The following is a 114980-nucleotide window of genomic DNA, read 5'->3' as shown; positions in this document are numbered from 1 at the left end:
GTTCGTTGCGAAGTCCACGGTAGCGATGATCTCAGGTGTTCCAGGACCGCGCGCCGTCGGCAGTCAACTCCACCCGACGCGTGATGCCCACCCGGTCGAGGAACGACTCGTCGTGGCTGACCACCACCAACGCCCCCCGATACGACAGCAGAGCCGAACTCAGGTGTTCCTTCGACGCGACATCGAGATTGTTCGTCGGCTCGTCGAGGATCAGCAGTTGCGGCGCGGGATCGGACAGGAGCAGCATCGCCAGCGCGGCCCGCACCCGTTCACCGCCGGAGAGGGTGCTCACCACTGCGTCGGCTCGTCGACCGCGGAACAGGAAGCGAGCCAGCTGGATTCGGATATCCGTGATCGGAGTGTCCGGCGCGACCCGCCGGACGTTCTCGACCACCGATTCCGTGTCGTCGAACACGTCGAGCGACTGCGGGAGGTAGGCGGACGGAACCGACGAGGTCAACGCCCGCAGCAACGTCGTCTTCCCGATGCCGTTGTCGCCCATCAGCGCGATCCGCTCCGGGCCGACGATGGTCAGATTCACCGAACGGCCGGGGTAGCGTCCGTCCAGATCCAATGCCGTGTCACCGGTTTCGGCCACCAGTCGTGTCGAGTGCACGGCGGTGTCGGGAAGGTCGACGACTATCTCGGTGTCGTCCCGAACCCGCTCGTTCGCCTCCTCGGCGCGAGCCTTCGCCTCGTCGACGCGCTGCTCGTGGCCGAGGCGGTACTTTCCGGCCGACACCTGCGCAGAGCTCTTCAGGTTGTTGGCGACGATCTTCGGAACGCGTTTCTCCCGCGAAGCCTTGTCTCCCATCCGTCGTCGTCGTGCGACGGTCGTCCGCGCCTCGACAAGGTCGCGCTGCTGTTTGCGCACGTCCTGCTCTGCGGTACGAACGCTCGCCCGGGCCGCATCCTGCTCGGCGTCGAGGACCGCGCGGTAATGAGTCCAGTTGCCGCCGAAGCTGCGGATGCGGCCTGGTGACTCACGCACGGAACGGATTTCGGCGATCTCGTCCATCCGGTCGAGGAGATCGGGATCGTGTGATGCCACGATGACTGTCCCGGTGAACGCGTCCAGGGTGCGTGCGAGTGCGGCCCGAGCGCGACCGTCGAGATTGTTGGTGGGTTCGTCGAGAAGCAGCACCGACGGCCGCCGGATCAACTGACCCACCAGCGCCAACAGAGTCGACTCGCCCCCGGACAGCGTGTCGAGGGGTCGGTCGAGATCGCCCGCGGACCCGATCGAATCGCCGAGGCCGGCCGCGTCGAGAAGCGCGAGTGTGCGTTCCTCGATGTCCCAGTCCACGCCGATGACCGTGAAGTCGTCGGGATCGGTACTGCCGTTCTCGACCCGTGCGAGGGCGGCTCGCACGGTGTCGATGCCCAGCCGAGCAGCGACCGTCTCGCTGCCCGTCGTGGCTGCCTGCTGCGGGACGTAGCCGGTGGTGCCCGTGACGCGGACCGATCCGCGGGACGGAGCCAATCGGCCGGTGATCAACTGCAGGAGAGTCGATTTGCCGGCGCCGTTCGTGCCCACCAGGCCGGTTCGGCCGGGAGTGAAGGATGCGTCCAGGCCGTCGAAGACGGGGCGGCCGTCAGGCCAGGTGAAGGTGAGATCCGTGATGACGACGGAGGGTGAGACTGACATGATGCACCTCGGAAGGGAGTGTCGTGCCACCGCGAGTGTTCGAGGTGGGATCCGCACTACGCCGAGATGAGCAACGTTCATGTCCGTTCGTCCGGGGATGGGGCTCATCCACTGTAGGACGATCGGCCCGCGGGGTCAACGGATATTCGAACCGATTGTCACTCAGTCGTTCTCGGATCCCTCGACGGTCGGTCCCTTCGCGCGAAGGTCGTCGACCTTGGCCATCGCGTCGCGGAGTTCTGCCAGCCACGGGTCGATGTGCTCACCGGTGAGCCGCACTGCCCATGCGAGAGCGTCGGCACGCGAGCGGGCGACGCCGGCGTCGACGAGCGTGTCGAGCACCTTGCGTTCGGGCTGACGCAGGCGCGTCATGACCGGCACTGCGAGGTGGGTGAAGAGGGTGGTGTCACCGTCGATGGTCACGCCCCAGGCGACCTTGCGGCCGTAGCGGGCCTCGGCCTCGGCAGCGATGCGCATGCGGTCCTCGCGGGTGGTCTCGCGGAAGCGAGCGATACGGCCCTCGACGCCCGCCTCCGACTCCGGCGCGTTCAGCTCGCCGATGACGACGATCTCCTCGCGATCGATCTCGACCGTGGCGACGCCGTCGAACCAGTCGTCGGGAAGGCGGCCGAGGAACCACTGTTCCGCGTCGCCTGCATCCGGGACGTCCTTCTGCTGCCAGCCGCCGGGGCGACCGACTCGTTCCGCGCGCTCGCCGCGCTTGCTTCCGCGTCCGCGGCCGTGCGGGCCGCCGCGACGGGGGGATTCTCCGGGGGCGAAGGGGTGTTCTCCGAACGGAAAGTTCTCGTGGGTGTGCATGATGATCTTCTTTCGTCAGTGGCGCGATTACATGATTACAACGCCAGTGATTACAAGATTACACAGTTGTGGAACATCGTCAAGGAATCGGTTCGTCCGTGTGACCGTCGGAGCCGTGGGGCACTATCAGTGCGTGTCCACGCTGATCTCCCGCCCAGTCCCTCGACTCGTTGCCGTGATCGCCGCTCTCGCCCTGGCGGCCACCGGTTGCAGCAGCGACGAACCGCCCGAGTCCCGTCTGACGGCCGATCGCTTCGCCGAGGCGCTGAGCACCGGAAATATCGGAGCGGCGGCCGAGCTGACGTCCGATCCCGCCGCGGCCACCGCGGCACTGACGCAGGTCTACGACGGGCTCGGCGGCTCGGGCGCGGTCACGGCTACCCCGCGCTTCACCGTCAGTCAGGCAGACGACGAGCTGCAGACGTTCACGATGTCCGCGTCGTGGTCCTTCGCGCCTCCGGAGTCGGACAGTTCGCAGCCCGACACCAGTACTACCGCCGCCGCCACCACGACGGCTGCGCCCGCGACCGCGGAGCGCGTCTGGACGTACACGACGTCCGGCTCGGTGGCCGACGGCGACCAAGGCTCGAAGGTGACATGGGACCCCGGCGTCGTCGTGCCGGGTCTGACGCCGAATACGACCGTTCGCTACACCCCGGTCACGGCCACCACGACTCCCCGCGTCGTCGACACGTCGGGCGCAGCGTTGATGTCGCAGCAGGTCGTGACGTTGGTGAACCTGGATCAGACCGCGGCCCCGACTGCCGTCGCAGCGTTGGTGTCCCCGTTCGCGCCGACCGTGACGGCAGAATCGTTGCGCGCGGACCTCGCCGGCGGGCAGACGGTGACCGCCGTCAGTCTGCGACAGGAGGACCTCGCGCCGATCGAGCCACTACTCGCAGCCCTTCCGGGTGTGACGCTCGCGCCGCAGACGCGGCTGCTCACCGAGAACCGCGCCCTCTCCTCACCTGCCCTGAACGACGTCGCGCAACTGTGGCAGGAACAGCAGGACGCCACAGCCGGGTGGGCCGTCCAGTTGCTCGGCCCCGACGGCGCAGTCGCCCAGCAGCTCACCGGTGTCGAGGCGACCGTCGGCAAGGACATCCAGGTCACTCTGGACACGTTGCTCCAGCTCAAAGCGGAGAACGCCCTGGCGACGGCCCAGAATGCGTCGGCGATCGTCGCGATCCGGCCCTCCACCGGGGATGTCGTCGCCGTGGCGCAGAACGCCGCCGCCGACGCTCAGGGGCCCATCGCACTGACCGGCCTGTATCCGCCCGGCTCGACCTTCAAGACCGTGACGACGTCCGCTGCGCTGCAGGCCGGCAACGTCACGCCGACGTCGGTGCTTCCGTGCCCCGGGTCGGCGAACATCGAGGGTCGGACCATCCCCAACGACGACAACTTCGACCTCGGCCAGGTGCCGCTGCAGACGGCATTCGCACGGTCCTGCAACACCACGATGGGTCAGCTCGCCGTCGACCTCCCCGGCGACGCACTGCAGAAGGCGGCAGCGCAGTTCGGTCTGGGAGTCGACTACGTGACACCGGGTCTCACGACGGTGACCGGCAGCGTTCCGGCCGCTACGACACCGGCGGAACGCGTCGAGTCCGCCATCGGGCAGGGCGCGGTCACCGCGTCGCCCTTCGGGATGGCACTCGTCGCGGCGTCCATCGCCAACGGGTCGACGCCCGAGCCGACCATGATCACGGGACGACCGGGAACTCCCGACCGGACAGTTGCCGCGCCGTCGGCGCAGGTGACCGAGCAGCTCCGGGCGATGATGCGCGAGACGGTGACCGCGGGAACGGCGACGCAGCTCCAGGACATCGACGGCTTGCTGGGCAAGACGGGCACCGCCGAGGTCGCGGGCGGACCTGCCCATGGCTGGTTCGTCGGCATCCGCGGTGACCTGGCATTCGCCGTCTTCGTCGAGGGTGGGGACTCGTCCGCGCCGGCGCTGACAGCGGCGGGGTCCTTCCTGCGCTGATCTGCACGGCACAACAGGACGAGCGGTCGGTGACCGGATCGTGACCGCACCGAGCGCTTCCCGTGCTGTGTTACTGGTGTGACTCATGTGATTATTGGTGCATGGTTCTGCGTTCCAGGTATGTCGTCGCGCTGTTTGCAGTGTTCGTGTCGCTCGCGACTGTCGCCTCGTTCGTGGTGAACAAGCCTCGCAGTGAGGCCGCCGTTCTCGTGGACCGGTTCACAGCAGCTCTCGATCAGCGCGACGTGGCCGCGGCCGCCGCTCTGACGTCCTACCCCAATGCCGCGGCCCAAACGATCAGCGCCATGTTCGACGCGATGGGACCGGGTGTCTCCACCAGCCGCATGTCGCAGTACATCGGACTCGACGACGAGTCCGGGTTCTTCACACTCGACTCGACCTGGAAGTTCGGCGAACCCCGCGACCAGGACTCTCGCGAGTGGCACGTCACGACGCAGGGATCCGCCCGCAAGCTCGGCGTGGGGTGGCGTATCTCCTGGGATCCGTCGATCCTGGCGCCCGATCTGGCCGCCGGCGGATCCGTCCGCTACACCCGCACCGATGCGCCCGCTCCGCGGATCCTCGACACGACCGGCGCGATCATGATGACCGAGCAGAACGTCGCTTCGGTCCGGGTGGATCCGTCCGCGACGTCGGATCTCGCCGACACCACCAGCCGACTCGCCGACGTCATCGACGTCGTCGCTCCGCTGATCACGTCCGAATCCTTGCAGGCGGATGTCGCCGCCGAGCCCGGACAGATCATCGACGCCGTCAACCTCCGTGCCGACGATTACGCGGTACTCGAGGACGACCTGCGGGCCATCCCCGGTGTCGTCCTCTACGCGACGCCGAAGCTGATCGCCGCCGATCGTCGACTCACCTCTCCGGTGCTCGATTCGCTCCGCGACGTCTGGCAGGACACGCGCGACGCGACGTCCGGCTGGGCCGTGGAGGTCGCCGACGCCGACGGAGAGACCACACGTCAGGCAGGATTCCAGGGCCCCGGCTCGCCGGACATCCGCTCGACCGTCGACCCCGCCATCCAGTTGGCCGCCGAGACGGCTGCCGTCAGCGTCGGAACGCCGGCGTCGATCGTGGTCCTGCAGCCCTCGACCGGTGCCGTGCTGGCGACAGCGCAGAACAGTTACGCCAACGACCTGGGTACCCCGGCCTTCACGACGCTGTATCCGGCAGGAACGCTGGTCGACACCGTGTCGGCGTCGGCAGATCGCCAGAAGATCGACTTCGCCGACGCGGCACGTCAGTTCGGGCTCGGAACGTCGTTCGACGTCCCCGGCCTCGACCTGGTCACTGCGTCGCTTCCGGACGGGCAGTCCGCCGTCGACCAGTTCCGCGGAGTCAGCCGATCGACGTCCTCCGACCGCATGACGGTCACCCCGTTCGGCCTGGCCGAGATGGCCGCGTCGATCTCTCGCGGGTCGGCTCCTGCGCCGTCGATCGTGAGCGGAGTTCCCGCGTCGGTGAGTGCGGCGGGATCCCCGGTGGCGTCCTCCGAGCTCGCGGTTCTTCGGAAGGCCATGCGCGACAACGCACACGACGAGGGCATCAGCGACACGTCCGTCGCGGGACTGGCGGGGGACAGCGGTCAGGACCGTTGGTTCCTCGGTACCTCCGGCGACCTTGCGTTCGCCGTCTACATCGAGGATGCCGACGGCACCGATGCGGCTGCTCGTATGACGAACAGGCTCATGAGGGAGATGGCGACGCCGTCCGAGTGAGTCCCGTTCTGTTACCGTCACTTTCGTGACTGTTCCGGTGTTCCTGCTGCTCACGGCAGCGGGTTTCGGTGCGGGAGTGATCGGCTACATCACCGGTCTGGCGTCATTGGTGTCGTACCCGGCGCTCCTCGCGGTGGGTCTCGCGCCGGTGGCCGCCAACGTCACCAACACTGTCGCACTGGTCGGCGCCGGAGTCGGTGCCACCGCATCGTCGACCAAAGAGCTTGCGAAGAGCGGTCGTTCGCTCGTGTGGCTGACATTGTGGGCTGCGCTCGGAGGTATCCTCGGCGCCGTCGTGCTGCTGCGCGCACCGGGCGAGACGTTCGAAGCGGTCGTGCCGGTCCTCGTCGTCCTGGCATCCGTCGCGATGCTGCTGCAACCGCGCATCCGTGCGCTCGCCGGTAGTCGGACGTTCCCGGTGCTCTACCCGACGGCCATCTTCCTCGTGGCCATCTACGGCGGATACTTCGGAGCCGGTGCGGGCGTGATCTTCATGGCGCTGACGCTGATCTGTACTGCGGAACCCGTCTGGCGCGCAACGCTGCTCAAGAGTTATCTGCTGGGAGTGGCCAATCTGGTGGCGGCGGTGATCTTCGCGTTCTCCGGTCAGGTGGACTGGCTGGCGGCGTTGGCGATGGGCATCGGAACGATCGCCGGAGGGACGCTGGGGCCTCGCGTCGTGCGCCGCCTTCCGCCGAATCCGCTGCGAATCGCAGTGGCGCTGTGCGGTTTCGGTCTGGCCGCATGGTTGTGGCTCGGCTGAGCCGTCATCGACGCGTGCGGACGAACCGTGCGATGGCGCGCCACCCGAGAAGGAAGATCGCCAGCGTCACCGATGCGACGACGATGAAGCTGAACGCAGTGCCCTCGTCGGTCAGCTGACGCAGGAGCATGCCGACCAGGACCGTGCCGATCCACGCGATCACACCCGTCGGCACGAGGGAGTCGGCGACGAACTTCTCCCGGTAGAGCGCATAGGTGACAGCCCATCCGACGACGAGACCGACGAGGAACGGCCACGCGGTGGAGACGACGCCCCCGGCGGTGACGCCTTCGGCGTGACTGCTCCGACCGATGGCACTGAAGACCAGGACGAGAACGACGTCGAGGACCGCCGAGACGGCGAGAGAACGAGTGCGCACGGGAGCTGTCATGCCCCCAGCGTACGAAAGACCCGCTCGGCGGCACGGCCGAGCGGGTCCTTCGTGGTCGAGAGTGGATCAGGCCTGCAGGCCGGCCTCGATCTCGAGGAGGAGGGCGATCTTGTCGCCGACGACAGCGCCGCCGCCTTCGAGGGGCATGTCGATGCTGATGCCGAAGTCCTTGCGGTTGATCGTCGTGGTGGCTTCGAAGCCTGCGACGGGTCCGTTGCCCATTCCGGCGTTGACTCCGTTGAACTCGACGTTCAGGTCGATCGACTTGGTGACGCCGTGCAGCGTGAAGTCGCCGGTGAGGACGAAGTCGTCACCCTTGGCCTGGACGGAGGTGGAACGGAAGGTCGCGGTAGGGAACTTCTCGACCTCGAAGAAGTCGGCCGTCTTGAGGTGGCCGTCGCGCTGCGCGTTGTCGGTCGTGATCGAGGTGACGTCGATCTCGGCGTCGATGGAGGGGGCGCCGTTCTCGTCGACGGTGACGGTGCCGGTGAAGTCCTGGAAGCGTCCACGGACCTTGCTCACCATCAGGTGGCGAACGGTGAATCCGACGGTCGAGTGGGCGGGATCGATGGCCCACGTGCCGGCGGACAGCTGGGGGACGGTCACTGATGAAGTCATGTCGAGCTCCTGTGTGGTTGAAGTTTCAAGCCTCACACTACACAACCGGACCACGGTCCGCATCTATTCCCGAGTGGTCGAGGTATCTCCCGGCGTCGGTCGCTGCTGCGTGCGCAACTCGGTCATCTCGCGCTGCTCGACCTCGAGGTCGAAGTGGAGATCCTCGTGCTGGTGCTTGCGGAAGATCACCAGGAAGACGATCCATCCGACGAGCGCCACGAGAATGAAGCTGACCAGCCGGTAGACCAACGCCGACGCCACTGCCTGCGACGCACTGATGCTCGCCGCGGTGGTCAGCGTCGCGATCAAGGTGGCGTCGACGATGACCAGACCACCGGGAGCGCCGGGAATCGAGCCGACGGTCTTGCTCGCCGAGAACGCGATCAGGAGCCCGTAGATCTTGGGATCCGCACCGATGGCGTAACAGGCGAAACCGAGACACGCGACGTCGGCCAACCGGTGGACGGCGGAGAAGCCGAGTGCGAGCGAGGCGTCCCGCGGTCCGAGGCGCACCGATCTGACCTGCTCGACGATCTCGTCGAGTCGCACCATCCCGGTATCCGGATCGTTGTTGCGCAGCGAGTTGTACTTCAAGAGCCCACATCGACCGACGGCGATGATTGCCTGCGGGTGCGAGCGGATGTAGCGGACGGCCAGCACGATCGCCACGACACCGACGACGGGGACGACCAGGGCGATCGGGTCGGCGCTGCCTCCGACCAGGAACGCGCCGGTCACACCCAGGACGGCCAGACCCAGGGCGGCGATGACGCCCGAGATGGCCAGCTGCCACGAGGCAACGACCGGACTCGCACCCCACCGGCGCGTCTCGCGGTAGGTGAACGCCGTCGAGAAGACCTGGCCGGCGGGAAGCGTCAGAGCCATGGCGGTACTGCCATAGATGACCGACAAGGATCGTCGTTGCGTGATGCGGACCCCGCCGGCGTGCAGGAGTTGCTTCTGCACGCGGGCGAAAGCCGAGAGCGAGACTGCCTGCGTGACGACGCATGCGGCGGCGAATCCCCAGTGGATCTCGGTGAGCGCCCGCCACGATTCGTGGAGCCGGGGCCAGAGGTAGACACCCTCGCCGACGAGCAGGCCGATGAGGGCGATCGCACCGACCCAGCGCAGCCATCGCCACGTGCCACCGGCGCGGGTCGACCCTGCGGATCGGCCCTGCTCCGGATCTACCACGAGAGCGAGCGTAACGAACCGTGCGGTGAACTACTGCGGGTAGTCGACGGGCGAGGCCAGGTGAGTCGCCCGGCGACGTCCGCGAAGCTGCACTTTCTCGCCCAGCTCCCACACCGACTGCTCGTCCTCGTCCGCGAAGTAGAGGGCGGACGTCGACGCCAGGACTCGGCTGGGCGTGAACTTCGCCAGCTCGGTCAGCCGGGACGCCTCGTTCACCGGATCGCCGATCACGGTGTACTCGAAGCGTTCCTTGGCGCCGATGTTGCCGGCGACGGCGAGTCCTGCCGACACGCCGATGCCGATGTCCAGCCCGACGATCGTGCTCAGCTCTCTCCGCAGCTCACGGGCAGCGGACAGCGCAGCCGTCGGTGCGTCCGGGCGATCGAGCGGCGCACCGAAGATGGCGAGGGCCGCATCGCCGACGAACTTGTTGACGAACCCGTGGTGTCGGTCGACGATGTCGACGACCACGCGGAAGAAGTCGTTCAGCAGCTCCACGACCTCACCGGGAGGACGCTCGGACGCGGCTGCCGTGGACCCGACCATGTCGACGAACAGGACGGCCACGAACCGGGTCTCGCCGCCCAGTTCGGTCCCGAACTGCAGGGCGCGGCGCGCGACGTCCTCACCGACGTGCTGGCCGAAGAGCTCGCGCAGCACGGCCCTTTCCGACGCGTCGGCCATCATGCGGTTGAACCCGACCTGCAGCCGTCCGATCTCGCTGCCGTCGAACACCTCGACCTGGACCTCGGTGTGACCTTCCTGCACCTTCTCGATGGCGCGGCGCAGCTGGCGGATCGGGTCGGAGATCTGGCTGGCGGTGAGCATCGACAGGCAGAACGCCTGGACGATCGCCAGCAGACACAGCAGGCTGATCGCGATGGCCAGCGAGTCGGGCGAGAAGACCAGGTCGGTCGTCAGCTGGGTCGCACACAGCAGCAGGATGCCGACGACGGGGATCAGAGTGCCGAGTCCCCAGGTCATCGCCATCCGGGTGCCCACGCCGGGAGTCATCGTCCGGTCGAAGCGTCCCTCGCTGAGCGCCTGCGCGGCGACCGGCCGCAGGATGCGCTCGCCGAGCATGTACGTGAATCCGAACGTGATGGCGGCCGACATCGCGACCGTCACGGCCACGGCCACCGCCAGGGAGGGCATCTCGGCTGCGGTCAGCAGCATGAAGATGATGCCGCCGATGATCCACAGGACCAGGTGGACGATGGCCTGACGCAGAGGCGCGTGCAGCGCCGCCATCTGCTCGGACCGGCTGGGAGGCCCACCGCGCAACTGCCACCGCACGACGCTGCGCAACATGAAGGCCGCCGTGGCGAGGCTGACGATGCCCGCGAAGACGAGGTACGCCCCGAAGATCACGCCGTTGCGCACCCGATCCACGACGATCGACTGATTCTCCGGAATGGGAAGTCCGTAGCGGACGAAGGCGAACACCAGGATCGCGCCGAGCAGATTGGCCAGCAACATGGACGCCAGATACAGAGGCCAGCGACTTCTCAGGGTCAACGAGACCGCACGAAGAAGCGTCAGCACGAGATGAACTTACCGGGTGAGGCCGGACCGTCTCTCGGCTAGGCTCACGCGGTGACAGGCGACCCGTCCGACTCGGTCCATCCCGTCGTTCGCGTGGGCGCGGCCTGGACGTGGCGGCTGCTGGTGTTGTTCGCCGGGCTGATCGCCGTCGGCAAGATCGTCGAGCGTCTGGACAGCGTGCTGGTCCCCGTGGCGCTCGCTCTGCTGGCGTCGGGCCTGCTCTCGCCGCTGGTCGACTGGATGCAGCGCCGCGGAGTACCCCGTGTACTCGCGGTCATCGTCGCCATCCTGGGCAGCCTCGGCCTCGTCGTGGGCATCCTGACGTTCGTCGTCGAACAGTTCATCGTCGGTCTCCCCGCCCTCACCGACCAGTTCACCGACAGCATCACCCAGATCCAGGACTGGCTGACCCGAGGTCCCCTGCACTTCAGCGAGGACCAGATCCGCAGCGCCGGCGACTCCGTCGTCACGTCGATCCAGTCGAACCAGGAAGCCATCACCAGCGGCGCGCTCACCACGGCCGCGGTCATCGGCGAGATCCTCACCGGTGCGCTGCTGCTGCTGTTCACTCTCATCTTCTTCCTCTACGGAGGGCAGCAGATCTGGGAGTTCGTCAGCCGGATCTTTCCGACGCCGGCCCGCCGCCGGGTACGACTGGCGGGCAGTCAGGCGTTCGGCTCCCTGGTCGGATACGTGCGGGCGACGGTCGCCGTCGCTGCGGTCGACGCCATCGGTATCGGTGCCGGCTTGGCCGTTCTCGGAGTGCCGCTGGCGCTTCCCCTGGCGTCGCTGGTCTTCATCGGAGCCTTCATCCCCATCGTGGGCGCGGTGCTGACAGGTTTCGTGGCCGTCATCGTCGCCCTGGTCACGAAGGGGCTGATCACCGCCCTCATCGCTCTCGCGATCGTCGTCGCCGTGATGCAGCTCGAGGGCCACGTCCTGCAGCCCCTGCTCCTGGGACGTGCCGTGCGGGTCCACCCGCTGGCCGTGGTGCTGGCCATCGCAACCGGCATCCTGCTCGCCGGCATCATCGGCGGACTCCTGTCCGTCCCCCTCGTCGCGATGGCCAACACCGCGATCCGGTCGCTGCTCGCCGACGATCCGGAAGAGGCCTACGAGGAGATCGCCGTCGGCGATCCGTCCGACGGTATGTACCCGGCGGCCCCGGACAGTCCGCATCCGGAGAACAAGCAACTCGGGCACGGTGAGGTCGACGGGCCCGCGGACGGGAAGTGACGCCGCCGACGGACCGCTGTGGCGCGCCGCAGCGGCATTCCGGCTGGTCACCGTCGTCTACGCCGTCGGATTCCAGGTCGTCGTCGGGCAGGAGTACGACTCCTTCCGGCTGAGCTGGTTCCTCGTGCTGCTCACCGTCGTCTGGTCCGGCGTGGCGGTCGTGGCGACGCTCGAGCCGTCGGTGAGTCCGTGGTTCGAACGACGGGTGTTCGTCGCGGCGGACCAGGTGGTCACTCTGGGGCTCGTCGTGTCGACGATCCTCGTCGCCGGTCCGCGCTGGCGCTCCGATCATCAGGTGCTGCCGACGACGATCTGGGTGTCCAATGCCGTCATCGCTGCCGCCATCCTCGGAGGCCCGCGGATCGGTCTGCTGTCCGCCGTGACCATGACCGTCGCGATCGCCGTGGTGCGGGGGAACGTCGACGCGGATCTGTGGAGGGATTCGACCGGACCCGTCCTGCTGTCCGTCGGACTCGCCCTGGGCCTCGCTGCGCGAACGGCGCGTGTCGCGAGAACCCGCCTCGACGAGGCCGTGGCATTGGCCGCCGCCACCGCGGAACGCGAGCGGCTGGCACGAGAAGTTCACGACGGTGTCCTGCAGGTGCTGGCCATGGTGAGTCGACGCGGCGCCGAGATCGGCGGTGAGACAGCCGAACTGGCCAGGCTTGCCGGGCGGCAGGAGTCCGCGCTGCGCGCGCTGCTGTCCGGTTCGACGCAGTCCAGGACGGACGGCACGTCCGACCTCAGCGTCGCCGTACGGCAGTCCGTGGGTCCGGCGGTGACGGTGTCGGCTCCGTCGGGTGCCGTGCTGCTGCCCGCGGCCGTGGCGTCGGAGGTCACCGCCGCGGTGTCGGCCGCCGTGGACAACGCGCACCGGCACGGCGGACCCGATGTCGACATCTTCGTCCTGGTGGAAGATCTGGGTGACAGTGTCGTGGTGACCGTGCGCGACGCCGGGCCGGGAATCGAACCCGGTCGACTCGACGCCGCACGCGCGGAAGGCCGAATGGGTGTGTCCGGCTCCATCATCGGCCGGATGGAGGCACTCGGTGGACGAGCGAGGGTGGACAGTGCGCCCGGAGAGGGAACGGAATGGGAACTGACGGTGCTGCGGGGAGGCCGGAGGCCGGCCGGGGTGAACGGGGAAGGCCGGAGGCCGGCCGGGACGAACGGGACCTGACGGTGATGGTCGTCGACGACCATCCGATGTGGCGGGACGCCGTGGCACGCGATCTGGAGGCTCGCGGGTTCCAAGTCGTGGCCACCGCGGACGGCGTCGAAGCCGCCACCGTTCGCGCGAAGGCGACTGTCCCACAGGTGGTTCTGATGGACATGGACCTCGGAGACGACAACGGCGCGGTGGGGACGGCCTCGGTGCTCGCGGTGTCCCCGGCCAGTCGGGTACTGGTGCTCTCGGCGTCCGCCGAACGCGACGACGTCCTCGAGGCGGTCAAGGCGGGAGCGACGGGATACCTGGTCAAGAGTGCGTCGATCGAGGATCTGGTGGCTGCGGTGACGGCGACGGCACGAGGTGACGCCGTGTTCACACCGGGGCTCGCAGGACTGGTGTTGGGGGAGTACCGACGGATGGCGTCGGCGCCGCCCGAGGACGAGACGCCTCCGGCGCTGACCGACCGGGAGACCGAGATCCTGCGGATGGTGGCGAAAGGGTTGAGCGCGAAGCAGATCGGCGCCAAGCTGACGCTGAGTCACCGGACCGTCGAGAATCACGTACAGGCGACGCTGCGGAAACTGCACCTCGCCAACCGCGTGGAACTGACGCGATGGGCCATCGAGCGAGGCCTCTGACCGGGCACCCGCCTCTACACTGACAGCATGGATCCGAAGGACCTCCGCGTCAGTGATGCCGAGCGCGAGCACGTCGGCGGATTGCTTCAGCGTGCGGTCGGTCAGGGGATGCTGTCCCTCGGGGAGTTCACCGAGCGGATGGACACCGTCCTGGCCGCCAAGACGCGGGGCGAGCTGAACGCTGTGCTGATCGACCTGCCCGGGATGTCGAACGCCGAACACCCGTCGGCCGCACCCGTCGCGCCGCAGCATCCGTCGGCGCCGCCCGTCGACATCCGGGCGACGATGTCGACGGTGACCCGCTCGGGTACCTGGAATGCACCGTCGGAGATCAGGGTGGCATCCAAGATGGCCACCGTCACGCTCGACTTCACCTCGGCGGTGCTGTCCTCCCGCCACGTCGCCATCGACGTCGACGATTACTGCAGCACCATCACCGTCGTCGTGCCCGAAGGCGCGTCCGTCGACCTCGACGGTGTCGACACCGTCGGCGGCAGCGCGAACAACCGGGTCAAGAGCCGTCCTGTCGACGGCGGCCTGCACGTCACCGTTCGTGGTCGCGTGCGATTCGGTTCCGTGACGGCGAAGCATCCGTTCGGCACAGCGATCAAGAAGATGTTCGGCTGACGTACTGCGTACTTCTCGGCGTATCCGAGTAGAACTACGCATGGTCGGCGCCTCCGTGGCCGACCACGATCGACGTATGACCACACCTTCGATCGATCCGCGCCTCGTGCACGTCCTGACCGGCGAGGTCGCCGCTCTCCAGCAACACCTCGGCCGCGTCGGCCACGACCTGGGCATCCTCGCGCAGCAACTGGCCACCGTGCAGGCACCCGCGCCGCAGCCCGTCGTGCACAGACCGGCGCCTGTACCCATGCGCCCGCAGCCCCAGGCCCAGGCCCAGCCCCGGTTCCAGCCCCCGCCCACCGTCCCGTGGTGGCAGCGCGACGGCGTCGTGAGCCGGCTCCTGGCCGCGGCCGGAGCAGGCGTCACCGTGATCGGCGTCGTCATGCTGGTCGTCCTCGCCGCGCAGTCGGGCTGGTTCGGCCCCGGAGCTCGCGTCGCTGCGGGAGCAACGCTGTCCGCCGTCCTGATCGCCGCCGCGCATCGCATCGTCGCACGGCCCGGCGGAACCGTCGGTGCCGTCGCGCTCGCGGCCACCGGCTTCGCCGGCCTCTACCTGGACATCGCCGCGGTCACAGCGCTCTACGGATGGGTGCACCCCGTCGTCGGCCTCGTGACCGGACTGGCGGTGGCATCCCTCGGCATCGGTGTCGCCACCCGGTGGTCGTCGCAGCCACTGGCCGTCATGGTCCTCGTCGGGGTCGCCGTCCTCGCACCTGTCGCCACGGCGGGGATCACGTCCGCGCTCCTCGCATTCCTGGTTATCCTGCAGATCGCCGCATCACCCGTCGATTCCCGCCTCGACTGGGTCTGGCTGCGGGTCGCCCGCACCGTACCGGTCGTCGGGGCGATCCTGCTGGCGGTGCTGACGGCGAGCATCGGCGGCGCGAGGGGGTCCGAACTCGCGCCTCTGCTCGTCGTCGCCGCCGTGTCCTTCGCAGCGGCCGTCGCCGCCTGGTACTCGACGCTGACCCGACGTCCCGTCGATCCGGTGTCCGTCGCGGCCGTCGTCGCGACTGCAGGATCCACGCTGGCCACCGCGACCCTGTTCTCACGACCCGTGGCCGGAATCACCTGCGCTGCAGTCGCAATGGTTCTCCTCGCCGTCACTGCCACCACGCGCGGCCTCGCGTCGCCGGTCCGGTTCGTGTTCGCGGTGACGGGTGCGGTCGCCGGTATCTCGGCAGTTCTCGTCGGGACACCGCGGTCGATCCACGCCGTGACGCTGCTGACGGTCGCAGTCGCAGCCCTCGTCACCGGCGGCTGGACGCGATCGCGCGTCACTGCCGGTGTCGGAGCATTCGTCGCGCTCGCCGGGCTGGTTGCTCATACGCAGGTCACTTCCGTCGATGCCCTCACCTACCCCGGCACCGCCGCGGCGAGCGGATGGGCGTCGATCCCGGGCTCCGTCGCCGCACTCGCGATGGCTGTCGCCGGAGTGTGGGCGTCGGTGCGGACTCTCGACGACGCGACCGCCCGAACCGTGTCCGCGTCGTCGTTCGGCATCGCGGGTCTCTACGCCATCACGGCGACATCCGTTGTCGCCGGTGTCGAGATCGGCTCCGACACAGGGTTCTTCGTCGGACATGGCATCGCCACCATCTCGTGGATGATCGTGGCCGTCGTCGCCCTCGTCCGCGGTCTGGCCGACCGCCGCGACGGCCACACGCTCCTCGTCATCGGACTTGCGGTGGTCGCCGCTGCCGTCGCGAAACTGTTCCTCTTCGACCTCGGCGCGCTCGGCGGACTACCCCGCGCCGCAGCATTCCTTGTCGTGGGAATGTTGCTGCTGGGCATCGGCACTCGCTACGCGCGAGCCTTCGCCGATCGAGCCGGCACGGACGTCACTGATGGCGCTGGCGAGCCAGCAGCTCGCTGACGCTGATCGCGCCGGACTGACCGTGGTGGCGACCACCCGACTCGTCCGATTCCCGAGCCCGTCGGCGGCCCGTAGAGGCTGCCGGCGGTGTCTCGTCGTCGTCGGAACGCGGATCGATGTCGATGTGCTCGTCCACCGGCTGTTCGGGTTCGGGAGACTCCTGCTCCGGCATCCGCAGTCCGGCGATCCACGAGTCGACCTCGGCGCTGGTGTGCACACCGTTGCCGTTCGAGCCATGACCGTTGGATCCATGACCGTTGGTTCCGTGCCCGTTGGTTCCGGAGCCGTTGGTCGCGGAACCGTTGGTTGTGGAGCCGTTGCGGCCGTTGCCGTTTCGTGAGCGTCCGGTGTCGATGCCGTCGCCGTTGGTGGACCCGTAGCGGTACGACGCCTCTGCCGGAGCGGGCGAGGTGTCGGGACGCTGGGTCGCGGAGGGCGAGCGAAGCTCTGCGAGCCAGGACTCGATGGGTCGCGGAGCGGGGACGCCGGGCCGAGGCGACGCCGGGGCCTCCTCCGGTGCAGTCCGAGGCGGCGTCGGACGAGCTTCCTCCGGGCGCGAGACGGTGCGCGGTTCCTCCACCGGGGTGGCCGCGCGAGTCGGTTCGGGAGTGGGGATGGCTGTCGTGGGCTCGGCGACCGGTTCTTCGGCAGGCTTCTGCACGCGCGAGGCCGGCGCGGGGGCGAACTTCGACGGGCGTGGTCGCTCCGACGGCGGACGTGCCGCGGACGGACCGTTCTGCAGGACCCGCGGAATGGGCTGGGTGAGCGGCTCACGGGTGCGCGCAGGCAGCGGCGCGGACCCGATCGCGACGAGCTCCGGAACGTCGGCAGGCATGAGCTCCTCGTCGAGCACGGGCTCGCCGAGTCCGAGCTTCTGCTGGATGCGCTTCATCCACTGCGGTGCCCACCAGCAGTCGTCACCGAGCAACTTCATCGTTGCCGGCACGAGGAACATGCGGATCAGCGTCGCGTCGATGATCAGGGCGGCGATCATGCCGTAGGCGATGTACTTCATCATCACCAGCTCGGAGAACGCGAAGGCGCCGGTGACGACGATCAGGATCAGCGCGGCGGCGGTGATGATGCGACCCGTGTGCGAGGTACCGACGCGGATGGCTTCGGACGTACTGGCGCCGCGTGCTCGGGCCTCGACCATGCGGGAGAGGAGGAAGACCTCGTAGTCCGTCGACAACCCGAAGATGATCGCGATGATCAACACGAGGACGGGTGCCATGATCGGGCCCGGCGTGAAGTTCAGCAGACCCGCACCGTTTCCGTCCACGAAGATGAACGTCAGGATGCCGAGCGTCGCGCCGAGCCCCAGCGTCGTCATGAGGATGGCCTTGAGCGGCAGGACAAGTGATCCGAAGGTGAGGAACATCAGCAGGGTCGTCACCAGGACCACGAGCCCCGCCATCAGCGGTAGTCGGTCGACCAGTGCGGCGATCGAGTCCTGCTCGATGGCCGGGGTGCCGCCCACCGACATGGTCACGCCGTCGGGAACGTCGATGGAGCGGATGTAGTCGATCGCGGGGTTGGAGACGTTGCGGTCGACCAGCCCGGCCTTGAGGACGGCCACGCCGTTCTCGTTGCGCTCGATGGAGAACTTCTCGACCAGGCCGGGAGCGTTGGACGCCTCGCGCAGGATCGCGCCGAGCTGCGGGCCGGCAGCATTCTCGAGCACGATCTTGAGGGGCTCGGTGCGGTACGACGGGAAGTTGGCGTCGAACTCGTTCTGCGCCTCGCGGGTGCCGTTGTCCGGCGGAAGGTACGTCTCGTTGATGCCGCCGAACTTGATGGCACCGACGGGCAGCGTGAGGATCAGCAGGCCCAGGACGATGGGAACGCAGACCTTCAGGGGGTTGCGCATGACCCACCGGGTGAGCTTGCCCCAGGGACCGGACTCGATCTCCTCGGTCGTCTTGGTCTTGCGCATGCTCTTGAGGCCGAGAGCGTCGATGCGCGGGCCGAGGATCGACAGGATGGCCGGAAGAATGGTGATGGCGGTCAGGGCTGCCAACGCGACGGTGGCGATGGCACCGAAGGCGACGGACTTCAGGAATCCCTGAGGGAAGAGCAGCAGGCCGCCCAGACTCGCGACGATCATCGTCGCGGAGAAGACGACCGTTCGGCCCGCGGTCATGACGGAGCGCTGCACGGCCTGCTGGGTCGTGCGGCCGTCGGCCAGCTCTTCTCGGAACCGGCTGACGATGAACAGGGCGTAGTCGATGGCCAGGCCCAGCCCGATCAGAGAGACCACGGGTGCGACGAAGCTGTTCACCTCGACGAAGTTGGTGAACAGTCGCACCATGCCGTTGGCCGCGACGACGGTGAGACCGCCGATGATCAGCGGCAACGCGGCCGCCACGACGCCGCCGAACACGAAGAACAGCAGCACGCCGACGACCGGAATCGCCAGAATCTCCATGCGGTGGATGTCGCCGGCCATGGTGTCGTTCAAGGCGTTGGCGATGGGCTGGAGCCCCGCGAGCTGCACGTCGACACCGTCGATCGCGAACGCGTCCTTCACGTCACGGAAGTTGTTGGTCAGTTCGGTGTCGTTCGCTCCGGCGATGGCGAAGGTCGCGATGGCCTTGGTCTTGTCCGGCGAGGCGAGCGCCGGAAGTTTCTGCTGGAAGTAATTGATGTTGATCTTGGAGATCTTGTCCGCGTGGGCCGCCATCATGGCGTCCTGACCTGCGGTGACCGTCTGCTGGAACGTCGGGTCGTCGACCGTCGAGCCCGCAGGAGCGGTGTAGAGGGCGACGACGTCGCCGGTGCTGTCCCGGCCGAACGTGCCGTCGGCAGTGACCGCGGCGTGCACGGACTCCGAATTCGGATCGTCCCAGCCGCTCTGACTGAGATGGTCGTTCAGCGTGAGGCCGTACGCGGCGAGGCCCAACAGGAACGCGACCATCACACCGATCACGGTGTACCGCGATCGGTGGACCAGATCACCCCAACGAGCAAACACTCAGGACACTCCTTGACGCCCGACGAGCAGGGCGGACAGCGGACGGAACGGCTGCAGCCACGCGCCCTCGTCGGGCAGGGACTCGAGGCTGACACGAGGCAGCGGCTCGCGGAACACCCCGGGGATGTCCTCGAGATCGACGAATTCGAGCGTCTCGGACGACACGGCCCAGCTGGCGTGCTCCCGGAACCCGATCACCTGGACCGGCACACCTGTCGCCGCTATCGCTTCGAGAGGGATACGGAAGGCCTGCCCGTCCGCCGACGCCACCACGACTCCGGCCAGACCGTGATCGGCCGCGCGGAGCTCGATGTGATCGAGCATGTCGGAATCGACGTCGCTGTCCTCGTCGATCTTCGGTTTCGCGAAGACCGCGAAACCCACGTTACGCAACGCCTCCACCCACGGCCGCACGACATCGGCGCTGCCCTGGGCGATATTGGTGAACACCGTCGCCTCGGGTTCGAGGGTCGCGGTCTGGTGCACGGAGAGCTGCGCGGTACGGCCGAGGAGCCATCGGCCCAGCGCATCGAAGCGTGGCCGGTACGCGGCGGTGGGTCGGCCGCCGAGAATGGCGCCGAGTCCCATGTCGAGGTTGGGTGCGTCCCACACCAGCAGAACGCGCTTGGTATGGCGAGAATCACCGGACACGTCGAGCACGGCGCCCGTGGGGCTCTGGTCGTCCACGCTCATCGGAGTGTGTTCTCGCTTCCTCGTCGCGTGCTCATCGGCCCGGCCTGATCCAGACGAATTCGTTCGTCGGACGTCCGACCTGCTGTGCCTTACCTTCGAACTTCGTCACCGGACGGTCCACGGACAGGGAGGACCCCTCGACGGTACGTCGTTCGGCATCGAAGGGCAGCCGCGTCAGAGCGGGCTCGGCGTCGCCGACCTCTTCTATCCATTCGGCGTAGTCCGCGTGATCGGTGGCGACGTGCAGGATCCCGCCGGGCTCGAGACGGTCTGCCATCAGCGCGAAGGTCTCCGCCTTGAGGAAGCGGCGCTTGTGGTGGCGAGCCTTCGGCCACGGATCCGGGAAGAACACACGGATTCCGGCCAGCGACGCGGGAGAGACCATGTTCTCCAGCACGTCGGCGGCGTCGCCGCGCAGGATGCGGAGGTTGGTGAGTCCGTCCCGCTCGATGCCCTGGACGGTCTGCGCGATGCCGGGGCGGTAGACCTCCACGGCGATCAGATCGACCTGCGGTTCGCGCGCGGCCATCGCCAGCGCGGCGGTGCCGGTGCCGGACCCGATCTCGAGAACCACCGGAGCCGATCGACCGAACCAGGACTGCGGATCGAGCGGCTCGTCGGCCACGTCGCGGCCGATGATGGGCCACATGCGATCCCACGACGACTGCTGGGGTTCGGTCAGCGCACCACGACGCGATCGGAAACTCGTGACTCGCGGATAGAGCCTTGAACCACCCTCGGCGGCGCCGTCGTACAGGCCTCGACCGGGCACTGTGTCCACGGCGTCAGGGTCGGTCATGGGTCCATTGTCTCCCATGGACTCGTTCTGGGACAGCAGGGTCTCGACTTCAGGTCGAGACTCGGGATCATCGGGACACCCGACGTGCATGGGAGAATCGCAGGATCGCATCGTCGAATCGGGGGACGAAGGATGCCGGGGACCAGTAACGACGCGCTCGCGAGCGCCGTGGAACAGCTGACGAGACGGTCCGACGACGGAGAGCTTCGGCGCGTCGTCGCCACGTGGGGATCACCGATGACGGCGGGGGTGTCCGGTCGCCCCGGAGTCGGAAAGTCCGCATTGGTGGAGCAGCTCGACGGTGTGCAGGAGGTGCGCGGCGTCGATACACCCGGGGCGGCCGACCCGGTCCTCGACCAGGACGTCCTCGTGCACGTAGTCGCGAGGTCCGTCACCTCGGCCGATCGTCGGGCTCTGTCGTCGCGGGTGGGGCGCGACACTCTCGTCGTCGCGGGACGGCTGGATCTGGAAGACGACCCCCGCGCCTACGTCGCGTCACTCGACGTCGACGGCCCGGTGCTGCCCGCCGACGACATCACCGCCGTGCGGCACTGGTGTGTCGACGCGCGAGAGCGGGCGCGTCATCGTCGGGACGCGGCGCTGCTCCGTGACCTCGAACGTGTCGCGGCGGCGCGTCCGGACACGCGTCCGGCCGTGGAGACCTTCCTCCGATCCACTGCCGCGTCGACGGTGCGGAACGGAACGTGACCCTGCCGGCGGACATGCGCCGTGTGATCGGCAGGTGGAGCCCGAACGCTCTGGACAGACTGTCCCGGCCGCGCGCCGGATCCGGATTGGCCGCAGTGCTGTCCGCCCCGGGGATGCCCGAGCCGGATGTCCGGCGTGCAGTAGAAGGTGCGGGCTGGGCGATCGTCCCGGTGACGTCTTCGGCAGCCGTGATCGTTCTCCTCGATCCGGACCTGCCGGTGGGCCGAGCGCTGATCGAGTCCATGCGAGCGATCCCGCTGGATCTGCCGATCGTCGTCGTGGTGCCGGCGGCAGACCGCGAGCAGGCAGAACGGACACGGTCCGCCGTCGCCGCCCTGGCGCCTCGATGTGCGTCTGCACCTGTCGTCGTGCCGTCGGTGGACGGACCGTCCGCGCTCGTCGAGACGGTGGAGCGAGCGGTCGGACGCATCGACATCGTCGAGGTCGACCGACTGCTGCGTGCCGACGCCGTCGCGTCGGCCCGGTCGGCACTGGCGGCCGCGGCGCGGAACGACACCGGTGCCGCGGAGATCGCGGCGCTGCGCGAACGCCGCCGCCGCGTCCTCGTCGACGCCGTCACCGGTGACGGACGGACGTCGAGCGGGGAGCTGCGCATCGAGCTGGCTCACCGGGTGGGAGTGCATCGTCGAGAGACTGCAGCCCGCGTGTCGGAGGCCGTAGCGTCCGCTCGCCGCGCCGACCTGCGACAGATCCCGGCTCGTGTCATGGAGGAGGTAGATGCCGCGTCCGCGCGGCTGACCGCCGAGGTCGACGCTGCGTTCAGCAGGCGGGGTGCGGTCAGGACGGTCACCACGGCGGTCGGCTCGTCGACCGATCAGCCGGCGCCACCGAGAGGCCGGTGGACGACGGAAGACGTGCTGGCGGGCATCGTCGGCGCGTCCGCCGGTGCCGGTGTAGGGCGAGCGGGGGCCTGGGCGATGTCGGTGGGAGGGCTGCCTGCGTCGGCAATCGCCGTTCTCGGCGCGGTGTCCATGGCCGCCGCGGTCGTAGGGACACGGGCGACGGCGTCCTCCCGCGCACGGCAGCGCCGGTGGGCGATCGAGGTGGTCGCCGATGCTGCCGCCACGTGGGAACGGGACATCGCATCCCGGATCCTCGCCGCGGACGCGTCGGCGGCCGACCTCGCGGTGTCCCGCGCTCGGGACCGCGCCGCACGACGCGATGCGGCGCTCGCGGACGTCGACGCCGAGATCCGTGACGTGTCGTCGCGTGCCGCGTCCCGTGCGGCTGCATACCAACGAGACCTCGAGATCCTGGAACGGGGAACCGACGACCGACCGCGTGCGTCGAAGCACGAGAACGGATGACGGAAGGGGGCCGCGTGGTCGAGTGGTCGGGGACGTTCGATGCAGGGGTGGCCGACTGCGGACCGCTCGGGTCCGAGGACATGTTCCTTCCGGACATCGACACCGACGGCGACGGCATCTTCGACACCGTCGTGACGCACGGAGGTGGCGGGGCCGGAACGGTGGTCTGGTCCGACGTGGACGCGGACGGTCACCTCGACCGTGTGACCGAGATCGATGCGGACGGCGACTATGTCGCGTGGGTGCTCACGTCCGACTCGGAGGACCCCGCGGACGAGTCGTGGCGGGCGGCGGAACGCGGCTCGTTGTGACCGACGTGACTCCAAATGTCCTGACATAGTGCGCTTTACGGCCAGGTCACTGAATCGGTTTTGTGACAGACCGGACATGCCCCGAGTGCCCCGGCCGAAGATCACGGCGTTAACCTCTAGGTCCAGGACACTCGAGGCCCTGCGATCCGTCGATCGCTGGTCACGGGAGGAGCCCGCCCACTGGAACACATGACTCGTCCACAGGCATCGGACGGATCGGTTCCTGCAGCACCCCCAGGAGACAAGATGACCGCGACCATTCCGGGTCTCAACGGAACCGACGGCACGCCCCCCACCACGCACGCCGGCTTGCTGGCCTGGGTACGCGAGGTAGCGGAGCTGACTCAGCCCGACAGCATCGTCTTCGCGGACGGCTCGGACGCCGAATGGAGCCGCCTCACCGACCAGCTCGTCGACGCCGGCACCTTCACCCGCTTGAACGCGGACAAGAAGCCGAACTCGTTCCTGGGCAACTCCGACCCGTCGGACGTGGCGCGTGTCGAGTCGCGCACCTACATCTGCTCGCACCGCGAGATCGACGCCGGCCCCACCAACAACTGGATGGCTCCGGACGAGATGCGCAGCACCATGCGCGAGCTGTACCGCGGGTGCATGCGAGGCCGCACGATGTACGTGATCCCGTTCTGCATGGGCCCGCTCGATGCGGACGATCCCAAGCTGGGCGTCGAGATCACCGACTCCGAGTACGTCGTGGTCTCCATGCGCGTGATGACCCGCATGGGTGCCGCAGTGCTGGAGAAGCTGGGCGACGACGGATTCTTCGTCAAGGCTCTGCACTCGCTGGGCGCACCGCTCGACGAGGGCCAGCAGGACGTCCCGTGGCCCTGCAACGACACCAAGTACATCTCGCACTTCCCCGAGGATCGTGAGATCTGGAGCTACGGCTCGGGCTACGGCGGCAACGCTCTGCTGGGCAAGAAGTGCTACTCGCTGCGCATCGCGTCGGCCATGGCCCACGACGAGGGCTGGCTGGCCGAGCACATGCTGATCCTCAAGCTGATCTCCCCCGAGGACAAGGCGTACTACATCGCCGCGGCCTTCCCGTCCGCGTGCGGCAAGACCAACCTCGCGATGATCCAGCCCACCATTCCGGGGTGGCGCGCCGAGACCGTGGGCGACGACATCGCCTGGATGCGCTTCGGCAAGGACGGTCGCCTCTACGCCGTCAACCCGGAATTCGGCTTCTTCGGTGTCGCACCCGGCACCAACTGGGACTCCAACCCCAATGCGATGCGCACCATCGACCAGGGCAACGCGGTGTTCACCAACGTCGCGCAGACGGACGACGGTGACGTCTGGTGGGAAGGCCTCGAGGGCGACCCCCAGCACCTGATCGACTGGACCGGCAAGGAGTGGACGCCGGAGTCCGACACCAAGGCCGCACACCCCAACTCGCGGTACTGCGTTCCCATGTCCCAGTGCCCCTCGATGGCACCGGAGTGGGACGACCCCCAGGGCGTGCCCATCTCGGCCATCCTTTTCGGTGGTCGGCGCAAGACCACGGTCCCCCTGGTGACCGAGGCGCGCGACTGGCAGCACGGCGTCTTCATGGGCGCCACCGTCGGTTCCGAGCAGACGGCCGCGGCCGAGGGCACCGTCGGCGACATCCGACGCGACCCGATGGCGATGCTGCCGTTCCTCGGCTACAACGTGGGCGACTACTTCCAGCACTGGATCGACCTGGGCAAGAACGCCGACGAGTCGAAGCTCCCGAAGGTGTTCTACGTCAACTGGTTCCGCCGCGGCGACGACAAGCGCTTCCTGTGGCCCGGATTCGGTGAGAACTCCCGCGTGCTCAAGTGGATCGTCGAGCGCATCGAGCACAAGGCTGCCGGCGTGGACACACCGGTCGGCGTCGTGCCGACGGCGGACGCCCTGGACATCGAGGGACTCGACGTGGCGGCCGCGGACGTCGCCGAGGCGCTCGCGGTGAACGTCGACGAGTGGAAGAAGGAGATCCCGCTGATCGAGGAGTGGTTCGACTTCGTCGGCGAGAAGCTCCCCACCGGCATCAAGGACGAGTTCGAGGCCCTCAAGCAGCGCCTGAACGCCTAGATCCCCCCTACCTGACGCCCGCTCCCGATTCCCGGGGGCGGGCGTCAGGCGTCTGTCACCAGCGCCGCTGCGCCCGTCAGAGTTCCCAGTGCGCCCAGTGCGGCCGGCACCACGGTGAAGCCGCGCAGGAAGTCCAGCCGGGCATGCAGTGCCACCGTCTCCCGGATGGGGTTCCACAACGCGGGACCCGCCGCGCTGAAGCCCCCACCGATCACGGCCGTCTCTATGTCCAGCAGGGCCGCAGCCGACGCCACTGCCTGACCGATGGCCACGCCGGCGCGCTGGAGCGCTGCCACTGCCACCGGCTCGGCGTCACGAGCGGCGGCCGCCAGTTCGATACCGGTGGTTCCCGTCCACCCGTTCTCCCGCGCCCACCGGACCGAATTGGGTCCGCTCGCGACCGTCTCGACGCATCCCACACCGCCGCACGTGCACGGTTCGATGGACCCGGGGACGACGATGTGACCGACGTGCCCGGCGTTCCCGCTTCGACCGGACACGATGCGCCCGCCCAGGACCAGTCCGCCGCCGATGCCGGTGGACACCACCATGCCCAGCAGGTTCTCCGCGTGTTGCGCTGCGCCGAAACGGTGTTCGGCCAGCGCGGCGCACGCACCGTCGAGCGCCAAGGTGACCGTGGCGTGCGGTAGGACCGAGCGGACTGCGTCGACGAGAGCGAACCCCTCGTACCATTCGGCGATGTTGATCGGGCCCACCGTCCCGGCCACGACATCCACCGGACCCGCCGACGCGATCCCCACCGCCTCGATGTCGTCGAACTCGACGCCGGCTGCGGACACGACCTGCAGGAGCAGCTCTTCGCATGCGGCCCAGACGTTTTCGGTCGGAGTCGGCACCACGACGGGGTTCTGCGGGCGACCGTCCGGACCGACCATGGCGGCGGTGAACTTGGTCCCCCCGATGTCGAGGGCGAGCACGGGCCTGGTCGAGGTCGTCATCGTTCCCACCCTAACGGCGGTCCGTCAGCGCGGGCGCAGGACCAGAACGAGGTTGCTGACGGCGATCTCGCGGAACCAGGGAACGCGGACGCACCACCACGCCCATCGTGGGTGATACCGAGGGAACGCGGCCAGCAGAGTTCCCTCGGTAGTCGTTGTCGCCCAACGTAAACCGTGCGAGGCGCGGATCGGGAACAGTGATGTGCCGAACCGGTTCTTCGGTTCCTTGCCGTGGACTCGGCGATAGCGCCGGGCCGCGCGCTCGCCCCCGAAGATGTGCCACGGACCGGTTTCGTGACCCCCGAAGGGTCCCCACCACATCGTGTACGACAGCACGACGAGCCCACCCGGCGCGGTCACCCGGAGCATCTCGTCCGCCATCATCCACGGTTCGCGCACGTGCTCGGCGACGTTGGAGGACAGGCAGATGTCCACGCTGTCGGATCGTATGGGGAGGGCTGTGCCGGATCCGCGCACGGAGCCACGGGCGTCGAGACCCGCGGCATGCATCTCCGACGCATCGGGTTCGACCGAGACGTAGGTCGCGCCGGCCGCGGCGAACGCATCGGCGAAGTAACCGGGGCCACCCCCGACGTCGAGCACGGTGCAGCCGGCGAGCGACCGATCGGTGGCCCCGGTCCACAGCTCGTCGATCAACCGCGCCGTGTCGTCGGCGAGGGCGCCGTAGAACCTGGCCGGGTCGCTCTGCTCGAACCGGAAGTCCGAGACGAGCCTCAGCGAACGCCGCAGCGTCGCTCGTCGAGCCAGTGCAGCGGTGACGGAGGACGAGGGCACGGACGCTGACTGTAGAGCCTGCCGGTGCTAGGCGGCGAAACGGAGAACCGTGACGGACGTGCGTCGGTCGCGGATGAGCCGGTTGTTCGCCAGCGTCGGCATGGAGTTGAAGCGCCACCAGCCGGGACCCGTCGGGAACAGCACATCGGTCGCGGAGACGACTGCCGGGATCTCCGCGGCGAGCGACGCCCCTCGACGCGACGACATACTGAACGGCATGGCCGGCATCGTGTAGTGCTCGGTCAGGTGGACTCCGGCGACGGTCCGCTGGGACAACCACTCGGGAATGGAGTCGAAGATCATGCCACCACCGGGGAAGCGCGCGGCGCACTGCGTGATGAGGTCGATGGCCATGCGCTCGTCGAAGTACATCAACAGGCCCTCCGCGGAGACGAAGACGCCCGGTTCGGGATCGATGCCGTCGGCCCAGCTCAGGTCGAAGGCGGACTTCGCGACCGGAACGATTCTGTCCTCGTGAGGCAGAACGCGGGCACGCAGGTTCATGACGGGTTCGAGGTCGACGGAGTACCAGTCGTTGTCCGGGCGGCCCAGGCGCCAGTAGGCGGTCTGCAGTCCCTCTCCCAGCGCGACCACGGACGCATGCGGGCGCGAGGCGAGGTAGGCCTGTACGGCGGAGTCGAACGTGCGCGCGCGGAGCGCAGCGGCAGCGGCCGGCTTGCCGAACTTCGACCAGTCGTATTCGATCGACCGGTGGATGTTCACTGCCATGGGGTCGTCGATGACGGACTTCGCACCGGACGCGAACGCGGCTCGGTTATGAAGGGTGTACAGGGTCGTGGAAGATACCCCGTCGAGGGTATTTCCGTCGATCAGCCCAGAAGTCACGACAAAACCTCACTGTTAACCGGATTAGTTGGAGATAAAACAGAACTTAGTGGTTTTTTACGGGCCTGTGGACCATTCGGTGTCGGTCGTTCGAATGAATCAGTGTCGCGGGGGTGACGGGTGGTATCAGAGTTGCGAGAGGTTCTACTTCTCTGCTGGCGTGACAGTGGCCATCCACAAGGTGGGGGCAGCGAGAGCTATCTCGAACACGTCGGCGCCGGGCTGGCCGAGCGCGGTATCGCCGTGACCCTGCGCACCGCGTCGTACCCCGGTGCTCCGTCGTCCGAGACCGTGCACGGCATCAGGATCAGCCGCGCCGGCGGCCGGTACACCGTCTACCCCCGGGCTCTCGCCTCACTGGCACTGGGTCGCCTCGGGATCGGACCGCTGGCCGGTCTACGCCCCGACGCGGTGATCGACACGCAGAACGGCATCCCGTTCTTCGCCCGGCTCGTCACCTCGGCCCCGGTCACCGTCCTGGTGCACCACTGCCACCGCGAGCAGTGGCCGGTGGCAGGTCCCGTCATGGCGAAGGTCGGATGGTGGATCGAGTCCCGACTCTCCCCGCGCGTCCACCGTCGGTCGCAGTACCTGACCGTGTCGCTTCCCTCCGCCGACGAACTCATCGCCCTGGGCGTCGACCGCGACAGGGTCGCCGTCGTCCGGAACGGCGTCGACGAGATCCCGGCGGACGTCGTGCCGGGCGACGTGGCGACACGTGCGGACGTCCCCACGCTCGCCGTCCTGTCCCGGCTGGTTCCGCACAAGCAGATCGAGGACGCCATCGACGTGGTGGCGACGCTGCGCCGATCGTTCCCCGAGCTGCGACTCGACGTGATCGGCGGTGGGTGGTGGGACGAGAACCTGCGAGCCCATGCTGCTTCACGAGGTGTCGGCGACGCCGTCACCTTCCACGGGCACGTGTCAGAGACACGGAAGCACCGGATTCTGGCGCGCAGCTGGGTCCACGTTCTGCCGTCCCGCAAGGAGGGGTGGGGACTGGCCGTCGTCGAAGCCGCTCAACACGGCGTGCCGACGGTCGGCTACCGACACTCGCGCGGTCTGACCGACTCCGTCGTCGACGGGGTCACCGGGGTGCTGGTGGGCGACGAGTGGGTCGGTCAGGACACCGATGTCGCCGATCTGACGGACGCCGTGAGCACGCTGCTCGAGGACGGCGATCTGCGTCGACAGCTCGGGGAGAAGGCACGGCTGCGTACGCGGGAATTCTCGTGGGCGCAGTGTTCGCGGGCCGTCGAGTCGGTGTTGACCGATCACGCGCGCGGGCGTCCGGTCACCGGCCTTCTCACCGAATCCGGTCGCGGCGAACTTCCCTGACGGACACGGCGCCGGCGGCGACGATCGCCAGGGCCCACAGAACGTGCGCCGCTCCGACCGGCCACACCGCACTCGCCACCCGGGGCGCGGGGTCGGGAACGGCGTAGAGCGCCAGATCGTCGTCGGCGTAGACACAGTCGAGTCCGGTGAGAGTGCGCGCGGAGTCGCCGAGTTCGCCGGGCGACGTCTCGACGAGGATCCATCCGACGCCGAGATCCGCCAGGTCCGACGCGGGGGCACCGCGCAGCAGCAGTGATCCGACCCGCCGCGCGACCGTGCTCTCTCCCTGCACCGTGACAGCCCCCACCGGCAGATCCCCGGTCTGCAGCACGTCGGCGCGCAACCATCGCGGGGCCGGGTCGAGTACAGGCGCTTCCCCGGACCAGTCGAACCGTCGGAACGTGCCGCTCGGCAGGACGGCGACCGACGCGTCGGACGTACCTACCCGGTCGGTCACCTCGGCCCATCCCGTCGGATATCGGACCGGGCGCATCGCGCCGTGCACTCCCCATGCCAGGTCGGGGAGGACGATCACGAGTGCCGCGACCGCGACGACGGCGCCGCCCAGACGTCGGCCGTCGACCGCCGCGCCCGCGCAGAGTGCGAGTGCGGGCATCCAGAGGGCGACCCATTTCTGGGAGTCGCGGAACAACCCGGCACCGGGGACCGACTCCGCGGCCCATCGGCCGAGATCGAGCCCGATCGGCGTGGCGGCGAGGGCGATCAACACAACGGACACCGCGCCGGTGAGCAGGAGCGCCGCGGCCACGGGCGATGCGGTACGGCGCAGTCGGGGGAGTCCGGCCGCGGCCAGGCCGAGCAGCACGGCGGTGCCGACGACGGCGAACAGGGTGGTCCGGGACGCGGGGACCGCGTCGGCGTTCCAGATCCCGCCGAGACCCGCCAAGGACCCGATCGTGGCCAGTCCGGGCTCCGCGCGCGCTGCGAACGCGGCGACTCCCGACGGGTCCGAACCGGCCCCGGCCCCGGAGAGCGCGGTGGAGACCAGCCACGGCGCCGATACGACCACGGTCGATACGACGAGGACGGCCACTCGCCACCCGCGGCGCACGCCGCCGGGAGCGCACAGCGTGACGAGGGCCAGAGCGGCGCACATCAGCACACCCGTGGGGGTGAGTCCGGCGACACCGAGACACAGCACGAGCGGCGCCGCTGCCCGCAGATCGCCCCGCTCACGCAGACGACGCGCTGCACAGACGGTCCACGGCAACGCGGCGTACCCGACGAGCAGGCTCCAATGACCCTGCAGCAGGCGCTCGGCGACGTACGGGTTCCACACCGCAACCGTCGCGGCCACCAGCGAGGGTCCTGTCGCGTCGGTGTCCAGCAGGCGCGAGGTCATCGTCGCCGCGCCCAGGCCGGCCGCGACCAGCGCAAGGAACAGCACACCCACCACGAGGGTGCCTCCGTCGATCACGGTGGTGAGCGCGGCGACCGCGGCGTCCTGCGGGACCGCGCGCGCTGCCGAGTCGGACAGTCCGAGGGCGGACTCGGTGAGGTGCGAGCGAGGTGTCGACACGGCGTCGCGCAGCAGGAGGTAGCCGCCACCGGGGAGCAGCGCGCCGAGAAGCGGTCCGAGCGCCGCGGCGGCCAGAACGGTGGACCACCCGGCCGACCACGCCCCTGCCCGCACGCTCGGCCCTGTCATCATGTGGGCATGATCCCCGCGCGCTCGTCCACCGTCGTGGCCGGGGTGAGCATCGTGACGGCCGGATCGATGGTGGCGAACATCGCGTCGTACTTCCTGCACGTTCCCGCCGGCAGGCTGCTGGGTCCGGAAGGCTACGGCGAGTTCGCCTCGTTGCTCGCCGCACAGTTGGTGCTGGCGGTGCCGGCGTTGGCCGTGCAGACCGTGGTCGCCCGCAACAGGGTCCGGGGCGCGGCGCTCGCGGATGTACGGCGTCTCGGGTCGATCCAGGCCGCGGTGGTCGGACTGCTCGCGCTCGTCGCGACACCCTTCGTGGCCGCATTGCTCGACACGAGTGTCGCCACGACGGCCGCGGCGCTGTGTACGGCACCCTTCCTGGTACTCCTCGCGACGGAACAGGGCGTGTTGCAGGGTGATTCACTGTTCGGCGCCCTCGGTGTCGTTCTCGCCGCCGGCGGGCTGGCCAAGGTCGTTCCTGCCGTCACGACGCTGCTGCTGGGTGGATCCGCGGGGCCGGCGCTCCTGGCCGGGGCTGTCGGAACCGCGGTGATGGCTCTTCTCGTCCGCATCGTGGTGACTCGGCGCGCCACGCACAGGGATGGGGGCGGGAGCGCGACCCGGTGGCGCGATGTCCTCGCCGCATCCCAGGTGCAGTTGGTGATCGTTGCCCTGTCGTCCGTCGACCTCTTGCTGGCACGCCGCGTGCTGGATCCCGAGTCTGCCGGTATCTATGCTCTCGGAGCGGTCGCAGCGAAAGCGGCGTTCTGGCTGCCGCAGTCCGTCGGAGTGGTCCTCTACCCACGGATGGCCGACCCGAGACAGTCCGCCGACGCCGTCCGGACGGCTTTCCTGGTGCTGCTGGGTGTCGGATCCGTCGTCGTTCTCGGTGCGGCGGTGGTGGGCCCGGTGGTGCCGCTCGTGATGGGTGAGCAGTACGCCCCCGTGCGGCACCTGCTGTGGCTGTTCGCCGCGCAAGGCGCGCTCCTCGCGATCGTCCAGTGCGGCCTCGTCGCGTCGGTCGCCCGTGGTGACACCCGATCGGCACTGATCGCGTGGGCCGTGCTCGTCGTCGAGGCCGTCCTCGTCCTGTCCGTCGTGGACGGCGTCATCGAGTTGATCGTCGTGGCGACGGCATGTGCCGCGGCGGCATCTGTTGTGGTTTTCACCAGCACTCGGTCCGGTTCGCGTGTGACACGATCGTCGGAGGTGGATCGTTCGGGGACGAGTCGAGGGGTGGGTCCGTGAGGCTGCGTAGGGGCGCGACGGGTATCGATGTACTGCACGAGCCGACGGGTAGCTGGATCGACCTGAAAGCCGCTGGAGGAGAAAGTCTTCCGGTGTCGGTCGTCGAGTTCCTCGGTCTCGGCGAGCGTGCACGGGACACCGCACGGAAACTCGTCGATCGTGCGGTGACCGCCGGCACGGCGACAGCCACGACGTTCTCTCCGCTGCCGTTCGAGCCACGGTCGCTGCGGTGCTTCGCAGGGTGGGACGCGCACTGGCATCAGGCGGCCGAGAGCATGGTGCGGCGCAACCTGCCCGCCGTGCTTCCTCTCGCCAAGACGTACCAGGCGATCATGCGCAAGCCCTTCCCTCCGCTCCGGCCGGGGTCCGCCGTCTTCGAGCACCCGATCTACTACACGGGCAACCATCTGTCCGTCGTGGGCGACGGAGCGCCGATGCTCTGGCCCGGATACACCGAACTGCTGGACTTCGAGCTCGAGTACGGCGCCCTCGTCGTCCGACCGGTCAGAGACGCGTCGCCCGCCGAGGCCGAGGCCGCGATCGGTGGCTTCGTGGTCTTCAACGACTTCAGCGCTCGCGACGTGCAGTGGGACGAGCAGCGGAACGGTCCCTTCGGACCCGTGGTGAAGACCAAGACGTTCGGCAGCTCGATGAGCGCCGAGGTGGTCACCGCCGACGAGGTCCTGCCGCACCTGGGCAACCTTCGCGGCAGCGTCACGGTGAACGGCGAGGTCTGGACGCAGACGTCCACCGAGGGCGGCCGCTGGTCCGTCGCGGACGGGCTCGCCTACGCCAGCCGAGCCGAGGACATCGGCCCCGGTGAACTGCTCACCTCGGGCACCCTTCCGTCGGGATGCGGGATGGAACTCGATCGGTGGATCCAGCCCGGAGACGTCGTGCGCCTCGAGATCGACCGCATCGGCTCGGTGACCAACACGGTGGCCCAGCGCGGCTGACTACGCTCGCGTGCATGCGCGCACTCGTCATCGAGGAGTTCGGTCGGCCCGGCGTCGTCCGTGAGGTGGAGCGTCCGGACGCGGCACCCGACGGTGCTGTCGTCCAGGTGGCGGCCACCGGCGTGTGCCGTAGTGACTGGCACGCCTGGCAGGGCCACGACAGCGACGTCTCCCTACCGTTCGTCCCCGGTCACGAGTTCGCCGGGACAGTCGTCTCGGTGGGCGCCGACGTCGACCGCCGGTGGATCGGACGCCGCGTCACGACGCCGTTCGTGTGCGCGTGCGGAACCTGCGAGACGTGCGCTGCCGGTGACCATCAGGTCTGCCCGAACCAGCAGCAACCCGGGTTCACCCACGACGGGTCGTTTGCCGAGTTCGTGGCGGTGCGGTACGCCGAGACCAACCTCGTCGCACTTCCCGACGCGGTGTCGTTCGACGTCGCGGCGACGCTGGGCTGCCGGTACGCCACAGCGTGGAGGGCGGTGCACCGTCGGGCGAGGGTGCTGCCCGGCGAACGAGTCGCCGTGTACGGCTGCGGCGGCCTCGGCCTGTCCGCGGTGATCATCGCGTCCGCCGTCGGGGCGGTCGTCACGGCCGTCGACTCGTCCTCCGGCGCCCGCGAGCTGGCACATCGGCTCGGCGCCGTGTCGACGTCCGATCGCGTGGTCGAGGACATGCACGTCTCGCTCGAATGCTCGGGGAACGCCGGACTGGCCGATGCCGCCATCGCCGCGCTGCGGCGCCGTGGACGCCACGTCCAGATCGGCCTGCTGCCCGGTGGGGCGCACGTGTCGATGGATGTGGTGATCGCCAAGGAGATCGACGTGCTGGGCAGTCACGGACTGTCGGCGCGGGAGTATCCGGAACTGCTGCGCGAGTTGCCTCACGCGGCGGTCGCCTCGATGATCGCCCGCCACGAACGGCTCGAGGGCGCCCAGCATGCGCTGGACGCCCTCGGTGCGTCGGCAGGAGTCACGCTCCTGCACCCCTGACCTTCAGTGCTCAGTGCTTGCGGAGGTCCGTCCGCGGGATCTCCTCGGTGCGGTCCGAGGTCCAGTCGTGATCCGGTGCAGCACCACGACCGGTGTCGGACGGCGTCCCGGGTCCGTCGGGGCGGGGTCCGACACCGGCGTTCGTCGCGCGGGTTCCCTGGCCGGAGCGGCCACTGCGGAGGAGAAGCAGGATGCCCGCCGCCAGCAGGACGATGCCGAGCACACCGGCGACGATGGGAACCGTGCGGCCGATGAGGGCGATCTCGTCCATGCCGTCACGTGCACGGCCCAACTGGTAGGTCACGGTGTTGTCGTCGAAACCGATGACACCCTTGATGACGTCGACCTCGGGAGTGCCGGCGCGACGTGCGTAGTACTGGTGCACGTCCTCCTGGCCCTTGACGACGACTCCCGTGACCGGCTCGACGTAGATGTCGCGGGTGTTCTCGTAGAACCGGGTCATCGTGATCGGGGTGGCCCCGCCCTCGACGCCCCAGGTGCTGGCGGGCAGGGCGACCTTGTTGGCCGGCGAGTTCACGACGGCGGAGAGATCGACCGCCGGGATCGTCTGGGTGTAGTGGTAGACGGTGACGCCCTCGATCTGCGTCTCCTCGACGAAGGTCATGTCGTAGCTCTGGCGGGCGACGATGTCGAAGAAGGGGTACGTCTGCTTCTCTGCCCCGAACGGGAACTTGTACTGCAGTCCGTCGTGCGCCACTTCCTCGGCGGGCTTGTCGCTCTGGCTCTGGATGGACCCGACCGGCTCGACGGGCATCGACGTCACACGGTCGAGGGTCACGCGGTCGACCGTCGCGGTCAGCAGGCCGGTGTCACCCTGTCGGTCGGTGCGACGCAGAGTCGAACCGGCCTGGACGGTGACGGCGTCCGCACCCGAGGGCTCCTCGGTGGTGACGAAGCGCTGGGAGACCAGAGGAACGTTCTGATCGACCTTCGCCGACCCGGCTGCCAGCGACCGGGAATCGAGGACCGATCCGGTGCCGGTGGAGACGGTGGTGATCTCGAGATCCAGCGGTGTCTTCTCGAGACGGCCGACCGTGTACAGCGGGATCAGGATGGCGACGACGAGGAAGAAGACACCGAGGCCGATGAGGATCGACGGGATCACACGCGACGGTGATGATCTGTTCGCCATGAAGAGGGTCCCCCTGTGAGCTGTGCACCGCGATGTGATGCGTGCTGCCGATGATGGGTCGAACACTAACGCATCGGAAGGTTCGTCGTTCGGACGTGATGCGGCAGACTCGACTCACGATGACCACAGTGCAGAACGACCGTCCGAGCGGGCAGGCCAGCGGATTCGTGCCGGCGCTCGAGGGAATGCGCGGTCTCGCGGCGGTGGGTGTTCTGCTGACCCACGTCGCATTCCAGACCGGGACCACGTCCGTTCCGGTGATCGGCGCCGCGCTGGGTCGACTGGATCTGGCGGTGGCGGTGTTCTTCGCACTGTCGGGTTTCCTGCTGTGGCGACCGCACGCGGCGGCCGCGCGGGGACTGAGGTCCCGGCCGTCGACCAGGACGTATCTTCTGCACCGGGCAGCTCGAATACTGCCCGCGTATTGGCTGGTGGTGGCCGTCGTGCTGACGTTGTTGCCCGGCGCCGGTGGGGGAGTCCGGCTCTGGCTGGCCAACCTGACGCTGGTGCAGGTGTTCGTTCCCCTGACGTTGACCGAGGGCATGACCCAGATGTGGTCGCTGTCGGTGGAGGTGGCGTTCTATCTGCTGCTTCCGCTGATCGGCCTCGCGATGGCGTCTCTCGCCGGCGCCCGTGCCCGGTTCCGCATCCCGGTGATCCTGGCGGTGTCGGTGATCTCGCTCGGCTGGACGTTCCTGCCCATCGCCACGGAGTCCGGCGTCAACATCGAGAACTGGATGCCCGGCTACCTGGCGTGGTTCGGCGCCGGGATGATCGTCGCCGAGGCGGCCGCGAACACGGCCGGTGATTCCGTGCTGGTCCGCATCGCGAGCAGACGATGGCTTCTGACGGGCGTTGCCGCGGTGGCCTTCGCCGTGTCCTCCACGCCGCTCGCCGGGGAGCAGGGGCTGACGACGCCGGCTGCATGGCAGTTCGCGATGAAGGTTCTGCTGGGGGCGGTCGTGGCCTTCTGTTTGATCGCTCCCCTCGTACTCGGTGTCGGCGTGCGCACGCGGTGGCTGGCCGGACCCTTCGCGCTGACGATCGGGCGGTGGTCCTACGGCATCTTCATCTGGCACCTCGCGGTGCTCGCGGTGGTCTTCCCGGTTCTCGGCATCGCGCCGTTCGACGGTCAGTTCCTCGTCCTCGCGGGCGTGACTCTGGCGCTGACCCTGCCGGTCGCGGCGGCCAGTTACGCGCTGGTCGAGGAACCTGTCCGCGTCGCGCTCCGTCGCCGGGAGGAGCGTCGTCGCAACGGAGGTATCGCAGCGAGTGCGGCGGCGGCCACCCCGAGTAGCGCCGCGAGCTGAATTCCCGCCGAGTGCCCGACGTACCCGCTTGCCGATCTCCACGGCCCGGTGGACAGCGCGGCGCCGGCGACGGACAGGCCCAGCCCTGCGACCGCCACCAGCACGCGACCCCGGATGCGCTCTCCCCACCGGTGACCGACGGCCGTGACGGCGGCGGCGAGCAGCACGACGCAGCCGAGAGCGGCGATCCCCCCGATCACCCACACGGCAGCGAGCAGCGCTGCGCCGGCGAGCCAGGGACTGCGCCGGGTCGGCGTCGGGTCCGTCGCCGGATCCGGCTCGCGTCGCCGTAGCGCGAAGAGCCCCAGTCCGACGAGAAGCAGAAGGCCACAGACGATTCCGAGGCGATACCAGGTGTCGGCCGGATACGACAGCGTCACCTCACCGGAGAGTCCGGCCGGGAGAACCCACCCCTGCTGCCACCCGCTGACGACGACCGGCGTCAGCGTCGAGCCGTCGGGCCGCGTCGCCACCCACCCGGTGTTCGTGCTCTCGGGAACCACGAGGATGCGGTCCTCGTCCGATCCGGCCACGACGACGCGTCGGGTATCGGCAGTCCACTCACCGGACGAGACGGCAACAGGCTCCGGTGCGGGTCCGGGTGTAGCAGCGAGCGGTGCCACACGCAGGGCGATGCTGTCCACGACGAACGCGTCACCGGGGTCGACCGACACCGAGTGCGACCCGGCCGGCAGCGGAACAGGATTGGAGACGTTCGCGGACACCGGAACATCGCCCGCGCACACCCGCGCCCGGATCGGTGCGCTGCTCGCGAGCGCTCCCGCGGTGGTCGAGACCGCGGTCTGCACCAACTGGCCCGCCACGGTCATCGTGGGGCCCTGCGCGCAGGACAGCTCGATGACGCGGTCGGGGTCGAACGGCGCCGCAGTCGTTCGGGGGAGCACTGTCAGATCGGCGAGACCGGGAGGGCGGATCTGGTCGAATCCCAGTGCGGTGCGGTCGATCACGTCGTCCCAGTCGACGATCGACAGCACGATCGAGTCGGTCACGGCGGGCTCGAGATCTATCGTCGTCCGTCCCGAGTCGTCGATGTCACGGACCTGCGGACCCGTTCCCAGATTCACCGCGACGCGAGTGGGGTGGGCAGGCAGCGTTCCCAGAGATTGCGCCAGTTCGAGACCGTCGACCAGCGTCGGCCGAGGCAGCGTCACCGTCACGGTGGGGTAGGTCCCGGCGCGTCCGTCGACGGAGTCCTGGGCGGCTGTCCACGACGTTCGTTCGTCTCCGTCGGTCAGCGCGAATGCCGAGCCTCGGACGTCCGAGACCTCTGCGGCGCCGCGAGCGCGCGGACCCGTCCCGTCGTCCAGCAGGTCGGCCAACGCAGGTGACTGCCGGGACCGCAGCCACAGTTCCGGGGTGACCGCGGTACCGGTCGGAACCGACAGAGTCCTCTCGAAGCTGTCCAGCTCCTCCGGTTCCACCGCGATACCACCCGCGCAGCGCACCCTGTCCGGAGTGTCCACACAGCCGGTTCTCCCCGACAGTTCCTGCCCCAGGTCCCATCCCGTGACGCTCACCCCGGGCGCCGGGTCCGGCATCGCGGTGCCGCGAAGGATCGTCACGGGCGTCGGAGCGTCGCTGTCGGAGAAATCGGTCAGTCGAAGATCGCTGATCGCGAATTGGGCTCCGGTGGAACCGTTCTCGGTCTGGGTCGCCGTGATGCGCACGCGTGACGTCGTGCCTGCGGGAAGCGCAACTGTCACCACGTCGCCGGGCTCGCCGATACGAGCGGCAGCGGTGCCGTTGTCCGTCTCGACCTCGACCCACTTCACCGGCGATCCCAGGGCTCCGGGGCTGGTGCGGAACTCGACCACTCCCGAGGAGATCGTCTCGTCCAGGTCCAATTGGATCCACTGTCCGACAGAGCTTTCGAGGCCACTGCTCACCCAGCTGGTCGACGTGTCGCCGTCCACGGCCGCCGCCGGCCCGTTCCCCGGCGCAGCACCACCGAACTGGACCGCATCGGATGCGGAGGACGACACCGTGACCCGTGCCCCCGTCCAGGAGCCCTGCACGAGCGGAGCCGCGTCGACGGGGTAGTCGGGAACGAGGTTCAGTGTCCGCCGAGGATCGTCGGGCGTTCTGAGGGCGCTGCTGTGATCGTCGACCGACCCGAAGTCGACTTCTCTGTTCATCGGGGTATCGGTGACCAGCACGCGGTCGGCGGGAAGCCCGGCGGCCCGCGCGTCACCGTCGAGGAGAACGGGTCCGGCCGGTACCGGATTCAGACCGCCCCGTTCACGGTGGTCGTCCAGACGGGCCAGCACTTCCGGGCCTCCCTGCACGCGCGGGACGTCGGATGCGGCGACCGTGTACGGACCGACGACTGCGTCGTAGTCGGGGTCGGTGGCGAAGATCTCGATCGCCGGGTAGGTCGGACGCAGATCCGAGTCCGCGACGATCCCGTCGACACGGCCCGGTCCGATGTCGTCGCCGAACGTGGCGACGCGGGTGAGGCCGGGCGAGTTCTCGATGCTCTGGTGAGCCAGTGACGTGCGGGTGGACCGCGACGTCTCCGGGTCGAGATCGTTGCGCAGCACCAGGTATCGGATGTTCATCCCGGCCAACGTGTCGGCCATGCCGTCGGACGGTCGCCCGTCGGCCAGCAGGCGCTGCACCGAGTCGAGGGCTCGAATCGCTCCGGGCGGCACCAGCGGGACGGCGTCGCGGACCGCCCAGGGAGACGATGCCAGCGCCTGCAGCGGTTCGTCACGCGTGAGTCCCCAGAGCTGGGCCGCCAACGGTGCACCGGGCACCACGAGAGCTCGGCTCTGCGCCGGAGCCTCGCCGGCGTTGTCGGACAACCACTGTGCGGCCTCCGACCACTCCCCCGGGACCGCCTCGTACGCTCCGCGAGGTGCGAGACGACCGGTCCATGCCAACGACGTCGCCACGGTGAGTGCCACCAGGATCAGAGCTGCGAACGCCATCAACGGTTCGCGCTCCGGGTGCGACGCCGCGCGGCGCCACCGCGGCGACGACACGGTGCCGGGTAGCGGCGCGTGGGTGAGCAGGTGCGCCAGCCCCAGGACCAGCGGAAGACGGATCACCGGTTCCAGCTTGTGGATGTTGCGCAGCGGCGCGCCCGCGGTGTCGAGGAACAGGCGGACCGGCTCCGACACGGGAGAGGCGAGGCCGCCCACGTAGCCCGCAGTCATGCCGACGACGCCCACCATCAGGACGAGCACGAGGCGTCCGCGCGCCGGCATCGACCGCATCGCCAGACCTGCCAGCCCCGCCGCGGCGACGACGCAGGACGCGATGACGGCCGCCGGTTGCGTGACCACCACCGCTCCCGCGATGCGCTCGGGCGAGACGAACGGCGTCCAACTGCTGGTCCCGCGAAGAACTTCCGTGAGCGAGGCCCACTGCGTCGTCGTCCCCGAGGACTCGATGTAGTCGAGAAACGGCGGACTCACGCCGCCGAGGATGAACAGCGATACCACCCACCACGACGTCGCGGCGACCAGCGCCGGGATCCACCACAGCGTGAAGCGTCTCCAGCGTGCATCGGGGCGATGCGCCAGCCACCACACCACGGCGACCAGGGTCGCCGCTGCGGTCGCGACCGCGTTCACCGCCCCCATCAGGGCGACCGCCACGGCCGACGATGCCGCCGCGCGCGGTATCGACACAGGCTTGCCCGAGAAGACACGCACCAGGGGGATCAGCACCCACGGCGCCAGCATCATCGGCAACGACTCCGAACTGATGGACCCCAGCGTGGTGATCACCCGAGGGGCCAGCGCGAACGCCAGCGCCGCGACCACTCGCGATCCGCGACCGCCCACCCCGAGGGCCTCGCACAAGCGGATGATGCCCCAGAACCCGGCGAACAGCAGGACCGCCCACCACAGGCGTTGGGTCACCCAGCCGGGCAACCCGAGGATGTCACCGAGCGCGAAGAACGATCCGTGGGGAAAGAAGTATCCGTACGCCTGATTCTGAACCTGCCCGAACGTGGCGTCGGATGTCCAGAGATGAGACGCGCGAGAAAGAAAGCCGAGCGGGTTCTGCGTCAGGTCGTACTTGGTGTCCGCGACCGTCAGGCCCGGAGCCTGGACGAACGCCAGAACCAGCGCACCCAGCGCAGAGAAGAAACGCCACCGAGGCCCGACGGGCGCGGTGGCGGGAGCCGACGACGTCAGCGGCTGCCGTACTCGACCTGGTTCAGAAGGGAGGAGTCGGCGGTAGCGGAACGATCGACATCCGGGCGGGTGTTCGACGAGGCAGCAGCCGTCGCACCGAACACGACGGCAACGCCCAGAACGGCCCCTACAACTGCGCTGATCGCTGCGGTCTTCACACCGGCGAACTTATCACCCCGAGCGACCCGGCGGCACGATGAGGACCGGGCGATGACTGTGCTTGAGTACCAGGTCCGCACACGAGGACTGCAACAACGACCGCAGACCGGTCCGACCGCGGGTTCCCGTGACGATGATGTCGGCGTTCACCTCGTCGGCCGTCTCGACGATGGTTGTCCAGATCGCCGAATGGGATTCCTCGCAGCGCCCGTCCGCGTTGATGCCGGCGCGCTTGGCCAGCTCGAGACCCTCGGTGTTGGTGACCCTCGCGTCGGCGAGCGCGATGTCCTCGGTCTGCTCGTCCGGGAGCCACTCAGGCGCCATCACCCCGGACAGGCCCGACATGCGCGCTGCCTGGCGGACCATGGGTTCCCATGCAGTCAGGACGATGGCCCGTTTCGCCTGCAGGAATCTGCCGGCGTAGTCCACCGCCCGCCGTGCATTGTCCGAACCGTCGTACGCGATGAGCATGACGTCACACGACATGAGAGGCCTCCCGATGATCGGCGGTGGTCACGGATTCTACCGTCGCGGGTCGTCGACGCGCGTGGCTCCGCGATAACGTTTCGGTCATGTCCCGACGCCGAATGTTGTCCTTGTTCGCGGCCTGCGCGATGGCCACGACGGCGTGCGGAGCCGGTGACACGGCCGCCCCGGCACCGACGACGACCGACGCTCCCACCCCGTCGGCTGCCGCATCGTCGTCGCCGCTGCCGGCGCCCGCGGTCCCCGCACCGGACGCGTGCGCATCGGCGATCGACGCCCTCACGATGCGCCAACGACTCGCTCAGCTGCTGACCGTCGGCGTGACCGGCACCGACGACGCGGTGTCCGTGGTGCAGTCGGAGCAGGTCGGTGGCGTGTTCGTGGGCAGCTGGACGGACAAGCAGATGCTGACCGGCGGCGGAGTCGCGCAGATGCAGCAGGCGTCGAATGTGCCCGTCATGGTCACCATCGACGAGGAGGGCGGGCGGGTGTCCCGCGCGAAGGACCTGCTCGGCGACATCCCGTCGGCACGCGAGACGGCCGCCACGATGACACCCGACCAGACCTATGAGATGTGGCTCGAGCGGGGCCGCGGACTCCGCGACCTCGGTATCACCGTCGACTTCGCGCCCGACGTGGACGTCAGCAGTCAGCCGGACGACTCCGTGATCGGTGACCGCTCGTATTCGGACGACCCGGCGACGGTGGTGGCCTACGCGAGCGCTGCCGCCAGGGGACTGCGGGACGCGGGCGTCCTCCCGGTGCTCAAGCACTTCCCCGGCCACGGCGCGGGCTCGGGTGATTCGCACACCGGCGCGGTCACGACGCCTCCGCTGGAGGAACTGCAGGCCCGCGACCTGGTGCCGTTCCGCGACCTCGCCGCGTCGGGGGTCGGTATCATGGTGGGCCACCTCGACGTTCCGGGACTGACGACCGAGGGTGTCCCCGCCAGCATCAGTCCCGCCGTGATGTCGTTGCTGCGGGACGGAACCGGCTACGGAGCCGCGCCGTTCACCGGGCCCATCTTCACCGACGACCTGTCGGGAATGGCCGCGATCACGTCGCGACTGGGCATCGAGGAGGCGGTGAAGACCGCGCTCGTCGCCGGCGCCGATGTCGCCCTGTGGATCACCACCGACGCCGTCACCAGCGTTCTCGACAACCTCGAGGCCGCCGTGGCGTCCGGTGAACTGCCGAGCAGCCGCGTCGACGAGGCCGCGCGGACTGTGCTCGCTGCCAAGGGGGCGCTCGGTTGCTCGTGACGTAGAGTCGAGCTTTCTGGGCAGAGGGGACGTTCGGCCCGAACAGAGGGCAGAGTCGGGGAGGTACGGATGGCGGGCGGAACCAAGCGGTTGCCGCGTGCGGTCCGCGAGCAGCAGATGCTCGACGCTGCGATCGAGGTTTTCTCCGAGAACGGCTTCCACAGCACGTCGATGGATTCCATCGCGGCTCGCGCCGAGATCTCCAAGCCGATGCTCTACCTGTACTACGGGAGCAAGGACGAACTGTTCGCTGCGTGCATCCACCGCGAAGGACTCGAGTTCGTCCAGGCGATGACGCCCGCGGCCGACCCGACGCTCACGCCGCGCGAGCAGCTCCGCAAGGCCCTGCTCGGTTTCCTCACCTTCGTCGACGAGCATCGGTCGTCGTGGATGGTGTTGTACCGCCAGGCCATCGGTCAGCAGGCGTTCGCCGGTCAGGTGCAGAGCAGCCGAGACCGTCTGATCAGTCTGACGGCGTCGTTGCTCGAGATGAGCACGAAGGATCCGCGACCGGAACACAATTTCGGACTGATGGCAGTCGCCCTGGTCGGGGCCGGCGAAGCCGTGGCCGACAGGGTGGCCGGTGGAGAGATCGACGTGCACCAAGCAGTCGACCTGCTCGAGAGTCTCGCGTGGCGGGGGCTTCGAGCCTGAGCCCCCGCCCGCGAGTCACTGCGTCGGTGATTCAGCGCAGGGTGCCCGTCAGGAACGGGTAGCCCTTCTTCGGGTGCTTCAGGGAGACATCCCACTGGCCGGGACCTTCGCCGGTGCCGACACGCTCGGCGTAGACGTTGATCTTGGCGGGCAGCACGATCGGCTTGCCGAAGCGCACCGAGTACGTCACCTTGTCCGCGATCTTTCCGTCCACGGAACTCAATGCTGCTGCCGCACTCCACATTCCGTGCGCGATGGTGCCCGGGAAACCGAACGCCTTCGCGCCGAGGGACGAGATGTGGATCGGGTTCCGGTCACCGCTGACGCCGGCGTACCGCGAGACCGTCTTCTGATCGACGCGCAGCGTGGACGTCGGGGGCGGCGGGACCTCGTCGGCAGGCGGTGCCTCTCGCGGACCACCGGACAGGGACGTCTTCTGCAGACTAAGGAACGTCGACGTCTGGCGCCACACCACTTCCCGACCCACGGAGACGTCACTGACGACGTCGACCATCAGACCCTTGCGATGCTCACGGAAGTTCTCCGCGTGCACCGCGATGTCCAGTGGTTCGGACGTGCCGATCGGCCGGAAGCTCTCGATGACGTTCTCGGCGTGGACGGATCCCATGGCGGCGAACGGGAAGTCCTTGGACACCATCAAGGCCATCACCGTCGGGAAGACCAGGGTGAACGGATAGGTGATCGGCAGTGCGTCGGACAGCCGCAGGCCGGTGACCTTCGCGTACGCCGCGAGGTTCTCCCGATCGACGCGGATTCCCTTCAGCGTGTAGGTGGTGTCCGGGACGGACGGTGTGCGCTTCCCGCCGCCGATGATCGGCAACGAGTCCAGAGCCGCGCGGGTGTAGATGTCGCGGATCTTCGGAGGAGCGTCGAGAGCGATCACGGTGCTCACGCCGGTCACGCTCCGATCAGCGACTGACCGCACACGCGGACGATCTGTCCGGTGACGGCGTTGGAGGCGGGGCTCGCGAAGTACGCGATGGTCTCCGCGACGTCGACGGTCTGGCCGCCCTGCAGCAGCGAGCTCATCCGTCGTCCGGCCTCACGGGTGGCGAACGGGATGGCGGCCGTCATGGCCGTCTCGATGAAGCCGGGCGCCACCGCGTTGATGGTGATGTCCTTCTTCGCCAGTTCCGGAGCCTCGGCATGCACCAGGCCGATGACGCCGGCCTTGGACGTGCCGTAGTTTGTCTGTCCACGGTTGCCGGCGATGCCCGCGATGGAGGACACGTCGACGACGCGGCCACCCTCGTTGAGCGTTCCCGACGCCACCAGGGCGGTGGTCAGGCGGTGGGGAGCAGCGAGGTTGACGCCGATGACGGAGTTCCACCGGCCGTCGTCCATGTTGGCGAGCAGCTTGTCGCGCGTGATGCCGGCGTTGTGCACGACGATGTCGAGGCCGCCGCTGTGACGCTCCTTGACGTGCTTCTCGAGCACGTCGGCGGCGTCGGGTGCGGTGACGTCGAGGGCGAGCGAGGTGCCGCCGACCTTGTTGGCGGTCTGCGAGAGAGCTTCGCCGGCGGCGGGGATGTCCGCGCAGATGACATGGGCGCCGTCGCGGGAGAGGACCTCGGCGATGGTGGCACCGATGCCGCGGGCGGCACCGGTGACCAGTGCGACCTTGCCGGCGAGCGGCTTGTCCCACGATGCGGGAGCCTCGGACGAATCCTTGCCGACGGCGATGACCTGGCCGGACACGAACGCCGACTTGGCCGACAGAAGGAAGCGCAGCGTGGACTCGACACCCGACAGGTCCGGTGCGGCGTCCGCGGAGACGTAGACGAGCTGGGCGGTGCCGCCCCGACGGAGTTCCTTGCCGACGCTGCGCGTGAAGCCCTCGAGCGAACGCTGCGCGATGTGCGCCTCGACGTCGGTGGTCTCCTCGGGCGTGGTGCCCAGGACGACGACACGGCTCGAAGCTCCGAGGCGACGGACGGCGGGCTGGAAGAACTGGTAGAGCTGCTCGAGCTGCTCGATGTTCTCGATGCCGGTGGCGTCGAAGACCAGGGCGCCGAGCTTGTCGTCGTGCGGGCTGGCCGACGGGTAGTCGGAGAGCAGAACTCGCAGCGGCTCGACGAGGCGACCGGTGCCGCCGATCAGGACCGGACCGGCGAGCGGCGGCTCACCCTCCTCGTAGCGGCGCAGAGTCTCCGGCTTCGGCAGTCCTGCCTGCTTGGCCAGGAACGCGCCCGGAGCAGAGGAGAGGAACTGCGAGTAGAGGTCAGGGGCTCCCTTGGTGGCTGCCATGTTCCTACCTTCGTGTCGTGTTTGTACGGAACCGTCGTGGAGAAGGACGGGTATCGACAAGTAACTTACTCGTGAGTAAGAATAGAGTCCACGACGAAGCGGTCCCAACTGTGGCCGTATCACTTGCGTACAGGGAGAATCGTTCGATGACCAGCAAAGAAAAGCGCCCCGTCGCGATCCTCGGTGGAAACAGAATACCGTTCGCGCGCTCGAACAAGGTGTATGCCGACGCCTCGAACCAGGACATGTTGACCGCCGCGATCGACGGACTGGTCAGCCGCTTCAACCTGCAGGGCGAGCGTTTGGGTCTCGTGGCCGGCGGCGCCGTGCTCAAGCACAGCCGCGACTTCAACCTCACCCGCGAGGTCGTGCTGGGCAGTGCGCTGAGCCCATATACCCCCGCCTTCGATCTGCAGCAGGCCTGCGGCACCAGCATGCAGACCGTCATCGCGGTCGGCGATGCCATCGCGTCGGGCCGCATCGACGTCGGCATCGGCAGCGGCGTGGACACCACCTCCGACGCGCCCATCAGCGTCAACAACGAATTGCGCGAGTTCCTGCTGTCGCTGAACCGGGCCAAGTCCACCGGTGACCGCATCAAGCTGCTCGCCAACGTGCGTCCGTCGATGCTGGGCATCGAGATCCCCAAGAACGGCGAGCCGCGCACCGGCATGTCGATGGGCGATCACGCCGCCGTCACCGCCAAGGAGTTCGGCGTCCGCCGCGAGGACCAGGACGCCCTGGCTGCCGCCAGCCACCAGAACATGGCCAAGGCGTACGACAGCGGATTCTTCGACGATCTGGTCACCCCGTACCTCGGCCTGACGCGCGACGACAATCTGCGCCCCGATTCCACGGCCGAGAAGCTGGCCAAGCTCAAGCCCGTCTTCGGCAACTCGCTCGGCGACGCCACGATGACGGCCGGCAACTCGACGCCGCTGACCGACGGCGCATCGTCGGTGCTGCTGTCGACGGACGAGTGGGCCGAGCAGCACAACCTCCCCGTACTGGCGCACCTCGTCGACTCCGAGTTCGCGGCCGTCGACTACGTCCACGGCAACGGTTCCTACAAGGACGGCCTGCTCATGGCGCCGACCTACGCCATCCCGCGTCTGCTGGCCCGCAACGGTCTGACACTGCAGGACTTCGACTACTACGAGATCCACGAGGCGTTCGCCTCGGTCGTGCTCGCGACGCTGCAGGCGTTCGAGAGCGACGAGTACTGCAAGGAGCGTCTGGGTCTCGACGGCGCGCTGGGGTCGATCGACCGCAGCAAGCTCAACGTGCACGGCTCGTCGCTCGCGGCGGGTCACCCGTTCGCCGCTACCGGCGGACGTGTCGTCGCGACGCTCGCGAAGATGTTGGCGCAGAAGGGGTCCGGTCGCGGACTCATCTCCATCTGCGCCGCCGGCGGTCAGGGCATCACGGCCATCGTGGAGGCCTGAGCTCCGCCCGTATCGCCTACGAGAGGACCCGGCTGCGAGGGGTGGCCGGGTCCTTCTCTGTACCTGCTGCAACGAACCGTTCGGTCTGGCACAGTGGGGGCGTGCAGCGGTGGCGGGGCGAGAGTGGGTCCTGCGAGACCCGACTCGAGGGAAACCCTCGGGAACATTCACAGAACCGGTCACTGCTTCCGACGCGCCCGAGCACGCTCCGCGTGCCTCCGCGCGACGACGACGACAGTCTTCGGTCGCCCCGCACCGCCGCACACCGGGCCGCCTAGCCGTGCAGAGTCTCTGGCGTTCGCGGTTGATCGGCAGGATCGCGCCCCGGCTCGTCGACCTGCCGTGGACCGGTGTCGAGCTCGGCGAAGCCCTCGGACCCTTCGACCGATGGTTCGACATCGAAACCCTCATCACCCGGTTGTCCGACGCTGTCCGCGACGCACCCGACAGTGTCGAGGCAGCGGTAGAGCTGCTGGAAGGCATCGGCTATCCGGGACGACCGTTCATTCCCACGCCGCCGCCGCGCATCCGCCCCTACCGCTTCGGCGTCCCCGAGATCGCGACGCCCGCGGACCTCGCAGCGTCACTCGATGTGACCGTCCCTGAACTCGACTGGTTCGCCGACCTCGGCGGATGGCTCCGACGCGCTGCGCCGCCGCTGCGGCACTACCGGGCGGTCGAGGTGCCGAAGAAGGCGGGCGGGAAGGCCGGAGGCCGGTCGGATCTAGGGAACATTCGGATTCTGGAGGTGCCGAAGCCGCGGATGCGCGAGATGCAGCGCCGCGTGCTGCATCGCATCGTCGACCACGTCGACCCGCACTCCGCTGCGCACGGCTTCCGTGCCGGGCGCAGCGCCGTGACGTTCGCCCGACCCCACGAGCAGCAGGACGTGGTGGTCCGCGTGGACCTCGCCGACTTCTTCGCGACGGTCACCGCCCCGCGCGTGCGGGCGGTCTTCGAAGCCTGCGGGTATCCCTCGAAGGTGGCGGCCCTGCTGGCCGGAATCTGCACAACCGCGATGCCGGTGGACGAGGTGTCGAGGCTGACCACGCGTCGAGCCGCGGTGATGCGGACACCACATCTACCGCAGGGTGCGCCGACGTCGCCGGCCGTGGCCAACCTGGTGGCCCGTCGGCTCGACCGTCGAGTTGCGGGTCTCGCTCGTGCTCGCGGCCTCACCTACACGCGGTATGCGGACGATCTCGCGCTGTCGGGACCGTCGTCCACCGATGTGGGGACGCTCCTGTGGGCGCTCGAACACATTGCGCTCGACGAAGGATTCCAGGTCAACGCCGCCAAGACACACGTCCGCCGGTCGCACACCCGGCAGACGCTGGCCGGTCTGGTCGTCAATCGGTCCGCCGCGGTCCCGCGCGATCGGTACGACGACCTCAGGGCGCTGCTGCACAACGCTGCCCGGACCGGCGCCGCTGCCCAGAATCGCGACGAGCTGCCCGACTTCCGGGCGCACGTGTACGGGCTCATCGCGTGGGTCGGTGAGAGCAGCCCTGCTCGTCGGGCGCGGTTGCAGGGCATGGCGGCGAGCGTCGACTGGGACGCGTGAGCTGCACTTCTGCGAGGGTGTAACGCTTCCGGGGCGGCGGCGATACTCAGGATGGCTCCGCACTGCTGCCTGACCCCCGACCCGGCAGCAGTGCGGAGCCGTTTCCGTGCTCGGTAGGCTCGAACACGAGACTGGGCCCCCAGAAGAGCCGACATGACAGGAGCCGGGTGACCGAGAACGAACCGGAGCGCGGCGCGCACCGACCCGATTCCGATCCGTCCCGACTGTCCGGAGTTCGCCTTGCAGCCCTGATCGCCGGGGGAGTGCTGGCCGTGGGCGTCGTTCTGTACGCCGCGGACGAGATCACCTCGATCGGGGAACTTCCTCGCGGCGTCACCGTCGCCGGGATCGACGTCGGTGGGCGCAGCCCCGCCGACGGCGAGGCCACTCTGCGCTCGGCACTCGGTGATCGGTCGTCGCAACCCGTCGAGGTGCGTGTCGACGACACGACAGCCTCCGTGGTTCCGTCCGCTGCCGGACTGGAGATCGACTGGGCTGCCACGGTGGCGCGCGCGGGCGATCAGCCACTCTCGCCTGTCACCAGGATCGCGTCGTTCTTCGGATCGCGAGAGATCGGTGTGGTGTCGACGGTCGACGAGGCGGCGCTGACCGCGGCGGTGTCCGGACTCGCGCCGCAGTTCGACCGGGTGACCGTCGAGGGCGACATCGTCATCGAGAGCGGAGTGCCGCGTGCCGTCGAGCCGGTCCAGGGCCGGACGCTCGACGCCGCTGGTGCTTCCGCGGTACTCGTCGACCGATGGGCAGAGGGCGGTCCGCTCGATCTTCCCGTCGTCGAGTCGGGCGACGAGGTCGCTGTCGACGCGGACGCGGTCGACACGGCGCTGACGGACATCGCCGAACCGGCTGTGTCGGACCCCGTGCTGGTGACCGGCACGAACGGCGCAGTCGCGACGCTGGCACCGGACCGTGTCGGCGAGGTGCTGACGTTCGCGCCCGACGGCGACGGTGGACTCGAGCCGGCGTACGACGTCGAGGCCGCGACACGGCTGCTTGCCCCGCAGGTGGCGCAGACCGAGGTTCGTCCGGTGGATGCCCGCTTCGACTTCTCCTCGGGCTCTCCCACGGTGGTGCCCTCGGTCGACGGAACGGCGATCGACTGGCCGTCGACTCTGACCGATCTGCCCGCCCTGCTCGCCGGATCGGGTGACGCACGGTCCACCGCCGCGAAGTACGGACCGTTGCCTGCAGCGCTGACCACGGACGCGGCGAACGCGCTCGGTATCCGAGAGGTGATCAGCGAGTACACGACCGGTGGATTCGAATACGCATCCGGCGTCAATATCGGCCTGACCGCACGACTCGTGAACGGCGCCGTCGTGAAGCCGGGCGACAGCTTCTCGCTGAACGGGTACACCGGTCCGCGCGGAACGGCACAGGGCTTCGTGGAGTCGGGAATCATCGACAACGGTCGGCCGGATCGCGCGGTCGGCGGCGGCATCAGCCAGTTCGCGACGACCCTCTACAACGCCGGGTATTTCGGCGGCATGGACGACGTCGACCACACCGAGCACAGCTACTACATCAGCCGCTATCCCGAGGCGCGGGAGGCGACGGTCTTCGAAGGGGCCATCGACCTGGTCTTCCGCAACCCGGCGGACACCGGCGTGGTCATCGAGTCCTTTGCCGACGGGTCGTCGGTCACGGTCCGACTGTGGGGAACGAAGACCGTCGACGTCGAGTCGATCACGGGGGATCGCACGCGGCCGACGACTCCGGACACGGTCCGGTTGCCGCGCGGTGAGCAGTGTGTCGCGTCGAGTGGTGCCCCGGGGTTCACCACGAGTGACACCCGGGTGATCTCGGACGCTGCGACGGGTTCGGAGATCTCGCGGAAGACGCGCACGGTGAAGTACGACCCGGTGCCCATCGTCCGGTGCGAGTAGCGCGGGAGCCGTTCCGCTCGGCGTGATTCGAATCGTGGCGCTGTGAGCTTGCCCAGTTCGGACGGCCGGGTGGTAGCGGAGGGGTGTTCGCGGCCCTACCGTTGAGTTCATGACTCCGACCACCTCCTCCGATCTCGACCAGGCGACGCTGCGTCAGGCCTACGGCACGTTCCCCAGCGGGGTCGTCGCGATCGCCGCACGGATCGACGATGTCCCGGTCGGGCTGGCGGCCAGCAGTTTCGTGTCCGTGTCTCTCGACCCGCCGCTGGTCGCGGTCTGCATCCAGAACACGTCGACCACGTGGCCCAAGTTCACGGGTGCGGCGCATATCGGGATCAGCGTCCTCGGTGAGGCGCACGACGTCGCGGCCCGAAGTCTGGCCGCGAAGACGGGTGACCGGTTCGCCGGTCTGACCATCGAGACGACGCCCGAAGGAGCCATCTTCATCGACGGTGCATCCGCGTGGCTCGACACGACGATCGAGCAGGAGATCCCGGCTGGCGACCACGCCATCGTGCTGCTGCGTATCAATGCGCTCGAGGTGCATTCGGGCGTCGATCCCATCGTGTTCCAGGGAAGCAAGTTCCGGAAGTTGGTCGTCGAGCACCACTGATGCCGCCGTGGACTTTCGGTTAATCATCGTTTACTGTTCTGGTTAACGGGAGTTAACTGATGGACAGGCGGCGACATGACGGTGGCGAACGGCGTTCGATCCGAACGTGCACGGAGGCGCGAGGACCATCGCGCGCTGGTCGAGCAGCTCGCCGCGGCGATGGCGTCGGCTGCCCGTGGGGGTAGCGAGGCGTCCCGCGAGCGTCATGTCGCTCGCGGCAAACTGCTCCCGCGTGACCGCGTCGACACGCTTCTCGACGACGGGAGTCCCTTCCTCGAGATCGCCCCGCTGGCCGCCAACGGCATGTACGACGACGCGTGCCCGGGTGCGGGGGTCATCGCCGGGATCGGCAGGGTGTCCGGGCGCGAGGTGATGATCGTGGCCAACGACGCCACGGTCAAGGGCGGCACCTACTACCCGATGACGGTCAAGAAGCACCTCCGTGCGCAGGAGATCGCACTTCAGAACCGCCTTCCCTGCGTGTATCTGGTCGACTCCGGCGGCGCGTTCCTGCCGATGCAGGACGACGTGTTCCCCGACCGTGAGCACTTCGGCCGCATCTTCTTCAACCAGGCGACGATGAGCGCGAAGGGAATCGCGCAGATCGCCGCGGTCATGGGGTCCTGCACCGCCGGCGGCGCCTACGTGCCCGCGATGAGCGACGAGGCGATCATCGTCCGCAACCAGGGCACGATCTTCCTCGGTGGCCCGCCACTGGTGAAGGCCGCGACGGGCGAGGTGGTCACGGCCGAGGATCTCGGCGGCGGCGACGTGCACTCCAAGATCTCCGGTGTCACCGATCATCTCGCGACGGACGACCGCGACGCGTTGCGCCGGGTCCGCGCCATCGTCGCCACGCTCGGTCCTCGCACGCCGGCTCCGTGGGAGGTCCGCACTCCCCGGCCGGCTGCCGACCAGACCGAGCTGTACGACGTCGTTCCCACCGACCCCCGCACGCCGTACGACGTGCACGAGGTGATCACCCGTCTCGTGGACGGTGCGCAGTTCCAGGAGTTCAAGGCCGAGTACGGCACCACGCTGGTGACCGGGTTCGCCCACATCAACGGACACCCGGTCGGCATCGTCGCCAACAACGGTGTGCTGTTCGGCGAATCCGCCGTCAAGGGAGCACATTTCATCGAGTTGTGCGACAAGCGGTCGGTGCCGTTGCTGTTCCTGCAGAACATCACCGGCTTCATGGTCGGCCGGGAGTACGAGGCCGGGGGCATCGCCAAGCACGGCGCGAAAATGGTCACCGCGGTGGCCTGTGCCAGGGTGCCGAAGCTGACTGTCGTGATCGGCGGCTCCTACGGCGCGGGCAACTACTCGATGTGCGGACGCGCGTACTCGCCCCGGTTCCTGTGGATGTGGCCGAACGCCCGCATCTCGGTCATGGGTGGCGAGCAGGCGGCGTCGGTGCTCGCGACTGTGCGCAGCGATCAGCGGTCCGCATCGGGCGAACCGTGGTCGGACGAGGACCAGGAGAACTTCAAGGAGCCCATCCGTCGCCAATACGAGGAGCAGGGAAACCCGTACCACTCGACGGCTCGGCTGTGGGACGACGGCATCATCGACCCCGCCGACACCAGAACCGTTCTTTCGCTGGCCTTGTCGGCGTGTGCCAACGCACCGCTCGAGCCGGTGTCCTACGGCGTCTTCAGGATGTGAGCACTGCCATGACAACGATCGACACCGTCCTCGTCGCCAATCGCGGCGAGATCGCCGTCCGGGTCTTCCGGACGTTGCGCACCATGGGAATCCGCTCCGTCGCGGTGTACAGCGACGCGGATGCCGACGCTCTGCACGTGCGGGCTGCGGACACCGCGGTACGACTGGGGCCGGCTCCCGCCAGGGAGAGCTACCTCGACATCGACAAGGTCATCGAGGCGGCGCTGGCGTCCGGTGCCGACGCCATCCATCCCGGATACGGATTCCTTTCGGAGAACGCAGCATTCGCGGCGGCGTGCGAGAAGAACGGCATTACCTTCATCGGGCCGCCCACGCGTGCGATCGAGACGATGGGCGACAAGATCACCGCGAAGAAGGCGGTGTCTGCCTTCGACGTTCCCGTGGTCCCCGGTATCGCGGAGCCCGGACTGTCCGACGACGCCCTGGTCGCCGCAGCCAGCAACATCGGCTATCCGGTGTTGATCAAGCCGTCCGCAGGCGGTGGCGGCAAGGGAATGCACCTCGTCGAGCGCGACGAGGACCTGCGCCCCGCCCTGATCCGTGCGCGCCGGGAAGCGGCGTCCTCGTTCGGTGACGACACCCTGTTCCTCGAACGATTCGTTCTGCGCCCGCGCCACATCGAGGTCCAGGTGATGGCCGATGCTCACGGGACCGTCATCCATCTCGGTGAGCGGGAGTGCTCGCTGCAGCGGCGGCACCAGAAGGTGATCGAGGAAGCGCCGTCTCCGCTTCTCGACGAGGCCACCCGTACCCGCATCGGCGAGGCTGCGTGCGCGACGGCACGGAGCGTCGACTACGTGGGCGCGGGAACCGTGGAGTTCATCGTCTCCGCGGACGCCCCGGACGACTTCTTCTTCATGGAGATGAACACCCGTCTGCAGGTGGAACATCCTGTGACCGAGATGGTCACGGGGGTCGACCTCGTCGAACTGCAGATCAGGCTGGCGGCGGGCGAGCACCTGGCGCTACGCCAGCAGGACGTCACGCTGACCGGGCATGCGATCGAGGCCCGCGTGTACGCGGAGGATCCCGGCAACGGGTTCCTTCCTACAGGAGGCCGCGTGATCGGACTCCACGAACCGGTGGGCGACGGAGTGCGCGTCGACTCGTCGCTGTCGGTGGGAACCGTCGTCGGCAGCGACTACGACCCCATGTTGTCCAAGGTCATCTCCTACGGGCGCGATCGTGCGGAGGCACTGCGCATCCTGCGGCGGGCCCTGGGCGAGACGGCCATCATGGGCGTCGGCACCAACGTCGACTTCCTGTCCTACCTGCTGTCGGACCCCGATGTCGTTGCCGGAGAGCTCGATACCGAACTTCTCGACCGTGTCGCGCCCGACTACGCGGCACCCACGGCGCCGGACGAGGTGGCCGCTGCGGCAGCGGTGTACCGATGGTGCGCGGACTGGCCGGACAGTGCGGCCGATCCGTGGTCCGACCGCGGCGGGTGGCGACTGGGTGGTCGACGAGCACCCACGACGATCGTGGTCGAGGACGCGGGCCGTCGGCGGACGGTGACCATCGTCGGTACTCCCACCGACGCGACCGTGGCGGTCGACGGCGGCGACGAGAGACCACTCACGGCGCACGTCGACGGCGACCGGTTGACGATCGCTCTGGGCGGTCGGCGCGAGTCGTATTCCGTGGCAACCGAACACGGGTCGCTCTGGTTGGCCGGTGCGCGCGGCGTCTGGCACATGACGCCGGCGGCGGAGGTGGATCTGGTGGACGGCGCCGAGTCGGAGCTCGACGAGTCGGTCCGCAGTCCGATGCCCGGAACGGTGATCGCCGTCGAGGTCGCGGACGGTGACCATGTCACCGCCGGGTCGGTGGTGGTCGTCGTCGAGGCGATGAAGATGGAACATGCGTTGACCGCACCGACCGACGGTGTGGTGGAACTCCTGGTCGCTCGCGGCGATCAGGTCACGGTGAACCACGTGCTCGCACGTGTGACGACGAGCGGCGAGGAAGGTCGATCATGACATCAGCACTGGCGGGCGTTCTGCCCGACGAGTATGCACAGCTCGCGGCATCGGTCCGGGATTTCGCTCGGACGGTCGTCGCACCTGTTGCGGCGCAGCACGACAAGGACCACACCTTCCCGTACGAGGTGGTCCGCGGCATGGCGGACATGGGCCTGTTCGGTCTGCCGTTCCCCGAGGAGTACGGCGGCATGGGCGGCGACTACTTCGCCCTGTGCGTCGCGCTCGAGGAACTGGGCAAGGTCGACCAGAGCGTCGCGATCACCCTCGAGGCGGGCGTGTCCCTGGGCGCCATGCCGGTCTACCGCTTCGGAACCGACGCGCAGAAGGAGCAGTGGCTCCCGCAGCTCACCTCCGGCCGAGCGCTGGGCGCCTTCGGGCTGACCGAGCCCGGTGCCGGCAGTGACGCGGGCGGTACGAAGACCACCGCCGTCCGGGACGGCGACCACTGGGTCATCAACGGGTCCAAGCAGTTCATCACCAACTCCGGCACCGACATCACCTCGCTGGTGACCGTCACGGCGGTGACCGGCACGGATTCTGCCGGTCGCAAGCAGATTTCATCGATCCTGGTGCCGACGTCGACACCGGGGTTCGAGGCAGGCCCCGCGTACGACAAGGTCGGATGGAACGCCTCGGACACGCACCCGCTGTCGTTCACCGATGTCCGGGTGCCGCTGGAGAACCTCCTCGGCGACGAGGGGCGCGGCTACGCCGGGTTCCTGCAGATTCTCGACGAGGGACGTATCGCGATCGCCGCGCTCGCGACCGGCGTCGCGCAGGGCTGCGTCGACGAGAGCGTGAAGTACGCCAAGGAGCGCGAAGCCTTTGGCACCGCGATCGGGCGCAACCAGGCCATCGCGTTCAAGATCGCGCGGATGGAGGCGCGCGCGTACGCGGCCAGGACGGCCTACTACGACGCGGCAGCACTCATGTTGGCGGGCAAGCCTTTCAAGAAGCAGGCAGCCATCGCCAAGCTCGTGTCCTCGGAGGCCGCGATGGACAACGCGCGGGACGCGACGCAGGTGCACGGCGGGTACGGCTTCATGAACGAGTACACCGTCGCCCGTCACTACCGTGACAGTAAGATCCTCGAGATCGGCGAGGGCACCACGGAGGTGCAGTTGATGCTGATCGCACGGCAGCTGGGCCTGTGAGCGATCGAGTGGTGCAGCGCGGCCTGTGGTTCGAGGAGATGACGGTGGGCACCGTCTACGAACATCGGCCCGGGCGCACCGTCACCGAGGCGGACAACGTCCTGTTCACCACCCTCACTATGAACACCCAGGCGCTGCATCTCGACGCGGCGTACAGCGCGGACACGACCTTCGGTGACCGACTGGTCAATTCGATGTGGACGCTGTCCACACTGGTCGGCCTGTCGGTGGCGCAACTGACGCAGGGGACGATCGTCGCCAACCTCGGATTCTCCGAGATCAGCTTCCCGGCGCCGATGTTCCACGGCGACACCCTTTATGCCGAGACACTCATCGCGGACAAGCGGGAATCGGCATCGCGGCCGGGCGAAGGTGTGGTCACCTTCGAGCACACGGGCCGCAACCAGCGCGGTGACATCGTCGCTCGGGCGGTGCGCAAGACGCTCGTGCAGTTGGATCCCGCGCGATGACGATCGATGCCGGGCCCGTCTGGATGTTCTGTCCCGCCGACAGGCCGGAGCGCTACGGGAAAGCCGCCGCCGCGGCCGACGTCGTGATCATCGACCTCGAGGACGCGGTCGCCGCGTCGGACAAGGATGCCGCGCGTCAGGCGATGCTCGACACCCCGCTCGATCCGGAGAGGACTGTCGTCCGGATCAATCCGCGGTCGACGCCCTACTTCGATGCGGACCTGGCTGCGGTGCTCACGACGCGATACCGGCACGTGATGGTGCCCAAATGTGAATCGGCGGAGGATGTCCGGGCAGTGGCGCCGCTGTCGGTCGTTGCGCTGGTCGAGACTCCGCTCGGGGTGTTGCGGGCGCCGGAGATCTGCGCGACCGACGGATGCGTCGCGATGATGTGGGGCGCGGAAGACCTCATCGCGGCTCTCGGGGGCGCGTCGTCACGCCGGGGCGACGGCCGCTATCGCGACGTCGCTGTCCATGCCCGATCGACAGCCCTGCTGGCGGCATCGGCATTCGGGCGCCTGGCGCTGGATTCGGTATATCTCGACATCCCGGATCTCGAGGGTCTGCGTGCGGAATCCGAGGACGCCGTCGCTGTCGGATTCGGCGCGAAGGTGGCACTGCACCCGTCGCAGGCAGCCGTCATCCGCGAGTGCTACACCCCGTCCGCCGACCAGGTCGACTGGGCGAGACGAGTCGTCGCTGCGGCCTCGACCGAACGTGGTGTCTTCACGGTCGACGGCAGGATGGTCGACGCGCCGGTGATCCGGCACGCCGACCGCATCCTGCGCGGCGTCCGCTGACTTTCAGCGGATGCCTTCGGTGCGCATCTCACGAGCCCAGGCGGCAGCGTGGCGTGTCAAGACGTCGGCGATGCGCGAGATCTCGGCGGGATACGACGCAATGTCGGCCGACATGGACACGCTCAGCGCGTCGGTGGCGGGTATCCGGTAGGGCACAACCGTGGCCACGCACACGATGCCGGCGGTCCCCTGTTCCTTCTCGAGGGACCATCCCCGCGCGCGGACGTCGCCGAGTTCGGCGATCAGCGTGTCGGGGTCGGTGATCGTGTCGTCCGTGAACTGTTCCAGCACAGGCGGCAGGAGTCCACGAACCTCGGTATCTGTGAGTTCGGCGAGCAGAGCCTGACCCAGTGCGGTGGCATGGCACGGCAGCTTGCGACCCACTCGGTGCATCCGACGCACCTCCGCTCGTGATCCTCGGCTGGCCAGGTAGATGACGCTCGACTCGTCCCGGCGGGCGAAGTGCACGGTGTGACCGATCTCGGCGCGCAGTGTCTCCAGTACTGCCGCAGCGCGACCGACGACGGAATCCTTGTCCAGGTATGACGTCCCGGCAAGGAGAGCATGGGTGCCGATGCCGTATCGCGATCCGGACTCGTCCGCCTCGATCCATCTCAGGTCCTTCAGCGTGCGCAATAGTGCGTGCAGACTGGAGCGCGGGTACTTGCACGCCTCCTGCAGTTCACCGAGGCTCATGCGCGTCGGCGACGCAGCGAGCGTCTCGAGGATGTGGATGGTCCGCTCGGCGGACTTCACCGGCTGCGAATCCGCTACCGAGGGAGTCGTGTCTCGTGTCGCCATGAGGACACTATTCCCCATTCCGAACCCGATATCACAGGGCGACTCCGGTTCGTCGACTTGAACCGTCGGCACTCAGTACTCCTCGACCAGGTTTGCGGCGACGTAGTCGAGATCGACGGCCTCGCCGAGCCCTGGAGCGAGGGGCATGGCAACCGTTCCGTCGGGGCGGACAGGGTCGACGATCGACAGAAGGTGCGGAGGTACCCAGTCGTAGTCGACGAGCGGGTGCAGTAGCCCGCGCTCGTACCAGTGAGCCACGCTCGAGCCTCCGACGAGCGCCAGGTTCGGTGCGCCGTTCCCGTGCACCTCGCACTCCATCCCGAAGCCCTCCGCCATGTGCATGGTCTTGAGCGCCGGTGTGATGCCGCCTCCGTTCATGGCCCCCACCCGGAGAATGTCGCACGCATCGTTGACTATCCATTCCGCACGCGAACGGTGGCGGCCGGGAACGGTCTCCGGACCTATCACCGGCGTCGCGACCTGTTCGGACAACCACCTGTAGGAGCGGAGTGAGAACTCGTCCATCGGCTCCTCGAACCAGTCGAAGCGCAACCTGTCGAGTTCACGCCCGAGAGTCAGCGCCTCGGTGCGTGAATACCAGTGATATCCGTCGAGCATCAGCGAGAAGTCGGGTCCCACCGCATCCCGCACCGCGGCGCACGCCTCGATGTCCCGAGCGAGGTTCGGCGCATTGTCGAGCGGCGGCATCCAGGTGTGGAGCTTGATTCCGGTGTAGCCCCGCGCTTTCAGCTCCACCGCGAAAGTCGCGTAGTCCTGCGGACTCGACAGTCCGCCGTCCAGCGAGTCCCCGCACATCGTGCTGGCGTACGCCTTCACGCTCTCGCGAGCCCCGCCGAGCAGCTTCCAGGCCGGGGTGCCGAACATGACGCCTGCGAGATCCCACAGTGCCTGATCGACATAGCTCAGCGAATGTTCGGGTAGTTCGACTGCCCGGGTGCGCTGGCGGATGGCGAACTGCTTCTCGAACGATTCACGCGCCAAGGGATCGGATCCGACCAGAACCGGGCCGACGTGCTGCTCGATCTGATCGCGCCGGAGATAATTGGGCTTGCCCAGAACCCGCCCGACCGCGCCGTCGGTCGTGGTGATCGACAGCAGAGCCTGCGTGGTCTGCGCCGACGGCCCCGGGTGACGGTGACCGTACGAATCGACCGTGGTGCGAGCTTCGGTCTTGAATACCTGAACGCTCACGCGCTCGATAGTTGCGCTCATCGGGATCGACCCTTTTCTTTCGTGTGCGGCGTGCGTCATTTGCCGTTGCGTGCGTCGTACTTGGCTTGAGAGCGGTCGAGCTTCTCGGCGAAGTCGTCGGCGAAATCCTGTGCGCTGAGCTGGCCGATCAGGACTTTCTGCCACTGGCCGACCATCTGTACCTGGACGATCTTCCCGAAGTCGGAGAGGTAGTCGGGTGGCGTGACCAGGACCGTGGCCGGATCGTCGAGAGCGGTCAGCGCCGCCTGGACCGACGGCATCGCATCGAACTCCGGCGCCGCTCGTGCTGCCTTGTTGACCGGGATCTGCCCGACTGCACCGTTCCAGTACGACTGCGATGACGCCGATGTCATGAATTCGAGGAACTTCCAAGCGGCTGCCTGGTGGGGGCTGCTGCGGAAGACGGTGTAGGAGGGGAACGGGTCGGTCATGATGGTGCGTACGCCGTTCTCGTTCCGCGGTAGTGCTACAGCTCCGGCGTTCTCGCCCATGGCTTTACGATGGTTGCTCAGCGAGCCGAGGTTGTGCTGCATCATGCCCACCGATCCACCGCCGAAGCTGGCCACCATCTGGGGAAACCCGTTGTTGACGTCGGCGGTCGGAGTGTCGACGTCGTACAGCGCGGCGAACTTCTCGATCGCCTCGACCATCTCGGGTCTGTTCAACGTGGACTTACCGTCCTCGAAGAAGGCAGTGGTTCCCGTGCTGGCGAACATGTATTGCAGCAGCGGATAGATGGACCCGGCGCCGCCGCGGATGGTGAAACCGTAACGGCCGGCGTCCTTGTCGGTCAGGGTCGCGGCGGCGTCGAAGAACTCGTCGTAGTCGTCCGGCGGCTCGATCCCGGCTTCGGCGAACCAGTCCTTGCGGTACCACAGGGTGGCGTTGTTGCTCGTGTACGGCAGTCCATAGACGTTGTCTCCGCCTCCGGACTCGCGCGCGGACTGGAGGATCCCCGTGTCGTACTCGTCGCGCTGCGGCGAGGCTGCCAGGAAGTCGTCCAGCGGGATCACGGCATTCTGCGCCACCAGCGGCGCGAGGTACGCGGTGGACACGATGCCGAGGTCGGGAGCCGACCCGCCGGCGAGAGCAGTCTGGTACTTCTGCTGCGCACTGTCGGAGGGCAATCCGACGTATTCGATGTCGATGCCGGGGTTCGCGGCTTCGAACCTGCGAATCAGCTCCTCGTACAACGGGGTCCGGTCGGGGCCCGCATTGTTGTCCCAGAACGTCAGTGTGGCGTTGTTCGGGTCGCCCAGTGCGCCGTCGGGCAGCGATGTCTCGGAACTGCACGACGCGAGAACGAGGGTCGCGACCGCACCCATGAGGGAGGTACGCAGCAGCGTCCTCCGGTCGAGAGGCTTCATGACACTCCTTGGATGGAAGGCTGGTGAGGGATTCGCATGTCCGGTCAGCCCTTGACCGCGCCGGCGCTCAGGCCCTGGACGAGGTACTTCTGGATGACGGCGAAGACGAGAACCACGGGAACGGCGGCGATGAGGCCACCGGCAGCGAGCACGCCGAAGTCCACGTTGTACGAACCGATGGTGTAGCTGAGGCCGACGGGCAACGTGAACTTCTCCTGGCTGCTGATGAACATCAGACCGAAGAGGAAGTTGTTCCAGCTGCCGATGAAGGCGAACGAGCCGACGGCGATCAGGCCGGGTTTGAGCAACGGGAGCATGATGATGCGGAACGCCTTCAGACGCGAACACCCGTCGACCATCGCGGCTTCTTCGAGTTCGACGGGGATCTGTGCAATGAAGCCGGCCATGAGCATGGCGGCGAGGGGGAGCTGGAAGACTGTGTCGGCCAAGATCAGGCCGCCGAGATTGTTGATCAGGCTCATCTCACGGAAGATCTCGAACAACGGAATCAGCAACATCGCGCCAGGAACGAACTGGCTGCACAGCAGTGCCATGACGAGGGCGAGTCTGCCCCGGAACTTGAAGCGAGCCAGTGCATATCCGGTGGCGAGAGCGACGAACGTGGTGAGCACCAGGGACAGCGCCGCAACGATCATCGAGTTCTTGAAGAAGAAGCTGAACCCGAGGGTGTTCCACACCGTGTCGAAGTGTTCGAACGTGATGGGCCAGGGGAGCATCGAATTCGATTCCGCGGGGCGGAAGGCGAACACGATCATCCAGTAGAACGGCACCAGGGTGAAGAGCAGGTAGATGGCCAGCGGGAGGCCGACGCTGAGATAGCGAGGCTTCGTCTTGTACACGCGCAGTGGAGGTTCGGTGCTTTCCGACGCGGTGATCGTGGGGCGATCGGCAGTAGTCGTCATGGTCGATCAGCCCTTCTCGGCATTGAACTTGCTCAGGCGGAGGTACAGAATCGAGCAGAACAGCAGGATGAGGAACGCGACCGTGGTCAGCGCCGATCCGTATCCGAAGTCCTGCGCGGTGATCGCGAGTTGCGAGACGTACAGCGGCAGTGTGGTCGTGACGTCCGCCGGCCCGCCGGCCGTGAGGGTGTACAGGAGGTCGACGTTGTTGAACTCCCAGACGCCGCGCAGCAACGTCGAGAGAATGATGACCGCCTTGAGGTGCGGGAGCGTCACGAATCGGAAGCGTTGCCACCGGCTCGCTCCGTCGACGTTGGCCGCCTCGTAGAGATCTTTCGGTGCGCTCTGCAGTTCGGCGAGAATCAGGATGGCGAAGAACGGAACTCCGCGCCACAGTTCGGCGACGCCGGTAGCCCAGAACGCGGTGTCCGGATCCGCGATAGGAGCAGCCGTACCGTCTCCGATCCCCATGTCGCCCAACAGCTTGAAGATTCCTGTGGACGGGTTGTAGATGAGTAGCCAGATGCCGGTGGTGAGAACACCCGACACGGCCCACGGCGAGAACACCAGTGCTCGGGCGAGGCCCCGGCCGCGGAAGACCTCGTTGACGAGGAGCGCGAGTCCGAGCCCGAGGACCAGCTGGAAGACCACCTGGAACAGGACCCACTTGCCGGTGGTGAGCAACGACGTCCAGAACAGCTCGTCGGCGAACATCAGTCGGAAGTTCTCGAGGCCCGCGAACCCGTTCTCCCACGGCGTGGTCGGGTTGTAGTACTGCAGGCTGTAGTAGAAGACGCTGCCGACGGGATAGAAGATGAACACGACGAGCAGCAGGACGACGGGAGCGATCAGGATGTACGGCGCGCTGATGCGTCGACTCGATCGCTTCCGAGGTACCGGTGCAGGGGACGTCGCAGTCGGCGTCCCTCCCGTACCGGGGGTGATGGTGGTGACCAAGAGGCACGCTCCGAAATCTGGCCGGCGTCACCGGCGGGCGGATGTTTCACGGTTCACATATATGAACATGTGACGGCTACGTGAACTGCGGTCAACTATGATCGCTGTCACACGGGCTGTCAAGGCTTCCGCAGACCAATCGGTCGGTGAGCCACCGCGCGGCTTCCTTCTGCATGGCGGCCCCGAATCGGTGCGGTTCGTCGTACCACGTGGTGGTCAACGCACCGGTCCCGCTGTAGATGCTGGTCAAAGCTTCTTCCGACGCCAGCATCCCGGCGTGCCCGAAGTGTGGATCGTGAGATGCGTACTGCACCAACAGGGGTACCGGTGCCGCGCAGCCGGCGACGTCCGGCCAGTCGCAGACCGCGGACAGGCCCGGCGTGATCATCGACCACGAGGTTCCGTCGGCGTGCCCGTCGGCGATGTCGGCGAACGTACTCATCGATGCGGTGATCACCGCTGCCTGCAGGTCAGCCGGTTCGGAGCAGGCCAGAAGGTGTGCCGCTCGCGCGCCGCCGCCCGAGAAGCCCACCGCGGCGATCCGGCGAGCGTCCACGCCCGGCGCGGCGCGCAACACCGCCAGTGCGGTCAGGTCGTCGACGGCGACGAGTGCCGCGAGGGACGTGCCCGTGAGGATCGCGATCTTCGCGAGGGCGTGTTCGTGTTCCCGCGCCGCCGCGTCGTATCGTCGCCGGAGGTCGTCGGGCGACGACGCCGCGGGAACGGCGGACATTCCCGCTGCCCGGGCTCGTTCGGGAAGGTCGGACCATTCCACGCGTCGGCTGCCCCACTGGTAGGCGTCGTGCACCAGTACGGCGAACCCGGCACGCGCGAGTTCTGTTGCGACGCAGAGCCCGCCGTATCCTCGCTGCCGTAATTCCTCGACTCCGGGTGCAACTCCCTCCGGGCCGTCCGAGACCTTCTCCTTGCCGTAGAACTTGACGCCGTCGTGGGCGTGGAGGAGGAGGATTGCCGGTAGGTCGTCGTCGCGGCCGGTCGGCCGGACGATTCGCGCTTCGGTCTCCGGCCCGTTGTCGACGGCCCATGAGAGTTCGATCCCGTCGATTCCGTCGCGTGTCCACGATCGACCCGTCCGCACGGTCGCCGGTGCCGCGGGGCGGACGCCGAGCGCCGATGCGATGCGCTGTCGCAGAAGCGTCGATCGTGGACAGCGGTCGCCGTCGCGTGTTCTCATGTGTGAACTCCATCTCTGCACGTGAATTCAAGAAAGGCCGCCATGCCCGGATCGACAGTCGACCGCATCGTTGCTCACGCCTACCCCTGGGACGTGGTGGGCGATCCGTCCTTCGTGGACCGTGCGCGGGCACTCGGAGTCGACGAGATCTCCCTCGCCGCCACCTATCACTCCACTCGCGCCGCCACTCCGTTCCACCCCGACCACAAGATCGTCGACGCACGTCACGCGGCGTTGTACCGACCGGTGCGTGACGACGCCTGGAGCGGTCACCGGATTCGCGCCGTGGCAGCCGACTGGGTCGGTGCCGACGACGCGTTCGCAGCGGCAGCGACCACGTTGATCGATGCGGGGATGACAGTGAATGCGTGGATCGTGTTGACGCACAGCACGATCCTCGGCCACGCTCACCCTGACGTCACGGTGACGAACTGCACCGGAGACTCCTACCCGTACGCACTCTCGCCCGGCCACCCCGACGTCGTGCGATACGCCGCGACCCTCACTGCCGAGGCCCTCCGCGGTGTCGCTGTCCACGGTGTATCCATCGAGGCGTGCGGTCAGCTGGGATTCGCCCACGCGGGACATCACGAGAAGACCGACGGCGCCTTCCCCGGTATCGGGGACACGCTGATGTCGGTCAGCTGTACCGATCGCGAACGTGCCGAATGGTCGTCGCGCGGGGCGGATCCGGACCGTGTCGTCCGGGCATTGAAGGAGGGAGTCGCCAGCGTCGTCGACGGTCGGCTCGCGCCGACCTCCTCCATCACCGACGTGCTGACCGACTTCGATGCCGCGGCCGTGCTCGCAACCCGCCGCCGCGATGCCGATGTCCTGCGCGGTGAGGTACTGAATGCGGTTCGCATCCACGCGCCGCAGGCGAGAGTCACGCTGCACGGCCATCCCGACGAGTGGAAGACGGGACCGTCGCCTGCTCTCACACCGTCGGCGAGCGGCGATGTGGATGCCGTGTTGGTGTCCGCGTGGCCCGGGACGGAGGAAACCGTCCGTGTCGTCGCGGCGACGCGCGAGATGGTGGGGACGTCGGTCGACGTCGGTGCATACGTGTCCGTATTGCCCCCGAAGAAATTGGACGAGGTCGGAGCGCATGTGGCCGCGACCGTCGAGGCGGGTGCCAACGAGCTGCATCTCTACCACCTCGGGCTCGTGAATGCCGCTCAGCTCGACGCGTTGGCGCACGTGGTGAAGGACTGGCGGAAGTAACGCTGCGGGGGTGGCGCTGCGGTCCGGCCACCCCCGTCGGTTCTCACATGCGTTGTCCCAGGGGGTGATCGCAGAAGGCTCCGCCGGCGCGCTGAAGGATCGGGTCGTCGAAGGTCCATTCGTGGTCCCGGAGGAACTCGTCCGCGAAGATTTCGGAATTGTCCTGTGGCACATACCCGATGGATTCGCCCTCGGCTCCCGACCACCAGGCCCTGGTGTTGGCGGAGATTCCCCACACGATGTGGAAGCCCTTGGCGCTGTCGGACAGGGACGCTTCGATCAATCGCGCGGTATCGGCCGGCGACATCCACGATGCGAGACCCCGGTAGTTCGGTGGTCGGTCGAAACTGGACCCGATCCGCAGATTCACGACGTCGATCCCGAACCGATCGTGGTACAGCCGCGCGAGCGCCTCGCCTGCCGCTTTGCTCCACCCGTAGAACCCGTCCGGTCGGGGCGCGACATCGCCCGCGAGCATGCCGTCGGACTCGTCATGGGTCCAGAACCCGACTGCGTGATTGCTCGACGCATACACGACGCGCGTGACAGCGTGAGTGACCGCGGCGTCGAAGATCGCCTGGGTGCCGTCGACGTTGACTGCGAGAATGTTCTCCCACGAGTCCTCGGTGCTGAGTCCGCCCAGGTGCACGATCGCGTCGACTCCCTCGACGGCGCGGGCGACCGCTGCGCGGTCGGTGACGGAGCCCTGGATGTATTCCTCCGTGGGATCGAGGTCGGTGATCCCCGCGATATCGAACAGGCGGAGAGTGCGGTCCGACCGACGGAGCAGGGGTCGCAGCATTCGCCCCATGTTCCCGGCGGCCCCGGTGATCAGCACTGTCGTCGTCATGGCGGTCTGTCTCGCTTTCTCTCGAATCCTTGTAATGCAGATCACGGTAGTACATACTTCGAATCGAAGTCAGCATATGGATATGCATTCACATACATGAACGCGCGGAGAGTCTCAGCAATCTGAGCCGAGCGCGTTCGTACCTTCACTCGGATCGTCCGACACGTTCCTGTCGGTGAGAGGACACATCATGGCAACCGTCGCATTCGAGAACGTCACCAAATTCTTTCCCGGAGGGGAGAAGGCGGCCGTCGACAACTTGGACCTGCACATCGAGGACGGTGAATTCCTCGTCCTGGTCGGGCCGTCCGGTTGCGGCAAGTCGACGTCGCTCCGCATGCTCGCGGGTCTCGAGGACGTGGATCGTGGAACCATCTCGATCGGAGGCGACGACGTCACCGAACATCAACCCAAGGATCGCGACATCGCGATGGTGTTCCAGAACTACGCGCTCTACCCGCACATGACTGTCGGGGAGAACATGGGCTTCGGCCTTCGGATTGCCGGTGAGGACAAGGCGGAAATCAAGCGTCGGGTCACCGACGCCGCCAAGATCCTCGACCTGACCTCGTATCTGGATCGCAAACCGAAGGCACTGTCCGGCGGACAGCGTCAGCGAGTTGCCATGGGGCGCGCCATTGTTCGCAAGCCCAAGGTCTTTCTGATGGACGAGCCTCTGTCCAACCTGGATGCCAAGTTGCGGGTGCAGACACGCGCGCAGATCTCAGCGCTTCAGCGTCGACTCGCCACGACCACCGTGTACGTCACGCACGATCAGGTCGAGGCCATGACGATGGGTGATCGCGTCGCCGTGTTGCAGGACGGCGTCCTGCGTCAGTGCGATACCCCGCGCCGGATGTACGAGCACCCGGACAACGTCTTCGTCGCCGGATTCATCGGATCGCCCGCGATGAACCTTCTCGAGCTGCCCCTGGTGGACGGCGGAGTCAGGTTCGGCGGAATCGTGGTCCCCATTCCGCGAACCGGCCTGTCGACCATCGGCGAGAGTTCGGTGACGCTGGGAGTCCGCCCCGAGGATCTCGAGATCGTCGGCGACGGTGTCGGCGGCTTGGAGATGACGATCGACGTCGTCGAGGAACTCGGTGCCGACGCGTATGCGTACGGCCGCATCACGATCGACGGTGTCGAGCAGCTCATCGTCGTCCGCGCCGACGGTCGCGTTCCGCCGCTGCGCGGAGACAAGGTCACACTGGCCTACGCAGCGGAGCGCACGCACCTCTTCTCCACCGTTACCGGGGAGCGTCTCATCGACTGAACGGTGGAGAAGAGGCGAGGAGAGTCAGCGCGTCGGCGTGGCCGTCGTACCGGTGACGACGCGGGGCAGGATGAGCCCCAACCCGACCATGCCGACACCGAGCACCAGGTGGAGCCAGTTGTCCGCGTTGTTGACGGGAACGAAGTTGGCGCTGCTGTCACGGTCGATCACGAGGCCGTAGACGAACAGCACGAGGTAGATGACACCGCCTCCGATGAGGAAAGTCCGTGCCGTGGACGGAGTCCGCGACAGAGCGATGCCGGCGACACCGAACAGCAGGTGCACGATGTTGTGCAGGATCGACACCTCGAAGATTCCGAGGAGATGCGCGCCGGAGTGGTGCCCGGCGAACGTCAACATGTCGTAGTCCGACGTGATCCCCGGAATGAATCCGAGAATGCCGACGGCCAGGAACACGACGCCGACGAGCAGCGCACCCCACTGGATCGGTGACCGACGCACCACTGTGCGGCCGGCCCGGTTGGTGTTCGCCATGGTCTTGCCTCCCTGTTCTCACACGTTGAGCTGATCCCACCGTGCGCGTCGGGATAGCCCTCGGAGAACGTGCTGAACGCCCGAGACGCGAAACGGCCCGGCTGGTCGAAACCAGCCGGGCCGTAGGAACGTTCGGATCAGAACGCTGCTTCGTCGAGCTCCATGACGTCGTTGTCCAGATCGGACAGGATCTGACGGGTGGAGGTCAGGCGGGGCAGGATGTTCTTGGCGAAGAACGACGCTGCGCCGATCTTGCCCTCGTAGAACGCCTTGTCCTTGTCGCTCGCACCGTTGTCGAGTGCGGCGATGGCGATCTCGGACTGGCGCAGCAGCAACCACCCGATCATCAGGTCGCCGACGCTCATGAGCAGGCGCACGGATCCGAGGCCGACCTTGTACAGCTCGGTCGGCTGCTCCTGCGCACCCATGAGGTGCTGCGTCAGCGTCGCGACCATGCCCTGGACGTCTTCGAGTGCGGTGTTCAGCAGTGCACGCTCGGACTTGAGGCGACCGTTGCCTGCTTCGCTGTCGATCCACGTCTTGATCTGTCCGGCGACGTGGGCCAGGGCGACGCCGCGGTCGCGAGCGATCTTGCGGAAGAAGAAGTCCTGGGCCTGGATGGCCGTGGTGCCCTCGTACAGTGAGTCGATCTTGGCGTCGCGGATGTACTGCTCGATGGGGTAGTCCTGCAGGAAGCCGGAACCACCGAGTGTCTGCAGGCTCTGCGCGAGCTGCTCGTACGCGACCTCGGAGCCGACACCCTTGACGATGGGGAGCAGCAGGTCGTTGACGCGGAACGCGGTGTCCTTGTCGGCACCCGAAACGTGCAGTGCAGCAACCTCGTCCTGGTGTGCGGCGGTGTAGAGGAACACCGCGCGCAGGCCCTCGGCGTATGCCTTCTGCGTCATCAGCGAGCGACGCACGTCGGGGTGGTGCGTGATGGCGACGCGAGGGGCGGCCTTGTCGGTCATCTGCGTCAGGTCCGCACCCTGGATGCGCTGCTTGGCGTAGTCGAGAGCGGTGAGGTAGCCGGTGGAGAGTGTAGAGATCGCCTTGGTGCCGACCATCATGCGAGCGTGCTCGATGACGTCGAACATCTGCGCGATGCCGTTGTGGACGTCGCCGACGAGCCAGCCCTTGGCCGGGACGCCGTGTCCGCCGAGGGTGAGCTCACACGTGGCCGAGACCTTGAGGCCCATCTTGTGCTCGACGTTGGTGACGAAGGCGCCGTTGCGCTCGCCCAGTTCGCCGGTCTCGCTGTCGAAGTGGAACTTGGGGACGAAGAAGAGCGAGAGGCCCTTGGTTCCGGGCTTGCCACCCTCGGGACGCGCGAGAACGAGGTGGAAGATGTTCTCGAAGAGATCATCGGAGTCCGCCGAGGTGATGAAGCGCTTGACGCCCTCGATGTGCCACGTGCCGTCGGCCTGCTCGATGGCCTTGGTGCGGCCGGCGCCCACGTCGGAACCCGCGTCGGGCTCGGTGAGGACCATGGTGGCTCCCCAGTTGCGCTCGGCTGCCAGAGCGGCCCACTTCTTCTGCTGCTCGTTGCCGTTGTCGAAGAGGATCTGCGCGAAGCCGGGGCCCGCGGAGTACATGAAGGCGGCGGGGTTCGACCCCAGCAGCATCTCGGCCACGGCCCAGAAGACCTGGCGGGGAACGGGCAGTCCGCCGAGCTCCTCGTCCAGTCCGAGATGGTCCCAGCCGGCATCCTGCAGCGCGCGGTAGGACTTCTTGAAGGACTCGGGGAGCGTGACCGAGTGGGTCTCGGGGTCGAACGTGGGCGGATTGCGGTCGGCGTCGGCGAACGACTCGGCCAGCGGGCCCTCGGCGAGACGACGGACCTCTCCGAGCATGTCCCGGACGGTCTCGACGTCGAGGTCGCCGAACTGGCCGGACGCGAGCGTCTTGTCAAGGGCGAAGAGTTCGAAGAGGTTGAACTCGAGGTCTCGAAGATTGCTCTTGTAATGGCCCATGGTGAATGCTCTCCGTCTCAGTGGTGCGGTCCGCCCTCGGTACCGCCTCGGTGTTCTGCGGCGATACCTACTCGCCAGTAACTTATGGCTATGTTACGCCGCTTCGAGAGCTCTGCCAATAGCGGTCTACTCGTCGGTAACCTGTCCCATCAGAACGGTGTCGATCGCTGTGGAATCACCTACCGGCCGGTGTCGCTCCTCGGCCACGAGAATGCGCACGCCATTGTGCAGGTCGTCGACGAGATCGCTTGGACTGTAGAGGATTTCGATATCCTGAGGTCCGCCGACGCCATTCTTCACATTGTCGGAATGGTGTCCGACGATCACGAGGATTCCCTCATGTTTCAACGCCCGGACGGCAGTCGCCAGGACGTTCTCACGCTCGATGCGCGATAAATGCAGGTAGGCGATGACAACGAGATCATAATTCCGCTCAGGTGTGAGTGTGGTCACGTCCGCGTGGACCCACCGGACCCGCGAGCGGATGGACGCCGTCGCCGTGGCGGCGACCTTCACGGCCTTCGACAGCGCGGCCGTGCTGAAATCGACAGCGTCCACCTCCCACCCGCGGGTGGCCAGCCACAGGGCGTTGCGGCCCTCTCCGCAGGCGAGGTCGAGCGCGCGACCGCGGGGCAGCGACGTGCAGAACTCGACGACCACCTCGTTGGGAGGCGCTCCCCACCTCAGCTCCGCACCGTCGTACTTGCGGTCCCAGTCGGCCGCGTCCACTCAGACCCAGACCTGATCGGGATCCACGGACGACCGTGCGGCGCCGCCCGGCGTCGACGGCCGGGTACGCGAGAACCGCGGTGCGGGCGCGTGCTGCGTCACCGACTCGATGTCGATCAGGTTGTCCCGCTCGGCCATGTGCCGGTGCCGGGTCGCCTCGTCGAAGGTGAGGACGGGCGTGACGCACGCGTCCGTGCCGTCGAAGACGGACTCCCACTCGTCGCGCGTCCGCGTCGCGAACGTGTCGGTGAACACCGTGCGCAGGGTGGGCCACTGCTCGCGGTCCATCTGATGGGGCAACGAGGCCGGATCGATGCCCAGGCCCTGCAGCATGGCGGCGTAGAACTGCGGTTCGAGAGCTCCGACCGCGACGTACTTGCCGTCGGACGTCTCGTACGTGTCGTAGAACGGGGCGCCGGTGTCCAGCAGATTGGTTCCGCGCTGGTCCGACCACAGTCCGAGACCACGCCAGCCCCAGATCATGTGCGACAGCGCGACGGTGCCGTCCACCATCGCGGCGTCGACGACCTGACCCTTGCCGGACGCGCCACGCTCGACCAGCGCCGCCAGGATGCCCATGACCAGGAACATCGAGCCACCGCCGAAGTCGCCGACCATGTTCAGCGGGGGGACGGGACGTTCTCCTTCCCGGCCGATGGCGTGAAGGACGCCGGTCACGGAGATGTAATTGATGTCGTGCCCGGCCACCTGGGACCACGGCCCGTCCTGACCCCACCCCGTCATCCGTCCGTAGACGAGGCCCGGGTTCCGCTCCGCCACCGCGTCGGGACCGAGGCCCATGCGCTCGGTCACGCCCGGTCGGAAGCCCTCGATCAGCACGTCGGCCCGCGAGATCATCGCCAGCACCCGCTCCAGATCGGCCGGGTCCTTCAGGTTCGCCTCGACGATCCTGCGGTTACGGATCAGCGGGTCGCCGTGCATGCCCTCGGCCGGCAGTGCGCCGGGGCGTTGGACACGGACGACGTCCGCCCCGAGATCCGACAGCAGCGTCGCCGTGTGCGGGCCCGGTCCGATCCCGGCGAGCTCCACGACCTTGATTCCGGCGAGCGGTCCACCTGCAGTAGTCATGCCGCGACCCTATCCACCGGAACTCGCCCGACGACAGGACCGGACCGATCGGGTCGGGAGACTCAGAGGAACTCCGACGCGGCGTCGTCCACCCGCGACCGATAGTCACCCCACCAGTCCGCGTCGACGTCCGGAAGGTTGGAGTTGCCGACGGCCATGCCGGCGCTACCGTCGACGAGTTCGCGCACGATGTCCGCGTGACCGGCGTGGCGGTGAGTCTCGGCGATCAGGTGCACCAGGATGTACTCGACGGTCACCGGGTTCTTCGCCGTCCACCACGGGACCGTCCCCTCGGCGGTCGGCCCGAGGGTGCGTACCGTCTCGTCGGCGTGTGCGTTCACCCGGCGATAGAGCCCGACGAGAGAGTCGCGGGACTGATCGGACGTGGCCCACATGTCGGCATTGAGTTCGAGGGTCGGGTCGGACCAGGCGATCTCCTCGGGGAACGGTCGCCCGAACGTGGAGCCGAGGTACCCGGCTTCGGTCATGGCCAGGTGTTTCACGATGCCGAGCAAATTGGTGCCGGTGGAGGTGAGGGGTCGCCGGATGTCGTACTCCGATGCGCCGTCGAGTTTCCACACCACCGCGTCCCGACCTCGCTGAAGGTAGGTGAGCAGGTCCTCGGTGTCCGTCATGCCCGATAGCATTCCAAGCGTGACGTCCTCCCGCATCGGTACTCCGCTTTCTCCGTCCGCCACCAAGGTGATGCTCCTGGGCTCGGGGGAGCTGGGCAAGGAAGTGATCATCGCCTTCCAGCGCCTGGGCGTCGAGGTCATCGCCGTGGACCGGTACGCGAACGCGCCGGGCCACCAGGTGGCTCACCGGGCTCACACCGTGGACATGAGCGATCCCGAGGCTCTGCTCGCCGTCATCGAGGCGGAGGCGCCGCATTTCGTCGTCCCGGAGATCGAGGCCATCGCGACGGAGGCTCTGTCCGTCGTCGAGGATCGCGGCGTCACCACTGTCGTTCCGACGGCCAGGGCTACGCAGTTGACGATGAACCGCGAGGGCATCCGCCGACTCGCGGCCGAGGAGCTGGGCCTTCCCACGTCGCCGTACGCCTTCGCCGACAGTGTCGACGAGGTTCGTGCCGCGCTCGAGCTCACCGGCTTTCCCGCGGTGATCAAGCCGGTGATGTCGTCGTCGGGCAAGGGACAGTCGGTCGTGAAGAGTGCCGACGACGTGCAGCGGGCCTGGGACTACGCGCAGGCCGGCGGCCGGGTGGATCTGGGACGCGTCATCGTGGAGGGATTCGTCGACTTCGACTACGAGATCACCCAACTCACCGTCCGGGGGGTCGACGAGAACGGCGCGGACGAGACGTTCTTCTGCGAGCCCATCGGCCACCTGCAGAAGTCGGGCGACTACATCGAGTCCTGGCAGCCACAGCCCATGTCGCCGGTCGCGCTCGAGGCCTCGCGGAACGTCGCTCGCACGGTGACCGCGGCGCTCGGTGGCCGCGGCATCTTCGGTGTCGAGCTCTTCGTCAAGGGCGACGACGTATTCTTCTCCGAGGTCAGCCCCCGTCCGCACGACACGGGACTGGTCACCCTCGGCACCCAGCGGCTCTCCGAGTTCGAACTGCACGCGCGGGCGATCCTCGGCCTCCCGGTGGACACGACGCTGCTCTTCCCGGGGGCATCGGCCGTCATCTACGGCGGACTCGACGAGGTGGGCATCGCCTTCGAGGGTGTCGATCAGGCCATGCGGGTGCCGGAGACCGACCTTCGGCTGTTCGGCAAGCCCGAGAGCTTCGTGTCGCGTCGCATGGGCGTCGCGTTCTCGACCGGTCCGGATGTCGAGACGGCACGCGCACGCGCTCGTGACGCCGCCGGCCGGGTACGACCGGTCTCGGCCACATGACCGCGGGCGCCGAGGTCTTCGTCGGACTGGTGATCCTGATCGGTCTGATCGGGATCGTGGTCCCGGTGCTCCCCGGCGTGATCCTGATATTCGCCGCGATCGGCGTCTGGGCCTTCGTCGTCGGCACCGCCTCGGCGTGGACGGTGTTCGGCGTCGCGACGGCGCTGCTGGTGGCATCGGGCGTCGTCAAATACCTGTGGCCGGGCAGACGCCTGAAGACGGCCGGTGTGCCGACGCGATCGATCGTGCTCGGCGGTGTCGTCGGCATCGTCGGATTCTTCGTCGTGCCCGTCGTGGGTCTCTTCCTCGGCTTCCCCCTCGGTGTCTACCTGGCGGAACTACCCCGCGCCCGCACCTCGGGTTCGGCCTGGCAGTCGACTGTGCACGCGACCAAGGCCGTCGGCCTGTCGATCCTGGTCGAGCTGTTCGGTGGTCTGCTCGCCGCCGGGGTGTGGGTCGTCGCCGTCCTCGTGCTGTGAGTTCCGCCGCCGATCAGGGCTCGCGGTACCAGGCGCGAGCATTCTGGAACAGCACTGCCTGAAGGTCTCCCCCCACCGCGTCGGCAACGAGGTCGAGGTCGGACACGTCGAAGCGACGCGCCGCGCGGGTGCTGGGAAGGTCGGTGCCGAACATCAGGGCCTCCGGGTTCACGGCATGGATGCGGCGCATGGCGTCGACGGGGTCGTGCGAGATGCGGCCGAATCCGGTGGCCTTGACGCGTGCACCTCTGTCGACCAGATCCAGCAGGTAGGGCATCGCTTCCTCGGCCATGCCGAGATGGTCGATGCTCACGGCGGGCAGTTTCGACATGATCGGCTCGAGCGAGCGCAGCAGCCCCGCGTCGACGTAGAACTCGGAGTGCCATCCCGCCACCTCGTGGGCCCGTATCGCCTGCTCGGTCAGAGACGAGATGTCGGCGACGCCGCGACGGAGGTTGAACCGGAGCGCCCTGACCCCCGCGGCGTCGAGTGCGGAGATGTCGTCGTCGGTGGCGTCCACGGGCAGCTGGGTGACACCGACCCACCCGTGGCCCAGCTCCTCGAGAGCGGCCAGTAGATAGGACTGATCGGTGCCCTGGAACGACCCGGTGACTACGGCTCCTCCGACCACACCGAGCCCGTCGGTCTCCGCTTCGTAGTCTTCGACGGTGAACGGCTCGGGCTCGTAATCGTCATTGACCACCAACGGAAACCGAGGATCGATGATGTGGACGTGGCTGTCGAACACGTCTGCCAGGATGCCTCATAGAGAGATGAGGCACACGTCACATCCGCATATTCGCGAGGAGTCCGCATGAAGGCCGATCCGACCGTGATCCTGGAGGGATACACCTACTTCGAGTGCCCGCGGTGGCACGACGGGCGCATCTGGGTGTCGGATTTCTACACCTTCCAGGTGCTCTCCGCCGAGGAGGACGGAAGCGACGTGAGGGTGGAGGCGGAGGTACCCGAGCAGCCGTCGGGGCTGGGGTGGCTACCCGACGGCCGACTCCTCGTCGTGTCGATGCGCGACAAGAAGGTTCTTCGCCGAGAGGCCGACGGTGAACTCGTCGTGCACGCCGATCTGGCGGACCATGCGACCGGCAATGCCAACGACATGCACGTCGACGCAGAGGGGCGCGCCTACGTCGGGCACTTCGGTTTCGACCTCATGAACATGGCGCCGATCGAGACGGCATCGGTGATCCGGATCGAACCCGACGGAAGCGTGCACGAGGACGCGACGGGTCTGCACTTCCCCAACGGCATGGCGGTGACGGCCTCGGGTGATCTCCTGGTCGACGAGACGCTGGGCAACCGCATCAGTGCGTTCGCCATCGGCGACGGCGGAGTTCTCGGTCCGCGGCGAGACTGGGCCGTGCTGGGCCCGATGCCCGAGTCGACGGACATGGCGGAGGGAATCGGCCAGGTCGTGGTGGCGCCCGACGGTTGCGCTCTCGCGCAGGACGGCACTCTGTGGGCGGCCGACGCACTGGGGCAGCGGATCGTGCAGATCCGTGAGGGCGAGGGCGTGGTCGACGAACTGACCTTCGACACCGGGGTGTTCGCGTGCGGTTTCGGCGGGCACGACGGGCGCACGCTGTTCGTCTGCGCCGCACCGGATTTCAACGAGCACGCACGCAAGGACGAGCGGGAGGGCAGGCTGCTGGCGGTCCGGATCTGACCCGGACCGCCCGCGAGCCCGTCAGGCCTTGTCGGGGTCCGACTGTCAGGCCTTGTCGGGCTCGCTGGCGCGCAGCATGTCCTCGCGCTCGACGACCTTCACGCGCTCGCGGCCCTGGGGCTCGCCGAGGCTGCGCTCGTGTGCGTCGAGGCGGTACCAGCCGTCCCACGTGGTGAACGGGACCTTCTTGTCCTCGAGGTACGCGACGACGGCGTCCTCGGAGGGCTCGGTCGCACCCGCGAACGAGGGGGCGTCGGCAAGCAGGTTGGCGACGGTCTCGTTGGCGTCGCCCTTGGTGTGGCCGATGAGGCCCACGGGTCCGCGCTTGATCCAGCCGGTGACATAGGTGGCATCCACGGACAAACCGTCGGTGTTCTTGACGCGTCCGGCCTCGTTGGGGATGGTGCCGGCGAGGTCGTCGAAGGGGAGGTCGGCGATGTTCTGCGACAGGTATCCGACGGCGCGGTAGACGGCCTGGACGTCCCAGTCGGTGTACTTGCCGGTGCCCTTGACGTTGCCGGTGCCGTCGAGTTCGGTCCGCTCGGTGCGCAGACCCACGACGGAGCCGCCCTCGCCGAGGATCTCGGTGGGCGACTCGAAGAAGTGCAGGAACAGCTTGTGCGGCCGGTCGCCGGCGTCGCGGATCGCCCAGTCCTGCAGCGTGTTCGCGACCATGTCGACCTGCTTGGACTCGCGGCGGGCCTTCTCCGAACCCTCGTCGTAGTCGATGTCCTCGGGAGCGACGATGACCTCGATGTTGGGCGAGTGGTCGAGCTCGCGGAGCTCGAGCGGCGTGAACTTGGCCTGCGCGGGGCCGCGGCGGCCGAACACGTGGACCTCGACGGCTTTGTTGGCCTTCAGGCCCTCGTAGACGTTGGCGGGGATCTCGGTGGGCAGCAGTTCGTCGCCGGTCTTGGCCAATACGCGGGCCACGTCGAGGGCGACGTTGCCGACGCCGAGGACGGCGACCTTCTCGGCCTCGAGCGGCCAGGTGCGCGGCACGTCGGGGTGTCCGTCGTACCAGGAGACGAAGTCGGCGGCGCCGTAGCTGCCGTCGAGCTCGATGCCCGGGATGTTCAGGGCGCGGTCGGCGTTGGCGCCGGTGGAGAAGATGACGGCGTCGTAGAAGCGGCGCATGGTCTCGAGATCGATGTCGGTGCCGTAGTCGATGTTGCCGAGCAGGCGGACCTGCGGCTTGTCGAGGACCTTGTGCAGCGCGGTGATGATGCCCTTGATACGCGGGTGATCGGGAGCGACGCCGTAGCGGATCAGACCGAAGGGTGCGGGCATGCGCTCGTACAGATCGATGCTCACGCCGGGGCCCGAGACGTTGTGGTCGGACTTCATCAGCGCATCGGCGGCGTAGATGCCGGCCGGTCCTGCGCCCACGATGGCCACTCGGAGAGGGCGGGTCTGGTCTGTCATCAGCGTGGATCTACCTAACATCGTCATCGGCTGGCCGCCCATGGAGCATCGGACGCGGACACCCCAGCATAAGTGACGAGGTCACGGCTTCGGTGCCTCAGGTGGCCGTGACGTGTGCGAAGACGAGGCCGCGAAGTTCTGGGCGAGCCCTGTGATCCGGCACACAACCGGGCATCGACTTCGGCTCCGACGAGCTTGTCCGGAGAGAACGCCGTCCGGCGATTGCATCGTGAAAGGCAGATACACATGAGCGAACTCGGCCCCGATTCCGCACTTCTCCAGCCCCTCTACCTCGGCGATATCCATGCGCGCAACCGCGTCTTCATGGCCCCGCTGACTCGTAGCCGCAGCGGCGACGACGGAGTTCCCGGCGATCTGGTCGTCGAGTACTACCGCCAGCGCGCCGGTGCCGGTCTGATCGTGTCCGAGGGGACGCAGCCCTCCGCGGTCGGCAAGGGCTACACCAACACGCCCGGTCTGCACACCGACGAGCAGCAGGCCGGATGGGCGAAGATCGCGGATGCGGTGCACGGAGAGGGCGGCCGGATCGTCGTCCAGCTGATGCACGCAGGGCGCGTGTCCCACCCGGACAACTCGGGCCTCGAAGCAGTGGCTCCGTCCGCGATCGCGCCCGGCATCGAGATGTTCACCAAGGACGGCTCGAAGGAGATCCCGGCGCCCCGCGCGCTCGAGGAGAACGAGTTGGCCGAGCAGGTCGCGGTCTTCGTCGACGCAGCGACACGAGCGGTCGCCGCCGGTCTCGACGGCGTCGAGATCCACGCCGCGAACGGATACCTGCTGCACCAGTTCCTCGCCGACGGTTCCAACCACCGCACCGATTCCTACGGCGGCAGCCCCGAGAACCGCGCCCGATTCGTCGTCGAGGTCGTCCGCGCGGTGGCCGACGCCATCGGTGCCGGCAAGGTCGGTATCCGGATCTCTCCCGGAGGCGAAGCGAGCGGCATCACCGAGGACGACACCACCGGTGCCTACGAGGCTCTGCTGTCCCAGATCGACGGACTCGGCTTGGCGTACCTGCACGTGCTGATCGACGCCGAGGATCCGTTCCTGGGCAAGCTCCGCTCCGCCTGGAGCGGCGCCTTCGTCCTGAACACCGGGTTCGCACAGGTCAGCACGCGGGACGAGGCCGAGAAGCTCGTCGCCGACGAGATCACCGACGCCGTGGCGATCGGCCGCCCGTTCATCGCGAACCCGGACCTGGTGACGCGGTGGACACACGACACCGAGCTGAACACGCCCGACGAGAGCACCTTCTACGGCGGCGGCGCCGAGGGCTACACCGACTACCCCACACTCGAGGGATAGTCCTGCAGCAGGCTGACACAATCGGGTCATGACCGACCCTGAACCCGAACGTTCCACCACCGCAGCGCCCATCATCGCGGCCGCTGCGGTGGTGGTCGTCGTGGCGGTGATCATCGCCGTGCTCTCCCTCACCGGGTCACCCGACGAGAACGTCAGTGACAACCAGCGCGTGGGCACCGCCGTCGCGGCCTACGTGGAGGCTACGAAGTCCGGTGACACCGCGGCAGTCGCTGCCCTGCAGTGCCCCGGTATCGTGAATGCCCCGCTGGCCGACGCCGGCACCGAGGTGGAGCTGAAGAACATCGAGGAAGTTCGCGTGAAGGACGACACCGCCGAGGCCGACGTGCGCGTCAGCCTCGACGGAACCGAGGAATCCCTCACCTGGAGCGCGACGCGCGTCGGCGACGACTGGCTACTCTGCAGCCCCTAGCTTCTCCGTCGTCTGCGACTTCTCCGTGGCCTGCGCGGCCAGGCCGCCCTGGGTGCGTAGCGGGATCTCCTTGTAGAACAGGTTGATCACGAACGCCAGGGCCAACACGCAGCCGGCGACGACGAAGACCGAGTCCATGGCGTCGGAGAAGCCTATCTGGAACGGTGCGGCCAACGCGTCGGGAAGCTTCTGGATGAACGACGTGTCGTCCAGGATGCCGCCGGCGGCCGACCCGTTACCGGACGCCAGACCCTGCGCGAGTCCCGACACCGCGGGATCCGAGCTGGACGCTGCCTGACCGACGGCCTCGCGGAACTCGGGTGTCTCGGCGGCGGACCGCAGTGCCGAGGCGATCGCGTCGGTCACGCGGGAGAACAGCAAGGACAGGAACACCGCGACACCGATGGTGCCGCCGATCTGACGGAAGAACGTGGCCGACGACGTCGACACGCCCATGTCCTTCGGCGGGAGGGCGTTCTGGATCGCGAGCGTCAGCGGCTGCATCAGGTTGCCGAGTCCGAAGCCGAATCCGAACATCGCCAGCATGATCATCCACAGCGGTGTGTCGAACTTGATCAGCGAGAACGCGAACATGCACGCCGTCATCAGAGTGGTGCCGATGATCGGGTACGGGCGGTAGTGCCCGGTCCGGGAGATCATCTGACCGGAGAAGATCGACGCGACCATGATGCCGAGGACCAGGGGCAACATCTGGAATCCGGCGAGGGTGGGCGAGGACCCCTTGACCACCTGGAGGTACTGCGGCAGCAGAGTGATGCCGCCGAACATCGCGGCGCCGGTGATGACGGAGAGCACCAGGCCGATGCTGAAGGTCGAATTGCGGAAGAAGCGCATCGGGATCAGAGCGTCGGTCTTCATGCGGATCTCGATCGCGATGAACGCGGCGATACCGATGACGCCGATGGCGTAACAGATCATGGCGCGACCCGAGCCCCACCCCCAGGTGCGGCCCTGCTCGGCGATGATCAGCAGCGGGACCAGGCCGACGGCCAGTGCCGCTGCGCCCGCCCAGTCCACGACCGCGCTCCCGTGACGCCGGGGCAGGTTCAGCACCTTCGCGACGACGAACAGCGCGACGACACCGATGGGCACGTTGACGAAGAAGACCCAGCGCCAGCCGGTGATGTTCAGGATCTCGCTCTGACCGGACAGGACGCCGCCGATGACCGGACCGAGGACGCTGGACGTGCCGAAGACGGCCAGGAAGTAACCCTGGTACTTCGCGCGCTCCCGCGGAGGAACAATGTCACCGACGATGGTCAGCGCCAGCGAGAACAGGCCGCCGGCGCCGAGGCCTTGGAAGGCTCGGAACGCGGCGAGTTGGTACATGGAGGTGGCGAACCCGCACAGCGCCGACCCGATGACGAAGATCGTGATGGCCGTGAGGAAGAATTGCTTGCGGCCGTAGATGTCCGAGAGCTTCCCGTACAGCGGCGTCGAGATGGTCGCCGTGATCAGGTAGGCCGTCGTGACCCATGCCTGGATGGAGAATCCCTGCAGGTCGTCGGCAATGGTGCGGATGGACGTCGAGACGATGGTCTGGTCCAACGCGGCAAGGAACATGCCGAGCATGAGGCCGGAGATGATCGTCATGATCTGTCGGTGCGTGAACTGGCCGGTGTCGGCGTCCTGCACGTGTTCGTCGGTCATCGGATCATCTTGCCCCCATATGGCCGTACGCTGCGACTATCGGACATATCGGGCTGATCCGACCGTGTGCGAAACTTGACCAGTGAGCTACGCAGGAGACATCACGCCCGAGCAGGCCTGGGAAATTCTCAGCACCGATCCGGAAGCGTCACTGGTCGACGTCCGCACGCACGCGGAGTGGAGTTACGTCGGTGTCCCGGACATCTCGTCCCTGGACAAGCCGACCGCCTTCGTCGAGTGGGTGAGTTACCCCGACGGGGCGAAGAACGAGAACTTCGTCGACGAGGTGCGTGCTGCCGGCGTCGACAAGGGGCCCGTGGTCTTCCTGTGTCGTTCCGGTCAACGCTCCATCGGGGCGGCCGAAGCGGCGACGGCGGCCGGCCTCGGCCCGGCGTACAACGTGCTCGACGGCTTCGAGGGCGCGACCGACGCCGACGGTCACCGCGGCAGCACCGGGTGGCGTGCGGTCGGACTCCCCTGGAGGCAGAAGTGATTCCCACCGGCGGCGGCTTCTCCAAGCCCCTTCCCGACGGCGTCGGCCAGGGCACTCTCGGCGTCCGAGGAGGTCTGAACCGTTCCGGATTCGAGGAGAACGCCGAGGCGCTCTATCTCAGCTCCGGGTTCGTCTACGAGAGCGCCGAGGCGGCCGAGCAGGCGTTCACCGGCGACATCGACCACTTCGTCTACTCCCGCTACGGCAACCCCACCGTGTCGATGTTCGAGGAACGGCTGCGTCTGGTCGACGGTGCGGAAGCTGCCTTCGGTACCTCGAGCGGTATGTCCGCCGTCTTCACCGCGCTCGGTGCGCTGCTGAAGGCCGGGGACCGGCTGGTGGCCGCTCGCAGCCTGTTCGGCTCGTGCTTCGTGGTGTGCAACGAGATCCTGCCGCGCTGGGGCATCGAGACCGTCTTCGTCGACGGCGAAGACCTGGACCAGTGGGAACAGGCGCTGTCCGTGCCCACGACCGCGGTGTTCTTCGAGACGCCGTCCAACCCGATGCAGTCGCTCGTGGACGTGCGACGGGTGACCGAGATGGCGCACGCCGCCGGCGCACAGGTGGTGCTGGACAACGTCTTCGCGACGCCGGTGCTGCAGAAGTCGTTCGAGCTGGGCGCCGACGTGGTGGTGTATTCGGGAACCAAGCACATCGACGGGCAGGGACGCGTGCTCGGTGGCGCGATCCTGGGATCGAAGGAGTACATCGACGGGCCGGTGCAGACACTGATGCGGCACACCGGTCCCGCACTCAGTCCGTTCAATGCGTGGACGCTGCTCAAGGGTCTCGAGACGATGCCGTTGCGCGTACGGCACATGAATGCGTCGGCTCAGGCCGTGGCGGAGTTCCTCGAGACGCAGTCCGGTGTGGGTTGGGTGAAGTACCCGTTCCTCGAGTCGCATCCGCAGCACCAGCTGGCGCTGTCGCAGATGAGCGGCGGCGGAACCGTCGTGACCTTCGAGCTCGAGGGCGGAAAGCGCAGTGCCTTCGACTTCCTGAACAAGCTGCGGGTGATCGACATCTCGAACAACCTCGGCGATGCGAAGTCGATGACGACGCACCCCGCCACCACGACCCACCGGGCCATGGGTCCGGAAGGTCGTGCAGCAGTGGGGATCACGGACGGCGTCGTACGGATCTCCGTCGGACTCGAAGATCTCGAGGACCTGCTGGGCGACATCGGTGGCGCGTTGAGCTGACCCGTCGTCAGAGTCCGAACGCGGAGAGGATCGTGGCGAACTTCGCCGTGGTCTCTCCGAGTTCGGCGTCCGGATCGGAGGCTGCGACGATGCCGCCTCCGGCCGTCGCGACTCCGCTGAGACCGTCGGCAGCGATGTCGAGGCAGCGGATCGCCACCATCCACTCGCCGTCACCGTCCGCGTCGCACCAGCCGACCATGCCGGCGTAGAAGTCGCGGCTGCGGCCCGATTCGATGATGTCGATGGTCTGCAGAGCCAGGTCGGTCGGACTGCCGGCCACGGCGGGTGTCGGGTGCAGGGCGAGCGCCAGATCCAATGCGGTGGTGGACGAGTCGCGCAGTGTCGCGGTGATCGGGGTGGCCAGATGCCACACGGCCGGCGTGCTGGTCAGCGTCGGCCCGTCGGGTACGGACACCTCCGAGCACAGAGGCGCCAAGGCGTCGGCGATGGCGTCCACGACGAAGCGGTGCTCGGCCAGGTTCTTGGCGCTGGCGAGAAGATCGGCCCCCGCCTGCCGGTCGGCGTCCGGATCCTGCTGACGCGCAGCGGTTCCGGCGAAGGGTCGGCAGACCACCTCGGTGCCGGTGCGCCGCACCAGCAACTCCGGCGACGATCCCACCAGGTGTCGGCCGAAGTAGGGCCCGCCCGCCGCGGTCAGGTCGACGGCGAACCCGTTGTGCATCGGATTGTCCTCGATGAGCTTGTCCGCCAGCATGACCGGCGACAGGGGCGAGTCGAAGACGAGGGTGATCGACCGTGCCAGGACGACCTTGTGCAGCGCAGAACCGGGATGCTGGAGCACGGTCAAGGCGCGTCGTACGCGAGCAACATGTTTGTCCGGCGGCGGATTCTGCGACGCGACGACGGCGACCGGAAGTGTGGCCGGCTCCGGCGTCCGCGGCACGTCGTACCGCCGGAACTCCTTCGGCTCCACCAGGGCGCAGCGCGTGCTCGCGTCGAACCCGATGGCGCCCACCAGGACCGAGCCCTCGGCTACTGCGTCCCGCGCATCGTCGATGTGGTCGAACGACTGGAGGACACCCCGGGCGTCGATGCTCCGGTCGGGCCGCGAGTACAGGAACCTCATCCGAAGGGGTCCGCCGTGTGCCCGATGAGGTCGGCGACCGAGTCGATGACGCGCGTCGGCCGGAACGGGAACATCTCCACGCTGGCCGGAGTCGAGATGCCGGTGAGCACCAGGATGGTCTGCAGGCCGGCCTCGAGTCCGGACACGATGTCGGTGTCCATGCGGTCGCCGATCATCAGCGTGTTCTCCGAGTGTGCTCCGATGGCTCGCAGTGCCGACCGCATCATCAGCGCATTCGGCTTGCCGACGTAGTACGGCTCGCGCCCGGTGGCGCGAGTGATCAGGGCGGCGACGGATCCGGTGGCGGGCAGCGACCCTTCGCGCGACGGACCGGTCGCGTCGGGATTGGTCGCGATGAAGCGGGCGCCGCGCTCGACCAGTCGGATGGCCGTCGTGATGGCTTCGAACGAGTACGTGCGCGTCTCACCCAACACCACGTAGTCGGGATCGATGTCGGTGATGATGTAGCCGATGTCGTGCAGAGCCGTCGTCAGTCCGGACTCCCCGACCACGTACGCGGTGCCGTTCGGACGTTGATTCCCCAGGAACGTTGCCGTGGCCAGCGCCGACGTCCAGATCGACTCCTCGGGGATCTCGAGGCCCGTGCGCCGCAGCCGTGCCTGCAGGTCGCGACGCGTGCGGATCGAGTTGTTCGTGAGGACGATGAACGGCGTGTTCGTGTCCTGGAGCTCCTTCAGGAACCGGTCCGCGCCGGGCACCAGGTGCTCCTCGTGCACCAGGACGCCGTCCATGTCCATCAGGTACGTCCACGGTGGGGTTCCGGTGGTCGAGGGGTCGTCGTCCGAATGTCTGACTTCAGGGCTCACGGCCTCCATTCTGCTCTCTGTCGAATCACGGTGAGTACAACGCGCAGAAGCTCGCGCCCGTCCACCTACAGTGGGCCGAGTGCACTGTGACGAACGACCCCCGGTGACCCCGACCCTGCAGGACACGCACCCCCTGGACGATCCCATCCGATCGTCCCTGCTGGGAGCGCATGTTCGATTCGCCGAGTGGAAGGGCCGGATCGGTCGCTATCACCCGGATGTCGCCGGCTTCTTCGGGCACCCAGCCGACATGGATGCCGACGACTGGTCCGATCTCGCCGACCTGTTGCCTGCCGGTGAGCAGGCCGCACTGCGTGGCGACGCCATCGACCCGCCCGCCGGGTGGAGGGTTCGCGACCGCATCGCCCTGGTGCAGTTCGACGGAACCGCACTCGAGGTGACCCCGGAACCGGAGGCCGTCGTCCTGACCGCGGCGGACGTGCCCGAGATGCTGGACCTCGTCGCGCGCACTCGTCCGGGCCCGTTCCGCACGCGGACGATCGAGATGGGGACCTACCTGGGGGTCCGCGACGACGGGCGCCTCATCGCGATGGCCGGCGAGCGCATGCACCCGGCGGGGTGGACCGAGATCAGCGCCGTGTGTACCGATCCCGCCTACCGCGGTCGCGGGCTGGCGACGCGGCTGATCCGCGCGGTCGGTCACGGCATCCGGGAGCGCGGGGACGTGCCGTTCCTGCACACGAGCGCCGGTAATACGACTGCCATCGCGCTGTACGACGCGCTCGGTTTCGTGCTGCGCCGACAGACCACGCTGACGATCGCCGAGGTCGCGTGATGGTCGACATCCGAATCCTCGAGTCGCGCTCGGACCTGCTGGAGTCGCAGCGCGTGTTCCGGGCCGCCATGGTGGGACTGCCGACCCTGTACGTCACCGAGGACGACATCGAGAGCCTGCGCGAGCCGGGACAGACCTACGGAGCCTTCGACGGCGGACAGCTGATCGGGACGACGGACTCCGCACGCGGAACCCTCACCCTGCCGGGTGGTGCCTGCGTTCCACACCTGGCGGTCACGCACGTCGGGGTGCTCCCGACCCATACGCGCCGCGGTGTCGTCTCCGCGTTGCTGCGTCGGCAACTACGGGACGCGCGCGCAGCCGGGGATGTCGTCGCCTCACTTCGCGCGTCCGAGGCCGTCATCTACGGGCGCTACGGATACGGCGTCGCCACGTCGAGTGTGTCCGCGGACGTCGTCACCGCCCGTGCGTCGGTGCGGGACGGCGCCGCCTCCAGCGGTGTCGTGCGCATCGTCGACAACGACACTGCGCTGGATGTGCAGGCCGACATCGTCACGGCGCATCCGTCGGCGCGGCCGGGGTCCATCACCCGGCTGCCTATCTGGTGGAACGCGTCGCGCCTGCGTGCGCGGTCCGATACCGATCCGGTGTGGATCGGGGTGCACTCCACCGACGGCGTCGACGACGGTTACGTCCGATACCGCCCGCTGGATCCACGCCAGTGGTGGTCCGGGGACGCCCGCCAGGTCGTCGTCGAGGACTGGCACGCTCCGAACGACGCCGTCTTCGCCGATCTGGTCCGGTTCCTGCTGCGGCTCGATCTGGTCGACCGCATCACGTTCCCCGAACTGCCCGTGGACACGGTCCTGCCGATGCTGATGGACGACCGCCGGTCGGTGCGCCTGAACCGCACCGAGGACGAGACGTGGCTGCGCATCCTCGACGTGTCGGCAGCGCTGTCCGCCCGCTCGTACGGTCCGGGCCCCAGCGTCACCATCGGGGTGCACGACGCGGACCTGCCGGAGAACGCGGCGACCTACAGCGTGGGGCAGGACGGCGTGCAGGTGGTCGACGCGGCGCCGGATCTGACGGTGCACGTCCGAGACCTGGCATCGGTGCTGCTCGGCGGCACGTCGTGGGCGGCTCTGGTCACCGCCGGTCTCGCGCAGGGTGAGGCATCGGCTGCCGACGAGCTGTTCCGGACTCCGCAGGCCCCCTTCGCCGGGGTGGGCTTCTAACGCACCGAACACCCGGTTCATTCCGTTCGCATCTGTGCGATTTCAACTCGTGTGCGCCTGCCGTCGCGGTCCTACCGTGATCGTTCCGGGGGACACACGAGGGAGTGCAGGATGAGTACGACGGTCACACTCGGCATCGACATCGGGGTCGGGGTCGGCACGGCCGCCACGGCGTCAGCGGCCGAGAACGCGGGTTTCGGCTACGTCACGTTCGACGACGACGATCTGGCGACGGGTGGTGTCGACGCGATCACGCGGGCTGCTTTCGTCGCCGCGACGACCAGCACGGTGGGCCTCGTCGCCACTGCGAGCACCACCTACGCGGAACCGTTCCACCTGTCGTCGCAGCTCGCGTCGTTGGACTATGCGTCCCGCGGCCGGGCGGGATGGGTGGCGGCCCGGTCGCTGACACCCGACGTCGCGGCAGCTTGGGGTCGCGAGGTCGTCTCGACCGACGTCGGTCTGGCGCGCGAGCAGCGTGATTCGGTGACTGTGGCGCGCGGGCTGTGGGACTCCTGGGAGGACGACGCGGTGATCCGCGACTTTCCGACGGGGCGGTTCCTGGACCAGCAGAAGCTGCACTACGTCGACTTCGTCGGAGAGAAGTACTCGGTGAAGGGCCCCGCGATCGTGCCTCGGCCGCCGCAGGGACAGGTCGTGGTGTTCGGTCGATTCGGCGAGATCGACACCGATCTGCTCGACGTCGTCCTCGTGGAGAACGAGGCGGACGCGCGCGCGGTGTCCGGGGTGCACGTCGTTCTCGACGTCGAGTCGCCCGGTGATCCGGCGGCCGCGGCGGCTCTCGTCGAGCGCATCGCTGCCCTCGACGATGCGATCGGCGGAATCAGGCTGCGGCCCGCGTTGATCGACGACGATCTCCGCGTTGCCGCGCAGTATCTGCTTCCACAGCTGTTCGAGCGAGGGCTGGCCCAACGGCCGGTGCCGGCGACGACGCTGCGTTCCACCCTGGGCCTGGCCCGCCCCGTCAACCGATTCGAGGCTGCGCGATGACCGATCTCCTCCGTCCCGACGCCACCGTCCACCTGGGTGTCTTCTTCCAGGGCGTCAACCACACGACGATCTGGTCGGACCCGGCCAGTGGCTCGCAGATCGACTTCGAGACGTTTCGTCGGCTGATCACGGCCGCCGAGCGCGGATTGTTCGACGCGTTCTTCCTCGGTGAAGGGCTGCGGCTACGCGAGCAGGGCGGCAAGATCCTCGACCTGGACATCGCGGGTCGTCCCGACGCGATCACGCAGTTGGCGGCGCTCGCCGGCATCACCACGAACATCGGACTGGTGGCCACCCAGAACACCACCTACAACGAACCGGTGGACCTCGCGCGTCGGCTGTCGGGACTGGACGTGCTGTCCGGAGGTCGCGCGGGCTGGAATGTCGTGACGACGGATAACGCGTGGACGGGCGAGAATTTCCGACGCGGTGGCTACCTCGACCACGCGGACCGCTACGTGCGCGCCGGCGAATTCCTCGACGTCGCCAGGGCGTTGTGGAACGCAGGAGGCACGGCCGACTCCGTGCGCATCCAGTCCTCGCAGTTCGACATCGCCTCTGCTGCACCGATTCCCCGTAGTCCGCAGGACCACCCGGTGATCTTCCAGGCGGGAGATTCCAGCACCGGCCGCGACTTCGCCGCCCAGCACGCCGACGTCATCTTCTCCGCGCACGGGACGCACTTCGACGACGCACTCGACTTCGCGAACGACATCCGCGCGCGACTCGTGGCCCGTGGGCGACCGGACGACGACATCAAGATCCTGCCCGGCACGCAGATCGTCCTCGCGGACCACGAGCGGGACGTGGACGAGAAGGTGCGCTGGGTGAAGGAAGGTCAGTTCACCGGCCCGACGACGCTGTCGATCGCCGGCCAGGTGTGGGGGCGCGACCTGTCTGATCGTGACCCCGACGGACCGCTACCCACGGAGGACCCGATCGTCAGTGGCGTCGTCGGTGCTCGTGGGTCGGCGTTCAACGGCATCGATGTGCATGCACGCGTGCGGGAGTGGCGGTCGCTCGCCGAGGCGAAGAACCTGTCGCTGCGGCAGGTCGTCATCGAGACGTCCGCGCGTACCGGATTCGCCGGTACGCCGAGCCAGGTCGCGGACGAGCTCACCCGTTGGGTCCGCGGAGGGGCGAGCGACGGCTTCAACATCACGCCGTACCTCGTGCCGAGCGGGCTCGACGACATCGTCGACAAGCTGGTTCCCGAGCTGCAGGAACGTGGTTCGTACCCGGCCGCGTACGAGGGGTCGACCTTGAGGGAGCACCTCGGACTGCGTCGACCCCGTATCGGCGAGTGAGATTCCACTGGTTCCTCCCCACCGGGGGTGACGACGAGAGGCTCGGTGCGCGCTCGCACGGAGTCTCGATCGGCGGCGCGTCCACGGCTGGATCTGTCGACGGACACCGGGAGGCGACGCTCGAGTACCTGACCGAATTGGCCGTGACCGTCGAGGAACTCGGTTTCGAGGCCGTGCTCACTCCGACGGGCGGGCACTGCGAGGACGCCTGGCTGGTCACCGCGGCGCTGATTCCGGCGACCACTCGTCTGAAGTTCCTGGTGGCGTTCCGGCCCGGCGCTGTGTCGCCGGTGACCTCCGCGCAGATGGTGAGCACGTTCCATCGGTTGTCCGGCGGCCGCGTCCTACTCAACGTCGTCGTGGGCGGCGACGACGCGGAGCAGCGCGCCTACGGCGACACGCTGGCGAAGGACCAGCGCTACGCGCGCGCCGACGAGTTCCTGCGCATCGCGCGTGCGGTCGGTGACGGTGCTTCCGTCACGGCGTCGGGCACGTACTTCACGGTGGATCGCCCGAACGGCGGCGGATTCGCAGGCCAGGCACCCGTCCCGCTTCCCGACGTGTACTTCGGAGGATCCTCCGACGCTGCGCTTCGCGTCGCGGCCAAGCACGCGGACGTGTACCTGACCTGGGGTGAACCGCCTCACGCTGTGGCAGAGAAGTTGACCCGCGTGCGCTCGCTCGCCGCGGAGCACGGGCGAACGGTGCGGGGCGGGCTGCGCATCCACGTCATCACCCGCGACACGGCCGGCGAGGCATGGGACCGCGCCGAGGAGCTGATCGCCGATGTGGACGACGCGACGATCGCAACGCGGCACGCCCAGTTGTCGGCGTTGGGGTCGGAGGGCCAACGCCGCATGTCGGCCCTGCACGGCGGAGATCGCCGCGCCCTGATCGTCGGTCCTAATCTCTGGGCAGGCATCGGTCTGGTCCGCGGCGGCGCAGGAACCGCGCTGGTCGGCAGCAACGACGAGATCGTGGAGCGCCTCGAGGAGTACCGCGACGCCGGGGTCGACGAATTCATCTTGTCCGGCTATCCGCATATCGAGGAAGCGCGGCATGTCGGCGCCGTCCTGAGCAGAATCAGATCTCACGAGCAGAAGGAGTTCGCGTCATGACACTCTCACTCACGTCGTTCGAGCAGGACTGGCATGCCTGGCATGTGGATCGGGAGGCCTACTTCCGAGATCCGTTGGGATGGGTTGCGCTGACAGGCCTGTTCTGGCTCACTGATACCGACGCCGCCGTCGACGACCTGCCCGGCCTGTGGCGTGCCGACGACGATGCGGTGTACGTCGGTGCCGATATCTCCGAGGGCCTGTCGGTCGACGGCGTCCCGGTCGACGGGACTACGGTGCTGCATCCCGTCGAGGGTTCACCGGGGCTCCTCGTCGCGGCCGGTGATCGCCGCATCGAGGTCATCCGCCGCACGGGATCCGTCGCGTTGCGGGTGCACGATCCGAAGGCGCCGACCCTGGCTGCCTTCGGCGGCATACCCACGTTCGAGCCGGACGAGAGATGGCTCGTGACAGGGACGTTCACCCCGTTCGACGGTGTACGCACCATCACCACCGGTGCCGTGGTCCAGGGGCTGGAACACTATCATGCGGGTCTCGGTGTCATCGATTTCGAGCTGGCCGGAGCGCCGCGACAGCTCGTCGCGTTCCGTGGCAAGGCGAGCGGCTTCCACATCCTGTTCACCGACGAGACCAGCGGCGTCACCACGTATCGGGCGTGCCGATCACTCGCCGTGGCCGATCCGGACAGCGACGGCCGTGTGACTCTCGACTTCAACCGCGCATCCAACCTGCCGTGCGCTCTCACGGACTACGCGACGTGCCCGGTGGCACCGCCCGAGAACCGGCTGTCCGTTGCGGTCGAGGCCGGCGAGAAGCTGCCGATCCGGTGACGGCCGGGTACATCTAGCACGACTGGTGGTGGTTGTGCTCCTCTCGACGGAAAACCGCGCGGGATCCCGCCGATACTTCGTGCGAAGGGAGCAGAACCACCGGCTGGACCGGGTCCGTAGGCGAACGACAGGACAACCATGACAGCTCTGCCCGTTCTCGACATGTCGACCACCGATGTCGACGAGTTCCGCTCGGCGCTGCGCGAAGCAACGCACGAGTTCGGGTTCTTCTACCTGGCCGGTCATGGTGTCGTTCCTGAGCTCGTGTCGACCGTCCTGTCGTTGGCGCGCACCTTCTTCGCGTTGCCGGCGGACGCCAAAGACGAGATCAGCCAAACTGAATTCGCCGCAATTCCGGGGTTACACGCGGCTCGGTGGTGAACTGACGAACGGCGCCGTCGACTGGCGTGAACAGATCGACATCGGACCCGAGCGCGACGTGATCATCGGCGCCGAAGGGTATTGGAACCTGCAGGGCCCCAACCAGTGGCCGTCGGCGTTGCCCGAACTCCGCGCCGCCTTCGAGACGTGGGACCGGGCGCTGTCGGAGGTCGGGTTGCGGCTCCTCCGGCACTGGGCAGTATCACTCGGGGCGTCGGAAAGCATCTTCGATGCCGCGTTCGCGGACCTCCCCGCCACGCTGATCAAGGTGGTCCGCTATCCGGGAAGTGCCGAGAATCCGCAAGGTGTGGGCGCGCACAAGGATTCCGGTGTGTTGACACTGCTGCTCGTGGAGCCGGAGTCGCAGGGTCTGCAGGTGGAGTTACGCAACGGCGACTGGATCGACGTCCCGCCCGTGCCGGGAGCGTTCATCGTCAACGTCGGCGAATTGCTCGAGGTGGCGACGGGTGGCTACCTCAGGGCCACACGGCACCGCGTGCTCGCGCCGATGCCCGGGTCCGACCGCATCTCGATTCCCTACTTCCTCAGCCCGGCCCTCGACGCACGCGTGCCGGTGATCGATCTGCCGACCGATCTGAAGGCCCGCTCTCGCGGGGTCGAAGCCGACCCGGACAACCCGATCTTCACGACGTACGGCGAGAACGCGTGGAAGTCCCGCACTCGGGCGCATCCCGATGTGGCAGAACGGCATCACGGAATCATGCGCTGAGAGCGTCCGACCCACCGTTGACTGGAACGCCGTAGTCTCTCAAGGCGGGGAAGCCACGGCCTTTCAGGCTGCGGGGGTGTGTACGGCCGGTGATCGGTGGTTCAGCGCCGATCCCCACCGACGTTCGGCTGCGCGTCCTGCCGGGGTGTCGGATCGGTGACCGCGTGCGAGAGCCACCAAGGCGCGAGCGCTGGGTACGAGACCCGATCCGGTCGAGCGAGCATGGTCGGCCAGCTCGACGAAAGCGTCGCCCTCGCTGACCGATCGGAGCGCGATGAGTACGCCGACCGCGAGATCGATCTCTCGGCGGTGGACGTCGGCATCGGGTGTGTAGCTCATGGTCGCTCCTGCTCTCCGTCGGGATTGCTGCGCACAGTCTTGCTCGTCGTGGCGCTACCGGCGATGGTTCGGATCGGCGTGATCGGAGTCGACGAACAGTCCGCCCCGGACGATGGGCACGCACGTGCTCCGGTCGACTTCCGCGGCGACTGTGACATCGTCGCCGAAGCCGATCGCCTCGAGTTCTCGGCCGGAGCTGCAGTCTCGCAACGCTGTTGCTGCATCACCGCGGATCGACAGCCACGCCGCCCGTGCTGACAGGGCCTCGGGCGACGGCGAGTACAGGCCGCGCTCCGCGTCGAGGGCCGCGAGCACAGCCCCCGCACCCCATAAATCCTCGATCGCCGGACGCAGCGACCCGTCGGGCCACTTCTCACCCGCCGCGACGACGGCGACCGTGGCATCCGGTGGTGCCGTCCGGGCGATCCATCGAGCAACCGCGGTCGCCGTGCGAAGGGACGCAGCGATCATTACGGGGGCGGCAGCCAAGGCCTCGGCAATGGTCGATCCGTTGGGGGAGGGAAGGACCAGACGTTGCGGAACCGGGTCGGCCGAACGGATCGACGATGCGGACAACGTGATTCGGCCGGGGCCCGACTGCGAGCGAGGGACGGCTACTGCTGCGTCGAAGCGTCGGGCGACCGCTTCGGCGTCACTCCACCGATGGGGCACCACCTGGATACCTCGGTCGAGCGCGACACTGACCGTCGTGGTGAACGACAGCACGTCGACGACAACGGCGATGTCCGCGTCGGCGGCTATGGCGTCGGCGCCGCGTAATCCCCACTCGAGACGTTCGCGGTATGCATGCTGGCGATGTGCGGGGTTCACGGCTGCTCGGCCAGTTCGGTTCCGCGTAGCTCGTACGACTTCACGGACCAGTAGATGCCGAAGGTCGACACGGCCACGGCTTCGACGACCAGCACCGCCAACGCGCCTTGGCGCAGAACGAGCACCAGTGCCAGTGCCGAGACAGGAGCGACGACCACGATCACGGCCACAGCTCGGTAGACCATGCGATAGCGGCGGATGCGGGCAGCGGAGTCCCGGGACGTGTCGAGAGTGTCGTCGGCGCACCACCACACGGACGCGGCGAAGCTGACGAAGAATCCGACGGCCGCTGCGGCATGGACCGCCATGCGGAGCCCGAAGTGGTTCTCTCCCGGCGGATCCGTGGGAACCAGCGCGACGACGACGAGGAGCGAACCGGCCACGTTCAGCAGTCCGTTCTCCAGCGGGCCGTACCCGCGATAGCAGATCAGCGTGATCCCGGTTCCGACGAGCACGCCGACGAACACGTCGCGCGCGGGGCTGTAGTAGTACTCGCTCATGGACCCGAGGACGGGAAGATCGGCGTCGAGAATCGACCATCCGACAAGGATGATAGGCAGCCCGACCGCGAGGACGGACAGCGCCGCGCGAAGGGCGAAGTACGTGCCGACGATGTGCCGAGCCAATCGGTCGGTGGGGTCGTTCGCGGCGGGAAGCCTGCTCATAGGACGACTCTAACGATCGTGTCGGACCCTTGGTCTACCTTCGGGTGGACTCAGGGATCCGGGGGGAATTCATGATCGAATCTGCAGTGCTCGCACCACCGACAGTGGCCGAGATACGCCAGTTCGCAACGCGATTGAGCCTTGTCGACGACTACGAGACGGCCGCGTCGGGTATCGACGCCGTGAGGGCTCTGGAAGAGTTGAAGTCGGTGGGGGCGGCGGCGCAGGCATCGGTGACCGATCATGTCTCCGCGGTGATTCGGTCCGATCGCCGCGATCGTGGGGTGGCGCAGAACAAATGGGACGCCGGCATCGCGTCTCAGGTGGGTCTTGCACGCCGTGAATCCCATCATCGAGGCGGCACCTATCTGGGCCTGGCGCGGGTGGTGGTGCAGGAGATGCCGCACACCCATGCCTTGATGCGCAGAGGCCTGCTGAACGAGTATCGAGCGACGCTCCTGGTCCGGGAGACTGCACACCTGTCCGCGGAAGACCGGCGCGAGGTCGACCGGCGTCTGTGTGCCGAGGCGGCGACCCTCGACGGAAAGGGCGACGTGCATATCGTCGCGATGGCCTCCGCCGTCGCACAGGAGTTGGATGCGGCGTCGGTGGTGAAACGCAATGCTCGGGCGAAGTCTCAACGCCGGGTGAGCGTGCGACCCGCACCCGAGTTCATGGCCTACGTGAATGCTCTGATGCCGATGGATCAGGCGGTGTGCGTCTACGCGACGCTCCGACGAGACGCCGACGCGATGGTGGGGTCCGGCCTGGCGGGAGATCGAACCAGGGACCAGGTCATGGCAGACCTGCTGTTCGAGCGCGTGACCGGAGCCTCCGCAGCACAGGGCGCCCCCGTGGCGGTGCAGATGGTCATGTCCGACGAAACACTGCTCGCGGGCGGCGACGAGGCCGCCTACGTTCCCGGCTACGGCACCGTTCCTGCGGCGTCGGCCCGCAGACTCGTAGCGGACAGCGTGGACACGGGCGGGGCCGGAGCGACCCTGCGGCGCGTGTATGCGAACCCGGCGACAGGGAACCTGACGGCGATGGAGTCCAGTGCGCGGACGTTCCCCGCAGGACTGGCGTTGTACATCGACATCCGGGACCGGACGTGCAGGACGCCGTGGTGCGACGCGCCGATCCGCCACCACGACCACATCACCCCACACCGGTTCGGTGGACCGACCACCGCCGACAACGGCATGGGCCTCTGTGCTGCCTGCAACTACGCCAAGGAAGCGGACGGATGGGAGACGACGAGGATCCGAGAGGATGTCGCCGGCCTGCATATCGTCCGCTTCCGGACCGCAACAGGCCACACCTACGACTCCGCGGCTCCGGCACCGCCGCGCCCGATGTCCTCGTCGTCCGTGGAAGTTCGACTCGAGGAACTGCTGACCGAGAGGTGGGCTGGATAGGTGTCGTCAGACGGCGACGAGGGTCGGCTTGTCGAGCGGCGAGTAGTGCGACGCGTCCCCAGCGATGACCCGGCTGCTCTCACCGTGAACAGAGACCGGGACGTCGCCGGCCAGAGTGATGCGCTCGAGTCGTCGGTGCTGGTCGCCCCAGTCCGCGACGGCATAATGCTGCGTCGCGCGGTTGTCCCAGATCGCGACGTCGCCCAGCTGCCACTGCCACCGAACGGTGTTCTCCAGCTTCGTCACTCGGTCCTGCAACAGGGTGAACAGTGCGTGGGACTCCTTCGTGGACAGTCCGACGAAGCTCTTGACGAAGTGGCCCAGGAGCAGAGTTCGTTCACCGGTCTCGGGATGGACGCGTACGACAGGGTGCTCCGTCTCGTAGTGGGTGGACTGGAACTCGCGGCGGTACGCAGCAGAGTTCTCGTCGCGCACAGCATCGGCAGCCGTGGCGGAGTAGTCGTACGTGTTGGTGTGCACTGCCCAGAGATTGTCCACCAGTGCTCGAAGTGGTTCCGGCAGAGACTCGTACGCGGCTACCTGCGATGCCCACGTGGTGTTGCCGCCGTACTCGGGCAGCGTGACTGCGCGGAGGATCGACGCTTTCGGGATGCGATCGACGGAGGTGACGTCGGAATGCCAGCTGTTCGCCTTGCCGTACGTCGAGTCGATGGCGAGAGTCTTCGTGCCGTGCGATGTCACGGTGGGATGGGGCGTCGTCGGGGCTCCGAGCAGCTCGGCGAACGCGTACTGGGACTCCTCGTCGAGGTGATCCTGGCCGCGGAAGAAGATCACCTTGTGCTGCAGCAGGGCACGGCGAACGACGTCCACGGTGTCCGCGTCGAGATCCCCGCCGAGGCGGACCCCGTCGATGCGCGCTCCGATATGGGCGCCGAGTTTGGTGGCAGTGATGTGAGTTGGCATGCGACACAGAACATCACACGGCGCGTCGGTCCTGGACGTTTGTGCTCGAGCTGATCAGATCGGCGGCGATGCCGTCGTTGTGCCGGAAGAATCCTGCGTCGATGCCGGGGCGGGCGAAGGCTCCGGACCAGGCGTGGCCGGCGACCCAGGCCCCGACGGCGTACCGCCGTGGGTGAGCTGTGCCCGACGCGTCGACGACGCGTGACGACCCGTCGACGGCCAGCTTGGCAGGGCTGGTGGGCGACGCGCGAACCTCGCGGACCTCGCCGCGTTCGTGGAGCGATCGGAGCAGTACATCGGCACTCGCGGAGATGGAGGCGGCCGGCAATCTGGCCTCGATCAACGTTCCCGCCCGCACGACGTCCGGGTGTGCGGTCGACGTGGCCCGGAACCCGTCGGCATCGACGTCGAAGCGGACGTTCGGGCCGAGGTAGCGGATCACTCCGGCCCTGCCGAGCGCGAGCAGTTGTTCGAGTCGTTCGGGCGGGGGGCCGCTGGCGATGAAGCTGAAGAACGAGTGCAGATTTCCCTCCACCTGCGTGGCGACGTCGGTGGGCGCGAGACGCTGCGTACGCACCAGTTCGCCGACGGTGCGATAGACCGACAGCAATCCGGTGAAGACGGCGGCATCGGCACTGAACCGTGGGTCCCGCCGACGCCGGAGGTCCGCGTCGATATAGGCATGGACCCGGTCGGCCGCCTCCTCCAGGGAGTCGAACTGCTCGTGCTGCAACGGCCGGTCGAGCACGTCGATGTCGAACCGATCGGCAGGGTCGGGAACCATCCGCCCGACGAGGTCGTCGACGGCCGCAGCACCGGCCCTTTCCAACGCCGAGTCCAGGTCGGCGAACGACCCACGAACCGCGTCGGGATGGGACGCGAACAACTCGTAATAGTGGGCCCACGCCAGTTCGGTCACTGCGAGCGGCCAGATGTCCGCGCGGAAATCGAGGGTGTCGGTGCCGGGAAAGGCTTCCGGAACGAAGAAGCGCGGCAACGGGGGAGCAGCGTCGGCGATGGAGTAGGAGATCTTGGAGTGGTAGGGCACTCCGCGTCGGGAACCTGCGTACACCACGGGCTCCCGTCCGGACGGGGCGTAGACGAGGGTTCCGTCGTCCGACCGGGAGAACGTGCCGCCCCGTGACTCGGCGAGCAGCACCATCCAGTCGACGAAGGCGAGCCCCAGTCCGGAGACCAGTACCGGTTCATGCTCGGGTACGACGGTCGGATCGAGGTCGGCGGTGTACCCGGGCCCGATGTAGCGCAGACCGTGGTCGGCGGCGAAGTGCGCGAACGCGGCGACGTCCGCGGGAGGCTCCGTGTCGGGCTGTCCCTGCGCGAGCACGACGTCGTCGACCTCGAGCACCTCGCCGGAATCCAACGACAGTCGTTGCAGCCCGGCATGTTCGGACAGGTCGAGAACGGTGGCTCGGTGCACGTGGACCCGCACCTTGTCCGGGCGGGCCTTGACGGTCGACTCGAAGACGTGGGCGAGGTAGTGCGATTGCAGAGACCGGGACGCGAACGACGACGGCGTGAATCGTGTGATCTCGTCGCGCAACGCAGGATCGGTGACGAGGGTGTCCCGATTGGCCAGCACCCATTCGGCCAACGTAGGGCCACCGGACCCGTCGGGGAGCATCGCGACGTCGGCCGCGACGGAGTTCATCCACAGCAGCGGGTCCTGGTCGCGCCGCCAGATCCGTCCGGCTCCCGGCGCGTGCGGATCGATGACATGGACGTCGACAGGTTCGGCGAGGTCGTCGGCGCGACCGACGATCCGTTCCAGAATGCCGGTGGCGCGGGGGCCGCCGCCGACGAAGGCGATGCTCACGACCACGACTCCGCGGTGAAGGACACAGCGCGCCGGTCATCCCGCTCGCTCCACAGCAGCGGCTCGGGAATTTCTTTGCGTACGCGGGGGATGACGTCCTCGGCGAACTGCCGGAGGATGTCCTTCTGGTGCTCGGGGTCGAGCAGGTGATTGATCGAGACCGATTGCAGCACATGGCCGTAGGACTGGTGGTAGTCGACGATCTTCTCGGCGACGCGTTCGGACGATCCGACCAGTGACGGTCCGCGGTCCACCGCCTCCTCGACGGTGCGGAAGCTGGTCACCTTTCCCTTGGCCGCGGGATCGTGTCGACGCTTGTCGGCCTGCGCGACGGCGCCCTCGTACAGCGGCCGGAACTCCTCGATCGCCTTCTCCGTGGTGTCGGCGAGGAACAGGCCACCCGACCCGGACCCGACGAAGGCGTAGTCCGGGTCGTGCCCGTACTCGGCGTACTTCTCGCGGTACCTGTCGATGAGGACGGCATAGTTCTCGCGCGGCTGGAACGCGTTGGCCGAGACGATCGGGTCACCCCACTGCGCGGCCAGGTCCACCGCCTCCGTCGACGTCGCCGAGCCGTGCCAGATCCGGAAGGGTCCGGCGTAGGGCCGCGGAAGGGTGGTCGCGTCGGTGAGGGGGCTGCGGTGCTGCCCGGACCAGCCGACGTTCTCCTCGCTGATGAGTCGTCGGAACAATTCGTAGTTCTCGGTGAGGTACTCGTACTGCTTAGCGATGTCCTTGCCGAACAGCGGGTACTGCAGCACCTCGTTGCCCTTGCCGATGACGACTTCGAGTCGGCCGCGGCTGAGCTGATCGACGGTGCCGAAGTCCTCCGCGAGGCGTACCGGGTCGAGGACGGACAGCACCGTGACACCCGTCGACAGGAGGATCCGACTCGTGGCCTGAGCCAGCGCACCGAGGATCACGGTCGGGCTCGTCGACAGCACGTCACCGGCGTGCCGTTCACCGACGGAGTAGGAGTCGATGCCCAGGTCGTCGGCAAGGACCGCGAGCTCGACGACGCGATCGAACCGGTCGGCCGCGGGCACGGACTCGCCCGTGACGGGGTGCGGCGGGTTGAAGATGATGTCCAGGATCTGAAAACGCACGGAGGACTCCTCGTTCTCGAGCAACCGTTCCACGGTGCCGGAGAGGAGCCCGGGCGCACAGGGTTGCGCGCACGACGATTCGAACGTCGTTACTGATAGACATGACAGGAGTCGGATCCCTACCGGCGAAGAGACAGGAGTTCGGTGTGGCACAGGCATTGAAGCTGGGATACAAGGCATCGGCCGAGCAGTTCGGCCCCCGCGAGCTCGTGGAGATCGCCGTTCTCGCGGAGTCGTCCGGCATGGATTCGGCGACCGTGAGCGACCACTTCCAGCCCTGGCGCCACGAGGGCGGCCACGCCCCGTTCTCGCTCGCGTGGATGACGGCCGTCGGCGAGCGCACGAAGACCCTGCAGCTGGGCACGTCGGTCATGACTCCGACGTTCCGCTACAACCCTGCCGTGATCGCGCAGGCGTTCGCGACGATGGCGTGCCTGTACCCGAACCGGATCATGCTGGGCGTGGGCACCGGTGAGGCCCTGAACGAGATCGCGACCGGATTCGACGGCGAATGGCCGGAGTTCAAGGAACGGTTCGCGCGCCTGCGCGAGGCAGTGTCGTTGATGCGCGAGCTGTGGCTCGGCGACCGCGTCGACTTCGAGGGTGAGTACTACAAGACGAAGGGCGCATCGATCTACGACGTGCCCGAGGGCGGCGTTCCCGTCTACATCGCGGCGGGTGGCCCGGTGGTCGCACGCTACGCGGGACGCAGCGGCGACGGCTTCATCTGCACCTCGGGCAAGGGCATGGAGCTCTACACCGACAAGCTCATTCCGGCCGTCGCCGAGGGTGCGGCGAAGATGGAGCGGCCCGTCGAGGACATCGATCACATGATCGAGATCAAGATCTCGTACGACACCGATCCTGATGCGGCACTGGAGAACACCCGGTTCTGGGCTCCGCTGTCACTGACGCCGGAGCAGAAGCACTCCATCGACGACCCGATCGAGATGGAGAAGGCCGCGGACGAGCTGCCGATCGAGCAGGTGGCCAAGCGGTGGATCGTCGCGTCCGATCCCGACGAGGCCGTCGAGAAGGTCAAGCCGTACGTCGACGCCGGTCTCAACCACCTGGTGTTCCATGCGCCGGGCCATGATCAGCGTCGGTTCCTCGAGCTGTTCAAGACCGATCTCGAACCCCGTCTGCGCCGACTGGGCTGACCGCTCGCGCGAGGATGCGGTGCAGGTGCGCCGCATCCTCGGTGCTCAGGTGCTGTAGAGATGTCGGTGGCGGATCGCTGATGTCGCCGACACGCTCCATGACCGCGCGGCCGTCGTCCGTGACCGTGACGCGCTTGCTGCGTCGATCGGCTTCCACCGTGCGCTGGACGTAGCCGCGCTTCTCCAGATCGTTGACGCACACCGTCGTCGCCGGGGCGTCCATCGCCGCGGCCGACGCCAGTTCGGTCATGGTGAGCGACCCCGCCATCAGGCGGCGTAGTACGCGCACGCGGCTGAAGGGCATGCCGACCTCGTCCGCGACCCGTCGCCGCCAGGTGTCCCGGTTCTCGAAGACGAGCGACGTCATCGCGCGCCACGCCGAGTCGACGGGGTCAGACACGGGCGGGCTCCTCGGACCGGAAGAGCTCGGCGACACCGTCGGCGGATCGTGTGGCCCGCGCACTGGCGCTGAAGATCCCCAGTGCGGCGACGATGATCCCGATGACGGCGAGCGCCCACCACACCGTGTGGGTGGAGGACGTGAACTCCTCGCCCGAACCGGCCACCGCACCGGCGGCCGTGAGGCTCCCGCACAGCGCGACGCCGATGCTGACGCCGATCTGTCGGCTGGTGGACGCGACGGCGGAGGCGGCGCCGGCGCGGTCACGGGGCATGCCGCCCACGGCGGCGTTCGTGATCGGGGCGTTGACCAGCCCGAAGCCGATGCCGAAGATCGTGAACATCACGGCCAGTTCGGTGGTGGTGGTCGAGGCGTCGAGACGCGTGAGGGCGAGCCCGGCGACGGCGATGACGGTGCCCGCGACGGTCATCGACGGCCGCGCTCCCCAGCGCGCGACCATCCGACCCGACAGCGGTGAACACACCAATGTGGCCAGAGCCAGCGGGAGGAAGGACAGGCCGGTGACGACGGCGCTGAGTCCGCGAACCTCCTGCAGATACAGCGACATCAGGAACAAGAACGCGCCGTATCCGCCGAACGCACACACCGCGACGACGGTCGCGGACGAGAACGGGATGCTGCGGAAGAAGCGCAGATCGATGAAGGGGTCGGTGCGGCGCCTCTCGTACGTGACGAATCCGAGAAAGGCGACGATCGCCAGCGCGAAGACGCCGAGAGTGACAGGCGACGACCACCCCAGCGACGGGCCTTCGATCAGGCCGAACACCAGTGCCGCGAGCATCGTCACGCCGAGCGCTTGACCGAGCGGGTCGAACGAGCGCACGACGGGGGAGCGCGACTCGGGAACGAACACGGCGGCGAGGACGAACGCCGCGATGCAGACGGGGATGTTGATCCAGAAGACCGATCGCCATCCGGAGACGTCGATGAGGAGGCCGCCGAGCATGGGGCCGAGTGCCATCGAGATTCCGACCACCGCGCCCCACATGCCGATCGCGCGAGCCCGCTCCGCCTTGCCGGTGAACACCTGGGTGATGATCGACATCGCCACCGGGTTCAGCATCGATCCGCCGACGGCCTGGATCATCCGGGCCACGATCAGCACCGGGGCGGTCGGCGCGAGGCTGCACAGCAGCGAGCCGACGGCGAAGCTGATGAGGCCGATCTGGAAGACGCGGCGTCGGCCGACGCGGTCGGCGGTGGTGCCGGACAGGAGCAGAAGGCTTGCCAGCACCAGCGTGTAGACGTCGATGGTCCACTGCAGTTGCGAGACCGACGCACCGAGATCGCTGCGGATGGCGGGCAGCGCGACGTTCACGATGGTGGCGTCCATCGACACGATCAGCAGGCTCAGACAGCACGTGGCCAGGATGATCATCTTGCGACGATGATCGAGGTCGCCCGACGGGACAGTTGTAAGCACACAAGTATTATGCTTGCTCTGGCTAAGGAAAGATCCGCTCAGTGCTTCGGATCACAGGCGTGGTGTCCCGTCTAGGCTGACGTCATGGTCGCCGCGCCCGCAGAACCGCCCAGCTCGAACGATCTCTCCAGCATCTACATCGCGTCTCCGGAGGGCGATACCGGCAAATCGACCATCGCCCTCGGCCTGCTGCAGATGCTCGGTGCCTCGACCGCCCGCGTCGGTGTCTTCCGTCCCATCGCCCGGTCGTCGTCCGAGACGGACTACATCCTCGAGCTGATGATCGATCACACGACGTCGGACACCACCTACGAACAGTCCCTCGGCGTCACCTACGACGAGGTCCATACCGACCCCGACGCAGCACTCGCCGAGATCGTGCGTCGCTACCACGAGATGGCGTCGAACTGTGACGCCGTGGTCATCGTGGGCAGTGACTACACCGACATCGCGAGCCCCAGCGAGCTGGGCTTCAACGCGCGCATCGCCGTCAACCTGGGCGCCCCCGTGTTGCTGGCCCTGCGCGGGTCCGGCCGGACACCGGACGAGATCGCCCATCTGGCCGACGTCTGCCGGTCCGAATTGTCGACGCACCGAGCACATCTGGCGGCGATCGTCGCCAACCGCTGCGACCCCGACTCCCTGAACGAGATCATCGAGCACCTCGCAACCGACGACGTCCCGGCCTGGGCGCTCCCCGAGGTTCCGCTGCTGGTCGCCCCGACGATGGGTGAGTTGCACGACGCCATGGATGCGTCGCTGTTCAGTGGCGACCCCGAGCTGATGCAGCGAGAGGCCCTGCGGGTGATGGTCGGCGGCATGACGGCCGAGCATATTCTCGAGCGCCTCACCGAGGGCGTCGTCGTCATCGCCCCCGCGGACCGGTCCGACGTCCTGCTGGCCCTGGTCAACGCTCACGAGGCCGAGGGCTTCCCGTCGCTCGCCGGCATCGTCATGAACGGAGGGCTGACCCCGCACCCGATGATCGCGAAGCTCATCGAGGGACTGCAGCCGCGTCTTCCCATCCTGACCACCGACCTCGGCACCTTCGACACGGCCAGCGTCGCCGCGTCGACACGCGGCCGGGTGGCCGTCGGGTCGCAGCGCAAGGTGGATACCGCTCTGGGAATCATGGAGCAGCATGTCGACGCGTCGGAAATCCTGAAGCGCCTGCGGGTGTCGATGCCGTCGGTGGTCACGCCGCAGATGTTCGAGTACCGACTCATCGACCGGGCCCGCGCCGACCGCAAGCACATCGTGCTCCCGGAGGGTTCCGACGACCGCATCCTGCGCGCCGCGGCTCGACTCCTGCAGCGGCAGGTGGCCGACCTGACGATCCTCGGCGACGAGGCCGCCATCACTCGCCGCGCGAGCGAGTTGGGCGTCGACCTGTCCGCCGCCACCGTGCTCGACCCGACCGACTCCGAGTACACCGACGATTTCGTCGCCGAGTACACCGAGCTCCGTAAGCACAAGGGAATGACGGAGGAGAAGGCCCGCGAGATCATGGCCGATATCTCCTACTTCGGAACCATGATGGTGCACAAAGGTATTGCCGACGGCATGGTGTCCGGCGCCGCCCACACCACGGCGCACACCATCAAGCCGTCGTTCGAGATCATCAAGACGATGGACGGCGTGAAGACGGTCTCGTCGATCTTCCTGATGTGCCTCGCCGACAAGGTGCTCGCGTACGGCGACTGCGCCGTCGTCCCCGATCCCACCGCGGAGCAGCTGGCCGACATCGCGGTGTCGTCGGCGACGACGGCCTCGATGTTCGGCATCGAACCCCGTGTCGCCATGCTGAGCTACTCCACCGGCGATTCGGGATCCGGCGCCGACGTGGACAAGGTGCGCGAGGCCACCGACCTGGTTCGCAACCGCGCGCCGGATCTTCTGGTGGAGGGCCCCATCCAGTACGACGCGGCCATCGACCCGTCGGTGGCGAAGTCCAAGCTTCCCGACTCCGATGTCGCGGGGCGGGCGACCGTCTTCGTCTTCCCGGATCTCAATACCGGCAACAACACGTACAAGGCAGTGCAGCGTTCCGCGAACGCTGTCGCGGTCGGTCCGGTTCTGCAGGGGTTGCGCAAGCCGGTCAACGACCTGTCGAGAGGGGCTCTGGTGCAGGACATCGTCAATACTGTTGCCATCACCGCCATTCAGGCACAGGGGATGTCCTCATGAGCGTTCTGGTCATCAATTCGGGATCGTCGTCGGTGAAGTTCCAGGTGGTCGATCCCGACTCCGGCGAGAGCGCGCTGCACGGCATCGTCGAGCGCATCGGTGATTCCGACGGCCGTGTCGCGGTGACTCGGGGGGACGACACCACGGAGAAGACGACGGACATTCCCGACCACGAGACGGGGCTGCGGCTGGCGTTCGAGATGATGGCCGACGCCGGCTTGTCGTTGACGGACGCGGGAATCACCGCCGTCGGCCACCGGGTGGTGCACGGCGGGACGGTGTTCAGCGAACCGGTCCTCATCGACGACGACGTGGTCTCCACCATCGACGAGTTGAGTTCGCTGGCGCCCCTGCACAATCCGGCGAATCTCCGCGGTATCGAGGTTGCGCGCCGGGAACTTCCCGACCTGCCGCAGGTCGCCGTGTTCGACACCGCCTTCTTCCACGCGCTGCCCGCGGCAGCGTCGACGTATGCGATCGATGCGGATGTCGCTGCGGCGCACGACATCAAGCGGTACGGCATGCACGGAACGTCCCACCAGTACGTCAGCTCGGCGGTCACCGATCATGTCGGCAACGAGGTGAACCAGATCGTGCTGCATCTGGGGAACGGTGCGTCCGCGTCCGCTGTCAGCGACGGCGTTGCGGTGGACACCTCGATGGGGCTGACCCCGCTCGAGGGCCTGGTGATGGGGACGCGCAGCGGGGACATCGATCCGGGCATCGTCATGCATCTGCGGCGCAGCGCGGACATGGATGTCGACGCCATCGACGAACTGCTGAACCGCCGTTCGGGCATCAAGGGATTGAGCGGAGTGACCGATTTTCGTGAACTGCGACAGGCGATCGACGGTGGGGACACCGCGGCCGCCCTCGCCTTCGACGTGTATATCCACCGGCTGCGCAAGTACATCGGTGCCTACATGATAGAACTGGGGCACGTGGACGTCATCACCTTCACCGCCGGGGTGGGGGAGAACTCCGCGGAGGTGCGTGCGGCGGCGCTCGCGGACCTCGAGATGTACGGGATCGAGCTCGATGAGGCGCGCAATGCCGAGCGCGGCAAGGGTATCCGAACGATCTCGACGGACGATTCGCCGATCACCGTGTTGGTCGTCCCGACGAACGAGGAACTCGCCATCGCACGCGCGGCTGTAGCCCTGGTGGGATAGGCCCGGTGGGGTAGGTCAGAACAGCGACTTGGGCCGCACCGCATTCGCCAGATCGACCAGCGCGAAGCGGTGCGACCGGGTGCGCGCCGTGCGGGCGAGCGATCTCAGGGCTGCTTCCGCTCCGGTCCGCAGACCGTCCCGCGTGAACGGGAGTCCGAGTATCGGCGCGGACGACTCCGGCGTGTGCCCCGCCTCCATCCACTCCAGCGCGGTGCCCAGCACGACCGTACGCAGTTGCAGCGCACGGGGTTCGCGGGCAGGAAGCGCCTCGACGCGCCGGGCGGCCTCGTAGAGTGCGCCCTCGTCGGTCTCGGCTGCGGGCCCGGACAGCAACGTCAGCACGCTGGTCATCCTGGCCATCGAGAAGTGCCGCGACGTGGGGGGAACCAGATCGAGCGTCAAGATCGCGTCGAGCAGAGCGCCGCGCTCGGTCAGGCGCCGGGCGAGGCCGAATGCCGCGCTCACGATGCTCCGATCGGTACGCCAGACCGTGGTGTACATGGTCTCGGCGAGTGCGCACCAGGTGGTGTGGTCATCGTCGGACGTCTGTTGCGCGAGGAGTTCCGCGGTGGCGGCGAGCGCCAGCTTCGGGCCGATCTCCCCGGGCATCGCGGAGAGCACCGAGTCGAAACGCTCCGCGGCGTCGACGAAGTTCCGGCACAGCAGAGCGGTGGTGCCGCGATGCCAGTCGACGCGCCAGTTGCCCGTCACGTCATCCAGTCTGCGGAGCACCTCGGACGCCGAATCGCCCTCTCCCAGGTCGAGATACGCGCGGGTCTCGGTCAGGACGGCCTCGACGGATCCCATCGTGTCCTCGCCCACGACACGGTCGAGTCCGTTCTCCCGTGCGAGTCGGAGCGAGTCGAGAGTCTGGTGCGGTTCGCTGTGCACGGCGGCGGCGATGAGGTGCGCACTGGGGTCGGACGTGTCCAGGAGCGGCACGGGCAGCGCCGCGACGACGTCGCGAGGGTTGAGCCGTGCGACACGGTGCCGGCCGTCGATGTAGACATCCGTGACCGCCACCTGCTCGTCGGTTCCGAACGTCGTGCGCTGCGGACTGAACACCGTCGACAGCGACGGGTGTGCATTGCCGGTCTGCTGCGAGAGTGCATCGCGCAGAACACCACTGAGCTGGCTGGCGGTTTCGTCGGCACTGCGGAACCGTGCAGTCGGGTCGGCGGACGTCGCCCGTCGCAGCAGGCGGGAGTAGAACTCGTATTCCGCCAGTACCGGCGAATCCTCGGGAAGGCCGTCGACGTAGCGGCCGTGCTCGGAGGGGACATCGAGGGTCAGCACGGCCAACGTCCGACCGACGGTGAAGATGTCGGAGGCGACGGTCGGTCCTGTCCGGACGATCTCGGGCGCTTGGTATCCCGCCGTGCCGTACAGGTACCCGTAGTCCTCCAGCGCGCTCACCGCACCCAGGTCGATCAGCTTGATCTGATCCTGGGTCACCATCACGTTCTCGGGCTTGAGGTCGTTGTACGCCAACCCGATCGAATGCAGGTACGCCATGGCGGGCATGACCTCGAGCAGGTAGGCGATGGCCTCCTGCACGGGCAGCTTGGTGCGCGCAGGATTGTCGGTCATGATCTGGCGCAGCGTGCGCCCGCCGACGTACTCCATGACGATGTATCCGGTCGACCCCGCGGACTCGGCGGCGCCCTTGCGTGGTTGCTCGACGAAGTTGTAGATCTTGACGATGCCGGGGTGCGTCACTTCCGCGAGGAACTGCCGCTCGGCCATCGCCACGGCATGAGCCTCGGCATTGCCGAAGTGCAGCAACCCTTTCAGCACGACCCAGCGGTCACTGACGTTGCGGTCGATCGCCAGGTATATCCAGCCCAGCCCACCGTGCGCGATGCAGCCCTGCACCTCGTACTGGCCGGCCACCATCTCTCCGGGCTCGAGCAGCGGCGAGAAATCGAAGTGGGTTCCGCAGCGGGGGCAGTCGCCCGCCGGGTCGGCCGGGCGTCCGTCGACGCTCCGTCCTACCGGGGCGTTGCACTTCCAGCAGAACCGCTTGCTCTCGGGGACACGGGGATCCGACATGACCGCGGTCGCGGGATCGACCTCGGGAATGCGAGGGAGCTCCACCAGTCCGCCGCCGAGACGCCGCCGGGAACCGGTCCGCACCCGACGACTCGGGCGTGACGAGCGAGTCGTCGTCTCCGGGCGCAGCGACGCACGCGTGGCGTCGGTGTCCTCACGCAGCGACGCACGCGTGGCGTCGGTGTCCTCGCGCAGCGATGCACGCGTGGCGTCCAAGTCGGGTTCCGTACTCATGATCAGCGTCCGTAGACCGGGTAGGGGGCACCGGGTGAGGGCCCCAGAACGGACAGCCACCGGGCATAGATGGCGTTCCAGGTGCCGTCGTTCCGCAGGCGCTCGAGTGTCCTGTTCACCAGCTGCACCAGATCGTCGTGTCCGAGGGTGATGCCGATGCCGTAAGGCTCTGCAGCGATGGACGATCCGACGATCTCCAGATACGGGTCCTGTGTCGCCAGACCCGCCAGGATCGCGTCGTCCGTGCTGACGGCGTCGACACCACCCTGCTGCAGGATCACCAGGCAGTCCGCCCAACTGGGGACGGTGGTGATCTGTGCGCTCGGCTGCAGGCGCTGGATGCGCAGCAGGGACGTCGTGCCCGCCGCCGCGCATACTCGTCGACCACCGAGGTCGTCGACACCGCGGATCCCGGACCCCTTGACGGCCAGCACCCGTTGATCCGCTTGGTAGTAGACGGTGGAGAACGTCACCCGCTCGCGTCGGGCGCACGTGATCGTCATGGTCTTGACGACGATGTCGACGTCGCCGTTCGCCAGCGCATCCAACCGCTCCGCGGACGACAGGATCCGGTACTCGAGCTTCTCGGGGTCGCCGACGAGATCGCGGGCGACCTCTCGGGCGATGTCCACGTCGAAACCCGTGATCTCACCGCTGACCGGATCACGGAAGCTGAACAGGTTGCTCCCGGTGTCCAATCCGACGATCAGTCGGCCCCTCGCACGGATGGCGTCGACGTTGGGTGCCGGAACCGGAGCTCCGTCGGGCGCGGCGTAGTTCGGGCGAAGACTCGCCCGGGGGTCCCCGCACTCGGCGGCCGGTGGGACGGGTGCGCCGGTGGTGACGCCGGCGGCGGCGCCGTCGGGAAGAGGTCGAGCGACCGTCGCGCGGTCCGGGGCCTCGGGAACCGGTGTCGCATAAGAACACCCGGTCAGCGCCACCAGTGCGAGAGCCGCCAGGGCGGCCCGGCGCATCACAGGTACTCCCGCACGCGTGACCACATGCCACCCGCCACGGCGGCGACGGCCAGCCCGCAGATGATGCCGGTACCCACGGTCAGGCCGGACAGCACGCTCGCGCCGCGCTGCACGTCGTCCCGCAACGACAGCCGAGCGGAATCGATCTCACCGACGATGCTGGAATCCAGTCGACCGAACACGTCGGTGGAATCCCCGGCGGCGCTGCCGGTCGCGATGTCGACGGCGGTGTCGAAGTCACCCACATCCAGCGCAGCGTTCATCCGGTCGTGGGACGTCGACCACAGGGACACCAGTGCGCGAGCATCGTCGAGTCGCACACTGTGTGTGTCGTCGTCGTGCGCAAGCATGTCGAGCGTGTTCGCGAGGCCGGCGACGGAATCCGCGTACTGCTGTTCGTAGTCGACGCTGCCGCCGCGCCGTGTCATGCCGATGGTCTCGTCGGCGCGAGCCTGCTGGGCCAGGATCCGGCTGGTGGTGAGCAGGTCGAGGGGCTCGGCGCCGCGGACCAACGCGCGATCGGTCGCGGTGGAGGAGATCAGACCCGCGACCAGCATCCAGCCGAGCAGCGCCACCACGCCCACGGTCGCGCCTGCGAAACCGACGTTGACGGTGCGTCGGGTGCGCCGGCTCAGGAAGACCTGCGCGGCGATCAGGACTCCGACCGAGACGGCCAACATCAGGAATGCCGACCACGGAGGGGTGGCGAACTGACGCTGGGCGTCGGACACGTCCCCCGACTTCTCCGCGTGCAGTTGCTCGGCCCAGGGAAGCACCGTCCGCTGCATGAGGGTCGACGCCTCGGCGAGGTAGGCCGACCCCACCGGGTTGCCGACGCGGTTGTTCGTCCGCGCGGTTTCGATCAGGCCCGCGTAGAGCGGGAGGTTCGTGGAGATGGTCGCGAGAAGCATCCTCGACGTGGCGTCGTCGCTCGCGAGTCCCGTCGATGCGCGGACCACCTCTCCCGCGGCCGCGCCGAGCGATTCGGTGTAGCGGCCGCGGACGTCGCCCGGCTCGAGTCCCCCGGACAGGAAGGCCGTCGCCGCGGTCGCGTCGGCGACGGAGAGCTGGACGTAGAGATTCTGGGCAGCATCGGACAGAGGTTCGGTGCGGGCGAGGAGGAGTTCGAGAGTGCGCTGGCGATCGGAGACGGACAGCGTGGTGACCAGCGCCGTCGTCACTAGCGTCACCACGACGAGAAGGCCGACGGTGAGAAGGCGGACGGGTGTGGACCGGAGGAATTCCGATCGCTCGGAGCGGGTGTCGACAGGCGCGCGAAGAGTCAGCGCACTCGACTGCTGCGACACCAGAACCCCTTCCCCACGAGCGCCGGGCCCTACCTCACAGGAGGAACCGTGTCCGGATTCGAGCATAGGCCCACCCGCGCTCGAACACATGCCTACCTGCGCTCGGCATTCACGGCAGGAGCGGGCAGAAACGAGAAGACGAATAGGGTGGAGCGATGCGGACGGTGAACCATGCGTGGTGACGGCGACGGCTGGGTCTTCAGCAGCGACGGGAGCCGGCACTGGGGTCGGCACGGTGCGGCAGGTCTGCTGCTGCGCGCGCCGACCGGATCCGGAGAGTCGTCGGTGCTGCTGCAACACCGCGCGGCATGGAGCCATCAGGGCGGAACGTGGGCGTTACCCGGGGGTGCGCGGGATTCTCACGAGAGTGCCGAGCACGCCGCCGTGCGCGAGGCGGGCGAAGAAGCCGGCATCACCGACGACCTGCTGACCGTCCGCGCAGAACATGTCACCGCCGTCGAGGACTCCGGGTGGTCGTACACCACCGTCGTCGCCGATACGGACCACGAACTGGACACCGTGCCCAACGGGGAGAGCACCGAACTGCGCTGGGTGGCCGAGAAGGACGTCGACAGCCTGCCGCTGCATCCCGCGTTCGCGGTCAGCTGGCCGTCGCTGCGCACCGTCGCCGTGCGTGCCGTGCTGGCTCCGGACGTTTCGCTCGACCTGGGCGCGAGAACCGTGCGCCTCGACGTCGGACGCTTCGGCTGGGTCGTCGACGTCGTCGCCGCGGACGATGTGGAATCGGCCGTCGCCGCGGCGCAGCACCCGACGGAGCTGCACACCGTCGTCGTCACCGCCGACGACGCGGTCCGCGGGGCCGTCTCCGCCGACGTGACGGTCCTCGCCCCCGAGTCGCTCTGACGGACGCTCAGGGCAGGAGATCGAGCAGTGCCCTCGCGGCCGCTTCGGGATCACGTGCCTGCGTGATCGCGCGGACCACGGCGATGCGGGTGGCTCCCGCGTCGAGTGCGTGCTGCACCGTCGACATCTCCACCCCGCCGATCACGAACCACGGGCGAGTCGGATGCGAGTCGGCGACCTCACGCACGACGTCTACGCCCGCCGCGGAGCGACCGGGCTTGGTCGGAGTGGCCCAGACCGGGCCCGTCGCGAAGTAGTCGACGCCGTCCTCGATGTCGGCGAGAGTGGCCTGCGACCGGTTCTGCGTGGACCGGCCGATCACGACGTCCGGGCCGACGATGCGCCGTGCGTAGTGGACGGGCAGATCGTTCTGGCCGAGGTGCAGCACGTCCGCGCCCGACGCCAGCGCGATATCGGCGCGGTCGTTCACGGCCATCAGCGCGCCGTGCCGTCGGCAGGCAGCGGAGATGACGGCGAGGGCGGCGAGCTCCTCCTTGGCCTCGAGGGCCCCGAACTTCTTCTCGCCCGCGGATCCCTTGTCTCGCAGCTGGACGATGTCGACCCCACCGGACAGTGCGGCATCGACGAACTTCGCCAGATCGCCGGTGTCCCGGCGCGCATCGGTGCAGAGGTACAGGCGGGCGGTCGCGAGCCGCTCGCGGGCAGTCATTCCCAAGGTGGTCACGAGCACGAACCTAGTACGTGGGCCGATCCGGGACGACACGCTCACCGGATAGAGTGGACGACGAACGAACACGGGAGTCCCGCTGGGGGCTGAGAGTGGGCCGCAGGCCCAGACCGTAAATACCTGACCCGGGTCATGCCGGCGGAGGAAGTGAGTTTCCGTGGAGCGATCCGTGACCGTCGTGGGCGGAGGAGTGATCGGGCTGTTCATCGCCCGGGCCGCCGCCGCGGCGCGATGGTCGGTCACCCTGCACGACCCGGTGTTCGGCGCCCGCACTATCGGCGACGGAGCGGCGAGCTGGGTCGCCGGCGGCATGCTCGCGCCCCTGTCCGAGGGGTGGCCCGGTGAGCACGATCTCCTCGCGCTGGGAGCGGAGTCGTTGCGCAGGTGGCACGACATCGATGTGGGTCCGGGCGTAATCACGTCCTCCGGTTCGGTGACCGTCGCCTTCGACGCGGCCGACGCCGCCGACCTGCGTACCGCCGCAGACTGGGTGCGCGCGCAGGGGCACGACATGACGATGCTCTCCCGCAGTGACGTCCGCGCGTTGGAACCGGCCGTGTCGCCTCGGGTGCGGGCCGGGGTGTCGGCTCCCGCCGAGATGGCCGTCGACAATCGTGCGGTGGTGTCCTTTCTGGAAGCCGAGATTCTGGCCGCGGGCGTCCGGGTGTCGCGAGAACCCGTCACCGATCTCGGGGCCGTGACGACCGAGCGGATCGTCGTGGCTGCCGGATGGGCCGCCGCGTCGCTCGTGCCGGGACTTCCCGTGCGCCCGGTGAAGGGCGAGATCCTGCGGCTCCGCGCTCGCCGTGGGTCGGCCGCTGCGCCCACCCGGACGATCCGTGCGAGCGTCAACGGACGCGCCGTCTACCTCGTTCCCCGCGGAGACGGTCTGGTCGTCGGGGCCACCCAGTACGAGCACGGCAACGACACCGCGGTCACGGTCGGCGGCGTGCGCGACCTGCTCGCCGACGCGGAGGCGGTGTTCCCCGCCATCGGCGACTACGAACTGGCGGAAGCCGCGGCGGGACTGCGACCCGGCAGCCCGGACAACATCCCGATCATCGGCTCCGTCGACGACCGTGTCGTCGTCGCTGCCGGACACGGCCGCAACGGTGTCCTCCTCGCGCCCGTCACGGCCGACGCGGTGGTCGCGGAGCTGAACGGCGCACCTCTCGCCGCGGCGCGATGCGCTCTCCCTCAACGATTCTCGATGACAGTAGGAGCACAGTCATGATTCCTGTCGGAGTCACCGTCAACGGTGCCGAGCACGTTCTGGATCCGGGAACGACGGTGCACACCATGCTGTCGAGCCTCGGTCTCCCCGACAAGGGAATCGCCGTCGCCGTCGACGGCATGGTGTTCCCGCGCGCCCGGTGGGGTGAGGAAGTCGGACGTGGATGGACCGTGGACGTGCTCACGGCGGTGCAGGGTGGCTGAACACCAGGCGTCGGATGCCCTCGAGATCGCCGGCCGCTGCTTCGGGTCCCGGCTGATCATGGGCACGGGCGGTGCCGCGAACCTGGCTGTCCTCGAAGAAGCGTTGGTGGCCTCCGGAACCGAGCTGACGACGGTCGCCCTGCGCCGCGTCGATGCGGGCGGCGGCACCGGCGTGCTGGACCTGCTGACCCGGCTCGGCATCGCACTCCTGCCCAACACTGCCGGGTGTCGCGGCAGCGCCGAGGCGGTTCTCACGGCCCGGTTGGCCCGAGAAGCGTTGGACACGAACTGGATCAAGTTGGAAGTCATCGCCGACGACCGGACACTGCTTCCCGACGCCATCGAGCTGGTGCGGGCAGCCGAGGAACTGGTCGACGACGACTTCGTGGTGCTGCCCTACACGACCGACGACCCGGTGTTGGCGCGACGACTCGAGGACGTGGGGTGCGCGGCGGTGATGCCGCTGGGTTCACCGATCGGTACGGGTCTGGGTATCGCCAACCCGCACAACATCGAGATGATCACCTCCGCCGCGGGCGTTCCGGTGGTGCTCGACGCGGGGATCGGCACCGCGAGCGATGCTGCGCTGGCCATGGAGTTGGGGTGCGACGCGGTCCTGCTCGCCACGGCCGTCACCCGGGCACGGGATCCGCGAATGATGGCCTGCGCCATGGCGAACGCCGTCGCCGGTGGACGGCAGGCTCGGCTCGCCGGGCGCATCCCGAAGCGGTTCTGGGCGCAGGCGTCCTCCCCCGACGTGGACTGACCTCGGGGGACCGCCAGGGGACGGGTCGGGGTGTACGTCATCCCTTCGGATGACCCGGGTCGAGACCCGGGGCTGATGTGCGACGGCAGTGTGCACGGGCATCGTGGTGCACATGATCGAAGTGACAGGCTTGACCAAACAGTTCGGTGCCAAGAAAGCCGTGGACGATCTGTCGTTCACGGTCCGCCCCGGCATCGTGACAGGCTTCCTCGGGCCGAACGGCGCCGGCAAGTCCACCACGATGCGGATGATTCTCGGGCTCGACCAGCCCACGTCGGGAACCGCGCTCATCGAGGGCCGGCCCTACCGTGAGCTGAAGAACCCTCTCCGGTCCGTCGGTGCGCTGCTCGATGCGAAGTGGGTGCACCCCAACCGGTCCGCCAAGGCGCACCTGCAGTGGATGGCCGCGTCGAACGGTATCTCCTCGTCCCGCGTGGACGAGGTGCTGCGGCTCGTCGGGCTGACCGAGGTGGCCAAACAGAAGGCCGGCGGGTTCTCCCTCGGTATGTCCCAGCGGCTCGGCCTCGCCGGCGCCCTGCTGGGAGATCCGAAGGTCCTCATGTTCGACGAGCCGGTCAACGGCCTCGATCCGGAGGGGATCGTCTGGATCCGGAAGTTCATGCAGCGCCTGGCATCCGAGGGCCGCACGGTCCTGGTGTCCTCGCACCTGCTGTCCGAGATGGCGCTCACCGCAGAGCAGTTGATCGTCATCGGCCGCGGCAAGCTCATTTCCGACTCGTCCGTGCAGGACTTCGTCGACCATGCATCGGAGTCCTCGGTGCGGGTCCGCAGCCCGCAGCTCGACGCGCTCCGGAGTGCGCTGACATCCGCCGGTCTCACGGTGAAGGAACCCAGCAGCCTCGACGAGGTGCACCCCGCTCTCGTGGTGTCGGAATCGACCACCGAGGCGATCGGCGAGATCGCGGCACGTCACAACATCGTCCTGCACGAGTTGGCGTCGCAGCACGGATCGCTCGAAGAAGCATTCATGAAATTGACCGGTGACGACGTGCAGTACCACGGTGCCGGTGCCGGCGACGACTCGATGGGAGGGGCACTGCGATGAGTGTGCTTGCAGCAGAACGGATCAAACTCACCTCGACCAAGTCCCCGTGGTGGTGCACGGTGATCATCGTCGTGCTCGGACTGGGTATCGGCGCCGTCATCGGCATCACCGCCAAGTCGTCCTTCTCGTCGTTCCAGAACGACGTCACCAGTGGTGAGAACCCCGGGTTCGAGCCCTTCCTGCCGACTCTGCCGGATGCCGTCGCGGGTGTCAGCGGCTTCGGCGTCCTGGTGCTCATGATCCTGGCCGCGCTGGCGATCACCAGCGAGTACCGGTTCGGCATCATCCGCACGACGTTCCAGGCAATCCCCTCTCGCGCATCGGTACTGGGTGTCAAAGCCCTCCTGATCGGTGTCTTCGGGGCAGTGCTGTCCTTCGTGCTCACTCTCGGCGCGTTCTACGTCGCCAAGGCGTTCGCAGGCCCCGATGCGGGGTCGGCTCTGGTGCTCGAGGGCGGTGAGGCGTGGCGGGCGATCTACGGTGTGCCGATCTACGCGTTCCTGTGCGTCGTGCTGGCCGTCGGTGTCGGTGCGCTGCTGCGTCAGTCGGCAGCCGCGGTAGCACTTCTCCTGCTCTGGCCCCTGCTCATCGAGTCGCTGTTCAACCTCTTCGGCAGCGTCGGGCGCGAGATCATGCCGTTCCTGCCGTTCATGAATGCGAACAACTTCCTCGGATCGCCCGGCGGGGTCGAGTACCACTGGGGTCCGTGGGGCAGTCTCGCCTACTTCGCGGCCTTCGTCGTCGTCATCTTCGGCGCGGCAGTGGTGGTGGTGAACAAGCGCGACGCATGACGGTGTTCCCCGTTAGGGTGACGTATGCGGACGAAACGGTCGACCCTGTCCCTCGCGATGTGCGCCGTCGGGGTTCTGGCCCTGGCATCGTGCAGCAGTGACACCGCAGAACCGTCCGACGAACCCGTGGCCGCACCGGTCACGGGTTCGTCGCTGTCCGAGGCCGTCTCGCTCGACGCCGTCGTCGGCCACCTGCAGAAGCTCACGGACATCGCGGATGCGAACGACGGAAACCGCGCGGCGGGAACCTCCGGATACGACGCCAGCGTCGACTACGTGGCCGGTGCGCTGCGCGATGCAGGCTTCGACGTGGAGACACCCGAGTTCCAGTTCGACAGTTACACCCTCGAC

103 protein-coding genes, 1 pseudogene and 1 riboswitch (2 of these 105 only partly in view) are annotated in these 114980 nt (G+C 67.8%); of the genes and pseudogenes, 55 read left to right on the top strand and 49 right to left on the bottom strand.

Going from position 1 to position 114980, the window contains the following annotated elements; all coding sequences use genetic code 11:
* The 3 genes from AC0IX4_RS07830 to AC0IX4_RS07820 all read right to left on the bottom strand — a co-directional run.
* Positions 1-18: the beginning of an alpha/beta fold hydrolase gene (locus AC0IX4_RS07830; protein ID WP_471828614.1), read on the bottom strand. Its footprint begins 789 nt before the window's first position; the window shows 18 of its 807 coding nt (coding positions 1-18); its start codon is at positions 16-18; the stop codon falls past the left edge of the window.
* 13 nt (positions 19-31) lie between these two features.
* On the bottom strand, positions 32-1648 hold the full coding sequence (locus tag AC0IX4_RS07825) for an ABC-F family ATP-binding cassette domain-containing protein (protein ID WP_471828613.1): 1617 nt from the start codon (positions 1646-1648) through the stop codon (positions 32-34).
* Between the two features lie 162 nt (positions 1649-1810).
* On the bottom strand, positions 1811-2467 hold the full coding sequence (locus AC0IX4_RS07820; protein ID WP_231568780.1) for a hypothetical protein: 657 nt from the start codon (positions 2465-2467) through the stop codon (positions 1811-1813).
* 133 nt (positions 2468-2600) lie between these two features.
* Between AC0IX4_RS07820 and AC0IX4_RS07815 the strand changes: the two genes are divergently transcribed.
* From AC0IX4_RS07815 to AC0IX4_RS07805, 3 genes are all read left to right on the top strand, one after another.
* The gene (locus AC0IX4_RS07815; RefSeq protein WP_471828612.1) at positions 2601-4457 is read left to right on the top strand and encodes a penicillin-binding transpeptidase domain-containing protein; all 1857 of its coding nucleotides are present in this window, start codon (positions 2601-2603) and stop codon (positions 4455-4457) included.
* A gap of 101 nt (positions 4458-4558) precedes the next feature.
* A complete protein-coding gene (locus AC0IX4_RS07810; RefSeq protein WP_471828611.1) occupies positions 4559-6199 on the top strand; it encodes a penicillin-binding protein 2 in 1641 nt (546 codons plus the stop codon).
* A 25-nt stretch (positions 6200-6224) separates the two neighbouring features.
* Positions 6225-6962, top strand: coding sequence for a sulfite exporter TauE/SafE family protein (locus tag AC0IX4_RS07805; RefSeq protein WP_471828610.1), 738 nt, complete (start codon positions 6225-6227; stop codon positions 6960-6962).
* 4 nt (positions 6963-6966) lie between these two features.
* On the opposite strand, the gene AC0IX4_RS07800 is transcribed toward AC0IX4_RS07805, so the two are convergent.
* The 4 genes from AC0IX4_RS07800 to AC0IX4_RS07785 form a co-directional block, all read right to left on the bottom strand.
* Positions 6967-7353: a DUF3054 domain-containing protein gene (locus AC0IX4_RS07800; RefSeq protein WP_471828608.1), complete on the bottom strand. Its 387-nt coding sequence runs from the start codon at positions 7351-7353 to the stop codon at positions 6967-6969.
* A 66-nt stretch (positions 7354-7419) separates the two neighbouring features.
* Positions 7420-7971: a YceI family protein gene (locus tag AC0IX4_RS07795; protein ID WP_056074038.1), complete on the bottom strand. Its 552-nt coding sequence runs from the start codon at positions 7969-7971 to the stop codon at positions 7420-7422.
* A gap of 63 nt (positions 7972-8034) precedes the next feature.
* Positions 8035-9165 carry a lysylphosphatidylglycerol synthase transmembrane domain-containing protein gene (locus AC0IX4_RS07790; RefSeq protein WP_471828607.1) on the bottom strand — a complete coding sequence of 377 codons (1131 nt, stop codon included), beginning with the start codon at positions 9163-9165 and terminating at the stop codon, positions 8035-8037.
* Positions 9166-9195: 30 nt separating this feature from the next.
* On the bottom strand, positions 9196-10653 hold the full coding sequence (locus AC0IX4_RS07785; protein ID WP_471828812.1) for an adenylate/guanylate cyclase domain-containing protein: 1458 nt from the start codon (positions 10651-10653) through the stop codon (positions 9196-9198).
* Between the two features lie 108 nt (positions 10654-10761).
* Here AC0IX4_RS07785 and AC0IX4_RS07780 point away from each other — a divergent pair, with 108 nt between their 5' ends.
* The 5 genes from AC0IX4_RS07780 (at position 10762) to AC0IX4_RS07760 (ending at position 16261) form a co-directional block, all read left to right on the top strand.
* Entirely contained in the window at positions 10762-11946 is a 1185-nt protein-coding gene (locus AC0IX4_RS07780; protein WP_471828606.1) for an AI-2E family transporter, read from the top strand.
* On the top strand, positions 11915-13126 hold the full coding sequence (gene macS / locus AC0IX4_RS07775; RefSeq protein ID WP_471828605.1) for a MacS family sensor histidine kinase: 1212 nt from the start codon (positions 11915-11917) through the stop codon (positions 13124-13126). Before AC0IX4_RS07780 ends, macS begins: the two co-directional genes overlap by 32 nt.
* Positions 13127-13131: 5 nt before the next feature.
* Positions 13132-13755, top strand: a complete 624-nt coding sequence (locus tag AC0IX4_RS07770; RefSeq protein ID WP_471828811.1) for a response regulator — start codon at positions 13132-13134, stop codon at positions 13753-13755.
* A gap of 27 nt (positions 13756-13782) precedes the next feature.
* Positions 13783-14382 carry a DUF1707 SHOCT-like domain-containing protein gene (locus AC0IX4_RS07765; protein WP_042576178.1) on the top strand — a complete coding sequence of 200 codons (600 nt, stop codon included), beginning with the start codon at positions 13783-13785 and terminating at the stop codon, positions 14380-14382.
* A gap of 76 nt (positions 14383-14458) precedes the next feature.
* Positions 14459-16261, top strand: coding sequence for a DUF2339 domain-containing protein (locus AC0IX4_RS07760; RefSeq protein WP_471828604.1), 1803 nt, complete (start codon positions 14459-14461; stop codon positions 16259-16261).
* Here the strand turns inward: AC0IX4_RS07760 and AC0IX4_RS07755 are convergent.
* From AC0IX4_RS07755 to trmB, 3 genes are read right to left on the bottom strand one after another with little or no spacing between them, the layout of a single operon-like run.
* The gene (locus AC0IX4_RS07755) at positions 16227-19235 is read right to left on the bottom strand and encodes an MMPL family transporter (protein ID WP_197074828.1); all 3009 of its coding nucleotides are present in this window, start codon (positions 19233-19235) and stop codon (positions 16227-16229) included. The two genes, AC0IX4_RS07760 and AC0IX4_RS07755, sit on opposite strands and share 35 nt — an antisense overlap.
* Positions 19236-19928 carry an NYN domain-containing protein gene (locus AC0IX4_RS07750; protein WP_042576177.1) on the bottom strand — a complete coding sequence of 231 codons (693 nt, stop codon included), beginning with the start codon at positions 19926-19928 and terminating at the stop codon, positions 19236-19238. It abuts the gene before it with no gap.
* A gap of 31 nt (positions 19929-19959) precedes the next feature.
* Positions 19960-20763: a tRNA (guanosine(46)-N7)-methyltransferase TrmB gene (gene trmB / locus AC0IX4_RS07745; RefSeq protein ID WP_471828810.1), complete on the bottom strand. Its 804-nt coding sequence runs from the start codon at positions 20761-20763 to the stop codon at positions 19960-19962.
* Positions 20764-20859: 96 nt separating this feature from the next.
* Here trmB and AC0IX4_RS07740 point away from each other — a divergent pair, with 96 nt between their 5' ends.
* The 4 genes from AC0IX4_RS07740 (at position 20860) to AC0IX4_RS07725 (ending at position 25150) form a co-directional block, all read left to right on the top strand.
* Complete coding sequence (locus AC0IX4_RS07740; RefSeq protein WP_471828602.1) at positions 20860-21435, top strand: hypothetical protein; 576 nt, start codon at positions 20860-20862, stop codon at positions 21433-21435.
* Entirely contained in the window at positions 21432-22763 is a 1332-nt protein-coding gene (locus AC0IX4_RS07735) for a hypothetical protein (RefSeq protein ID WP_471828601.1), read from the top strand. The genes AC0IX4_RS07740 and AC0IX4_RS07735 overlap by 4 nt, the downstream gene beginning before the upstream one ends.
* Positions 22760-23074: a DUF6802 family protein gene (locus tag AC0IX4_RS07730; protein WP_156149006.1), complete on the top strand. Its 315-nt coding sequence runs from the start codon at positions 22760-22762 to the stop codon at positions 23072-23074. Before AC0IX4_RS07735 ends, AC0IX4_RS07730 begins: the two co-directional genes overlap by 4 nt.
* Positions 23075-23320: 246 nt before the next feature.
* Positions 23321-25150: a phosphoenolpyruvate carboxykinase (GTP) gene (locus AC0IX4_RS07725; protein WP_471828600.1), complete on the top strand. Its 1830-nt coding sequence runs from the start codon at positions 23321-23323 to the stop codon at positions 25148-25150.
* A gap of 44 nt (positions 25151-25194) precedes the next feature.
* Here the strand turns inward: AC0IX4_RS07725 and AC0IX4_RS07720 are convergent, their stop codons facing one another.
* Genes AC0IX4_RS07720 through AC0IX4_RS07710 form a run of 3 tightly spaced genes read right to left on the bottom strand, consistent with a single transcriptional unit; the run spans position 25195 to position 27750 of the window.
* Complete coding sequence (locus AC0IX4_RS07720) at positions 25195-26109, bottom strand: ROK family protein (protein ID WP_471828599.1); 915 nt, start codon at positions 26107-26109, stop codon at positions 25195-25197.
* A gap of 24 nt (positions 26110-26133) precedes the next feature.
* Complete coding sequence (locus tag AC0IX4_RS07715) at positions 26134-26904, bottom strand: class I SAM-dependent methyltransferase (protein WP_471828598.1); 771 nt, start codon at positions 26902-26904, stop codon at positions 26134-26136.
* A 27-nt stretch (positions 26905-26931) separates the two neighbouring features.
* Positions 26932-27750: a class I SAM-dependent methyltransferase gene (locus AC0IX4_RS07710; protein ID WP_471828597.1), complete on the bottom strand. Its 819-nt coding sequence runs from the start codon at positions 27748-27750 to the stop codon at positions 26932-26934.
* 132 nt (positions 27751-27882) lie between these two features.
* On the opposite strand from AC0IX4_RS07710, the gene AC0IX4_RS07705 reads away from it, so the two are divergent.
* The gene (locus tag AC0IX4_RS07705) at positions 27883-29088 is read left to right on the top strand and encodes a glycosyltransferase family 4 protein (protein WP_042576352.1); all 1206 of its coding nucleotides are present in this window, start codon (positions 27883-27885) and stop codon (positions 29086-29088) included.
* Here AC0IX4_RS07705 and AC0IX4_RS07700 read toward each other — a convergent pair.
* The gene (locus AC0IX4_RS07700) at positions 29057-30760 is read right to left on the bottom strand and encodes an MmpA family trehalose lipid delivery protein (protein ID WP_471828596.1); all 1704 of its coding nucleotides are present in this window, start codon (positions 30758-30760) and stop codon (positions 29057-29059) included. The two genes, AC0IX4_RS07705 and AC0IX4_RS07700, sit on opposite strands and share 32 nt — an antisense overlap.
* Before the next feature lie 6 nt (positions 30761-30766).
* Here AC0IX4_RS07700 and AC0IX4_RS07695 point away from each other — a divergent pair, with 6 nt between their 5' ends.
* Genes AC0IX4_RS07695 through AC0IX4_RS07685 form a run of 3 tightly spaced genes read left to right on the top strand, consistent with a single transcriptional unit; the run spans position 30767 to position 33950 of the window.
* Positions 30767-32002, top strand: a complete 1236-nt coding sequence (locus AC0IX4_RS07695) for a lipopolysaccharide biosynthesis protein (protein WP_471828595.1) — start codon at positions 30767-30769, stop codon at positions 32000-32002.
* Complete coding sequence (locus tag AC0IX4_RS07690; protein ID WP_471828594.1) at positions 31999-32958, top strand: fumarylacetoacetate hydrolase family protein; 960 nt, start codon at positions 31999-32001, stop codon at positions 32956-32958. Before AC0IX4_RS07695 ends, AC0IX4_RS07690 begins: the two co-directional genes overlap by 4 nt.
* A 14-nt stretch (positions 32959-32972) precedes the next feature.
* Entirely contained in the window at positions 32973-33950 is a 978-nt protein-coding gene (locus tag AC0IX4_RS07685; RefSeq protein WP_471828593.1) for an alcohol dehydrogenase catalytic domain-containing protein, read from the top strand.
* A gap of 10 nt (positions 33951-33960) precedes the next feature.
* Here the strand turns inward: AC0IX4_RS07685 and pgfA are convergent, their stop codons facing one another.
* Positions 33961-35103 (bottom strand): cell envelope lipid trafficking protein PgfA, encoded by a 1143-nt coding sequence (pgfA, locus tag AC0IX4_RS07680; RefSeq protein WP_471828592.1) that lies wholly within the window; start codon positions 35101-35103, stop codon positions 33961-33963.
* 119 nt (positions 35104-35222) lie between these two features.
* On the opposite strand from pgfA, the gene AC0IX4_RS07675 reads away from it, so the two are divergent.
* Positions 35223-36413 (top strand): acyltransferase family protein, encoded by a 1191-nt coding sequence (locus tag AC0IX4_RS07675; RefSeq protein ID WP_471828591.1) that lies wholly within the window; start codon positions 35223-35225, stop codon positions 36411-36413.
* Here the strand turns inward: AC0IX4_RS07675 and AC0IX4_RS07670 are convergent.
* The 3 genes from AC0IX4_RS07670 to AC0IX4_RS07660 are packed head-to-tail and all read right to left on the bottom strand — an operon-like array spanning position 36296 to position 41227.
* Positions 36296-40582, bottom strand: a complete 4287-nt coding sequence (locus AC0IX4_RS07670) for an alpha-(1->3)-arabinofuranosyltransferase (protein ID WP_471828809.1) — start codon at positions 40580-40582, stop codon at positions 36296-36298. The two genes, AC0IX4_RS07675 and AC0IX4_RS07670, sit on opposite strands and share 118 nt — an antisense overlap.
* Positions 40579-40740, bottom strand: a complete 162-nt coding sequence (locus tag AC0IX4_RS07665; protein WP_471828590.1) for a DUF2613 domain-containing protein — start codon at positions 40738-40740, stop codon at positions 40579-40581. Before AC0IX4_RS07665 ends, AC0IX4_RS07670 begins: the two co-directional genes overlap by 4 nt.
* 13 nt (positions 40741-40753) lie before the next feature.
* Entirely contained in the window at positions 40754-41227 is a 474-nt protein-coding gene (locus AC0IX4_RS07660; protein WP_042576164.1) for a universal stress protein, read from the bottom strand.
* 86 nt (positions 41228-41313) lie between these two features.
* Between AC0IX4_RS07660 and AC0IX4_RS07655 the strand changes: the two genes are divergently transcribed.
* A complete protein-coding gene (locus AC0IX4_RS07655; protein ID WP_471828589.1) occupies positions 41314-42489 on the top strand; it encodes a glycoside hydrolase family 3 N-terminal domain-containing protein in 1176 nt (391 codons plus the stop codon).
* Positions 42490-42558: 69 nt separating this feature from the next.
* Positions 42559-43143: a TetR/AcrR family transcriptional regulator gene (locus AC0IX4_RS07650; RefSeq protein ID WP_042576162.1), complete on the top strand. Its 585-nt coding sequence runs from the start codon at positions 42559-42561 to the stop codon at positions 43141-43143.
* A gap of 31 nt (positions 43144-43174) precedes the next feature.
* Here AC0IX4_RS07650 and AC0IX4_RS07645 read toward each other — a convergent pair whose 3' ends face one another.
* Complete coding sequence (locus AC0IX4_RS07645) at positions 43175-44056, bottom strand: MaoC/PaaZ C-terminal domain-containing protein (protein WP_471828588.1); 882 nt, start codon at positions 44054-44056, stop codon at positions 43175-43177.
* A gap of 5 nt (positions 44057-44061) precedes the next feature.
* Entirely contained in the window at positions 44062-45411 is a 1350-nt protein-coding gene (locus AC0IX4_RS07640; RefSeq protein WP_471828587.1) for a 3-oxoacyl-ACP reductase, read from the bottom strand.
* A 146-nt stretch (positions 45412-45557) separates the two neighbouring features.
* Here AC0IX4_RS07640 and AC0IX4_RS07635 point away from each other — a divergent pair, with 146 nt between their 5' ends.
* From AC0IX4_RS07635 to AC0IX4_RS07595, 9 genes are all read left to right on the top strand, one after another.
* The gene (locus AC0IX4_RS07635; RefSeq protein ID WP_042576159.1) at positions 45558-46856 is read left to right on the top strand and encodes an acetyl-CoA C-acetyltransferase; all 1299 of its coding nucleotides are present in this window, start codon (positions 45558-45560) and stop codon (positions 46854-46856) included.
* A 304-nt stretch (positions 46857-47160) separates the two neighbouring features.
* On the top strand, positions 47161-48420 hold the full coding sequence (locus AC0IX4_RS07630; protein WP_471828586.1) for a reverse transcriptase family protein: 1260 nt from the start codon (positions 47161-47163) through the stop codon (positions 48418-48420).
* Between the two features lie 167 nt (positions 48421-48587).
* Positions 48588-50324, top strand: a complete 1737-nt coding sequence (locus tag AC0IX4_RS07625; protein ID WP_471828585.1) for a VanW family protein — start codon at positions 48588-48590, stop codon at positions 50322-50324.
* Between the two features lie 109 nt (positions 50325-50433).
* The gene (locus AC0IX4_RS07620; protein WP_042576158.1) at positions 50434-50937 is read left to right on the top strand and encodes a flavin reductase family protein; all 504 of its coding nucleotides are present in this window, start codon (positions 50434-50436) and stop codon (positions 50935-50937) included.
* Positions 50938-51012: 75 nt separating this feature from the next.
* Positions 51013-52605 carry a carboxyl transferase domain-containing protein gene (locus tag AC0IX4_RS07615; RefSeq protein ID WP_042576157.1) on the top strand — a complete coding sequence of 531 codons (1593 nt, stop codon included), beginning with the start codon at positions 51013-51015 and terminating at the stop codon, positions 52603-52605.
* Between the two features lie 8 nt (positions 52606-52613).
* Positions 52614-54608 (top strand): acetyl/propionyl/methylcrotonyl-CoA carboxylase subunit alpha, encoded by a 1995-nt coding sequence (locus AC0IX4_RS07610; RefSeq protein ID WP_042576347.1) that lies wholly within the window; start codon positions 52614-52616, stop codon positions 54606-54608.
* On the top strand, positions 54605-55765 hold the full coding sequence (locus tag AC0IX4_RS07605) for an acyl-CoA dehydrogenase family protein (RefSeq protein ID WP_042576156.1): 1161 nt from the start codon (positions 54605-54607) through the stop codon (positions 55763-55765). Before AC0IX4_RS07610 ends, AC0IX4_RS07605 begins: the two co-directional genes overlap by 4 nt.
* Positions 55762-56235 carry a MaoC family dehydratase gene (locus tag AC0IX4_RS07600; RefSeq protein ID WP_331386546.1) on the top strand — a complete coding sequence of 158 codons (474 nt, stop codon included), beginning with the start codon at positions 55762-55764 and terminating at the stop codon, positions 56233-56235. The genes AC0IX4_RS07605 and AC0IX4_RS07600 overlap by 4 nt, the downstream gene beginning before the upstream one ends.
* Positions 56232-57035, top strand: a complete 804-nt coding sequence (locus AC0IX4_RS07595; protein ID WP_471828584.1) for an HpcH/HpaI aldolase/citrate lyase family protein — start codon at positions 56232-56234, stop codon at positions 57033-57035. Before AC0IX4_RS07600 ends, AC0IX4_RS07595 begins: the two co-directional genes overlap by 4 nt.
* A gap of 3 nt (positions 57036-57038) precedes the next feature.
* Here the strand turns inward: AC0IX4_RS07595 and AC0IX4_RS07590 are convergent, their stop codons facing one another.
* From AC0IX4_RS07590 to AC0IX4_RS07565, 6 genes are all read right to left on the bottom strand, one after another.
* The gene (locus AC0IX4_RS07590) at positions 57039-57836 is read right to left on the bottom strand and encodes an IclR family transcriptional regulator (RefSeq protein WP_042576345.1); all 798 of its coding nucleotides are present in this window, start codon (positions 57834-57836) and stop codon (positions 57039-57041) included.
* Positions 57837-57908: 72 nt separating this feature from the next.
* Positions 57909-59048 carry an enolase C-terminal domain-like protein gene (locus tag AC0IX4_RS07585; protein WP_471828582.1) on the bottom strand — a complete coding sequence of 380 codons (1140 nt, stop codon included), beginning with the start codon at positions 59046-59048 and terminating at the stop codon, positions 57909-57911.
* Positions 59049-59104: 56 nt separating this feature from the next.
* A complete protein-coding gene (locus AC0IX4_RS07580; protein WP_471828581.1) occupies positions 59105-60436 on the bottom strand; it encodes an ABC transporter substrate-binding protein in 1332 nt (443 codons plus the stop codon).
* Positions 60437-60480: 44 nt separating this feature from the next.
* On the bottom strand, positions 60481-61359 hold the full coding sequence (locus tag AC0IX4_RS07575) for a carbohydrate ABC transporter permease (protein ID WP_471828580.1): 879 nt from the start codon (positions 61357-61359) through the stop codon (positions 60481-60483).
* A 6-nt stretch (positions 61360-61365) separates the two neighbouring features.
* Positions 61366-62316 (bottom strand): carbohydrate ABC transporter permease, encoded by a 951-nt coding sequence (locus AC0IX4_RS07570; protein WP_042576151.1) that lies wholly within the window; start codon positions 62314-62316, stop codon positions 61366-61368.
* A 91-nt stretch (positions 62317-62407) separates the two neighbouring features.
* Complete coding sequence (locus AC0IX4_RS07565) at positions 62408-63511, bottom strand: dienelactone hydrolase family protein (protein WP_042576150.1); 1104 nt, start codon at positions 63509-63511, stop codon at positions 62408-62410.
* Positions 63512-63553: 42 nt separating this feature from the next.
* Here AC0IX4_RS07565 and AC0IX4_RS07560 point away from each other — a divergent pair, with 42 nt between their 5' ends.
* Positions 63554-64735: a hypothetical protein gene (locus AC0IX4_RS07560; protein ID WP_471828579.1), complete on the top strand. Its 1182-nt coding sequence runs from the start codon at positions 63554-63556 to the stop codon at positions 64733-64735.
* A gap of 43 nt (positions 64736-64778) precedes the next feature.
* On the opposite strand, the gene AC0IX4_RS07555 is transcribed toward AC0IX4_RS07560, so the two are convergent.
* The gene (locus tag AC0IX4_RS07555) at positions 64779-65585 is read right to left on the bottom strand and encodes an NAD-dependent epimerase/dehydratase family protein (RefSeq protein ID WP_471828578.1); all 807 of its coding nucleotides are present in this window, start codon (positions 65583-65585) and stop codon (positions 64779-64781) included.
* A gap of 190 nt (positions 65586-65775) precedes the next feature.
* Between AC0IX4_RS07555 and AC0IX4_RS07550 the strand changes: the two genes are divergently transcribed.
* Positions 65776-66861 carry an ABC transporter ATP-binding protein gene (locus AC0IX4_RS07550; protein ID WP_042576147.1) on the top strand — a complete coding sequence of 362 codons (1086 nt, stop codon included), beginning with the start codon at positions 65776-65778 and terminating at the stop codon, positions 66859-66861.
* Between the two features lie 24 nt (positions 66862-66885).
* Here AC0IX4_RS07550 and AC0IX4_RS07545 read toward each other — a convergent pair whose 3' ends face one another.
* The 5 genes from AC0IX4_RS07545 to AC0IX4_RS07525 all read right to left on the bottom strand — a co-directional run bounded on the left by AC0IX4_RS07545 (position 66886) and on the right by AC0IX4_RS07525 (position 71782).
* Positions 66886-67356 (bottom strand): DUF4383 domain-containing protein, encoded by a 471-nt coding sequence (locus tag AC0IX4_RS07545; RefSeq protein ID WP_471828577.1) that lies wholly within the window; start codon positions 67354-67356, stop codon positions 66886-66888.
* 137 nt (positions 67357-67493) lie between these two features.
* The gene (locus AC0IX4_RS07540; protein WP_042576146.1) at positions 67494-69329 is read right to left on the bottom strand and encodes an acyl-CoA dehydrogenase; all 1836 of its coding nucleotides are present in this window, start codon (positions 69327-69329) and stop codon (positions 67494-67496) included.
* A 126-nt stretch (positions 69330-69455) separates the two neighbouring features.
* Positions 69456-70058 (bottom strand): class I SAM-dependent methyltransferase, encoded by a 603-nt coding sequence (locus AC0IX4_RS07535; RefSeq protein WP_042576145.1) that lies wholly within the window; start codon positions 70056-70058, stop codon positions 69456-69458.
* Positions 70059-71147 carry a CaiB/BaiF CoA transferase family protein gene (locus AC0IX4_RS07530; protein ID WP_471828576.1) on the bottom strand — a complete coding sequence of 363 codons (1089 nt, stop codon included), beginning with the start codon at positions 71145-71147 and terminating at the stop codon, positions 70059-70061.
* 62 nt (positions 71148-71209) lie between these two features.
* Complete coding sequence (locus AC0IX4_RS07525) at positions 71210-71782, bottom strand: DinB family protein (protein WP_471828575.1); 573 nt, start codon at positions 71780-71782, stop codon at positions 71210-71212.
* Here AC0IX4_RS07525 and purT point away from each other — a divergent pair.
* Positions 71781-73010: a formate-dependent phosphoribosylglycinamide formyltransferase gene (gene purT / locus AC0IX4_RS07520; protein ID WP_471828574.1), complete on the top strand. Its 1230-nt coding sequence runs from the start codon at positions 71781-71783 to the stop codon at positions 73008-73010. The two genes, AC0IX4_RS07525 and purT, sit on opposite strands and share 2 nt — an antisense overlap.
* Complete coding sequence (locus AC0IX4_RS07515; RefSeq protein WP_471828573.1) at positions 73007-73489, top strand: DUF456 domain-containing protein; 483 nt, start codon at positions 73007-73009, stop codon at positions 73487-73489. The genes purT and AC0IX4_RS07515 overlap by 4 nt, the downstream gene beginning before the upstream one ends.
* A gap of 13 nt (positions 73490-73502) precedes the next feature.
* Here the strand turns inward: AC0IX4_RS07515 and AC0IX4_RS07510 are convergent, their stop codons facing one another.
* Positions 73503-74237, bottom strand: coding sequence for an amidohydrolase family protein (locus tag AC0IX4_RS07510; protein WP_471828572.1), 735 nt, complete (start codon positions 74235-74237; stop codon positions 73503-73505).
* Positions 74238-74303: 66 nt separating this feature from the next.
* Here AC0IX4_RS07510 and AC0IX4_RS07505 point away from each other — a divergent pair, with 66 nt between their 5' ends.
* Positions 74304-75173: an SMP-30/gluconolactonase/LRE family protein gene (locus tag AC0IX4_RS07505; protein WP_471828571.1), complete on the top strand. Its 870-nt coding sequence runs from the start codon at positions 74304-74306 to the stop codon at positions 75171-75173.
* A 45-nt stretch (positions 75174-75218) separates the two neighbouring features.
* Here the strand turns inward: AC0IX4_RS07505 and AC0IX4_RS07500 are convergent, their stop codons facing one another.
* On the bottom strand, positions 75219-76598 hold the full coding sequence (locus AC0IX4_RS07500; protein WP_471828570.1) for an FAD-dependent oxidoreductase: 1380 nt from the start codon (positions 76596-76598) through the stop codon (positions 75219-75221).
* Between the two features lie 246 nt (positions 76599-76844).
* On the opposite strand from AC0IX4_RS07500, the gene AC0IX4_RS07495 reads away from it, so the two are divergent.
* Together AC0IX4_RS07495 and AC0IX4_RS07490 are read left to right on the top strand one after the other, a co-directional pair.
* A complete protein-coding gene (locus AC0IX4_RS07495; RefSeq protein ID WP_471828568.1) occupies positions 76845-77924 on the top strand; it encodes an alkene reductase in 1080 nt (359 codons plus the stop codon).
* Between the two features lie 28 nt (positions 77925-77952).
* On the top strand, positions 77953-78354 hold the full coding sequence (locus AC0IX4_RS07490) for an Rv0361 family membrane protein (RefSeq protein WP_042576137.1): 402 nt from the start codon (positions 77953-77955) through the stop codon (positions 78352-78354).
* Here the strand turns inward: AC0IX4_RS07490 and AC0IX4_RS07485 are convergent.
* Positions 78337-80025, bottom strand: coding sequence for an MDR family MFS transporter (locus tag AC0IX4_RS07485; protein WP_056074012.1), 1689 nt, complete (start codon positions 80023-80025; stop codon positions 78337-78339). The two genes, AC0IX4_RS07490 and AC0IX4_RS07485, sit on opposite strands and share 18 nt — an antisense overlap.
* An 82-nt stretch (positions 80026-80107) precedes the next feature.
* Here AC0IX4_RS07485 and AC0IX4_RS07480 point away from each other — a divergent pair, with 82 nt between their 5' ends.
* The gene (locus AC0IX4_RS07480) at positions 80108-80518 is read left to right on the top strand and encodes a rhodanese-like domain-containing protein (protein WP_042576135.1); all 411 of its coding nucleotides are present in this window, start codon (positions 80108-80110) and stop codon (positions 80516-80518) included.
* A complete protein-coding gene (locus AC0IX4_RS07475; RefSeq protein WP_042576342.1) occupies positions 80518-81720 on the top strand; it encodes an O-succinylhomoserine sulfhydrylase in 1203 nt (400 codons plus the stop codon). Before AC0IX4_RS07480 ends, AC0IX4_RS07475 begins: the two co-directional genes overlap by 1 nt.
* A gap of 7 nt (positions 81721-81727) precedes the next feature.
* Here AC0IX4_RS07475 and AC0IX4_RS07470 read toward each other — a convergent pair whose 3' ends face one another.
* On the bottom strand, positions 81728-82807 hold the full coding sequence (locus AC0IX4_RS07470; protein ID WP_471828566.1) for an isochorismate synthase: 1080 nt from the start codon (positions 82805-82807) through the stop codon (positions 81728-81730).
* Positions 82804-83565, bottom strand: coding sequence for an HAD-IIA family hydrolase (locus AC0IX4_RS07465; RefSeq protein WP_042576341.1), 762 nt, complete (start codon positions 83563-83565; stop codon positions 82804-82806). The genes AC0IX4_RS07470 and AC0IX4_RS07465 overlap by 4 nt, the downstream gene beginning before the upstream one ends.
* Positions 83566-83737: 172 nt before the next feature.
* Here AC0IX4_RS07465 and AC0IX4_RS07460 point away from each other — a divergent pair, with 172 nt between their 5' ends.
* The 7 genes and pseudogenes from AC0IX4_RS07460 (at position 83738) to AC0IX4_RS07430 (ending at position 90967) form a co-directional block, all read left to right on the top strand.
* Positions 83738-84430, top strand: coding sequence for a GNAT family N-acetyltransferase (locus tag AC0IX4_RS07460; RefSeq protein WP_042576133.1), 693 nt, complete (start codon positions 83738-83740; stop codon positions 84428-84430).
* The gene (locus tag AC0IX4_RS07455) at positions 84430-85629 is read left to right on the top strand and encodes a GNAT family N-acetyltransferase (protein ID WP_471828564.1); all 1200 of its coding nucleotides are present in this window, start codon (positions 84430-84432) and stop codon (positions 85627-85629) included. Before AC0IX4_RS07460 ends, AC0IX4_RS07455 begins: the two co-directional genes overlap by 1 nt.
* 111 nt (positions 85630-85740) lie before the next feature.
* Entirely contained in the window at positions 85741-86640 is a 900-nt protein-coding gene (locus AC0IX4_RS07450) for an LLM class flavin-dependent oxidoreductase (protein ID WP_471828562.1), read from the top strand.
* Positions 86637-87947: an LLM class flavin-dependent oxidoreductase gene (locus tag AC0IX4_RS07445; protein WP_471828560.1), complete on the top strand. Its 1311-nt coding sequence runs from the start codon at positions 86637-86639 to the stop codon at positions 87945-87947. The genes AC0IX4_RS07450 and AC0IX4_RS07445 overlap by 4 nt, the downstream gene beginning before the upstream one ends.
* Positions 87944-89065, top strand: coding sequence for an LLM class flavin-dependent oxidoreductase (locus AC0IX4_RS07440; RefSeq protein WP_042576129.1), 1122 nt, complete (start codon positions 87944-87946; stop codon positions 89063-89065). Before AC0IX4_RS07445 ends, AC0IX4_RS07440 begins: the two co-directional genes overlap by 4 nt.
* Positions 89062-89856: a DUF1684 domain-containing protein gene (locus tag AC0IX4_RS07435; RefSeq protein ID WP_471828558.1), complete on the top strand. Its 795-nt coding sequence runs from the start codon at positions 89062-89064 to the stop codon at positions 89854-89856. The genes AC0IX4_RS07440 and AC0IX4_RS07435 overlap by 4 nt, the downstream gene beginning before the upstream one ends.
* 138 nt (positions 89857-89994) lie before the next feature.
* Positions 89995-90967 (top strand): annotated as a pseudogene (locus tag AC0IX4_RS07430) (isopenicillin N synthase family dioxygenase).
* 63 nt (positions 90968-91030) lie between these two features.
* Here AC0IX4_RS07430 and AC0IX4_RS07425 read toward each other — a convergent pair.
* From AC0IX4_RS07425 to AC0IX4_RS07415, 3 genes are read right to left on the bottom strand one after another with little or no spacing between them, the layout of a single operon-like run.
* Complete coding sequence (locus AC0IX4_RS07425) at positions 91031-91306, bottom strand: ANTAR domain-containing protein (protein WP_471828557.1); 276 nt, start codon at positions 91304-91306, stop codon at positions 91031-91033.
* A gap of 54 nt (positions 91307-91360) precedes the next feature.
* On the bottom strand, positions 91361-92137 hold the full coding sequence (locus AC0IX4_RS07420) for a 2-phosphosulfolactate phosphatase (protein ID WP_471828555.1): 777 nt from the start codon (positions 92135-92137) through the stop codon (positions 91361-91363).
* The gene (locus tag AC0IX4_RS07415; RefSeq protein WP_471828553.1) at positions 92134-92802 is read right to left on the bottom strand and encodes a hypothetical protein; all 669 of its coding nucleotides are present in this window, start codon (positions 92800-92802) and stop codon (positions 92134-92136) included. The genes AC0IX4_RS07420 and AC0IX4_RS07415 overlap by 4 nt, the downstream gene beginning before the upstream one ends.
* 71 nt (positions 92803-92873) lie before the next feature.
* On the opposite strand from AC0IX4_RS07415, the gene AC0IX4_RS07410 reads away from it, so the two are divergent.
* Positions 92874-94220 carry an HNH endonuclease signature motif containing protein gene (locus AC0IX4_RS07410; RefSeq protein ID WP_471828551.1) on the top strand — a complete coding sequence of 449 codons (1347 nt, stop codon included), beginning with the start codon at positions 92874-92876 and terminating at the stop codon, positions 94218-94220.
* Positions 94221-94226: 6 nt separating this feature from the next.
* On the opposite strand, the gene AC0IX4_RS07405 is transcribed toward AC0IX4_RS07410, so the two are convergent.
* From AC0IX4_RS07405 to AC0IX4_RS07395, 3 genes are read right to left on the bottom strand one after another with little or no spacing between them, the layout of a single operon-like run.
* Positions 94227-95144, bottom strand: coding sequence for a TauD/TfdA dioxygenase family protein (locus AC0IX4_RS07405; protein ID WP_471828550.1), 918 nt, complete (start codon positions 95142-95144; stop codon positions 94227-94229).
* Positions 95145-95157: 13 nt separating this feature from the next.
* On the bottom strand, positions 95158-96978 hold the full coding sequence (locus tag AC0IX4_RS07400; RefSeq protein ID WP_471828549.1) for an FAD/NAD(P)-binding protein: 1821 nt from the start codon (positions 96976-96978) through the stop codon (positions 95158-95160).
* A complete protein-coding gene (locus tag AC0IX4_RS07395) occupies positions 96975-98084 on the bottom strand; it encodes an LLM class flavin-dependent oxidoreductase (RefSeq protein WP_471828548.1) in 1110 nt (369 codons plus the stop codon). The genes AC0IX4_RS07400 and AC0IX4_RS07395 overlap by 4 nt, the downstream gene beginning before the upstream one ends.
* A 146-nt stretch (positions 98085-98230) precedes the next feature.
* On the opposite strand from AC0IX4_RS07395, the gene fgd reads away from it, so the two are divergent.
* Positions 98231-99244 carry a glucose-6-phosphate dehydrogenase (coenzyme-F420) gene (gene fgd, locus AC0IX4_RS07390; protein ID WP_042576339.1) on the top strand — a complete coding sequence of 338 codons (1014 nt, stop codon included), beginning with the start codon at positions 98231-98233 and terminating at the stop codon, positions 99242-99244.
* On the opposite strand, the gene AC0IX4_RS07385 is transcribed toward fgd, so the two are convergent.
* Complete coding sequence (locus tag AC0IX4_RS07385; RefSeq protein ID WP_471828547.1) at positions 99204-99644, bottom strand: MarR family winged helix-turn-helix transcriptional regulator; 441 nt, start codon at positions 99642-99644, stop codon at positions 99204-99206. The genes fgd and AC0IX4_RS07385 overlap by 41 nt on opposite strands.
* The gene (locus AC0IX4_RS07380) at positions 99637-101043 is read right to left on the bottom strand and encodes a DHA2 family efflux MFS transporter permease subunit (protein ID WP_471828808.1); all 1407 of its coding nucleotides are present in this window, start codon (positions 101041-101043) and stop codon (positions 99637-99639) included. Before AC0IX4_RS07380 ends, AC0IX4_RS07385 begins: the two co-directional genes overlap by 8 nt.
* A 129-nt stretch (positions 101044-101172) precedes the next feature.
* On the opposite strand from AC0IX4_RS07380, the gene pta reads away from it, so the two are divergent.
* Together pta and AC0IX4_RS07370 are read left to right on the top strand one after the other, a co-directional pair.
* The gene (gene pta / locus AC0IX4_RS07375) at positions 101173-103275 is read left to right on the top strand and encodes a phosphate acetyltransferase (protein ID WP_471828546.1); all 2103 of its coding nucleotides are present in this window, start codon (positions 101173-101175) and stop codon (positions 103273-103275) included.
* Positions 103272-104447 carry an acetate kinase gene (locus AC0IX4_RS07370; RefSeq protein ID WP_471828544.1) on the top strand — a complete coding sequence of 392 codons (1176 nt, stop codon included), beginning with the start codon at positions 103272-103274 and terminating at the stop codon, positions 104445-104447. The genes pta and AC0IX4_RS07370 overlap by 4 nt, the downstream gene beginning before the upstream one ends.
* Before the next feature lie 15 nt (positions 104448-104462).
* Here AC0IX4_RS07370 and AC0IX4_RS07365 read toward each other — a convergent pair whose 3' ends face one another.
* From AC0IX4_RS07365 to AC0IX4_RS07355, 3 genes are read right to left on the bottom strand one after another with little or no spacing between them, the layout of a single operon-like run.
* Positions 104463-106733 (bottom strand): serine/threonine-protein kinase, encoded by a 2271-nt coding sequence (locus tag AC0IX4_RS07365; RefSeq protein ID WP_471828542.1) that lies wholly within the window; start codon positions 106731-106733, stop codon positions 104463-104465.
* A gap of 2 nt (positions 106734-106735) precedes the next feature.
* Positions 106736-107707, bottom strand: a complete 972-nt coding sequence (locus AC0IX4_RS07360) for a glutamate ABC transporter substrate-binding protein (protein ID WP_471828807.1) — start codon at positions 107705-107707, stop codon at positions 106736-106738.
* Positions 107707-109017 carry a hypothetical protein gene (locus AC0IX4_RS07355; protein WP_200933470.1) on the bottom strand — a complete coding sequence of 437 codons (1311 nt, stop codon included), beginning with the start codon at positions 109015-109017 and terminating at the stop codon, positions 107707-107709. The genes AC0IX4_RS07360 and AC0IX4_RS07355 overlap by 1 nt, the downstream gene beginning before the upstream one ends.
* Positions 109018-109188: 171 nt before the next feature.
* Between AC0IX4_RS07355 and AC0IX4_RS07350 the strand changes: the two genes are divergently transcribed.
* Complete coding sequence (locus AC0IX4_RS07350; protein WP_471828541.1) at positions 109189-109881, top strand: NUDIX hydrolase; 693 nt, start codon at positions 109189-109191, stop codon at positions 109879-109881.
* Positions 109882-109888: 7 nt separating this feature from the next.
* Here the strand turns inward: AC0IX4_RS07350 and thiE are convergent, their stop codons facing one another.
* The gene (gene thiE, locus AC0IX4_RS07345) at positions 109889-110551 is read right to left on the bottom strand and encodes a thiamine phosphate synthase (protein ID WP_042576336.1); all 663 of its coding nucleotides are present in this window, start codon (positions 110549-110551) and stop codon (positions 109889-109891) included.
* Positions 110552-110626: 75 nt separating this feature from the next.
* Positions 110627-110733, top strand: a riboswitch (TPP riboswitch).
* Here thiE and thiO point away from each other — a divergent pair.
* The 6 genes from thiO to AC0IX4_RS07315 all read left to right on the top strand — a co-directional run.
* A complete protein-coding gene (thiO, locus tag AC0IX4_RS07340) occupies positions 110727-111803 on the top strand; it encodes a glycine oxidase ThiO (RefSeq protein ID WP_471828540.1) in 1077 nt (358 codons plus the stop codon). It overlaps the preceding riboswitch by 7 nt.
* Positions 111800-112006: a sulfur carrier protein ThiS gene (thiS, locus tag AC0IX4_RS07335; RefSeq protein WP_471828539.1), complete on the top strand. Its 207-nt coding sequence runs from the start codon at positions 111800-111802 to the stop codon at positions 112004-112006. Before thiO ends, thiS begins: the two co-directional genes overlap by 4 nt.
* On the top strand, positions 111999-112772 hold the full coding sequence (gene thiG / locus AC0IX4_RS07330) for a thiazole synthase (protein WP_471828538.1): 774 nt from the start codon (positions 111999-112001) through the stop codon (positions 112770-112772). The genes thiS and thiG overlap by 8 nt, the downstream gene beginning before the upstream one ends.
* Positions 112773-112884: 112 nt before the next feature.
* Complete coding sequence (locus AC0IX4_RS07325) at positions 112885-113838, top strand: ABC transporter ATP-binding protein (protein WP_042576335.1); 954 nt, start codon at positions 112885-112887, stop codon at positions 113836-113838.
* Positions 113835-114629, top strand: coding sequence for an ABC transporter permease (locus tag AC0IX4_RS07320; RefSeq protein ID WP_042576112.1), 795 nt, complete (start codon positions 113835-113837; stop codon positions 114627-114629). The genes AC0IX4_RS07325 and AC0IX4_RS07320 overlap by 4 nt, the downstream gene beginning before the upstream one ends.
* A 24-nt stretch (positions 114630-114653) precedes the next feature.
* A protein-coding gene (locus AC0IX4_RS07315; RefSeq protein WP_471828537.1) for a M28 family peptidase crosses the window boundary here: on the top strand, positions 114654-114980 show its start. The gene runs 1146 nt beyond the window's last position; the window shows 327 of its 1473 coding nt (coding positions 1-327); it begins with the start codon at positions 114654-114656; its stop codon lies off the right edge, out of view.

The sequence above is a fragment of the Rhodococcus sp. AC861 genome (assembly GCF_979256035.1).
This window is presented reverse-complemented; position numbering and strand designations above follow the sequence as displayed.

What these genes read in the sequence shown, in the direction of transcription:
- AC0IX4_RS07555 (WP_471828578.1), bottom strand. Translation starts at nt 65,585, where the DNA reads ATGACGACGACAGTGCTGATCACCGGGGCCGCCGGGAACATGGGGCGA.
- AC0IX4_RS07575 (WP_471828580.1), bottom strand. Translation starts at nt 61,359, where the DNA reads ATGACGACTACTGCCGATCGCCCCACGATCACCGCGTCGGAAAGCACC.
- AC0IX4_RS07485 (WP_056074012.1), bottom strand. Translation starts at nt 80,025, where the DNA reads ATGACCGACGAACACGTGCAGGACGCCGACACCGGCCAGTTCACGCAC.
- AC0IX4_RS07425 (WP_471828557.1), bottom strand. Translation starts at nt 91,306, where the DNA reads ATGAGCTACACACCCGATGCCGACGTCCACCGCCGAGAGATCGATCTC.
- AC0IX4_RS07675 (WP_471828591.1), top strand. Translation starts at nt 35,223, where the DNA reads ATGACCACAGTGCAGAACGACCGTCCGAGCGGGCAGGCCAGCGGATTC.
- AC0IX4_RS07740 (WP_471828602.1), top strand. Translation starts at nt 20,860, where the DNA reads ATGCCGGGGACCAGTAACGACGCGCTCGCGAGCGCCGTGGAACAGCTG.
- AC0IX4_RS07730 (WP_156149006.1), top strand. Translation starts at nt 22,760, where the DNA reads ATGACGGAAGGGGGCCGCGTGGTCGAGTGGTCGGGGACGTTCGATGCA.
- AC0IX4_RS07760 (WP_471828604.1), top strand. Translation starts at nt 14,459, where the DNA reads ATGACCACACCTTCGATCGATCCGCGCCTCGTGCACGTCCTGACCGGC.
- AC0IX4_RS07650 (WP_042576162.1), top strand. Translation starts at nt 42,559, where the DNA reads ATGGCGGGCGGAACCAAGCGGTTGCCGCGTGCGGTCCGCGAGCAGCAG.
- AC0IX4_RS07320 (WP_042576112.1), top strand. Translation starts at nt 113,835, where the DNA reads ATGAGTGTGCTTGCAGCAGAACGGATCAAACTCACCTCGACCAAGTCC.
- AC0IX4_RS07620 (WP_042576158.1), top strand. Translation starts at nt 50,434, where the DNA reads ATGACTCCGACCACCTCCTCCGATCTCGACCAGGCGACGCTGCGTCAG.
- AC0IX4_RS07465 (WP_042576341.1), bottom strand. Translation starts at nt 83,565, where the DNA reads ATGGACATGGACGGCGTCCTGGTGCACGAGGAGCACCTGGTGCCCGGC.
- AC0IX4_RS07610 (WP_042576347.1), top strand. Translation starts at nt 52,614, where the DNA reads ATGACAACGATCGACACCGTCCTCGTCGCCAATCGCGGCGAGATCGCC.
- AC0IX4_RS07500 (WP_471828570.1), bottom strand. Translation starts at nt 76,598, where the DNA reads ATGACAGACCAGACCCGCCCTCTCCGAGTGGCCATCGTGGGCGCAGGA.
- AC0IX4_RS07435 (WP_471828558.1), top strand. Translation starts at nt 89,062, where the DNA reads ATGACACTCTCACTCACGTCGTTCGAGCAGGACTGGCATGCCTGGCAT.
- AC0IX4_RS07605 (WP_042576156.1), top strand. Translation starts at nt 54,605, where the DNA reads ATGACATCAGCACTGGCGGGCGTTCTGCCCGACGAGTATGCACAGCTC.
- AC0IX4_RS07640 (WP_471828587.1), bottom strand. Translation starts at nt 45,411, where the DNA reads ATGGCAGCCACCAAGGGAGCCCCTGACCTCTACTCGCAGTTCCTCTCC.
- AC0IX4_RS07325 (WP_042576335.1), top strand. Translation starts at nt 112,885, where the DNA reads ATGATCGAAGTGACAGGCTTGACCAAACAGTTCGGTGCCAAGAAAGCC.
- AC0IX4_RS07445 (WP_471828560.1), top strand. Translation starts at nt 86,637, where the DNA reads ATGACCGATCTCCTCCGTCCCGACGCCACCGTCCACCTGGGTGTCTTC.
- AC0IX4_RS07505 (WP_471828571.1), top strand. Translation starts at nt 74,304, where the DNA reads ATGAAGGCCGATCCGACCGTGATCCTGGAGGGATACACCTACTTCGAG.
- AC0IX4_RS07365 (WP_471828542.1), bottom strand. Translation starts at nt 106,733, where the DNA reads ATGAGTACGGAACCCGACTTGGACGCCACGCGTGCATCGCTGCGCGAG.
- AC0IX4_RS07655 (WP_471828589.1), top strand. Translation starts at nt 41,314, where the DNA reads ATGTCCCGACGCCGAATGTTGTCCTTGTTCGCGGCCTGCGCGATGGCC.
- AC0IX4_RS07410 (WP_471828551.1), top strand. Translation starts at nt 92,874, where the DNA reads ATGATCGAATCTGCAGTGCTCGCACCACCGACAGTGGCCGAGATACGC.
- pgfA (WP_471828592.1), bottom strand. Translation starts at nt 35,103, where the DNA reads ATGGCGAACAGATCATCACCGTCGCGTGTGATCCCGTCGATCCTCATC.
- AC0IX4_RS07495 (WP_471828568.1), top strand. Translation starts at nt 76,845, where the DNA reads ATGAGCGAACTCGGCCCCGATTCCGCACTTCTCCAGCCCCTCTACCTC.
- AC0IX4_RS07415 (WP_471828553.1), bottom strand. Translation starts at nt 92,802, where the DNA reads ATGAGCAGGCTTCCCGCCGCGAACGACCCCACCGACCGATTGGCTCGG.
- AC0IX4_RS07695 (WP_471828595.1), top strand. Translation starts at nt 30,767, where the DNA reads ATGATCCCCGCGCGCTCGTCCACCGTCGTGGCCGGGGTGAGCATCGTG.
- AC0IX4_RS07360 (WP_471828807.1), bottom strand. Translation starts at nt 107,707, where the DNA reads ATGCGCCGGGCCGCCCTGGCGGCTCTCGCACTGGTGGCGCTGACCGGG.
- AC0IX4_RS07700 (WP_471828596.1), bottom strand. Translation starts at nt 30,760, where the DNA reads ATGATGACAGGGCCGAGCGTGCGGGCAGGGGCGTGGTCGGCCGGGTGG.
- AC0IX4_RS07795 (WP_056074038.1), bottom strand. Translation starts at nt 7,971, where the DNA reads ATGACTTCATCAGTGACCGTCCCCCAGCTGTCCGCCGGCACGTGGGCC.
- AC0IX4_RS07470 (WP_471828566.1), bottom strand. Translation starts at nt 82,807, where the DNA reads ATGAGGTTCCTGTACTCGCGGCCCGACCGGAGCATCGACGCCCGGGGT.
- AC0IX4_RS07720 (WP_471828599.1), bottom strand. Translation starts at nt 26,109, where the DNA reads ATGACGACCTCGACCAGGCCCGTGCTCGCCCTCGACATCGGGGGGACC.
- AC0IX4_RS07615 (WP_042576157.1), top strand. Translation starts at nt 51,013, where the DNA reads ATGACGGTGGCGAACGGCGTTCGATCCGAACGTGCACGGAGGCGCGAG.
- AC0IX4_RS07595 (WP_471828584.1), top strand. Translation starts at nt 56,232, where the DNA reads ATGACGATCGATGCCGGGCCCGTCTGGATGTTCTGTCCCGCCGACAGG.
- AC0IX4_RS07370 (WP_471828544.1), top strand. Translation starts at nt 103,272, where the DNA reads ATGAGCGTTCTGGTCATCAATTCGGGATCGTCGTCGGTGAAGTTCCAG.
- AC0IX4_RS07380 (WP_471828808.1), bottom strand. Translation starts at nt 101,043, where the DNA reads ATGATCATCCTGGCCACGTGCTGTCTGAGCCTGCTGATCGTGTCGATG.
- AC0IX4_RS07530 (WP_471828576.1), bottom strand. Translation starts at nt 71,147, where the DNA reads ATGACTACTGCAGGTGGACCGCTCGCCGGAATCAAGGTCGTGGAGCTC.
- AC0IX4_RS07750 (WP_042576177.1), bottom strand. Translation starts at nt 19,928, where the DNA reads ATGAGCGTGGACGACCAGAGCCCCACGGGCGCCGTGCTCGACGTGTCC.
- AC0IX4_RS07560 (WP_471828579.1), top strand. Translation starts at nt 63,554, where the DNA reads ATGCCCGGATCGACAGTCGACCGCATCGTTGCTCACGCCTACCCCTGG.
- AC0IX4_RS07800 (WP_471828608.1), bottom strand. Translation starts at nt 7,353, where the DNA reads ATGACAGCTCCCGTGCGCACTCGTTCTCTCGCCGTCTCGGCGGTCCTC.
- AC0IX4_RS07635 (WP_042576159.1), top strand. Translation starts at nt 45,558, where the DNA reads ATGACCAGCAAAGAAAAGCGCCCCGTCGCGATCCTCGGTGGAAACAGA.
- AC0IX4_RS07490 (WP_042576137.1), top strand. Translation starts at nt 77,953, where the DNA reads ATGACCGACCCTGAACCCGAACGTTCCACCACCGCAGCGCCCATCATC.
- AC0IX4_RS07825 (WP_471828613.1), bottom strand. Translation starts at nt 1,648, where the DNA reads ATGTCAGTCTCACCCTCCGTCGTCATCACGGATCTCACCTTCACCTGG.
- thiS (WP_471828539.1), top strand. Translation starts at nt 111,800, where the DNA reads ATGATTCCTGTCGGAGTCACCGTCAACGGTGCCGAGCACGTTCTGGAT.
- AC0IX4_RS07565 (WP_042576150.1), bottom strand. Translation starts at nt 63,511, where the DNA reads ATGAGAACACGCGACGGCGACCGCTGTCCACGATCGACGCTTCTGCGA.
- AC0IX4_RS07450 (WP_471828562.1), top strand. Translation starts at nt 85,741, where the DNA reads ATGAGTACGACGGTCACACTCGGCATCGACATCGGGGTCGGGGTCGGC.
- AC0IX4_RS07525 (WP_471828575.1), bottom strand. Translation starts at nt 71,782, where the DNA reads ATGACGGACACCGAGGACCTGCTCACCTACCTTCAGCGAGGTCGGGAC.
- AC0IX4_RS07725 (WP_471828600.1), top strand. Translation starts at nt 23,321, where the DNA reads ATGACCGCGACCATTCCGGGTCTCAACGGAACCGACGGCACGCCCCCC.
- AC0IX4_RS07685 (WP_471828593.1), top strand. Translation starts at nt 32,973, where the DNA reads ATGCGCGCACTCGTCATCGAGGAGTTCGGTCGGCCCGGCGTCGTCCGT.
- AC0IX4_RS07810 (WP_471828611.1), top strand. Translation starts at nt 4,559, where the DNA reads ATGGTTCTGCGTTCCAGGTATGTCGTCGCGCTGTTTGCAGTGTTCGTG.
- AC0IX4_RS07540 (WP_042576146.1), bottom strand. Translation starts at nt 69,329, where the DNA reads ATGGGCCATTACAAGAGCAATCTTCGAGACCTCGAGTTCAACCTCTTC.
- AC0IX4_RS07550 (WP_042576147.1), top strand. Translation starts at nt 65,776, where the DNA reads ATGGCAACCGTCGCATTCGAGAACGTCACCAAATTCTTTCCCGGAGGG.
- AC0IX4_RS07545 (WP_471828577.1), bottom strand. Translation starts at nt 67,356, where the DNA reads ATGGCGAACACCAACCGGGCCGGCCGCACAGTGGTGCGTCGGTCACCG.
- purT (WP_471828574.1), top strand. Translation starts at nt 71,781, where the DNA reads ATGCCCGATAGCATTCCAAGCGTGACGTCCTCCCGCATCGGTACTCCG.
- AC0IX4_RS07660 (WP_042576164.1), bottom strand. Translation starts at nt 41,227, where the DNA reads ATGTCGTGTGACGTCATGCTCATCGCGTACGACGGTTCGGACAATGCA.
- pta (WP_471828546.1), top strand. Translation starts at nt 101,173, where the DNA reads ATGGTCGCCGCGCCCGCAGAACCGCCCAGCTCGAACGATCTCTCCAGC.
- AC0IX4_RS07590 (WP_042576345.1), bottom strand. Translation starts at nt 57,836, where the DNA reads ATGGCGACACGAGACACGACTCCCTCGGTAGCGGATTCGCAGCCGGTG.
- AC0IX4_RS07455 (WP_471828564.1), top strand. Translation starts at nt 84,430, where the DNA reads ATGGTCGACATCCGAATCCTCGAGTCGCGCTCGGACCTGCTGGAGTCG.
- AC0IX4_RS07350 (WP_471828541.1), top strand. Translation starts at nt 109,189, where the DNA reads ATGCGTGGTGACGGCGACGGCTGGGTCTTCAGCAGCGACGGGAGCCGG.
- AC0IX4_RS07765 (WP_042576178.1), top strand. Translation starts at nt 13,783, where the DNA reads ATGGATCCGAAGGACCTCCGCGTCAGTGATGCCGAGCGCGAGCACGTC.
- AC0IX4_RS07515 (WP_471828573.1), top strand. Translation starts at nt 73,007, where the DNA reads ATGACCGCGGGCGCCGAGGTCTTCGTCGGACTGGTGATCCTGATCGGT.
- AC0IX4_RS07770 (WP_471828811.1), top strand. Translation starts at nt 13,132, where the DNA reads ATGGTCGTCGACGACCATCCGATGTGGCGGGACGCCGTGGCACGCGAT.
- AC0IX4_RS07405 (WP_471828550.1), bottom strand. Translation starts at nt 95,144, where the DNA reads ATGCCAACTCACATCACTGCCACCAAACTCGGCGCCCATATCGGAGCG.
- thiE (WP_042576336.1), bottom strand. Translation starts at nt 110,551, where the DNA reads ATGACTGCCCGCGAGCGGCTCGCGACCGCCCGCCTGTACCTCTGCACC.
- AC0IX4_RS07820 (WP_231568780.1), bottom strand. Translation starts at nt 2,467, where the DNA reads ATGCACACCCACGAGAACTTTCCGTTCGGAGAACACCCCTTCGCCCCC.
- AC0IX4_RS07580 (WP_471828581.1), bottom strand. Translation starts at nt 60,436, where the DNA reads ATGAAGCCTCTCGACCGGAGGACGCTGCTGCGTACCTCCCTCATGGGT.